This is a genomic window from Streptomyces sp. NPDC023541 (assembly GCF_055559995.1).
In genome coordinates this window covers 507,739-620,746 of sequence record NZ_JBVHJO010000004.1, presented here as the reverse complement: position 1 = coordinate 620,746, position 113,008 = coordinate 507,739, and the positions used below count along the sequence as shown (strand labels likewise).

Below are 113,008 nucleotides of genomic sequence, written 5' to 3'. Positions count from 1 at the left end.
TCGAGCTGACCATCGGCAAGCCGCAGGTGGTCACGCAGGAGATCGACGGCAAGGTGCACGAGCCGGTCGAGCGCATGACGATCGACGTCCCCGAGGAGCACATGGGCGCGGTCACGCAGCTCATGGGCGTCCGCAAGGGCCGCATGGACAACATGTCCAACCACGGCTCCGGCTGGGTCCGCATGGAGTTCGTCGTCCCGTCCCGCGGCCTCATCGGCTTCCGCACGGAGTTCCTGACGGGGACCCGCGGTACCGGTATCGCGCACTCCATCCACGAGGGCTACGAGCCGTGGTTCGGCCCGCTGGTGACCCGTAACAACGGTTCGCTGGTCGCGGACCGCGCGGGCTCGGTCACGCCGTTCGCGATGATCAACCTGCAGGAGCGCGGTGTCCTGTTCACCGACCCCGGCACCGAGGTGTACGAGGGCATGATCGTTGGCGAGAACTCGCGCTCCGACGACATGGACGTGAACATCACCAAGGAGAAGAAGCTCACGAACATGCGTGCGGCTTCGGCGGACAACACGGAGAACGTGATTCCGCCGCGCAAGCTCTCCCTGGAGCAGTCCCTGGAGTTCTGCCGCGACGACGAGTGCGTCGAGGTGACCCCGGAGGCGGTCCGCATCCGCAAGGTCGTCCTGGACCAGAAGGAGCGCTCGCGCACCGCGTCGCGCGCCAAGTCCGGCAAGTAACAGCCCCGTTCGGGCCGCCGGTCCCGGGTCCGCCCGGGCGGCGGCCGCGGCGGTCGTGGACGGCCGCACGAGCGTGGTAGAACAGCAGCCCCTTCCCTCACGGACTCCGTGCGGGAAGGGGCTGTTCGCTTTTGTCAAGCGGATTTTTGCGTTCAGGTGTCCGCATACCGACCGTGACACTCCGGATGATGAGCTAACCGTCCGTTTCGCACGTGTCTGTCTCCTATCCGTTTGTCCGGATTTCGGGTTTCTGCTGCGGATCGATGTTGTGAAAACGAGACCACTTAAGTGTGGTTTACGGCCTGGCAGTCCTTGAGGATGGCTCCATTGAGCTCGGGTCAATGGGTCACGCGATGTGGGGATCGCGCCGACTCACGAGCACACTATGGGCAGGAAACCATTCGCCGTCAGGGGTGTCGGCGAGGTTTTCATGCCCCTCAAGTCGATCAGTGGACTCATGAGGAGGAAACCCATGCGCGGTGCCAAGAGCGCCAAGTGGGTCGTGGGCGCGGTTCTCGTCGCCCTGACCGCTACCGCCTGTGGCGGCGGTGACGGTGACAGCAAGGACAAGGGCAACTCTGCCGGCGGCGGCACGTTCCGCCTGGGCAGCACGGAGCCGGACACCATCGACCCGGGGCGCGCCCACGAGTCCACGGGCATCCTGCTGTCGAACGCCCTGTTCACCGGCCTGTACTCGAACACGCCGGACGGCCTGGCCGAGCCCGCGCTGGCCGAGTCGGCCAGCTCGGACGAGGGTTGCACCTCCTGGACCTTCAAGGTCAAGGCGGACACCAAGTTCTCCAACGGCGAGGTCGTCGACGCCGAGGCGTTCGCCCGCGGTTGGGCGCGTTCCGCGCACAAGGCCGCCGCGTCCGACGTGGCGTACCACTTCGCCGGCATCAAGGGTTACGCGGAGCTGCAGGACGGCTCGGCCAAGACCTTCTCCGGTGTCACCACCCCGGACCCGCACACCATCAAGGTCGACCTGTCCAAGGCCGACTGCGAGTTCGTGCTGAAGACGGCGCACACCGCCTACAGCCCGGTCCCGAAGGTCGCCAAGGTCGGCGAAGAGGACAAGGCGTTCGGCGAGGCCCCCGTCGGCAACGGCCCGTTCAAGATGGACGGCAGCTGGGAGCACAACAAGGCCATCAACCTCGTCCGCAACGACGACTACGGCCTGACGAAGGCGAAGCTGGACAAGGTCCAGGTCACCCTCCTCAACGACAAGACCGCGCACCAGCTCGAGTACGACGGCTTCCAGGCCGGCACCTTCGACTACGCGCACATCCCGACGCCGATGCTGAAGACGGCCGAGGCGAAGTTCAAGCCGCAGAACAAGTGGTTCGCCAAGGACACCAACGGCATGAACTGGGTTCTGCCGATCGGTGACAACGGCCCGACCAACAACAAGGACGCCCGTCTGGCGATCTCCTACGCGATCGACCGCCAGGCCATCGCCAAGGGTGTCTTCCAGGGCTTCCAGACCCCGTCGACGACCATCGTGCCGCCGGCGTTCCCGAAGGCGTACCAGAAGGACCTGTGCACCTCCTGCGTCAAGCAGGACGTCGCCAAGGCCAAGGAGCACGCCGAGAAGGGCGGCCTGAAGCCGGGCACGGAGATCAAGTTCTCCTTCAACACCGGTGCGGGCCACGAAGAGTGGGTCCAGGCCGTCGCGCGTCAGCTCGAGGACGTCCTCGGCCTGAAGGTCAAGCTGGACGGCAAGGACTTCCCGGGTCTGCTCAAGGAGCAGCAGGGTACCCAGGCCACCGGCCTCTACCGCTTCGCGTGGGGTGCGGACTACCCGACCCCGGAGAACTTCCTGTTCCCGCTGCTGCACTCGGAGTCGATGAACAAGGACGCCGAGGGCAACGTGGTCGGTGACAACCGCGCCCGTTACAACAACCCCGAGTTCGACAAGCTGATCGACACGGCCCGCGCCACCAAGGACGAGGCCGCGCGTATCGCGATGTACAAGCAGGCCGAGAAGATGGCCATGGACGACATGGCCCTCATCCCGACCTTCAACCGTTCCCAGTTCCGCCTGATGGCGACCGACAAGTTCAACGGTCTGGACGACATCAACTTCAACGAGGACCCGATCCTCGAGAAGATCTCGCTCAAGAAGTAATCGGTTCGGACGGTATATCCGTCAGGAGCGAACGTGCCGCGGCCCCCGGGTGACCGGTGGGCCGCGGCCCCGCTCGGCAGGCCGTTTTTACTTCGGCACCCCTCACATCCGCGGGCAATCCCCGCAGGCCGAGAGCCGGCCCGTTCCTTGGGCCGGAGGCCGCTGCTCCCAGAAGCGGCCAGGTAGAGAGGCACAAACATGGGAAGGTACGTCGCCCGTCGCCTCGGGCAGATGGTCATAGTCCTCATCGGCGCGACCATGGTTCTGTTCGCTTGTCTGTTCGTTCTCCCCGGTGATCCCGTGGGTTCGATCGCGGGCAGCGACAAGGCTCGTGACCCAGCGGTGGTCGCGGAGCTCAAGGCGCGGTACGGGCTCGACAAGTCGCTGCCCGAGCAGTATGTGAACTACGTGTCGAAGGTCGCGACCGGAGACCTCGGCGAGGACTTCATCCAGCGCCGCGAGGTGTCCGAGATCCTCGGCCCCAAGCTGGCGAACACCGCGAAGCTGGCCCTGCTGGCCATCGCTCTCGTGACGGTGTTCGGTATGGGCGTCGGCATCATCGCCGCCCTGTACAGATACAGCATCTTGGACATGGCCACGACATTCTTTACGACCATGGCGGTGGGATTCCCAACGTTCGTGATCGGCATGCTGCTCATGAAGTGGTTCGCGGTCGAGCTCCAATGGTTCCCGCAGCTCGGCGGCGACAAGCTCGAAGGCATGGTCCTGCCCGCGATCACCCTCGCCATCACCGACATCGCGTTCGTCGCCCGCCTGACCCGCGGCACGATGCTCGAGGTGCTGCGCGCGGACTACGTGAAGACCGCCGTGGCCAAGGGACTTCCGCGCCGTCGCGTGCTGTTCAAGCACGTGCTCCGCAACTCGTCCATCCCGGTCGTCACCTACCTGGGCATCTCGTTCGGCGCACTTCTCGGTGGCGCGCTCATCACCGAGGCGATCTTCAACTGGGACGGTGTCGGTCTGGCACTGGTTCAGGCGATCCAGCAGCAGAACAACCCGATCGTGATCGGTGTGGTGACCTACAGCGTCGCCATCTTCGTCGTCCTCAGCCTCATCGTGGACCTGCTGTACGCGGCCCTCGACCCGCGTATCCGCCTCAGCTGACCGCCCCCCAAGGAGGATTTCCTCATGTCTGAGCTCGTCAAGAGCCCGGCGATCGGGGACGAGAGCCCCGTGCCGGCCACCCCGGCCGCCCCTGAAGCAACCCCCAAGCAGCTCACCCAGTGGGCCGAGATCCGCCACCGCTTCGTCCAGAACAAGCTGGCCGTCGTCGGTCTCGTGATCATCTGCCTGCTGTTCCTGACCGCGATCTTCGGCAACATGTTCGCGCCGTTCGACCCCGGCGCGCAGGACCTGGAGAACACCCTCGCGTCGCCCAACGCCACGCACTGGCTGGGCACCGACGCCCTGGGCCGCGACATGTTCTCGCGCCTCATAGCCGGTACCCGCGTGGCCATGTTCGTCGGCCTCGCCTCGATCTTCTTCGCCGTGCTGATCGGTGTCGCCCTCGGCGCCATCGCCGGTTACTTCGCCGGCTTCGCCGACACCCTCGTCATGCGCATCGCGGACGTCTTCCTCGCGTTCCCGCTGATGATCGGCGCCGTCGTCATCATCCTGGTCACCGGCCGCGGCATCACCCCGGTGATCATCTCGCTCGCGGTCTTCTCGTGGGCGACCGTTTCCCGACTGCTGCGCAGCTCGATCCTGTCGGTGCGCGAGATGGACTACGTCCACGCGGCCAAGGCGCTCGGCGCCAGCGGCGGCCGGATCGTCCGCAAGCACATCCTGCCCAACTCGCTGACCCCCGTTCTGGTCTACGCGACCTTCAACGTCGGCACCACGATCATCGGCGTCGCGGCCCTCTCCTTCCTCGGCGCCGGTGTCCCGGTCGACGTCCCGGAGTGGGGCAACATGCTGGCGGCCGGTCAGGCCTTCATCGGCGTCCACGACTACCTGTGGCTGTACCCCAGCCTCTTCGTCGTCGTCACCGTGCTCGGCTTCGCCTTCGTCGGCGACGGCCTGCGCGACGCGCTCGACCCGAAGCTGCGGTAGGGCCGCCCGATGCTCCGAGACAACATCAGCAAGCAGGACGAAGGTGGCGGCGTGACGACGTCGGAGATTCTCAGCGTTGCGGAGACGGGCGGCGGGTCCGCCGTGCCGCTGCTGGAGGTGGACAACCTCCAGGTCGAGTTCAAGACCCGTGACGGGGTCGCCAAGGCCGTCAACGGCGTGAGCTACAGCGTCAGCGCGGGCGAGACCCTCGCCGTGCTCGGCGAGTCCGGCTCCGGCAAGTCCGTCACCGCGCAGGCGATCATGGGCATCCTCGACAGCCCGCCCGGACGCGTCTCCGGCGGCGAGGTGCGCTTCCACGGCAAGGACATCCTGAAGATGTCCGACGAGGAGCGCCGCAAGCTCCGCGGCGACAAGATGGCGATGATCTTCCAGGACGCGCTGTCCTCCCTGAACCCGGTCTATTCGGTGGGCGACCAGCTCGGCGAGATGTTCCGGGTCCACCGCGGCATGTCCAAGAAGGACGCCAAGGTCAAGGCCATCGAGCTCATGGACCGCGTGAAGATCCCCGCCGCCAAGGCGCGCGTGGGGGACTACCCGCACCAGTTCTCCGGCGGCATGCGCCAGCGCATCATGATCGCCATGGCGCTGGCCCTGGAGCCGGACCTGATCATCGCCGACGAGCCCACCACGGCTCTCGACGTGACCGTCCAGGCCCAGGTCATGGACCTGCTCGCGGAGCTCCAGCGCGAGATGAACATGGGCCTGATCCTGATCACCCACGACCTCGGCGTGGTCGCCGACGTCGCGGACAAGATCGCGGTCATGTACGCGGGCCGGATCGTCGAGACCGCTCCGGTCCACGAGATCTACAAGCGCCCCTCGCACCCGTACACCCGGGGCCTGCTGGACTCGATCCCGCGCCTGGACCAGAAGGGCCAGGAGCTCTACGCGATCAAGGGCCTGCCGCCCAACCTGCTCCGCATCCCGGCGGGCTGTGCCTTCAGCCCCCGGTGCCCCATGGCGCAGGACATCTGCCGTACGGAGATCCCGGTCCTGCACCCGGTCACCGAGCAGGACGGCACCGAACTGCCCGGCCGCGGCAGCGCGTGCCACTTCTGGAAGGACCAGATCCATGGCTGAGCTCAGCAAGACGACCACCGAGCGCGAGCCGATCCTCCAGGTCCGCAACCTGGTCAAGCACTTCCCGCTGACCCAGGGCATCCTGTTCAAGAAGCAGGTCGGCGCCGTCAAGGCCGTCGACGGCGTGTCCTTCGACCTGTACCAGGGCGAGACCCTCGGCATCGTGGGCGAGTCCGGCTGTGGCAAGTCCACGGTCGCCAAGCTCCTGATGAACCTGGAGCGGGCCACCGCCGGCGAGGTCTTCTACAAGGGCCAGGACATCACCAAGCTGTCCGGCCGCGCGCTGAAGGCCGTGCGCCGCAACATCCAGATGGTGTTCCAGGACCCCTACACCTCGCTGAACCCGCGCATGACGGTCGGCGACATCATCGGGGAGACCTTCGAGATCCACCCCGAGGTGGCCCCGAAGGGCGACCGGCGCCGCAAGGTCCAGGAGCTCCTGGACGTCGTGGGTCTGAACCCGGAGTACATCAACCGCTACCCGCACCAGTTCTCCGGCGGCCAGCGCCAGCGCATCGGCATCGCCCGCGGCCTCGCGCTGAACCCGGAGATCATCATCTGCGACGAGCCGGTCTCCGCGCTCGACGTGTCGGTGCAGGCCCAGGTCATCAACCTGATGGAGAAGCTGCAGGACGAGTTCAACCTGTCCTACATCTTCATCGCGCACGACCTGTCGATCGTCCGGCACATCTCGGACCGCGTCGGCGTCATGTACCTCGGCAAGATGGCCGAGATCGGCAGCGACGCCGAGATCTACGAGCACCCGACCCACCCGTACACCCAGGCGCTGCTCTCGGCCGTCCCGGTCCCCGACCCGGCCGCCCGCGAGGGGCGCGAGCGCATCATCCTCACCGGAGACGTCCCGTCCCCGGCCAACCCGCCCTCGGGCTGCCGCTTCCGCACCCGCTGCTGGAAGGCCCAGGACAAGTGCTCCACCGAGGAGCCGCTGCTGGCGATCCCGGAGCGCTTCAAGGGCCAGGACACCCCGGCCGCGCACAACTCCGCGTGCCACTTCGCCGAGGAGAAGGCCATCCTGGCCGTCTGACGCACACGCTGGACCCCACGGCCGGCCCCCGGCGCCCCACGGCGCCGGGGGCCGGCCCCTTTTGCGGTCGGACACCGCGCAAATCGGTTGCGACCCAGGGATCCCGGGTCCGAGAGTGACGCAATGACCATCACCGTACGGCCCGCCGGTCCAGGGGACGCCACCGACATCTGCGCCCTACTCAACACCGTGGACGTGATCGAGATCGGCCGGCCCGAAACCGACCTCGGCACCGTGGAGTCCGACCTCAACGCTCCCGACGTGGACCTGGCCACCGATTCCTGGCTCGCCTTCGAGGGAGGCCGGCTCCTGGCCTACGCCATGGTCTGGGCGGACTCCGGACCCGGCCGCGTCGACGGTGACCACTACGTCCTGCCCGGCCACGACGAGGCCGCGACGCTGCTGCTGGAACGCATGGAGGCCCGGGCCCGCGAGATCACCGGCGGCACGGGCACCCTCAAGATCCAGCTCAACGTGGCACCCACCATCGACCTGGCCCTCCTGGCCGGGCGCGGCTACCGCACCGTCCGCCGCTACCAGGTCATGACGCGCTCCCTGTCCGCGGCCGCCGACCCCGCGCCCACCCCGCCCGCCGGACTCCTCCTGCGGGCGTGCGGCGACGACGAGGCCGACCGCCACCGGGTCCACGCCCTCGTCGAGGAGACCTTCGCCGCCCACTTCGGCCACGTGGACCGCCCGTACGAGACCTGGCTGGACCACGTCGAGGGCCGCGGGCTCGACTGGTCGCTGGTCTGGATCGCGAGCCTGCCCGGCGAGGGCGACGTGGCCGTACTGCTCACCCGGGACGACCGGACGAGCATGGCCTGGATCAGCCACATAGGCGTACGCAAGGACGTGCGCGGCCGGGGCGTCGGCGGCTTCCTGCTGCGCCACGGCTTCGCCGCCTACGCGGCGCGCGGCCGCGACACCATCGGCCTCGGCGTGGACACCCACAACGCCACGGGCGCACTCGCGCTCTACCAGGCGCACGGCATGGCCCTGCACTACGGCGTCGACGCATGGGAGCTGGCTTTGCACCCCCAGGGGTGACAGGGGCGTGACGCGAGGGTGCAATCGGTCCAACCATGCGCGTGGGGGACCGCACATAGGGTGACATTGGCCCCTAAGTGAGTCTTGGGAGCCATAGGAGGCACTCCATGCGCGGAGCCACCCACGCCAAGTGGGCCGCAGGTGCAGTGGCCGTCGCCCTCGTGGCGACGGCCTGCGGCGGCGGGAGCGACAGCGGCGGAGGTGGTGGCGAAGCAGGGATCGTCAGCTCGTCGTGGGGTGACCCGCAGAACCCGCTGGAGCCCGCCAACACCAACGAGGTGCAGGGCGGCAAGGTCCTCGACATGCTCTTCCGCGGCCTCAAGCGCTACGACCCCGTGACCGGCGAGGCCAAGAACATGCTCGCCGAGTCCATCCAGACGACGGACAGTCAGAACTTCACCGTCACACTGAAGGACGGCTGGAACTTCAGCAACGACGAGCCGGTCACCGCGCAGTCCTTCGTGGACGCCTGGAACTACGGCGCGGACGTGCGCAACAAGCAGAACAACGCGCCGTTCTTCTCCGACATCGTCGGCTACGACGACGTGCACCCGACGTCCGGCGAGCCCAAGGCCAAGACGATGTCCGGACTGGTGGTCAAGGACCCCAAGACCTTCACCGTCGCCCTCAAGAACAAGTTCTCCACCTGGCCCGAGACCCTCGGCTACCAGGCCTTCTCGCCGCTCCCCAAGGCCTTCTTCACCGACCACACCGCCTGGCTGGACAAGCCCGTCGGCAACGGCCCCTACCTGGTGGACTCGTACAGCAAGGGCACCGGGATGAAGCTGCGCAAGTGGGACGCTTACCCCGGTGAGGACAAGGCGCAGAACGGCGGCGTGGACCTGAAGGTCTACACCGACAACAACACCGCCTACACCGACCTGATCTCCGGCAACCTCGACCTCGTCGACGACGTCCCGGCCCAGCAGCTGAAGAACGTCAAGAACGACCTCGGCGACCGGTACATCAACCAGCCGGCCCTCATCATCCAGACCCTCACCTTCCCGCTGTACGACCCGCAGTGGAGCAAGCCCGGCATGGAGAAGGTCCGCCAGGGCATCTCGCGGGCCATCAACCGCGACGAGATCACCAAGCAGATCTTCCGGGAGACCAGGACCCCCGCCAAGGACTGGACCTCGCCGGCGCTCGGCGAGAAGGGCGGCTTCTCCGCCACCGCCTGCGGCGACGCCTGCGTCTACGACCCGGCCGAGGCCAAGAAGCTCATCCAGGAGGGCGGCGGGCTCCCCGGCGGCAAGGTCACGCTGACCTCCAACGTGGACACCGGCTCGCACCGCGACTGGATGGACGCCGTCTGCAACAGCGTGAACAACGCGCTGGGCGAGGGACCCGTCTGCACGGTCAACCCGGTCGGCACCTTCGCAGACTTCCGCAACCAGCAGAGCAGCTACAAGCTGACCGGCCCCTTCCGCTCCGGCTGGCAGGCCGACTACCCGCTGATCCAGAACTTCCTGCAGCCGCTCTACTACACCGGCGCCTCCTCCAACTACGGGAAGTTCAGCAACAAGGAGTTCGACGCCCTCATCGACCGGGCGAACCAGGAGAGCGACGCGGCCAAGGCGATCACCAGCTTCCAGGAGTCGGAGAAGATCCTCGCCGAGCAGATGCCGTCCGTCCCGCTCTGGTACCAGAACGGCAGCGCCGGCTACTCCGAGCGGCTGGAGGACGTGGCCCTCAACCAGTTCAGCGTCCCGGTCTACGACCAGATCAAGGTGATCTGACCCCCACCCGGATCCCGGCCCCCCGCACCGCGGGGGGCCCGCCGCGCCCGCCAACAGCATGGAGCACTCCATGGGACGTTATGTGATCCGGCGGCTGCTCCAGATGATCCCGGTGTTCATCGGCAGCACGTTCCTGATCTTCTTCATGGTGTACGCGCTCGGTGACCCGGTCGCTGCCCTCTTCGGCGACAAGGCCCCCGACCCGGCCACCGCCGCCCGCATCCGCAAGGACCTCTACCTCGACCAGCCCCTGTGGAAGCAGTACCTGCACTACATGGGGCAGATCTTCCGGGGCGACTTCGGCACCGCCTTCAACGGGCAGTCCGTCACCGAGCTGATGGCCAGCGCCTTCCCCGTCACCCTGCGTCTGACCCTCGTCGCGATCTTCTTCGAGGTCGTCATCGGCATCACCCTCGGCGTGGTCAGCGGCCTGCGCCGCGGCAGGACCGTCGACACCTCCGTGCTCGTGCTCACCCTCGTCGTCATCTCGGTGCCCACCTTCGTGACGGGCTACCTGCTCCAGTTCCTCTTCGGCGTCACATGGGGCTGGGTGCGGCCCACCGTCTCCCCGGACGCCCCCCTCAACGAGTTGATCCTGCCCGGCATCGTCCTCGCGCTGGTCTCCCTCGCCTACGTCACGCGCCTCTCGCGCACCTCCATCGCCGAGAACGTCAAGGCCGACTACGTCCGCACCGCCACCGCCAAGGGCCTGCCCCGCCGCCGGGTCGTCACCCGCCACCTGCTGCGCAACTCCCTGATCCCGGTGGTCACCTTCATCGGCACCGACATCGGCGCCCTGATGGGCGGCGCCATCGTCACCGAGCGGATCTTCAACATCCACGGCGTCGGCTACCAGCTCTACCAGGGCATCCTGCGCAACAACTCGCCCACCGTCGTCGGCTTCGTGACCATCCTCGTCATCGTCTTCCTGCTGGCGAACCTGCTCGTCGACCTGCTCTACGCGGTCCTGGACCCGAGGATCCGTTATGCCTGATCCCGAGCGCCCCGGACCCGCCGGCTACGACCCGGTCGGCCCCCGCCCCAAGGAAGCCGTCTCGCCCACGGGCCAGGGGGGACCCATGGATCTCGCGCTCGACGAGGCAGAGAGCGTCGAAGGCATCGAGAAGACCGCCGGACCGGGCGCGTCCGGCCCCAGGGAGCGGGCCCGCTCCCTGTGGTCCGACGCCTGGCACCAGCTGCGCCGCAACCCCGTCTTCATCGTCTCCTCGCTGCTGATCCTCTTCCTCGTCGTCATCGCGATCTGGCCGCAGCTCATCGCGAGCGGCGACCCCCTGCAGTGCGACCTCTCCAAGTCCCAGCAGGGCTCCGCCCCCGGCCATCCCTTCGGCTACGACACCCAGGGCTGCGACGTGTACACCCGCACCGTCTACGGAGCCCGCGCCTCCATCACCGTCGGCGTCTGCGCCACCCTCGGCGCCGCCCTGCTGGGCTCCGCCCTCGGCGGGCTCGCCGGCTTCTTCGGCGGCTGGGGCGACTCCCTGCTCTCCCGGGTCGCCGACATCTTCTTCGGCATCCCGGTCGTCCTCGGCGGCCTGGTCTTCCTGTCCGTCGTCACCGGCACCACCGTCTGGCCCGTGGTCGGCTTCATCGTGCTCCTGGGCTGGCCGCAGATCGCCCGCATCGCCCGCGGCTCGGTGATCACCGCCAAACAGAACGACTACGTCCAGGCCGCCCGCGCCCTGGGCGCCGGCAACGCCCGGATGCTGCTGCGGCACGTGGCGCCCAACGCCGTCGCCCCCGTCATCGTCGTCGCCACGATCGCGCTCGGTACGTACATCGCCCTGGAGGCGACCTTGTCCTTCCTCGGCGTCGGCCTGCGCCCGCCCACCGTCTCCTGGGGCATCGACATCTCCAACGCGGCCTCGCAGATCCGCAACGCCCCGCACATGCTGCTCTGGCCCGCCGGCGCGCTCAGCGTCACGGTGCTCGCCTTCATCATGCTCGGCGACGCGGTGCGCGACGCCCTCGACCCCAAGCTGCGCTGAGGAGCCCCGCACATGCTGCTCGAGGTCCGCGACCTGCACGTGGAATTCAAGACGCGCGACGGAGTCGCGAAGGCGGTCAACGGAGTCGACTACTCGGTGGACGAGGGCGAGACCCTCGCCGTGCTCGGCGAGTCCGGCTCCGGCAAGTCGGTGACGGCCCAGGCCGTGATGGGGATCCTGGACGTACCGCCCGGCCGGATCGCCGCCGGCGAGATCCTCTTCAAGGGCCGCGACCTGCTGAAGATGAAGGAGGACGAACGGCGCAGGATCCGCGGCGCCGAGATGGCGATGATCTTCCAGGACGCACTGTCCTCCCTCAACCCGGTGCTGACCGTCGGCGCCCAGCTCGGCGAGATGTACGAGGTCCACCGCGGCACCTCCCGCAAGGAAGCCCGGGCCAAGGCCGTCGAGCTGATGGACCGGGTGCGGATCCCCGCGGCGAAACAGCGGGTGGGGGACTACCCGCACCAGTTCTCCGGCGGCATGCGCCAGCGCATCATGATCGCCATGGCGCTGGCCCTGGAGCCCTCGCTGATCATCGCGGACGAGCCGACGACCGCCCTGGACGTCACCGTCCAGGCGCAGGTGATGGACCTGCTGGCAGAGCTGCAGCGAGAGCTCAACATGGGCCTCATCCTGATCACCCACGACCTCGGCGTCGTCGCGGACGTCGCCGACAAGATCGCGGTCATGTACGCGGGCCGGATCGTCGAGGCGGCCCCGGTCCACGAGATCTACAAGGCGCCCGCGCACCCGTACACGCGCGGCCTGCTGGACTCCATCCCCCGCCTGGACCAGAAGGGCCAGGAGCTGTACGCGATCAAGGGCCTGCCGCCCAACCTGCTCCGCATCCCGCCCGGCTGCGCCTTCAACCCGCGCTGCCCGATGGCGCAGGAGGTCTGCCGCAGCGACGTCCCGCCGCTGTACCCGGTGACGGAGTCGCCCGTGCCGAGGGCCAGCGCCTGCCACTTCTGGAAGGAGTGCCTCCGTGGCTGAGCCCCTCCTCGAGGTGAAAGACCTGGTCAAGCACTACCCACTCACCCGGGGCGTCCTCTTCAAGAAGCAGGTCGGCGCGGTCAAGGCCGTCGACGGGGTCTCCTTCGACCTGCGCGCCGGCGAGACGCTGGGCATCGTGGGCGAATCCGGCTGCGGCAAGTCCACCGTGGCCAAGATGCTGGTCAACCTCGAACGGCCGACCGCCGGTTCGATCGCCTACAAGGGCGAGGACATCAGCCGGCTGTCGGCGCGCGCCCTGAAGGCCGTGCGCCGCAACATCCAGATGGTGTTCCAGGACCCGTACACCTCGCTGAACCCGCGCATGACGGTCGGCGACATCATCGGGGAGCCGTACGAGATCCACCCCGAGGTGGCCCCCAAGGGCTCGCGCCGCGGGCGCGTCCAGGAGCTCCTGGACGTCGTCGGCCTCAACCCGGAGTACATCAACCGCTACCCGCACCAGTTCTCCGGCGGCCAGCGCCAGCGCATCGGCATCGCCCGCGGCCTGGCCCTCCAGCCCGAGATCATCGTCGCCGACGAGCCGGTCTCCGCCCTCGACGTCTCCGTCCAGGCGCAGGTCGTCAACCTGCTGGAGAAGCTCCAGGACGAGTTCGGCCTGTCCTACGTGTTCATCGCGCACGACCTCTCGATCGTCCGGCACATCTCCGACCGGGTCGGCGTCATGTACCTCGGCAGGATCGTCGAGATCGGCACCGACAGCCAGATCTACGAGCACCCGACCCACCCGTACACCCAGGCGCTGCTTTCGGCCGTGCCGGTCCCCGACCCGCAGGCCCGTGCCCACCGCGAGCGGATCATCCTCTCCGGAGACGTCCCGTCCCCGGCCAACCCGCCCTCGGGCTGCCGCTTCCGCACCCGCTGCTGGAAGGCACAGGACCGCTGCGCGACGGAGGTCCCGCTGCTCGCGGTCCCGGAGGTCTTCTCCTCCGGTCCGGCGGCGCATCCTTCGGCGTGTCACTTCGCGGCGGAGAAGCGGGTGGTCCCGCACGTACCGCCGGACGAGACCGACCGGCCCGGGGGACTGCACAAGGACTGAGACGCTCACCCCGGCGACCGATCATTTCCGGCCACCCGTCGCGTTCCGCTTGCGGGGGCGCGCGCGCTTCGTCAACTCGGTTTACGTGTCGGCAACTTGACCGTTTCTGCCCCGAGATCTGGGGCATGCAGGCTGGGTGCCGTGCGGCCGTGCGGGTGCCGACAGTCGGCCGGGGGGCGTAAACGCTCCCCGGCCGGCCTTTGTGTGACCCCGGCCGTGCGCGGCATGCGCCCCTTGTGCTGCCGGATTTCGATCGATGCGCTGGCACGGATAGTTATGATCCGTAGCGCACGGTGGGTATGACTCTCGCCGAGCACGAATACGCGTACCGATGTCCGCTCGACGTGGAGGTGAAACGCCGTGGCACTCTCGATCTCTGCCGTGGTGCTGCTGGCGATCATCGTCTTCCTGCTGGTCCGCCGCGCGGGCCTGAAGGCGGGACACGCGGTGGTCTGTGTGCTGCTCGGCTTCTACCTGGCGAGTTCCACCATCGCCCCGACCCTCAGCCAGCTCACCTCGAACGTGGCGAGCATGATCAGCGGCATCAAGTTCTGACGGGCGTCCCGGCGGCTGCCGTCGGGGCCCGCCGGGCGGGGCGGGCAGGCCTGTTCCGGCGCGGGGCACCCCCTACGCTAGGCCCATGAACGGTCTTCCCGCCCGTCGTCTGCTCTTCGTGCACGCGCACCCCGACGACGAGTCGATCAACAACGGCGTCACCATGGCCAAGTACGCGGCCCAGGGCGCCCACGTCGCGTTGGTGACCTGCACCCTGGGCGAGGAGGGCGAGGTCATCCCGCCCGGTCTGGCCCACCTGGCGGCCGACCGCGACGACACCCTCGGCGCCCACCGGATCGGCGAGCTCGCCGCGGCCATGGCCGAACTGGGCGTCCATGACCACCGGTTCCTCGGCGGCCCCGGCCGCTTCCGCGACTCCGGGATGATGGGCGCCCCGCAGAACCGCCGCCCGGAGGCCTTCTGGTCCGCCGACGTGGACGAGGCCGCCGCGTACCTCGTGGAGGTGATCCGGGAGCTGCGCCCGCAGGTGCTCGTCACCTACGACCCGGACGGCGGCTACGGGCACCCGGACCACATCCAGGCCCACCGGGTCGCCATGCGCGCCGCCGAACTGGCCGCGGAGAAGGCGTACCGGCGCGACCTCGGGGATCCCCACACGATCGGGAAGATCTACTGGAACCGCGTCCCGCTCTCGGTGGTCGAGGAGGGCTTCGCCCGGCTGAGCGCCGCCGGGGACGGGGTGTCCTTCCCGGGACTGGCCTCCCCCAAGGACGTGCCGGGGGTCGTCGACGACGAGCGGATCACCGCCGAGATCGACGCCGACGAGGCCCTCGTGGCGGCCAAGGCGGCCGCCATGCGGGCCCACGCCACCCAGATCGCCGTGGACGGGCCCTTCTTCGCCCTCTCCAACGACCTGGCGCAGCCGCTGTTCGCCCGTGAGTACTACGAACTGGTCGAGGGCAGACCGGGCGTCGCGGCGGGCGAGCGCGAACACGACCTCTTCGCGGGGGTGGACGCGTGACCGGCACCCTGACGGCGGGCCGGCTCGCCGGCTGCCTGGGCCTGCTGGTGCTGGGCGCGCTGACCGGCGCGGCCGGCTGGCTGGTCGTCGACCTGTGGTTCCCCGGCGGGCTGCTGCTCGCGCTGCTGGCCCTCTTCGGGCTGTTCCTCGGCGGCCGGCTCGCCCTCGGGACCGGCCTCGGGGTGGGCGGCGGCGCGGTCGGCTGGTTCCTCGCCTACGTGGTGCTCAGCCTCCCGCGCCCCGAGGGGGACTTCATCCTCAGTTCGTCCGGAATCGGCATGTACGCCTACCTTTTGGGCGGAACGGCGCTGGCTGTGATGTGCGCCACGATCACCCTTCCCGCCGATCGGCCGGTTTCGGCCTCCCGGCCCGTCAAGTGACGTGGTGTCGGACCTCGTAGGGCGCCCGGCGGACCGGTGGGGGCGGGGGCTCTCGTGGCGCTTCAGGGGGGTTTGACGGGCCCCAAAGGGAACCCCTGATTCCCGCCAGTCAGTTGCGCGCGGGCGGCGGCCAGTATGGTGGACGGGCCGCCGAGCTGCCCGCGCACGGTATGACGGGCGGCGGAGCCAACCGGGAGAACCTGCCTTGAGTCGTGAAACCGACAGTTCGTCCTCCGGGCCCAAGGGGCACGGGGGAGCCGCTTACCCCTCGGGTACGCCGCCGTACGGAACCGGCCAGTACCCGTCCACGACTGTGCCCGGGCCCGGCGCGGCGACCGCCCCGGAGGAGAACCCTGTGACCTCGAACCCGTCCACGCCCGAATCCGACGGGCCCAAGACCGAGACCACCCTGACGACCCGGATCCGGATCAACATCCCGGGCTCGCGGCCGATCCCCCCGGTGGTCGTGCGCAAGTCGATGGGCACCAACACCGGCACGTCCGGCGGGGCACCGACCCCGTCGGAGCCGGCGCCCGGACAGCAGGCCGAGCCCCCGCTCCCGCAGCGATCCGGTCCCCGCCCGACCCGTGTCGAGGCCGCGCCCGAGCCGGACCCGGCCCCGGCGAAGGCCGAAGAGGCCGCCAGCAACTGGTTCGCGCCCCGCAAGCCGCCCGCCCCCGCCCCCGCCCCCACGGCGCCCGCGGCCCCCGCCGCGGCGCAGATGCCGCCGGCCGCCCCGGCGCCGCCGCTCGCCAAGCGGGTGCCCGGTGCGACGCCGACCCCGCCGCCGCCCGCGCCCGGCGCCGGCTTCGAGCCCCCGCGGCACACCCAGGCGCCGCCGGCGCCGGACGCCGCGTACGCGCCGCCGCGCACCCCGCCGCCGCCCGTCGCCGACTACGGCACGGGCTACGCCCCGCAGCAGGCGCCCGCCCCGGCGGCCCCGGTGCCCGGCGGTCCCGGCGTCGGCACGACCCAGGGCTTCCCCGCGTACGGGACCGGCCACGGCGACGGCGGCCCGTCCACCGAGGCGTTCCCCGTCTACGACAGCCAGGCCGACGGCCCCGCCGGCCCCACCGGCGGCCCGGGCTTCGGCTCCCGTCCCGCCGGCGGCGGCCCGTCCGCCGCGGAGGCCGCGGGCTGGCCCGGTCCGGACCTGGACGGCCCGCTGCCGACCCCCGTACCGGCCCCCGCGCCGGCCGCACCCCGCTCCACGCAGCCCGCGGACAAGAAGACCGCCGCGAAGCCCGCCAAGAAGGGCCGCTCCAAGCTGGTCCTCATCGGCGGCGGCATCGTGGCGCTCGTCGGCGTCGCCTACGGCGCAGGGCTGCTCCTGAACCACTCCGACGTCCCCAAGGGCACCACCGTCCTCGGCGTCGACATCAGCGGCAGCCGCGACGAGGCCGTCTCCAAGCTCCAGACGGCCTTCGGCACCCGCGCCGCGGCACCGATCCAGCTGAGCGTCGGCGGCAAGCCGGTCGAGCTGAAGCCCGACAAGGCCGGTCTGACCCTGGACAGCCAGACCACCGTCCGCAACGCCGCCGGCAGCGACTACAACCCCGTCACGGTCATCGGCTCGCTCCTCGGCAACGAGCGGGTCGCCGACGCCGTGATGCCCGTCGACGAGGAGAAGCTCACGGTCGCGCTCCAGGAACTCGCCGGCACGGCGGGCTCCGTCACCGAGGGCACGATCACCTTCGACACCGGCAAGGCCGTCGCCGTCCCCGGCAAGGCGGGCACCACCCTGGACGTGGACGGCTCCGTCGACCTCGTCACCAAGGCCTTCCGCGACCAGGTCGGCACGGGCAAGGCCGCCGTCCTGCAGCTGCCGACCACGACCAGGGAACCGACGATCAACCAGGCCGAACTGGACCGTGCGATGAAGGAGTTCGCGGAGCCCGCGATGTCCGCCAACGCCACCGTCAAGGCCGGCCCCAAGTCGATCGCCTTCGGCAAGCTGTCGCTGCCCAAGATCCTCAGCATGCAGGCCGTGGACGGCCGCCTCACCGAGAAGTTCGACCTGGAGGCGCTCAAGGCGACCTACGGGAACACCTTCGACGGAGTCATGATCACCCGCGGCACCGGCGCCAAGACGGCGGTGACCCCGCAGGACGTCGTCGGCGCGCTCGCCAAGGCCCTGCGCGGCAAGACCCCGGCCGAGCGGACCGTGGTCATCGACACCAACCCCAGCTGAGACACGGCGTCGACGGTGCCCCCGCCCGGGATCCGGGCGGGGGCACCGTCATGTCCGCCGCATGGCATCCGCCACCTGGCGCGCACGACGCGGCGGCGATTCAAAACCTGGCGGCGCGCAACCGCGCCGGAGCGGTGCACGTGGCCCGCGAGAAGGGCTGTCCCTGACGGTCCGCGCCACCGCGGGGGCTCCGCCCCCGACCCCGGTCCTCAAACGCCGGACGCCGGACGCCTGGCGCCGCGAGGCGGGGGCCGGTTCCAACGGGCCGGGCGCACGCCGGGGCGTCTCCTCGGGCGCCGAATCGGTTCTCGGGGTCGGCAGGTACGGCGGCGGTGCGTTCGGCGCCTGCGGGGATCGCCCCGACGTACACCCGGCCCCGCCGGAACCGGGGGTGGCGGAACCTGCTGTGGCGGACGGCGCCCGGCGCCGGGCGGAACCCGCACCTGGCGGAGCCCGCGGGACCCCGCCGCTGCCGGAGCCCCCGGCCCCGGCGGAATCCCCGCGCACCCCGGCCGGGCGGCGCCGGGCGCGGGCGGGCTCGCGGTCAGTTCAGGAGGGCGCGGGCCGAGACGGCTTCGGCGCGGATGCGGGCCGCCGCGTCGTCGTCCACCGCCGCGACGACTTCGGCGTACGCGTCGAGTTCGGCCGCCCCTTCCCGGAAGGAGCCCCGCTCCACCAGCAGCCGCGCCCGCTCGTAGCGCAGCGACGCCGGATGCGACGGCAGCAGCAGCGACAGCTCCAGCGCCCACAGCGCCACCCCGGACTGCTCCGGGCGGGTGGAGGCCCACGCGCGGATGTTGGTCAGGATCCGCAGCACGATGTCCAGCGTCCTGGCCGGTGTGCGAGGCCCCGACGCCAGCTCCGCCGGCCCGGCGCCCAGGGAGGCGCCGCCCGCGAACGGGTCCACCACCACGCCCTCCTCCGGGTCGCCGAAGCCCACCACGAAGTGGCCCGGCAGCCCCAGCCCGTACACCGGCGCGCCCGCCCGCCGGGCGACCTCCAGCCACACCACCGACAGCAGGATCGGAAGACCGCGCCGGCGCCGCAGCACCTCGTGCAGCAGCGAGGACGACAGCCGCTCGTAGTCCGCCGGGGTGCCGTGGAAACCGAGGCGCCCGCCCAGCAGTTCCGTCACCGCCGAGGCCCACGCGCGCCCGTCCCGCAGACCGTACGGCAGCATCCCGGCCAGCCGGTCCAGCTCGATCTGCGCCCAGTCCATGGCACGTTCGTCCAGCTCCGGATCCGCCTCAGCCGCCAGCAGCAGGCACATCAGCGCCAGGTCGGGCCGCTCCGACCGGGCCTGCGCCGCGAACTGCTCCCGCCAGGCCGGCGTGCTCACCGGGCCGCCCGGAAGTGGTGGTAGACGTGGTGCGTCGAGAAGCCCAGCCCGTCGTACAGCGCCAGCGCCCCCGCGTTGTCCGTCTCGACCTGCAGCCACGCCGCCGACGCGCCCTCCTCCAGCGCACGCCGCGCCAGGGCGGCCATCACCGCCGTCGCGAGCCCCTCCCGCCGGTGGGCGGGATCGACCGTCACCGCCGCGAAGCCGGCCCACCGGCCGTCCACCACGCACCGTCCGATCGCCCGACCCCCGGGCAGCGAGGCGAACCACACCGACGGGCCCTGCACCAGGACCCGCCGGGCCACGTCCGGGTCGGAGACCCTCCCGTAGCGCCCGAGCCACTCCTCGTCCGGGACACGGGTCAAAGTCACGGACCCGCTCGCGGGCGCGTCCACGTCGCCCACCGGGGCGAGCGCCCCGATCCGTACCTCCGCCGACGCCTCGGACGCCCAGCCCCGGCGCTCCAGCTCCGCGCACAGCAGCTCCTGCGTGCCGGCGGCCCCCGTGGCGGCCTGCACATAGGCCGGAAGGTCTCGTTCCGCATACCAGGAGGTCACTCGCGCGAGTGCATCGTCGAGCGGTATGCCCGGGTCGCCCGCCGGCAGCACGGAGTTCGCCCGCCGGGTGAACCCGGCGGCAGCGCGCAGCGTCCACCCGCCCAGGGGCTCGCTCTCCAGCGGCTGCCAGGCCCGCGCCGAGACCCTCGTCAGCTCCTCGAAGGAGGCCGCCGGACCGCGCCGCCGGGCCGGCGCCGCGGGCACGACCTTGCCCGCCACCAGCGAGGATTGCGTGATGCGGACGGACTGTCCGTTCTTCTTTGTGATCAGCAGCACACCCTGGTCCCAGGATGTGAGAACACCGACCGTGTCCGTGAACTCGGGTGATCCGCCCAGTCCGGTCTCCACCCGTCGTACAGAGACACGTTTACCCACGTCAGCCGGGGTGATTCGGACCTCCAGCAGTCCTCCGGCAGTGATTTCCACAGCTCTGTCCGCCCCTCCTGTTCGGATCGTGCCCGGGAACGGAGATACTAGGGGCGGGCATCGACGACGCCGCGCTCCCGCGCGATATGGAAAGCCCTACCGAGGAGGAACGAGAGCGTGACCTACGTCATCGCGGAGCCTTGTGTCGACGTCAAGGACAAGGCATGCATCGAAGAGTGCCCCGTCGACTGCATCTACGAGGGCCAGCGGTCCCTGTACATCCACCCGGACGAGTGCGTCGACTGTGGTGCGTGTGAGCCGGTCTGCCCGGTCGAGGCCATCTTCTACGAGGACGACACTCCGGAAGAGTGGAAGGACTACTACAAGGCGAACGTCGAGTTCTTCGACGAGCTCGGTTCGCCCGGTGGTGCCTCCAAGCTGGGCCTGATCGAGCGCGACCACCCCTTCGTCGCGGGGCTGCCCGCCGGCATCAACGGCGAGCACTGACCTTTCACGGCAGAAGCGCCCCCCGGTCCCGTACGGCCTGCCCGCCGCACGGGACCGCGGTGTTTTCCGACCCGTCCCACCAGCACTCAGAGAGAGCAGAGACCACCGTGGCCGCAGTATCCGACCGTCTTCCCGCCTTCCCCTGGGACAAGCTGGAGCCGTACAAGAAGACGGCGGCGGGCCACCCGGACGGCATCGTCGACCTGTCCGTCGGCACGCCCGTGGACCCGGTCCCGGAGCTGATCCGGCGGGCCCTGATCGACGCCGCCGACTCCCCGGGGTACCCGACGGTGTGGGGCACGGCCGCCCTGCGCGACGCCATCACGGGCTGGCTGCGCGGCCGGCTCGGCGCGAGCGCCGCCGAGCACCGCAACGTCCTGCCGGTCGTCGGCTCGAAGGAGCTGGTGGCCTGGCTGCCGACCCAGCTGGGCCTGGGCGCCGGCGACCAGGTGGCCTACCCCCGGCTCGCCTACCCGACGTACGAGGTCGGGGCGCGGCTGTGCGGCGCGGAGCCGGTGGTCTACGACGACCCGACCACCGACCTCGACCCGGCCCGCGTGAAGCTGCTGTGGCTCAACTCCCCGTCCAACCCGACCGGCAAGGTCCTCGCCAAGGACGAGCTCGTCCGGATCGTGTCCTGGGCCCGGGAGCACGGCATCCTGCTCTTCAGCGACGAGTGCTACCTGGAGCTGGGCTGGGAGGCCGAGCCCGTCTCCGTCCTCCACGACGACGTGTGCGGCGGCTCGTACGAGGGGATCGTCGCGGTCCACTCCCTGTCCAAGCGCTCCAACCTGGCGGGGTACCGGGCGGCCTTCGTCGCCGGTGACGCGGACGTGCTCGGCGAGCTGCTGGAGATCCGCAAGCACGGGGGCATGATGACCCCCGCCCCGGTGCAGGCGGCCACGGTGGCGGCCCTCGGTGACGACCGGCACGTGGCGGAGCAGCGCGAGCGCTACGCGGCCCGCCGTGCGGCGCTCCGCGCGGCCCTGGAGGCGCACGGCTTCCGGGTCGAGCACAGCGAGGCGAGCCTCTACCTGTGGGTGACCCGGGACGAGCCCTGCTGGGACACCGTCGCCCACCTCGCGGACCTGGGCATCCTGGTCGCGCCCGGCGACTTCTACGGCGAGGCGGGCGCCCGCTTCGTGCGCGTCGCCTTCACCGCCACCGACGAGCGCGTCGAGGCAGCGGTCAAGCGCCTCGGCTGACCCGGCCCGTGACAGCCCGAGGGGGCCGGGAGTGTGCAACTCCCGGCCCCTCGGTGTTTCCCGGATGTCAGCCCTGCAGGCCGCCGCCGGGCAGTCCCGCCGGCAGGACACCGCCCACGGGCAGTGCGGAGACCGGCAGCTCCTGGGTCGTGGGCAGACCGCCGAGCAGGCCGCCGGCCTGGCCGGCCAGGTCGGAGGCGGGGGCCGGCAGGGTCTTGGCCGCGGCACCGGCGGTGCCGATGGCGTCGGTGGCCGTTCCCGTGGCCGTGTCGGCGGTCGCCGCGGGGGCGTCCGTGGCGGTGAGTGCGCCCAGCTGCGGCACGGACTCCAGACCGGCGGCGTTGGCCGCGCCGGCCGCACCGACCACGGGCGCTGCCCCGGCTGCGACGAGCAGCGCGGCACGGGCGATCCGACGGGTCAGGGGGAGGGACATGATGCTCCTAAGCGGTAGCGGCTGAGTACGCCTGACTAACCGCTCGCGGGGCGGGTGGAGTTGCGGCGTCACCGGGTAAAGGATCGGTAACGCATCGTTTAATCGGCTTCCGCGACAAGAGCATTGGATGCGCGCCGACCAGGGGTTCCGTCCCTCCGGGGCGTCCGTGCGGCGGGGTGCGGCGGGGTGGTGATCACCCCCGCAGGAGTGATCACTCGTACGCGCGGCCGGGTACCCGCGGCTGACCCGCGCCCGCTGCGCCGGGGCGCGGGCGATCAGCGGGCCATGAAGATCCGCACCTCGCCGGGAGCCGCTCCGTAGGGATCGCCGTCGCCGTTCTTCGCGCCCGCGTCCGCCTTGTCCTGCCACCGGCCCCGGTCCTTGCCCGCGACCCAGCCGCGCAGGTCGTAGGAGACCCGGGCGATCCCCATCCCGCGCGAATTGGCCACCGCCCAGTGGGCCATCGCCCGGCTGCGGCGCGTCGCGGCCTCACCCGCGTCCCGCTTCTCCACCATCGTGATCTCGGGCTCCTCGACGGCCCGGACGCCGCCGGCGCTGCGGCCGGCCTGACCGGCCTGGGCGCCCTGCGGGCCGAAGGTGTGCATCCCGTCCTTGCCGAAGATCCGTACCAGGCCCTCGCGCACCTTCTCCGGGTCGCCCGGCTGCGTGGGCGCCGGACCGCCGCAGTCGAGGCTGCCGCCGCCGGCGAAGGCCGCGGTCAGCACCGTCGCGTCGGGCTCGTGCTTGGCGTAGGCCTGCGGGTAACCGCTGCGCTGCACCTTCTGCGCCGCCACCGTCAGCGGCAGCCGCGAGTACCCCGGCACGTCGACGAGGTGGTCGTAGAAGATCCCGGCCGAGTAGACCGGGTCGGTGATCTGCTCGGGCGTGCCCCAGCCCATCGACGGGCGCTGCTGGAAGAGCCCCAGCGAGTCCCGGTCACCGTGGTCGAGGTTGCGCAGGGCGGACTCCTGCATGGCGGTCGCCAGGGCGATGGTGACGGCCCGGTCCGGCAGGCCCTTGGCGATGCCGACGGCGGCTATGGTCGCCGCGTTCGCCGCCTGCTCCGGGGACATCTCGTACTTTTCGGAGCCGCCGCCACGGCTCGACGCGTCCGCGCTCGCGACGCAGAAGGGGGCGCCCCCGCCGTTCGAGGCGCGCTGCACGGCGAAGTACCCGGCCACCGACAGGAGAACGAGCAGGCCGACGACCACACGGAGCAGCCTGCGGCGGCGAGGACGGGGATCACGGATCTCGGACACGCGGCCCACCGTACTTGAGGCATATGACGCGTCCACCGGCCGGACGAGGGACGCTTCGCCACACCCCGGGGCGTTAGGGTCAGTTCCATGTCCGAATCCGAGCTGGACCTCACCCTGGACGCCGCCGAGCTGACCGCCCGGCTCGTCGACATCCCTTCCGTGAGCGGCGACGAGAAGGTACTCGCCGACCTCGTGGAAGACGCGTTGCGCGGCCTGCCCCACCTCACCGTGGACCGCTTCGGCAACAACGTCGTCGCCCGCACGGACCTCGGCCGCGCCGAGCGCGTCGTACTCGCCGGCCACCTCGACACCGTGCCGATCGCCGACAACGTCCCGTCGCGCCTCGACGAGAACGACGTCCTGTGGGGCTGTGGCACCACCGACATGAAGTCCGGCGTCGCCGTGCAGCTGCGCATCGCCGCGACCGTGCCCGAGCCCAACCGGGACCTCACCTTCGTCTTCTACGACCAGGAGGAGGTCGCCGCCGACCTCAACGGCCTCGGCAAGGTCGCCGAAGCCCACCCCGACTGGCTCACGGGCGACTTCGCGGTCCTGCTGGAGCCCTCGAACGCCGAGGTCGAGGGCGGCTGCCAGGGCACCCTGCGCGTGCTGCTGCGCACCGCCGGGGAGCGCGCCCACTCCGCCCGCAGCTGGATGGGCTCCAACGCCATCCACGCGGCGAGCCCGATCCTGGCCCGGCTGGCGGCGTACGAGCCCCGCAAGCCGGTGATCGACGGCCTGGAGTACCACGAAGGCCTCAACGCCGTCCGCATCGAGGGCGGCGTCGCCAACAACGTCATCCCCGACGCGTGCACGGTGACGGTCAACTTCCGCTACGCCCCCGACCGCAGCGAGGCGGAGGCTGTCGCCCACGTCCGCGAGGTGTTCGCGGACTGCGACATCGCCGAGTTCGTCGTCGACGACTCCTCCGGCGGGGCCCTCCCGGGCCTCTCGCACCCCGCCGCGGCGGCCTTCATGGAGGCGGTGGGCGGCCGGGCCATGCCGAAGTTCGGCTGGACGGACGTCTCCCGCTTCAGTGCGCTGGGCGTCCCGGCGGTGAACTACGGGCCGGGCGACGCCCTGCTGGCCCACAAGGTCGACGAGCGCGTGGAGACGAAGGCCATCCTGCACTGTGAGGAACGACTCCGCGCCTGGCTGACCTCCTGAATTCCGCTTCCCGTCACCTTCCTGCGCCTACCCTGATCCAACGATCAGCAGGAGGGAGCACATCATGGGCAACCCCGGCACTTCCGACGGGTCCGCTCGTCGCCGGCCCGAGGAGCAGCAGCTCGGGCCGGTGCTGAGGCGGCGGAGCCAGGTGCAGGCGGGCAGTACGACGGACCAGCGGCTGCTGGACTCCGCCGGGCCCTCCGAGTGGGTGCACACCGATCCCTGGCGGGTCCTGCGCATCCAGTCGGAGTTCATCGAGGGCTTCGGCACGCTGGCCGAGCTGCCGCCCGCGATCAGCGTGTTCGGCTCGGCCCGCACCCCGGAGGGCTCGCCCGAGTACGAGGCGGGCGTGCGGATCGGCAGCGCGCTGGTGGACGCAGGGTTCGCGGTGATCACCGGTGGCGGTCCGGGAGCGATGGAGGCCGCCAACAAGGGCGCTCGCGAGGCGAACGGGATCTCCGTCGGCCTCGGCATCGAGCTCCCCTTCGAGCAGGGGCTCAACCAGCACGTCGATCTCGGCCTGAACTTCCGGTACTTCTTCGTCCGCAAGACGATGTTCGTGAAGTACAGCCAGGGCTTCGTCGTGCTGCCCGGCGGGCTGGGCACATTGGACGAGCTGTTCGAGGCGCTGACCCTGGTCCAGACCCAGAAGATCACCCGCTTCCCCATCGTGCTCTTCGGCACGGAGTACTGGAGCGGCCTGGTCGACTGGCTGCGGGGCACGGTGATCGCCCAGGGCAAGGCCTCGGAGAAGGACCTCTACCTCTTCCACGTCACCGACGACGTGGAAGAGGCGATCGCCCTGGTGACGAAGGAAGTCGGGAAGTAGGTCCGGTCCGCGGGCCGGCCCCGGCCGGCCCGCGGGGACGAGCGCCGGCCTCCGGCCGGCGGCGGCTCAGGCCAGGCCGCGGCGGGCGACCGCGGGCGGCCGGTGGCCCTGGATCGAGCGGACCATGTCCAGGATCTGGCGGGTCTCCGCGACCTCGTGGACGCGGTAGACCTGCGCGCCCAGCCAGGCCGAGACGGCCGTGGTGGCCAGCGTGCCCAGCAGCCGCTCCTTGACCGGCTTGTCGAGGGTCTCGCCGACGAAGTCCTTGTTGGACAGCGAGACCAGCACCGGCCAGCCCGTCGCCGTCATCTCCTCCAGCCGCCGGGTCGCCTCCAGCGAGTGGCGGGTGTTCTTCCCGAAGTCGTGACCCGGGTCGATCATGATCGCGTCCCGGCGGACGCCGAGGGCCGCGGCCCGTTCGGCGAGCCCGACCGTGACCCGCAGGATGTCCGCCATCACGTCCTCGTACGCGATCCGGTGCGGCCGGGTGCGCGGCTCGACCTCGCCGGCGTGCGTGCAGACCAGGCCGACGTCGTAGCGTGCCGCCACCTCGGCCAGCTTGTGGTCCACCCCGCCCCACGCGTCGTTCAGCAGGTCCGCCCCGGCCTCGCAGACGGCTTCGCCGACCTCGTGCCGCCAGGTGTCCACGCTGATCACCACGTCCGGGTGGCGGCGGCGGACCTCGGCGACGAAACCGACCGTGCGCCGCGCCTCCTCGACCGCGTCCACGTGTTCGCCCGGGCCCGCCTTGACCCCGCCGATGTCGATGATCGCGGCGCCCTCGGCGACGGCCCGCTCCACCCGGTCCAGCGCGGGCTCGTCGCGGAACGTCGCGCCCTGGTCGTAGAAGGAGTCCGGAGTCCGGTTCACGATGGCCATGATCACCGGCTCGTGGGTGTCGAACTCGCGCCTGCCCAGTCGCAGCATCCTGGTCTTTCCTCCTCCGGCGGCCCTCGCGCCTCGCCTGCGACCTTAACCTGGTGGCCGGAGTCTCTCAGGGGAGTTGATCGTGTTCTTCTTCTTGATGATCGCGCTGGTCGTGGTCGTGGCAGCGGTCACCCTCGCGGTGATCGGCGGCGGCTCGGAGGCCGTCCTGCCGGAAGCGGAGCCGGACCGGGTGGCGGACGGGCTGCCGGAGACCCGGCCCGTGGTGCGGGAGGACATCGCCGCGCTGCGTCTGCCGGTCGCGCCGCGCGGCTACCGGATGGCCGAGGTGGACGACGTACTGGAGCGGCTCGCGGCGGAGCTCGCCGAGCGGGACGCGAGGATCGCGCTGCTGACGGGAACGGCGTCGCCCGGGGCCGCGGCCCCGCGGGACGCCTCCGGCCCGGTCGACCTCAGCAAGGGCGGTGAGCGGTGACCGGAGCGGTGGCGGGCCCGGACGGCCTGCTGCGCTGCCCGTGGGGGCTGTCCACGCCCGACTACGTCGCCTACCACGACTCCGAATGGGGCCGTCCCGTCCACGGCGACGACGCCCTGTACGAGCGGCTGTGCCTGGAGGCCTTCCAGTCGGGGCTGTCCTGGCTGACGATCCTGCGCCGGCGCGAGGGCTTCCGTAAGGCCTTCTGCGACTTCTCCATCGCGGCGGTCGCCGAATTCGGCGACGCGGACGCGGAGCGGCTGCTGGCCGACGAGCGGATCATCCGCAACCGGGCCAAGATCGAGGCGACCCTGGCCAACGCGAAGGTCCTCGCCGGCTGGGAGTCCGGCGAGCTGGACACCCTGATCTGGTCCCACGCCCCCCAGGAGCCCGGCCCGGCCCCGCTCACCGTCACCGAGGTCCCGGCGGTCACCCCGGAGTCCACGGCCCTCGCCAAGGCCCTCAGGAAGGCCGGCATCCGCTTCGTCGGCCCGACGACCGCCTACGCCCTGATGCAGGCGTGCGGGCTGGTCAACGACCACCTGGCCGCCTGCGCCCTGCGCGACCCGGCGTAGGGGGTGTCTCGCCGGTCACGCCGGGCTCGCGGGGCATGGCACCCTGGTCCGGTCTGACGGACGAGACGCCCCCGGACCCCCGCGGGACGGCAGCGCGGCTCAGCGGCCGAGGTACTTCGGGGGCTGCTTCGCCAGGAACGCCTGGACGGCGATGGAGTGGTCCTCGGAGGCCCCCGCACGGGTCTGCAGGACGTCCTCGTGCACCAGGGACTCCGCGAGCGTGTGGGAGGCCCCGTACGCGAGGGACTCCTTCAGGGAGGCGTAGGCGACCGTCGGACCCGCGGCCAGGGCGCGGGCCACGGCCTCGGCCTCGGCGTGCAGGGAGTCCGAGGGCACCAGGCGGTTGACGATGCCGAGCTCGTACGCCTCCTGCGCCTTGATCGAACGCGGGAAGAGCAGCAGGTCCGAGGCGCGGGAGGCGCCGATCAGACGGGGCAGGGTCCACGAGACCCCGGAATCGGCGGTGAGCGCCACGCCGGCGAAGGAGGTGTTGAAGGAGGCGGTGTCCGCGACGACGCGGAAGTCGGCCGCCAGCGCGAAGCCGAAGCCGGCCCCGGCCGCGACGCCGTTGACGCCGGCCACCACGGGCTTCGGCATCTCGGTGAGCGCCCGCACGATCGGGTTGTAGTGCTCCTTGACCGTGTTCATGGTCAGCGAGGAGCCGGTCTCCCGGTCCGCGGCGAGGTTCCCGATGTGCTCCTTGAGGTCCTGGCCGACGCAGAAGGCCCGGTTCCCGGCGGCGGTCAGCAGGACCGCCCGGACCGCGGTGTCCTCGGCCGCCGCCAGTGCCGCGTCGCGCAGGGCGACCTTGGCCTCGGTGTTCATCGCGTTCATCGCGTCGGGACGGTTGATCGTGATGGTCGCGAGTCCGTCGGTCACTTCGTAGAGCACACTGTCGGCCATGGCAGGGGGTCCCCCTTCGTCGCGGGCTTGGCTACCGGCCGGTACCGGCCGGTGCAAGGGCCAGCATGGCGGACCGGACGCCGAGCGCACATGTGATGTGTGTCAAAGAAAGCCGGAGCCGTTCCCCAGGTGCGGCGGCGAAGTATCGCAGGCGGATCCCCGAAATGAGTGGTTTTGGCCGAGCGCGTTGCCCAAGCGTTCCCGGGTGATGTTGGTCATCGGGTCCTGACATGCGGGATAATGGCTGGGAAGCAATGTGTTCGATGCCGGGTACTAGGCGCCTGAATGGGGCCGTCGGCTGACGATGAGCTGGTTTCAGGAAGGGGAACGAGCATGGCGGCCATGAAGCCGCGGACGGGCGACGGCCCGCTCGAGGTCACCAAGGAGGGGCGGGGCATCGTCATGCGCGTACCGCTCGAGGGCGGCGGTCGGCTTGTCGTCGAGCTGACCCCCGATGAGGCGGACGCCCTGGGTGACGCCCTGAAGAAGGTCGTCGGCTGACCCGCTGACAGCACTTCCACCTTCTGTTTTTCGCATTCTCTGCGCTGCCCCGACCGCGATCTGCGGCCGGGGCAGCGTTGTGTCGTGTCCCAGGGGTGTCCCGTCGGTCGGGCAGGGCTCGCGGCGCATGATCGGCCAGGACACCCCTGGCACCTGGGCCCCGGCGGAGCCGCACGTGACCTTCTCCCCGCCCGCGCCGCCGGCCTCCGCCGACTGCACCCCCGCCAGAAGGCGGCCCGCGTCCTGTCCGACGTGCTGGCGCCGGCGAACCTGGTGGTCGTCCTGCTCCTGCTCGTCGGCGGGCACAGCACCGGTTCGCGGACGGGGCTCGGCCGGGGCCTGCCGGCCGCCCTGTTCTGCGGTGTCGTCCCGATCGGCATCATCGCCGCCGGGGTCCGGCGCGGGGCACTGACCGACCAGCACATCCGGGTTCAGCGCCGGCGGATCGCCCCGATGGCCCTGAGCCTGCTCTCCGTCCTCGCCGGGGTCGCCCTCCTGCACGTCCTCGGCGCCCCCGCGCAGGTCTTCGCGCTCGTCGTCGCGATGCTCGTCGGTCTGGTCTCGTCCCTGCTGGTGACAGTGGTCCGGCAGATATCCGTCCGCATGTCCGTGGCCGGCGGCACCGTGATGATCCTGCTGCTCGTCTTCGGCCCGCCGGTGCTCCCGGCGGCCCTGATCGCCACCGCCCTCGGCCGGTCCCGCCTTTGCTGCACACCCCGGCCAGCTGCTCGCCGGCACCGCTCTGGGCGGTACGGCGGCCCTCACCTACACGCTCCTGAGCTGACCGGCCCGGGCGCCGGGGTGCGGACGGGTCAGCGGCGCACGGCGCAGAGCAGTCCGTCGCCCACCGGGAGCAGCGCGGCCTCCAGTGCCGGGCTCTCCCGGACGCTGCGCAGCAGCTCGCGGACGCGGAGCACCTCCACCGGCTGGGCCGCGGAGTCGACCGTGCGGCCGTCGGAGAAGACCCCCTCGAAGCACACCAGCCCCCCGGGGCGCAGCAGGCGCAACGATTCGGCGAGGTAGTCGAGGGACTCGGTCGGGTCCCCGTCGCAGAAGACGAGGTCGTACCCGCCGTCGGCGAGCCGGGGAAGGACGTCGAGTGCGCGGCCGGGGATGAAGCGGGCGCGGTTGCCCGCGAAGCCGGCGGCGCGGAAGGCCTGGCGGGCGAAGGCCTGCCGGTCCGCCTCGGGATCGACCGTGGTCAGGACCCCGTCGGGGCGCATCCCGTGCAGGAGGTGGATGCCGGAGACGCCGGTTCCGGTGCCGATCTCGGCGACCGCCTTGGCGTCCGCGGTTGCGGCCAGCAGGCGCAGCGCGGCGCCGGTCCCGGGGGAGACGGAGCGCAGGCCCGCTTCCCTGGACCGGTCGCGGGCCCATCGCAGAGCGTCGTCCTCGGCGACAAACGCGTCGGCGAACGCCCAGCTCGTCTGCCGGTTGCCGGTAATGACCCTCTCCTGTCCCCATAGTTGGCGCAACGGTGACTGTATCCGTTGACGTCGGGAACCCGCAGATGGGACCGGGCGTTGTGAGGGGTGGAGGCGGGACGAGAAGGACGGCGCCGGGCAGATCGGCGGCGGGGACCGCCCCGGGGCCTAAGGCTTGCGTAAAGATACTGCAAAAACCCTTATCCGGAGCTGACAGAGGGGGTGGCTATGGTAGGGACTCCACTGGAGACCACCAGAGCCGACAGGGGAGGTGCGGCTGCGCCTGTGGATCGTGGGGGCGTGTTCAGACGCCTCTTCTGGTCGGCGGGTGAGCCGAAATCCGTGACCTACATTGCTGACCGCTTCCACACCGCAGACACCGCAACCACAGCGACCTTTGCCGCAGATGCGGGATCGCAGGCGTGGACCCCTCCCTCGTGGGAGGAGATCGTCAGCACGCACAGCGCGCGGGTCTACCGCCTTGCCTACCGCCTGACGGGCAACCAGCACGACGCCGAGGACCTGACCCAGGAGGTCTTCGTCCGCGTCTTCCGCTCGCTGTCCACGTACACGCCCGGCACGTTCGAGGGCTGGCTGCACCGCATCACCACGAACCTCTTCCTGGACATGGTGCGCCGCAAGCAGCGGATCCGCTTCGACGCGCTCGCCGACGACGCCGCCGAGCGGCTGCCGAGCCGTGAGCCGTCCCCCCAGCAGGTCCTCCACGACACGCACTTCGACGCGGACGTCCAGCAGGCGCTGGACACCCTCGCCCCCGAGTTCCGCGCGGCCGTGGTGCTGTGCGACATCGAGGGCCTGTCCTACGAGGAGATCGCCGCGACGCTCGGCGTGAAGCTCGGCACCGTGCGCAGCCGCATCCACCGCGGCCGCTCGCACCTGCGCAAGGCGCTCAAGCACCGGTCCCCCGCGGCCCGTGCCGAGCAGCGCGCGATGGCGGGTGTGGCGACGGGCGCGCCGGACGCAGGGAGAGAGGGCGGAGCCGAGTGACCGGAGCCAGTCCATCCCCTGCCGAACAGCATCTCGGTGACCGGCTCGCCGCCCTCGTGGACGGGGAGCTGAAGCACGACGCGCGCGAGCGGGTCCTGGCGCACCTGGCGACCTGCGCCAAGTGCAAGGCCGAGGCCGATGCCCAGCGGCGTCTGAAGACCATGTTCGTGGAGAGCGCGCCGCCGCCGGTGTCCGCGGGCCTGCTCGCGCGCCTCCAGCAGCTTCCGGGAGGCGGTCTCGACGGCCCGTCCGGCCCCGCGGGTCCACCGGGACCGGGCTCCGCCCAGCCCGACCCCTTCGAGGCCTTCGCGTACGGGCTGCCCGTCGCCGCCGTCCGCCCGCAGCAGGAGGGCTTCCGCATCCACGAGGTGGGCCGTCCGCGCCGCCGGTTCGCCTTCGTCGCCGCCGGAGCGGTGTCGCTGGCGGCACTCGCGCTGGGCGGCACCCTGCCGCTGGAGGGCACGGAGCCGAACGTCCGGGGTGATTCCCCTGCGCCCACCTCCAGGCCCGGCCCCGCGCTGCCCGTGAGCGACGCGGCGGTCCGTGACCGGCCGCCCACTCCTGCGGCCGTACCGACCCTCCTGACGGCCGTGGCGAGCCCGCCGGCGCCGCCCCAGCCCTCCCCGCCGGGCTCGGCCCGTCCGGTCTCCCTGCTGCGCTGACCCCGGACCTGGTTGAATCGGCCGGACATGCGCAAAGGTACGCGGGGAGCGCCCATGGCCGACAGGCAGCAGACCGAACCGGCTCCGCAGTGGTGGAGCCGGCCCGAGGGCACGGCCGACAGCCGTCGGGACGGGGTTCCGGCCCCGCGGCCCGGGACCGCCGGCGAAGCCGTCGACGGAGACGGAGAGGGTGACGGCGCCGACGACGGCGGGAACGGGGCCGCCGAGCGGGTGGCGGCCCCTGCCCAGGAGCCGCCGGCCCACCAGGGCCGGTACGACCCCTGGGGCGAGCAGCCCCTCCAGGTCGTGGACCGGGGCCGGGACCGCCCCGGGTTCCGGCTGTGGCAGGTGGCCTCCCTCGCCGCGGGAACGGCGCTGCTCGCGGGCGGGATCGGCGGTTACGTCGGCGTGCTCGCCGAGCGGCAGAGCAGCACCAGGCTGGAGCTGCCGCAGGCGGCCGTCGCCGACAACGGCCGGGCGCCCGACAGCGTGGCCGGGATCGCGGCCACCGCACTGCCCGGCGTGGTGACCCTGCACGTGCGGGGCGCGAAGAGCAGCGGCACGGGCACCGGCTTCGTGCTGGACCCCCAGGGGCACATCCTGACCAACAACCACGTGGTCGCCGACGCCAAGGAGATAGCGGTCACCTTCAGCACCGGCGAGAGCGTCACCGCCGAGCTGGTCGGCCGCGACTCCGGCTACGACCTGGCCGTGGTCAAGGTCAGCGGGGTGCGCGGGCTGCGGCCGCTCAGCCTGGGGAACTCCGAGAACGTGAAGGTCGGCGACCCGGTCGTGGCCATCGGCGCGCCCTTCGACCTCTCCAACACGGTCACCGCCGGCATCATCAGCGCCACCGGCAGGCCCGTCACCGCGGGCGGCGACAAGGGCGACGGCAGTGACATCAGCTACGTCGACGCCCTCCAGACCGACGCCCCCATCAACCCCGGGAACTCCGGCGGCCCCCTCCTCGACGCCCGGGCGCACGTCGTCGGCATCAACAGCGCGATCCGCGGCGCCGACAAGGACGACCCCGACCGGCAGGGCGGCTCCATCGGCCTGGGCTTCGCCATCCCCATCAACCAGGGCAAGCGCGTCGCCGAGGAGCTCATCGCCACGGGCCACGCCACGCACCCCGTCATCGGGGTCACCCTCGACATGGACTACACGGGTGACGGAGCCCGGGTGGGGGACAAGGGCGAGGACGGCAAGCCGTCCGTGACCGCCGGAGGACCGGGCGCGCGCGCCGGCATCAAGCCCGGTGACGTGATCACCAAGGTGGACGGGCAGCGGGTCCGCGGCGGCGACGAGCTGATCATCAAGATCCGGGCCCACCGCCCGGGCGATCGGCTCACCCTGACCGTGCTGCGCGACGGCCGGGAGCACACGCTGGGCGTGGTCCTCGGGTCGGCGAACGGCTCATGATCCCGGGATGACCGGGGGGTGAAACCCCCACGGGGCCGGGACGCGTGTATGGGCCCGCGGGCAAGGCCGGGTACCGTGTGTTCGGGCCCGAAGTGACAGAGAGCCGAGGAGCGGCAAGGTGTTCAACGACATAGGCGCACTCGAACTCGTCACGATCGTGATCCTGGCCATCCTCGTCTTCGGCCCGGACAAGCTGCCCAAGGTCATCCAGGACGTCACGGGCTTCATCCGGAAGGTCCGTGCCTTCTCCGACAGCGCCAAGCAGGACATCCGCTCCGAACTCGGCCCGGAGTTCAAGGACTTCGAATTCGAGGACCTCAATCCGAAGACCTTCATCCGCAAGCAGCTGACGGAGAACGAGGACCTCAAGGAGATCCGCACCAGCTTCGACCTCCGCAAGGAGCTGAACGACGTCACCGACGCCGTCAACAACCCGGAACCCCACCCTGCCCCGGCCTCCCCGTCCGGCGCGGCCGCCGCCGGTGCGGACCTGCTGAAGAAGCCCGCGGCCCCGGCCGCCGAGCAGCGCCTGCGCTTCGACGCCGACGCCACCTGACCCAGCCTGCCCGGTGATCCGGGGTCCGGTGGCTATCCTCCATCTGTCCGGATCGCGGGACGCCCGAGGGAGGGGGTCCCCCCAGCGCAGCGAGGGGGAGGGCCGTTCCGGACCCCACGGAACGAGAGGCCGCCCAGATGGAGACGACGAGCAGCAGCCTGGTAGGCGCGCAGACCGCCGAGGCACCCGCCGCCGCAGACCCCGCACAGGAACCGCATACCAGTCCGCATACGAGCCCCCATACGGGCGACCGTGCCGAGGGGCAGCAGCCGGAGGCCGCCGCCCCCGTGCCGGCGGCCCGCCGGACGGCCGACGGCTTCCTGGCCGCTGATTTCCCCTGGTACGGGCTGGACGAGGCCTTCACCGGTCGCCGCTGGCTCATGCAGGTCGGCACCGCCGCCGACGGAACGGTCGAGCACGGCTCCACCGGCCACGGTGACGAGCCGTCCGCCCGGGGCGAGATCGCCACCGGCGAGAAGGAACGCTTCGCCGTGGTCATCACCGTGGCGAGCAACCCGCTGCGCCGCAGCGGCGACGGCACCGGAGTCCTGGAGGCCACCTCCGTCTCCTCGGCGGCCTGGCTGGCCGGCTCCGGGCTGCTGGCCTACAGCTGGCCCGGACAGATGGACCACACCCTGCGCGACGACTGGCTCGACCAGCAGACCGAGGCCGCGTGGGAGCTGGCCGACGACCTCGCCGGCGAGGACTGGTCCACGCTGTCGCTGCCGGTGGACGGGGAGCCGACCACCTTCCACTACCGCGAGTCCGAGTTCGGCTGGGTGCTCGCGGGCTCCACCGGGAGCGGGGTGCACCTGGGCGCCTACGGGCGCGGGATGAGCGCCTACGGCCTCGGCTTCTCGGCGATCTCCGACCTCGGCACGTACGAGTAGCCGCACCGGCCGGGCAGGGGCACGGGTACGGGTACGGAAGAAGGGCACCGCCGGCCGGCGGTGCCCTTCCCTTCGCGACGGGGCCAGGCGGTGTCCTGTCGATCAGGCCGGACCAGGGAGCGGTGGATGCCGCCGAGGCGCGGCGTCATCCACCGCGCGCCCGGCATGCGAGACAGCTCCTAGAACTTGTTGCGCGGGGTGATGCCCAGGGACATGCCCGACAGGCCGCGCGCCCGGCCGCCCAGCTTGCCCGCGATCGCGCGCAGGGCCGCACCGGCCGGCGAGTCCGGGTCGGACAGGACGACGGGCTTGCCCTCGTCGCCGCCCTCGCGCAGCCGGACGTCGATCGGGATCTGGCCCAGCACCGGCACCGTCGCGCCGACCGTCCTGGTCAGCCCGTCGGCGACCTTCTGGCCACCGCCCGAGCCGAAGACGTCCACCATCTCGTCGCAGTGCGGGCACGGCAGGCCCGACATGTTCTCGACGACGCCGACGATCTTCTGGTGGGTCTGCACGGCGATCGAGCCGGCCCGCTCGGCCACCTCGGCGGCGGCCTGCTGCGGGGTGGTGACGACCAGGATCTCGGCGTTCGGCACGAGCTGGGCCACGGAGATCGCGATGTCACCCGTGCCCGGCGGAAGGTCCAGCAGCAGCACGTCCAGGTCGCCCCAGAAGACATCGGCCAGGAACTGCTGCAGGGCCCGGTGCAGCATCGGCCCGCGCCACACGACCGGGGCGTTGCCCGGGGTGAACATGCCGATGGAGATGACCTTCACGCCGTGCGCGGACGGCGGCATGATCATGTTCTCGACCTGGGTGGGACGGCCGTCCACGCCCAGCATGCGCGGCACGCTGTGGCCGTAGATGTCCGCGTCGACCACGCCGACCTTCAGGCCGTCCGCCGCCATCGCCGCGGCCAGGTTCACCGTGACGGACGACTTGCCGACACCGCCCTTGCCGGACGCGACCGCGTACACGCGGGTCAGCGAGCCCGGCTTGGCGAAGGGCACCTCGCGCTCGGCGGTGCCGCCGCGCAGCGTGGCGGCCAAGTCCTTGCGCTGCTCGTCGCTCATCACGTCGAGGGTCACGGCGACGGAGGTGACGCCGGCGACCTTCTCGACGGCCTCGGTGACGTTCTTGGTGATGGTCTCGCGCATGGGGCAGCCCGACACCGTGAGGTAGACCGTGACGGCGACCGCGCCGCCGTCACCGATCTCCACCGATTTGACCATGCCGAGGTCGGTGATCGGCCGGTGGATCTCGGGGTCGTTCACCGTCGCCAGAGCGTCCAGGATCGCGTCCTGCTCAGGCACGGCGGCGGAGCTTGTGTCGGTAGCCATGCCCCGATGGTACGGCTCGGTAGCACGGCTCAGGAAAGCCCGTCAGCGGTCGCCTTCATCACGTTCCGCCGGGAATAGACGGCGCTCGTCCATCTCCTTGATCAGGACCTGGAACTCCGACCTGATCCAGTCGCGCGTGGCGACCTCGCCCAGGCCCATCCGCAGCGCCGCGATCTCCCGCGTCAGGTACTCGGTGTCGGCGATGGAGCGCTCGTTCTGCTTGCGGTCCTGCTCGTGGGTGACCCGGTCGCGGTCGTCCTGCCGGTTCTGCGCGAGCAGGATCAGCGGTGCCGCGTAGGACGCCTGGAGCGACAGCATCAGCGTCAGGAAGATGAAGGGGTACTTGTCGAAGCGCAGGTCGTCCGGCGCGAAGACGTTCCACAGCACCCAGAGGATGATGACCAGCGTCATCCAGACGATGAACCGGCCCGTGCCCAGGAAGCGCGCCACCCGCTCCGACAGCCGCCCGAAGGCCTCCGGGTCGTATTCGGGCAGCAGGGACCGGCGCGGCGCCCTCGGGAGGTCCAGGCGCACGCGCGGGCGCGTCAGCGCGCTCGACCCGCTCGACGGCTTCGCCGCGCGCTCGGCGGAACGTTCCGCCGCCTCCGCCGCCAGCCCGTGCTCGCGCGCCTGCATCCGCGCCTGCTCGCGCCGCTCCCGGATCTGCTCCCGGCGCCGCTCGCGCGCCTGTTCGCCACGCCCCCGGTCGAAGCGTCCTCGCTCAGCGGCCACCGACGGCCTCCTCGGAATGGAATTCCGTCTCCCGCCAGTCGTCCGGCAGCAGGTGGTCCAGTACGTCGTCGACCGTCACCGCGCCCAGCAGCGAGCCGCCCTCGTCGACCACCGGCACCGCGACCATGTTGTAGGCGGCCAGGTGCGTGGTCACCGCGGGCAGCGAGGCGTTCGGCCGCAGCGGCGGCAGGTCCGTGTCCACGATGGAGCTGACCAGGGTGAACGGAGGATCGCGCAGCAGCCGCTGGAAGTGCACCGTGCCCAGGTATTTGCCCGTCGGCGTCTCGTCCGGCGGCCGGCACACGTACACCTGCGCCGCCAGCGCCGGCGACAGGTCCGCCTGCCGTACGCGGGCCAGCGCGTCCGCGACCGTCGCGTCCGGACGCAGCACGATCGGCTCGGTCGTCATCAGACCGCCGGCGGTGTTCTCCTCGTAGGACAGCAGGCGGCGCACGTCGGCCGCGTCATCGGGCTGCATCAGCGTCAGCAGCCGCTCCTTGTCGTCCTCCGGCAGCTCCGACAGCAGGTCGGCCGCGTCATCGGGGTCCATCGCCTCCAGGACGTCGGCGGCGCGCTCCTCCTTGAGCTTGCCGAGGATCTCCACCTGCTCGTCCTCGGGCAGCTCCTCCAGGACGTCCGCGAGCCGGTCGTCGTCGAGGGCGTTGGCCACCTCGGCGCGCCGCTTCGGAGTCAGGTGGTGCAGGACGTTCGCCACGTCGGCGGGGCGCATCTGCTCGAAGGTGGCGACCAGGTTCTCGGCGCCCTGCCCGTGCTCCTCCAGCGAGAAGCCCGTCACCGCCGACCACTCCACCGTCAGGGCCTCGCCGCGCCGGCGCAGCGCACCCGACTTGCCCTTCCGTACGAAGATCCGGTCGATCTCCCAGTCCCGGCGGGCCGGCAGTTGCTGGATGGCCACGTCCAGGACGGTGACCTCCTCGCCGCTGGCGACCAGGGTCACCCGCCGGTCCAGCAGTTCGCCCAGGACCAGCCGCTCGGTGGGGCGCTGCTCGAAGCGCCGCATGTTGATGACACCGGTGGTGATGACCTGACCGGACTCGACCCCCGTGACCCGGGTCATCGGCAGGAAGATCCGCCGCCGGCTGACCACCTCGACCACCAGGCCCAGCAGCCGCGGCGGACGGCCGCCGACCCGGAGCATGGCGACGAGGTCGCGGACCCGGCCCACCTGATCGCCGTTGGGATCGAAAACGGGCACACCCGACAGATGCGAGACGAAGATCCGCGGGGCGCCTGCAGCCATCCGAGCGCCTCCTAGAGCGTCTGTCGACAGTCGTGCCGCCCCTCAGGCTAGCCCGTGCCGCGGGAAGGCGTCCTGGTGGGGAGGTCCGCCCGGGGACCGCCGGACCGCGGGGGAGCGGTCGCGGGCCGCCGCACACGGACGGGTACGCTGCCTGCTGGCCGCAGACGAACGACGAGAGGCACCTGCCCGTGACCGCCTACTTCCCCGCCGCGCGGCTGCGCCGGGCCGCCTTCATCGGTGTGCTGTGCGCGGGTCTTGCCGTGACCGGGACGGGGTGCGGGGACGACCCGGACGAGGGCACGAACGGCGTCGGCAAGCTCTCCGCCGACAAGATCGAGGAGAAGGCGAAGGCGGCCGCGACCGGCGCCGACTCGGTGCACCTGTCCGGCACGCTGGTCAGTGGCGGCAAGTCCTTCACCGTCGACATGCGGCTGAAGGCGGACGGCGGCTCCGGCGAGGTGAAGTCGAAGGAGGACACCTTCCAGCTGCTGCGCGTGGGGGAGCAGCTCTACCTGAAGGCCAGCGCGGCGTTCTGGGGCCAGTCCGACTCGGCCGGCAAGCTCGGCGACAAGTACGTGAAGGTGCCCGAGGGCGACCCCTCCTACAAGCAGTTCCGCGGCTTCACCGACATGGACGTCCTGCTGGACGGACTGCTGGGCCTGGAGGGCAAGCTCGCCAAGGGCTCCTACACCAAGGTCGGGCACACGCGCGCGGTCCAGGTCACCGCGGACGAGGGCAAGGGCGGCAAGCTCTCGGTGTCCCTGGAGGGGACCCCCTACCCGCTGCTCATGGAGCGCGCCGGCGGCGCCGGCCGGGTGGAACTCGCGGAGTGGGGCAAGCCGTTCCAGCTGGACCCGCCCGCGCAGGACCAGACGGTCGACTACGGCAGCCAGCTGCCGACGACGAAGGACCAGGGCGGCGAGGCGGCCCCGGCCCCCTCCAAGGGCTCGGGCCAGGGCGCGAACCCCACCAAACCTTAGGGAGTGCGCCCGGTCAGCCCCGGGCGGCCTTCTTGCGCTTCAGCAGGAGCTTCGGCAGGGCCGCGGGGACCGGCCTGCGGGTCGTCGCCGGGGAGCCCAGCGGGGCCGCGGCCAGCGAGCCGTCCGGCAGTTCGGACCGCACCGATTCCGGCTCCAGCCGCAGCAGCCGGCACTCGCGCGCCCACCGCTCGGTCATGTCCTCCGAGTCGGGCGCGTTCAGCCGCTTGCCCTTGAGCTCGGCCACGGCCGCGTGCCACTCCTCGCTGCGGGGCGCGAGCTCCCGTACGGTCGCCGTCCAGGCCACCAGCCGGCCGCCCTTGTCCTTGCTCCGCACGGTCACCTCGGCGCCCGCGCCGTCCGCCAGCCCCGGGAACGGCTGCTCGCCGGGCCCGTCACCCAGGACGTGGGCCGCGCCGTTCACCCAGGCGTGCCACAGGGCGCGGTCGGCCCCGGCGCCGCGGACCCAGATCAGGCCGGACTTCTTGGTGGCCTCCTCGACGAGGGCCAGGTCGAGCGTGCTGAGAGTCATGCGGACAGGGTAGGGGGTCGCCGCGCGGGCCCTGGCGGGTGTCCTGCCGTCGGGCCGGGCGGCCGACGCCATGTTGCGGAACTCCCTAGAGCCAGCCGTGGCGGCGCAGCGCGCGGTGGATGGTGAAGCAGGCGCCGAAGATCGTCGCCATCACCATCGGGTAGCCGTACTCCCACCGGAGCTCGGGCATGTGGTCGAAGTTCATCCCGTACACCCCGCAGATCATCGTCGGCACGGCGATGATGGCCGCCCAGGAGGTGATCTTGCGCATGTCCTCGTTCTGGGCGACCGTCGCCTGCGCGAGGTTGGCCTGGAGGATCGAGTTCAGGAGCTCGTCGAAGCCCACCACCTGCTCGTGCACCCGCGCGAGGTGGTCGGCCACGTCCCGGAAGTACTTCTGGATGTCCGGGTCCACCAGCCGCATCGGCCGCTCGCTCAGCAGCTCCATCGGCCGCAGCAGCGGCGAGACCGCCCGCTTGAACTCCAGCACCTCGCGCTTGAGCTGATAGATCCGCCCCGCGTCGCCGCCGCGCGCGCTGCCCTTGGCGGGGGCCGCGAAGACATCGCTCTCCACCTCGTCGATGTCGTCCTGCATCGCCGCCGCGACCGCGATGTAGCCGTCGACGACGTGGTCGGCGATGGAGTGCAGGACGGACGAGGGCCCCTTGGACAGCAGCTCGGGGTCGTCCTGGAGGCGGTGGCGCAGCCCCTTGAGGGACCCCTGGCCGCCGTGCCGGACGGTGATGACGAAGTCCGGGCCGGTGAAACACATCACCTCGCCCGTCTCCACCACCTCGCTGGTGGCGGTCAGTTCGGCGTGCTCCACGTAGTGGATGGTCTTGAAGACGGTGAAGAGGGTGTCGTCGTAGCGCTCCAGCTTCGGCCGCTGGTGCGCGTGCACCGCGTCCTCCACGGCCAGCGGGTGCAGTCCGAAGGTGGCCGCGATCCCCGCGAACTCGGCCTCCGTCGGCTCGTGCAGGCCGATCCACGCGAAGCCGCCGTCCTCACGGACCCGGCGGATCGCCTCACGGGGCGTCAGACACGCCCGGCCCAGCACCCGGCGGCCGTCGCGGTACACGGCGCAGTCGACCACCGCGCTGCTCGCCGACGGGTCGCGGGTCGCGTCGTAGCCGGGCTGTGCGGGGTTGGGCTTGCGCAGGGACGGGCGTACGGCCGCACGCAGGTAGGGCAGCATCGACATGGCAGGCTCCTTCGCACGCACGGCTGTGGACCGTACGGGTGGGAGACCCTCCGACACGCGGGGCGGGCAGGCCCGGGCAAGCGGGAGGGAACAGGACGGGAGGACAACGTTCTGCCGTCGCTCTTCTACTGATCAGAAGATCACAGAGGGCGGGAAGCGCCCGCCGGAGAAGCGGAAGAGCGATTGGTACTGCACGATCGACTTCGATCCACCGCAGCCCCACCTCCTCCGGCCGGTCCCCCGTGGGGGACGTCCTGTCTCCGGGGCCTTGAAACAACGCTTCTGCGTGCGGCCCCGAACAGCTGTCAACACTATCAGCCGACGGATGGTCAAGACCCGCCCTTTACCCGGCTGATACGAGTTCTATGCTCGCTGCATGGCAGAAATTCTGGCCCTCGTCGAGGCCCGGCTGCGCACCGCGTTCGGTGAACCCGACGCCCGCGCCGCCGTCACCTTCCTGGGCACCGACCGCATCGAGGTACTCCGTTTCGCCGAGGGCGACCTCGTCCGGTACGCGACCCTCGGGATGTCCGCGAACCCGATGACCGATCCGACCGCCGTGGTCGCCGACCCCGTACGCGGCCCGCGCGCCGAACTGGTGCTGACCGTACGGGCGGGGCTGGCGGACACCGACAAACTGCTCAGGCCGCTCGCGGTGCTTGCCGCCTCCCCGCAGGTCGAGGGGCTGGTCGTGGCCCCGGGTGCCTCGCTCGATGTGGGCGAGCCGCTGTGGGAGGGGGCGCCGTTCAGCTCGGTCCTCGTGGCGGAACCGGGCGGTCTCGTCGAGGACCTGGAGCTCGACGAGCCCATGGAACCGGTGCGGTTCCTGCCGCTGCTGCCGATGACGGCGAACGAGGCGGCCTGGAAACGGGTTCACGGTGCGGCCGCCCTCCAGGAGCGCTGGCTCGCGCGCGGAACGGACCTGCGGGATCCTCTGCGTAGCGCTGTCGCACTGGACTGACAGCCCGGACGGGTGACCGTGCCTTGACTGGCGGCCGGGCGGGGAGGAGCGTGGCTACCTATGAGGGGTGAACCAAGTTGCCCGAAGTGCGGTGGCCGGGTCAGGGCGCCCGGACTCTTCTCCGACTCCTGGCAGTGCGCGGCGCACGGCGCCGTCCACCCCCTGCAACCCGTCATCCCGCCGAGCGTGGAGGGCCTGGGCGTGGTCGTGCACCGGGCGCGGGTTCCCGTGTGGATGCCGTGGCCGCTGCCGCTGGGGTGGCTCTTCACCGGCGTGGCGTCCGCCGGTGACGACCGCAGCGGGGGCCGGGCGACGGTGGTCGCCTGTTCGGGTCCCGGGCCGGTGGGGGGTATGGGGGAGCTGCTGCTGATCGCGGAGGAGCTGGGCGTAGGCCTGGGCGCGCGGTACGCGGGGATCGACGGTCCGGACCCCGGCCCGTCCATCAACATGGCCGGGCCGCCCCACACCAAGGTCGTCGCGGCGGGCCGTCCCACGCCGCTGTGGCACGTGGGCGGAGGCCCGGACGACCGGGCCGTCTTCGCCGGCGAGGCGCGCGGCCTGTGGCTGTGGGCGATCGTCTGGCCGCAGCAGTCGGGGCTCCTGCTGTACGACGAGCTGGTCCTGACCGACCTGCGCGAAGGGGGCGCCGAGGTCGAACTCCTCCCGTGCGGGGCGCTGAGCCCGCGCATCCTGGGTCCCGTCTAGGGCCGGGTGCCCCGGCGTAGATCCTTCCGGCGAAACCGGACCTTCCGCCCGGTTATCCTGGGGTGTCCCCCCGTCCGTACGACCCATGGAGCTCGGCTGTGCGCATCGACCTGCACGCGCACTCCACGGCGTCCGACGGTACGGACACCCCCGCCGAGCTCGTGCGCAACGCAGCCGCCGCCGGGCTGGACGTGGTCGCGCTGACCGACCACGACACCGTCGGCGGGTACGGCGAGGCCCTCGCCGCCCTTCCCGCCGGACTGACCCTGGTGACCGGCGCCGAACTGTCCTGCCGGCTCGACGGGATCGGCGTGCACATGCTCGCCTACCTCTTCGACCCCGAGGAGCCCGAGCTCGCCCGCGAGCGGGAACTCGTCCGGGACGACCGCGTCCCGCGGGCCCGGACCATGGTCCGCAAGCTCCAGGAACTCGGCGTGGCCGTCACCTGGGAGCAGGTGGCGCGGATCGCCGGTGACGGTTCGGTCGGCCGGCCGCACATCGCCACCGCCCTCGTCGAGCTGGGCGTCGTACCCACCGTCTCGGACGCCTTCACGCCCGACTGGCTCGCCGACGGCGGCCGCGCGTACGCCGAGAAGCACGAGCTCGACCCCTTCGACGCCGTACGCCTGGTCAAGGCCGCCGGCGGTGTCACCGTCTTCGCGCACCCCGCCGCCGTCAAGCGCGGCCGGTGCGTGCCGGAGTCCGCGATAGCCGCGCTGGCGGCCGCGGGCCTGGACGGCATCGAGGTGGACCACATGGACCACGACGCCGACACCCGCGCGCGGCTGCGCGGCCTGGCGGCGGACCTCGGGCTGCTGGCCACCGGTTCCAGCGACTACCACGGCAGCCGCAAGACCTGCCGCCTGGGCGAGTACACGACCGACCCCGAGATCTACGGCGAGATCACGCGCCGCGCGACCGGGGCCTTCCCCGTGCCGGGCGCCGGCGGACGCGGGCGCTGACCGGCCACTTCGCGGCCCGCTCGACCCGTCCCTGACTTCTTCTTCGCGACACCCCTCTCTCCTGCAAGGCATCACTGTGTTCGACTTCGCCGTCTTCGGATCCCTTTTTCTCACCCTTTTTGTGATTATGGACCCCCCGGGGATCACGCCGATCTTCCTGGCGCTGACCTCCGGCCGTCCCGTCAAGGTGCAGCGCCGCATGGCCTGGCAGGCCGTCTGCGTGGCCTTCGGCGTCATCGCGGTCTTCGGCCTCTGCGGTCAGCAGATCCTCGACTACCTGCACGTCTCCGTCCCGGCGCTGATGATCGCGGGCGGTCTGCTGCTCCTGCTCATCGCGCTCGACCTGCTCACCGGCAAGAACGACGAGCCCAAGCAGACCAAGGACGTGAACGTCGCCCTGGTCCCGCTGGGCATGCCGCTGCTGGCCGGGCCCGGTGCGATCGTCTCCGTCATCCTGGCCGTGCAGAAGGCGGACGGGGCGGCCGGCCAGGTCTCGGTCTGGGCCGCGATCATCGCCATGCACGTCGTGCTGTGGATCACCATGCGCTACTCGCTGGTGATCATCCGGGTCATCAAGGACGGCGGTGTCGTCCTCGTGACCCGGCTCGCCGGCATGATGCTGTCGGCGATCGCCGTCCAGCAGATCATCAACGGCGTGCTCCAGGTGGTCCAGGGATCCTGACCGCCCCCGCCCCGTCCCCCGCCGCGCGTACGCGAACGCCCCCGCACCGGTCCCGGTGCGGGGGCGTGGACGTTTCGCGCGGAGCGTCAGATGGACGCACTCTCGGCCGGTCGGATCAGGATGCGCTGGCCGACGTAAGCGGCCTGCTGCACGATCCGGTTGACGGAGGCCGCGTCCACGACGGTGCTGTCCACGGCGGTCCCGTCGACGTCGTCCAGGCGCAGAATCTCGAAGCGCACGGGGCTTCTCCCTTCGTCAGTGTTCTCCTTGCACTGGTTCAACGAAGTGTATGCCGCAATCATTCCCTACGCTAAGGAAATTTTTTGGCTGGCTAACTACATGGCGCTGGCGGCGTCCCAGAACGACGCCAACGCGGCAGCCGTCGTCGCCGGGTCCTCGGCGTTCGGGGAGTGCTCGGTCCCCGGCACGACCACCCGCCGCGCGCCCAGCCGCTCGGCCATCGCGTCCATCAGCGGGACCGGCCAGGCGTAGTCCACAGCCCCCGACAGCACCAGCTTCGCGAGCCGGACCCGGCTGAGTTCGTCCACCCGGTCGGGCTCGCAGATCAGGGCCCGGCCCGTGACGATCAGCTGCTCGGGGACGGTGGCCAGCCACCGCTCGCGCAGGAAGTGCGTCAGCTCGGGGGAGTCCTCGGCCGCGTCCTGCGGATCGTGGGCCCGCATCGCCGCCCAGATCCCCGGCATGTCGTCCCCCATCGCCTCCAGCGTCGCGACCAGCAGCTTCGTACGCGCCTGCTGCTCCTCGGCGATCGCCGCCGGCCCGCTGCTCAGCAGGGTGAGCGAGGCGAAGGGCGACGGGTCGCGCAGCACGGCGGCGCGTGAGATCAGCCCGCCGAGCGAGTGGCCGACCAGGTGCACGCGGCCCGCACCCAGGGCGCGGACCTGGGCGAGGAGGTCGCGCGCCAGCTCCTCCAGGCCGTACGCCGACTCATCGCGCGGGCCGGGCGTCTCGTACTGGCCGCGCCCGTCGACGGCGACCACCCGGTAGCCGGCGGCGGCCAGCGGCTCCAGCAGGGCGACGAAGTCCTCCTTGCTGCCCGTGAAGCCCGGGACCAGCAGGGCGGTACCGCGGACCGGCTCGCCGGCCTCGTGCACGGCGAAGCAACCGCGGTCGGTGGACAGGCGGTACGCACGGGCGGCGGACGGCAGCGTAAGGCGCGGGGGCTTGCTCATGGCCCGAGGTTACCGGCCCGTAGCCCATGGCACAGCCCGGGTACGCCGACGGCCCCGGCCCCCTCGGAAGGGGGCCGGGGCCGTCGGTCGGGTGCTGTGGTCCTACGCCTCCGGAGCGGCCTCCGCGACCTTGCGGGTCCGGGTGCGCTTCGGCTTGGCCGGGGCCTCCTCGGCCACCGCGACGGCCTCCGCGACCGGCGCGGCCGCGACCTTGCGGGTACGGGTCCGCTTCGGCTTGACGGGAACCTCCTCGGCCACCGCGGCGGTCTCGGCGGCAACCGGAGCGGCCTCCGCGACCTTGCGGGTACGGGTCCGCTTCGGCTTGACCGGAGCCTCCTCCGCCACCGCGGCGGTCTCGGCGGCCTCGGCGACCGGGGTCACCGGAGCGGCCGCCGCCTTGCGGGTGCGCCGCGCCCTGACGGGCTCGACGGGCGGAGCCATCTGGAAGTCCGGCTCGGGGGCCGTCTCCACGACCCGGCGCGGGCGTCGCGCCCGGACGGGAGCCGGCTCGACGGGCGGGGCCATCTGGAAGTCCGGCTCCGGGGCGCTCTCCACGGCCTTGCGGACGCGGGCACGCCGAGGCTTGACCGGGGCCTCCTCGGCGACCGGGGTCACCGCGGCCACTGCAGCCGCAGCCACGACGGCTTCGGCCACGGGAGCCTCGGCCACCGCCGGCGCGGACTGCACCGGCACCGCACCCACACGGGTCCGGCGGCGGCGCGGCCTGCGCGTCTCGTCGCCCACGGCCGGTGCCTGCGGGGCCTCGGCCACCGGGGACACGGCCGCCTGCTCGGCGCCGGCCTCGGACCCGCCCCGCGTACGGCGGCGCTGCCGCGGCGTACGGGTACGGGCCGGACCCTCCTCGGTCACCGCGGCGGCCTGCGCGGAGCGGCCGCCACGGCCACCGCGGCCGCCGGTCTCGCCCAGGTCCTCCAGGTCCTCGGCCTTCAGGCCGGCCCGCGTGCGCTCGGCGCGCGGCAGGATGCCCTTGGTGCCGGCCGGGATGTTCAGCTGCTCGAACAGGTGCGGCGACGTGGAGTACGTCTCGACCGGCTCGTGGAAGTCCAGCTCCAGCGCCTTGTTGATCAGCTGCCAGCGCGGGATGTCGTCCCAGTCGACCAGGGTGACGGCGATGCCCTTGTTGCCCGCGCGGCCGGTACGGCCCACACGGTGCAGGAAGGTCTTCTCGTCCTCGGGCGTCTGGTAGTTGATGACGTGGGTCACACCCTCGACGTCGATGCCGCGCGCGGCGACGTCGGTGCACACCAGCACGTCGACCTTGCCGTTGCGGAACGCGCGCAGGGCCTGCTCGCGCGCGCCCTGGCCCAGGTCGCCGTGGACGGCGCCGGACGCGAAGCCGCGGCGCTCCAGCTGCTCGGCGATGTCGGCCGCCGTGCGCTTGGTACGGCAGAAGATCATGGCCAGGCCGCGGCCCTCGGCCTGCAGGATGCGGGAGACCAGCTCCGGCTTGTCCATGTTGTGCGCACGGAAGACGTGCTGCGCGATGTTGGCGACGGTCGCGCCCTCGCCGTCCTCGGAGACGGCGCGGATGTGCGTCGGCTGGGTCATGTACCGGCGGGCCAGGCCGATGACCGCACCCGGCATGGTCGCGGAGAACAGCATCGTCTGACGCTTGGCGGGCAGGTAGCCCATGATCTTCTCGACGTCGGGCAGGAAGCCCAGGTCGAGCATCTCGTCGGCCTCGTCCAGGACGAGCGCGCGGACGTGCGACAGGTCGAGCTTGCGCTGTCCGGCCAGGTCGAGCAGGCGGCCGGGGGTGCCGACGATCACGTCGACGCCCTTGTTGAGGGCCTCGACCTGGGGCTCGTAGGCGCGGCCGCCGTATATGGCCAGGACGCGGACGTTGCGGACCTTGCCGGCGGTGAGCAGGTCATTGGTGACCTGGGTGCACAGCTCGCGGGTCGGAACCACCACGAGGGCCTGCGGGGCGTCGGTCAGCTTGTCGGGGGTGGCCCGGCCGGCCTCGACGTCCGCGGGGACGACGACCCGCTCCAGCAGGGGAAGGCCGAAGCCGAGCGTCTTGCCGGTGCCGGTCTTGGCCTGGCCGATGACGTCCGTGCCGGAAAGGGCGACGGGGAGGGTCATCTCCTGGATCGGGAAGGGGGACACAATGCCGACGGCCTCAAGGGCTTCGGCCGTCTCGGGAAGGATCCCGAGGTCTCGGAACGTAGTCAGGGTGCTGCCTCTTCTGTGAGACGCGGCGCGAGGCGGCGAGGGGGGTCCTACCGTGCTGTGCTTGCAGTACTGCCACGTACGAAGCTGCGCGGGACCACTAGCCTTCGCTCAAGCGCATCTGCCGCTGAGGGGGCCCCTCGTGGGAGGCGGTACGCATGGACGTACGCACCACACCGAGGGCGGTCGGTTGGAGCCGATCGGGCCACCGACCGGGCATCCTCATTCGGATGGCCCGCCGACTATTCGGCAGGCGCATTACCACTGTACCCCGGAATCGCGCAGGTGTGTCGGGTGAATTCACCGGGCAGGTGGGTTTAGGTGGACAGGCTACGAGCACGCGTGGTGACCTGAGGCGCCATTCGGCGGGCTATTGTGCGGAGCATGCCGACCGTAGAAAACGCCTCGCCCGCCGACGACAGCACCCCCGCCGAAGCCACGGGGATCGCCTCGCAGGACTGGGCGACCGCATCTGCCTCGCCGCAGTACCGGGCCGCCGTCGTGGACCTGCTCGGCGCGCTCGCGTACGGGGAGCTCGCGGCCTTCGAGCGCCTCGCGGAGGACGCGAAGCTCGCGCCCACCCTGGACGACAAGGCCGAACTCGCCGCGATGGCCTCCGCCGAATTCCACCACTTCGAGCAGCTCCGGGACCGCCTCGCGAAGATCGAGGTCGAGCCGACCGCCGCCATGCAGCCCTTCGCCCAGGGCGTCGACGACTTCCACCGCCAGACCGCTCCGTCGGACTGGCTGGAGGGCCTGGTCAAGGCGTACGTCGGCGACTCCATCGCCAGTGACTTCTACCGTGAGGTCGCCTCCCACCTGGACACCGACACCCGCGCCCTGGTGCTCGGCGTGCTCGACGACACCGGCCACGGCAACTTCGCCGTGGAGAAGGTGCGCGCCGCGATCGAGGCCGACCCGCGCTGCGGCGGCCGGCTCGCGCTGTGGGCCCGCCGCCTGATGGGCGAGGCCCTCTCGCAGGCCCAGCGCGTGGTCGCCGAGCGCGACGCGCTCTCGACCATGCTGGTCGGCGGTGTCGACGGGATGGCGGCGGGCTTCGACCTCGCGGCCGTCGGAGAGATGTTCACCCGCATCACCAAGGCCCACACCAAGCGGATGGCGGCCCTCGGCCTCGCAGCCTGATCTGACGGTCCCTTACGTCGTCGGCCCCGGCGCGCCGCGTGCGCGCCGGGGCCGACGTACGCGGTCCGGGGGACCGGGCCTCGGCGGCCCGGCCTCAGGAATCACCCCCGCGACGGGAGCGAAAACGGAGTCCTGTGGGGACGCCTGCGGGGCCCGTGGGCCGGACGGAGCAGCAGGGACAGCACCACGGCCGAGACCAGCACCGCGCCGACGAAGGTCGCCATCAGGGTGTTGTGCCCCGGGCCCAGCGCGAAGTGGGTGAGATAGGCGCCGAACAGCGCCCCGGCCACCCCGCTGACCAGCACCGTCCTTCGGGAAGGAAGTCGGGGCGCGAGCACTCGGACGGCCGCGGCGGACAGGGCGAGGCCCAACAGCGCGGAGCCGAGCACTTCCATCAGCACCATGAGGTCTCTCCCATACGTCAGGGCAAACCGGGTCACTGCGGTCCTACCCGAAGCCCAAGAAAGGGAAACGGCCCGGTGGAATCAACCACCGGGCCGTTTCGGACAGTTCCCAGAGCTTCTCAGAGCGCTCCGAAACCGACCTTGCGTGCGGTCGGCTCACCCAGGTCGACGTACGACAGGCGGTCGGACGGCACCAGGACCTTGCGGCCCTTGTTGTCGGTGAGGCTCAGCAGCGGCTCGTTGCCGGACAGCGCGGCGCTGACGATGCTCTCCAGCTCCTCGGCGCTCAGGTCGCTCTCCAGCACGATCTCCCGGGGTGCGTGCTGCACGCCGATCTTGACCTCCACGGCTTTGTCCCTCCGACGATCCGGTTCGCGCGATCAGCCGCGCCGTACGCGGTCCACATTAGCCCGGAGAGGGGATGCGGACCGCGCAGAGCGGACACGCTGGCAGCGAACACCGCGAGGACCGCGCGGCGACCGTCAGGATTCCGTGCCGTGCAGCGGGAAACCGGCGATGCCGCGCCAGGCGAGGGAGGTCAGCAGGCCGACCGCGGTGTCGCGGGCGACCGGGCTCTCGCTGGAGAGCCAGTAGCGGGCCACGACCTGGGAGACCCCGCCCAGGCCCACGGCCAGCAGCATCGACTCGTCCTTGGACAGGCCGGTGTCCTCGGCGATGACGTCGGAGATGGCCTCCGCGCACTGGAGGGAGACACGGTCGACGCGCTCGCGCACCGCGGGCTCGTTCGTCAGGTCGGACTCGAAGACCAGCCGGAAGGCGCCGCCCTCGTCCTCCACGTACGCGAAGTAGGCGTCCATCGTGGCGGCCACGCGAAGCTTGTTGTCCGTCGTCGACGCCAGCGCGGTGCGCACGGCCAGCAGCAGCGACTCGCAGTGCTGGTCCAGCAGGGCCAGGTACAGGTCGAGCTTGCCGGGGAAGTGCTGGTAGAGCACCGGCTTGCTCACTCCGGCGCGCTCGGCGATGTCGTCCATGGCGGCAGCGTGGTACCCCTGGGCGACGAAGACCTCCTGGGCCGCGCCCAGCAGCTGGTTGCGCCGGGCTCGGCGCGGCAGTCGCGTGCCCCGCGGACGCGCTGCCTCGGTCTGCTCGATGGCTGTCACGCCGCCTCCCACTTTCTCTCAGAACACAGGCGCTCTGCGCCGCGCCGCCATCGTACTTTTCGGTAACCGAATCTGGGGGGTCCGAGCCGAGTTTTCTCGCGGTACGGACGGCCCGGAGGCGCTGGTCAGCGGTCGCTCGACGGTCGGTCAGCGGTAGTCGTCCTCGTCCAGCCGCACCACCCGCGCTTGCTCGGCGGCGTCGCCGTCCGCGGCCTGTTCGGCCTGGCCGGCCTGCCGGCCGTTGTCGGGATCGTCGTCGTCAGGCCGGAGATCGGCCTGCTGTTCCGCCACATCCGCCTCGGGGGCCTCAGGATCGAGGGATTCCGCAAACCGCTCCCGGAAGGTGTCCGGCTCCGCAGGGTCGACAGTCATCGCCGCTCCCCTCGCTTCCTTGTGTCACTTACGAGCCTAGGAGGATCGCGGGGGCACCGCTATGCGGATACCAGGATCCGCGATGTGTCTGTGACCGCGAACACAACAAGTGGAGCGTGATCCTCTCGTAACATTGCCCGCATGTCTTCGACCGAGCTGCCGGGCGTGCGGTCCACCGCCGAACTGTCCTCCCCCCTGGGAGCGGTCCGGGTGGCCGACGGAGAGCAGCTGCGCACCGCCGCGCTGCCCGGACTGGATCTGGCCGTCCGGGTGCGCCCGCCGCGGCGCACCGACCTGCCGCCCGCCCTCTTCGTGCACGGGCTGGGCGGTTCCTCGCAGAACTGGTCGGCGCTCATGGAGCAGCTGGCGGACACCGTCGACGGCGAGGCCGTGGACCTGCCCGGCTTCGGCTGGTCCCCGCCACCCGCCGACCGCGACTACTCCGTCACCGCGTTCGCCCGGGCCGTGATCCGCCACCTGGACGCCGCCGGTCGCGGACCCGTCCACCTCTTCGGGAACTCCCTCGGCGGCGCCGTCTCCACCCGGGTCGCCGCCGTCCGCCCCGACCTTGTGCGCACCCTGACGCTCGTCTCGCCGGCCCTTCCCGAGCTGCGCGTGCAGCGGTCGGCCGTACCGACCGCGCTCCTGGCGCTGCCCGGGGTGGCCTCGCTCTTCAGCCGGATGACCCGGGGCCTCACCGCCGAACAGCGCACCCGGGGAGTGACGGACCTCTGTTACGGAGACCCCTCCCGGGTGACTCCCGAGGGGTTCCGCAACGCCGTGGAGGAGATGGAGCGCCGGATGGCCCTCCCGTACTTCTGGGACGCGATGACCCGCACGTCACGCGGCATCGTCGACGCCTACACCCTCGGCGGCCAGCACGGACTGTGGCGCCAGGCGCAGCGGGTGCTCGCCCCGTGCCTGCTGGTCTACGGTGGCCGGGACCAGCTGGTCTCGTACCGTATGGCGCACAAGGCCGCCGCTTCCTACCGGGGTTCACGGCTGCTGTGTCTGCCCGAGGCCGGGCACGTGGCGATGATGGAGTACCCCGAGGTGGTGGCCGCCGCCTTCACGGAGCTGCTGCGCGACACCCGCGCGGGGGCTGCGGACGGGGACACCGAAGACGGCAGGGGCTGAGGGGTCGTGGGACGACACAGTCGAAAATCCGGGGCGCCCGCTCCGGAGTCCGCTCCGGCGCAGGCGCCCGCCGCAGCGCGCCCGCAGGCGCACCCCGATCCCGCCGGGTACGGGGACCAGTACGCGAACGACGTCTTCGGCAACCAGGTCTTCGGGAGCGAAGCCTCGGCGAACGAGGCCTTGGGCAACGACGTCTTCGGCAACGACGACCCGTTCGCCGGGTGGCCCGAATCGACCGTCACCCACCAGGGGTACGTGCCGCAGGACCTGCCCGCCTCCGGCACGCGTGCCGGAGGCCACCCCCAGCAGTACGAACCCGGCGGCGCCTGGGGCGCCCGGCCCGACTCCGCCTCCGACTCCGGTTCTGTGTACGGGGACTGGCGCGGGGTGCCGCGCCCGCGCACCGAGTCCCCCGCGGCCGGGGTGGCGGCCCACGCCGCGCGCCTGGACTCCGGCACCCCGCCCTCCGGTACCCCGGCCTTCGGCACGCCCGCCGTGGGCTTCCCGCAGGTCATGCCCGAAGAGGCCGCGCCCGACCCCCGCACTTCCACCGGCTCGCACCGCCGGGTACCCGGCCCGCGGGTGCCGGCCGACCCCGTCGTGGAGCCGGCCGGGTCCGAGTCCGGCTCCGGTCGCAGCCGCAAGGCGCGTACCTACACCGGCATGGCCGCGGCCGCGGTCACCACCGTCCTCGCGGTGGTCGTCGCGGGCCAGGCGTACCTCGACGGCGACGCCGACGAGGCCAGGGCCGGCGCGCCCGCCGCCACCGGGAAGGACCGCAGCGACACCGCCGCCTCCCGCTCCGACGGCCGCCCCACCCCGAACGGCGGCGTGGCCGCGCCCGTGGCGCCCTCCGCCGCGGCGCCCGCGCCCGAGCTGACGTACGAGCAGCAGATGGCGGCGCAGCTGCCCCTCGACCCCAAGCTCACCGGGCCCGGGACCTTCGACACCGTGCCCGGCGTGGCCAAGGCCCCCGGCAAGGGCAAGACCGTGCGTTACAGGGTCGACGTCGAGCAGGGCCTGGGCCTGGACCCGCAGCTGTTCGCCGAGGCCGTCCACCGCACCCTCAACGACGACCGCAGCTGGGGCCACGGCGGTACGAAGACCTTCGAACGGGTACCCGGCGGCGAGGCCGACTTCGTGATCACGCTCGCCAGCCCCGGCACCACCGGCGTCTGGTGTGCCAAGTCCGGCCTCGACACCATCGTCGGCAACGTGTCCTGCGACTCGGCGAAGACCGAGCGGGTGATGATCAACGCCTTCCGGTGGGCCCAGGGCTCCGAGACCTACGGTCCGGACCAGATGCTCACCTACCGCCAGATGCTCATCAACCACGAGGTCGGCCACCGGCTCGGCCACGGCCACGTCAACTGCCGCACCCCCGGCGCGCTGGCCCCGGTCATGCAGCAGCAGACCAAGTCCCTCAACATCGACGGCATCCAGTGCAAGCCCAACCCCTGGGCATTTCCCGAGAGTTGACGCCGCGTCGGCGGAGCGCCGTGACGATCGCGTTGACAAGCCGTCCGATCATCGGTCATGGTTCTCCGCATGTCGCACCGCCACACCCTGACCGCGAGCGCCGCCATTGAGCTGGCGCTCCTCGGTGTGGCCGCGCACAGCGTGGCCGACATCTTCTGTCGCTGACGCCGGCCCGACCGCGCAGCGACCCTCTTCGTCCTTTTCGTGACGCCGCCGCGCCCGGGCACACCCATGCCCGCAGGCGCGGCTTCCTCCTGTTCGGTGCCGGTCCGGTACCGCCGCTGATCGCTGATCGCCGCCCCTCGCGTGGCCCTTCCGTTCTTCCTTCACGCCGAGAGGTCCTTCTCCGATGTTGCGTCAGTCCCACATATCGCGCCGCGTGGCCGCGGCCGCCGTCAGCCTCGTACTGGCCGGGGGTGCCGCCGCCTGCGGGCCCAAGGACGGCGCGGACGGGGCAGGCGCCGCCGGCGGCAAGCCCGGCGCCGCTGGTGCGCCGCAGAAGGGCGGCACGCTGACCGTCCTCAACTCCGAGCCGCAGAACGACTTCGACCCGGCCCGGCTCTACACCTCCGGCGGCGGAAACGTTCCCTCGCTGGTGTTCCGTACGCTGACCACCCGCAACCGCGAGGACGGCGCGGCCGGCACCAAGGTCGTGCCCGACCTGGCCACCGACACCGGAAGGCCCAACGCCGACGCCACCGAGTGGACCTACACCCTCAAGGACGGCCTCAAGTACGAGGACGGCTCCCCGATCACCACCGCCGACATCAAGTACGGCATCGAGCGCTCCTTCGCCGCCGAGCTGTCCGGCGGAGCCCCCTACCTGCGGGACTGGCTGGTCGGCGGCGAGTCCTACGAGGGCCCCTACAAGGACGGCGGCAAGGGGCTCGACTCGATCGCCGTGCCCGACGCGAAGACGATCGTCTTCAAACTGCGAAAGCCCGAGGGCGAGTTCCCCTTCGTCGCCACCCAGACGCAGTTCGCCCCCGTCCCCAAGGCCAAGGACACCGGCGCCACGTACGAGGCGCACCCGGTCTCCTCGGGCCCCTACAAGGTCGTCAGGAACGAGAACGACGGCGAGCACCTCACCCTGGAGCGCAACGAGCACTGGGACGAGAAGACCGACGAGGAGCGCAAGGCCTACCCGGACAAGATCGACGTCCGCTCCGGCCTCGACTCCGCCGTCATCAACCAGCGCCTGACCACCAGCGCCGGCCCCGACGCCGCCGCCATCACCACCGACACCAACCTCGGCCCGGCGGAGCTCGCGCAGATCGGCGACTCCGCCGACAGGAACGGGCTCGCCGGCCGCGTCGGCACCGGCCACTTCGGTTACACCAACTACATCGCCTTCAACCCGAAGGTCGCGCCCTTCGACAACCCGAAGGTGCGCCAGGCGATATCCCACGCGATCAACCGCACCAGCGTGGTCAACGCCGCCGGCGGCTCCGCGCTGGCCGAGCCCGCCACCACCTTCCTGCCCGAGCGCGAGGCCTTCGGCTTCACCCCGTACGACCACTTCCCGGCGGGCAGGACGGGAGATCCGGCCAAGGCGAAGGAGCTGCTGAAGGAGGCGGGCTTCCCCGACGGGCTCACCGTCACCCTGACCCACTCCACCGCGCAGAACCGCCAGACCAGCCCCGAGGTCGCCACCGCCGTCCAGCAGGCCCTCGCCGCCGCCGGCATCACCGTCAAGCTGGAGGGCCTGGAGAACAACGCCTTCAACGAGCGCCGTTGGGACGCCAAGAACACGCCCGGCTTCTTCCTCTCCCGCTGGGGCGCCGACTGGCCCTCCGGCGGCCCCTTCCTCGCCCCGATCTTCGACGGCCGCCAGATCGTGACCGGCGGCTCCAACTACAACCACGCGCAGCTCGACGACCCGGCCGTCAACGCCGAGATCGACGAGATCGCCAAGCTGACCGACCTCGCCGCGGCCGGCAAGCGCTGGGGCGCACTCGACAGGAAGATCGGCGAGCAGGCCCTCACCGTGCCGCTCTTCCACCCGGTCTACAAGCGGCTCGTCGGCAAGGACGTCAAGAACGTCGTCATCAGCGACTGGACCGGCGTCCTCGACATCTCGCAGGTCGCGGTCAAGTGAGCCTCGCCCTCGAACGGTCCGCACCGGCGCCCGGGGCCGTCCCCCCGGGCGCCGGCGCCGGACGCCGACTGTGGCGGCGGGTACGCCGACGGCCCTCCGCCGTCGCGGCCGCCGCCGTCCTGGCCCTGCTCGTCCTCCTCGCGCTCGCCGCCCCGCTGCTCGCGCACCTCACCGGACAGGACCCGGGCGCGTACCACGACGACCTCGTGGACTCCGCCCGCGGCGGCGTCCCCCTCGGCTCCTTCGGCGGGATCTCCGCCGACCACTGGCTCGGCGTCGAGCCGGGCACCGGCCGCGACCTGTTCACCCGGCTCCTCTACGGCGCACGGATCTCCCTGCTCGTCGCCCTCGGCGCGGTCGCCGTGCAGACGGCCGTCGGCGTGGGCGTCGGACTCGCCGCCGCACTCGGCGGCCGGGTCGCGGGCCGGCTCATCGGCCTGGCCACCGACGTGATGATCGCCCTGCCGATGCTGGTCATCGGCATCGCCCTCACCGCGGTCGTCCCGCCCGACTTCCCGCGCCCCCTGCTCCTCATCGTCCTGATCGGGCTCTTCGACTGGGGCGGCACCGCCCGCATGGTGCGCGCCCAGACCCTCGCCCTGCGCGGCCTCGACTTCGTGGACGCCGCCCGCCTCTCCGGCAGCGGCACCCTGCGGATCGCCCGCCGCGAACTGCTGCCCTCGCTGGCCGCCCCCGTCATCACCATCGCCGCCCTCAAGGTGCCGACCGCCATGGTGGCCGAGGCCTCCCTCTCTTTCCTGGGGGTCGGCGTCAAGCCGCCCACCCCCTCCTGGGGGCAGATGCTCTCCAGCGCCCAGACGTGGTTCCGGGCCGACCCGGCCTACGTCCTGCTGCCCGCCGGGCTGCTCTTCGTCACGGTGCTCGCCTTCACCGTCCTCGGCGACGCGGTCCGCACGGCCCTCGACCCGCGCGAAGGCTCCCGCCTGCGGGTCGGCACCGGAAAGGAGAGCAAGGCGTGAGGCGCTTCGTGCTCCAACGGATCGGCGGCGCACTGCTCGTGCTGCTCGCCCTGTCCGTCCTCATCCACGTCCTCTTCTACTTCGCCCCGGGCGACCCCGCCCGCCTCGCCTGCGGAGAACGCTGCAACCCGCAGCAGATCGCCCAGGTCCGCGAACAGCTCGGGCTGAACGAAACGGCCGTCGCCCAGTACCTGCACTTCCTCCAGGGGCTGGTGGCCGGCCGGGACTACTCCGCGGGCGCCGGGCAGGCCCTGCACTGCGACGCGCCCTGCCTGGGATTCTCGTACCAGACCGACCAGCAGGTCACCGGGCTGATCCTGACCAGACTGCCCGCCACCCTGTCGCTCGCGCTGGGCGCACTGGCGATCTGGCTGCTGGTCGGCGTCGGCACCGGGCTGCTGTCCGCGCTGCGCCGCGGCGGCATCACCGAACGCCTGCTGACCGTCCTCACCCTCGCCGGGACCGGTACGCCCGTCTTCATCCTGGGGCTGCTCCTGCTCATGGCCGTCTGTGCCCACCTCCAGTGGCTGCCGTTCCCGACGTACGTGCCGCTGACCGAGGACCCCGAACAGTGGGCCTGGAACCTGCTGCTGCCCTGGCTGACCCTCGGCCTCTTCGAAAGCGCCAAATACGCTCGTCTCAGCCGCAGTTCGACCCTGGAGACGCTCGCCGAGGACCACATCCGCACCTTCCGCGCCTACGGGGTGGGGGAGCGGGCCCTCGTCACCCGGCACGCGGTGCGCGGCGCCGTCGCCCCCGTGATCGCCCTCAGCGCCGTCGACTTCGGCACGATGATCGGCGGCGCGGTGCTGACGGAGTCGCTGTTCGGGATCCCCGGTCTCGGCAAGACCCTCATCGACGCGGTGCGGGTCGTGGACCTGCCCGTCGTGGTGGGCGTCGTCCTCGCGATCGGCGCGGCCGTCGTCCTCGCGGGTGCGATCGCCGACCTGCTCTACGCCGCCGCGGACCGAAGGGTGGCCCTCGCATGACACAGCCACTCGTCGAGGTCGCGGGCCTCGTCGTCGACTTCCCCGTCGGTGCGGCGGGCGACCAGGTACGGGCCGTGGACGGGGTCTCCTTCACCCTCCGGAAAGGCCGCGCCCTGGGCATCGTGGGCGAGTCCGGCAGCGGCAAGTCCACCGTGGCCGCGGCCCTGCTGGGCCTGCACCGCGGCACGGGCGCACGGCTGGCCGGCACCGTCCGGGTCGACGGCACCGACGTGGCCGCGGCCACGTCCGCCGAACTGCGCCGCCTGCGCGGCGGGACCGCCGCCATGGTCTTCCAGGACCCGCTGAGTTCCCTGGACCCCTACCTCGCCATCGGCGACCAGATCGCCGAGGTCCACAGGATCCACTCGGGCGCCTCCCGGCGCGCCGCCCGCGCCCGGGCCGTCGAGGTGCTCGACCGGGTGGGCATCGCGGACGCCGTACGCCGCTCCCGGGCGCGGCCGCACGAGTTCAGCGGCGGCATGCGGCAACGGGCCCTCATCGCCATGGCGCTGGCCTGCGACCCGCGGCTGCTGATCGCCGACGAGCCGACCACCGCGCTGGACGTGACGGTCCAGGCCCAGATCCTGGACCTGCTGCACGGCCTGCGCGAGGAGCGCGGACTCGGCCTGCTGCTGGTCACCCACGACGTGGGCGTGGCCGCGGAGAGCGTGGACGAACTGCTGGTCATGCGCGACGGCTCCGCCGTGGAGCGCGGGTCGGTGGCCTCCGTGCTGACCGCCCCCGCCGAGCCGTACACGCGGGAGCTGCTGGCTGCGGTGCCGAGGCTGGACGGGCCGCGCCGTTCCCGGGACCCCGCCCCGGACCCCGCGCCCCGAACGCCGACGGGGCCGCAGGTGCCCGTCGTCGAAGCCGTCGGACTGCGGCGCGAGTTCGGCAGGCGGGGGCGGCGGGTCGCCGCCGTCGCCGGAGTGTCCCTCACCGTGCGCGCCGGGGAGACCCTCGGCATTGTCGGCGAGAGCGGCTCCGGCAAGAGCACGCTCGGGCGGATGCTCGTCGGACTGCTGCAGCCTGACTCCGGGCAGATCCGCCGCGGGGGGCTCCCCGCCACCGGCGTCGCGGGGGGCGTGCAGATGGTTTTCCAGGACCCCGTCTCCTCCCTCAACCCGCGCCGGTCCGTCGGCGAGTCCATCGCCGACCCGCTGCGCGCGGCCGGGGAACGGGACACGGCGGCCCTGCGGACCCGCGTCGGGGAACTGCTGGAGCGCGTCGGACTGGAGGCCGGGCACTACGACCGCTACCCGCACGAGTTCAGCGGCGGCCAGCGCCAACGGGTCGGCATCGCGCGGGCGTTGGCGCCCCGGCCCCGGCTCATCGTCTGCGACGAGCCCGTCTCGGCCCTCGACGTGACCACGCAGGCACAGGTCACCGCCCTGCTGGCGGAACTCCAGCGGGAGTCCGGCATCGCCCTGGTCTTCATCGCGCACGACCTGGCAGTGGTCCGGCAGGTCAGCGACCGGGTCGCCGTCATGCGGGCCGGTGAGATCGTCGAGGAGGGCCCGGTGGACGAGGTCTACGACCGTCCGGCCCATCCCTACACCCGCCAACTGCTGGCCGCGGTACCGCAACCAGGGAGTGTCCGGCGGGTCGCGGTCGGATAGCGCGGACGCCCGGTGTCGCGCCAGGAGACTTGTGCTGCGGCCTAGTTGCGAGCCCAGGTCGGGCCTTGCGAGGCCGTACTTCTAGCGCGCTCGAACGCGAACCGTACGGGAAAGTTACGACTCTTCACCCCTTCCGGTGGCGCGACGGACAACCGTCCGTCGCGCCTTCGGCATATCCGCTTGAGTTCTCCCGCGGCGGGTCGCCGGACCGACGGCGACCGCCTGGACGGGAGATCGGGGGTGCCACTCGTGCGGATCGGACTGCTCACGGAAGGTGGTTATCCGTATGCGACGGGCGAGGCCAGGCTGTGGTGCGACCGGCTCGTGCGCGGACTCCCGCAGCACGAGTTCGAGCTCTACGCGCTGAGCCGCAGCGCCGAGCAGGAACGCGCCCGGGTCCCGCTGCCCGAGCACGTCACCCACGTCCGCACGGCCCCCCTGTGGGCCCCCGCCGACGACGGGCGGACCTACTCCCGGCGCGAGCGCCGACGGTTCGCGGACTGCTTCAAGGAGCTGGTCCACGGGATCTGCGCCGGCGCCCCCGACGCCTTCGCCGCCGGGCTGTACGGGCTCGCCGGCCTCTCCCGCGAACAGGGCGGGCTGTACGCGGCACTGCGCTCCGAATCCGCGGTGCGGGCCCTGGAGGCCGCCTGCCGGGCCCCCGGCGCGAGCCGCACCGTACAGGCGGCGCAGGTGACCGACCTGCTGGAGTTCGTCGACGAACTGGAGGGCATGCTCCGGCCGCTGTCCCTCGACTGGTACGAGGAGAACGCCCGCGGCGAGGGCCTCGGCGCGGTCGACGTCTGCCACGCGGCCGCCGGCGGGGTGGCGGCGCTCCCCGGCCTGCTGGCCAAACGCTTCTTCGGGGTCCCGCTGCTGGTCACCGAGTACGGGGTCCAGCTGCGCGCGCACTACCTGGCCCACCTCGGCGGCGCCGGCGAGGGCGAGGAGCCCCGCCCCGCCGTACGGGCCCTGCTCGCCGCCTTCCACCTGCGGCTGGCCACCGAGATCTACGCCCGGGCCGACTTCCTCACCCCCGGCAACGCCCACGCCCGGCGCTGGCAGGAGCGCTGCGGCGCCACCCGTAACCGGCTGCGGACGGTCTACCCGGGGATGGAGGCGGACCGATTCACCACCGTCGGGGACGCCGCCGACCGCGGGGACCCCGACACGCTGGTCTGGGTCGGCCGGGTGGAGCCCGCCAAGGACCTCATCGCCCTGCTGCACGCCTTCGCCGAGGTCCGCAGGGCCGAGCCGCGCACCCGGCTGCGGATCTTCGCCACGGCCGCGGACCCCGGCTACCTCGCCGACTGCCGCTCCCTCGCAGCGCAGCTGTTCCCCGACGAGGCCGCCGACTGCGTCAGCGTCGGGGAGAACCCGGTCGCCTTCGAGGAGATCGGCGGACCGGAAGTCCCCTCCGCTGCCGAGGCGTACGGAGCCGGGCGCGTCGTCGTGCTGTCCTCCGTGATCGAGGGCTTCCCCGTCACCCTGGCCGAGGCGATGCTCTGCGGGCGCGCCACCGTCTCCACCGACGTCGGCGCGGTCTGCGAGGTCATCGGAGGCACCGGCCTCGTCGTCCCGCCGCGCAACCCGCGGGCACTCGCCGAAGCCTGCCTGTCCCTGCTCGGGGACGCCGAGCGGGCGGAACGCCTCGGCGCCGCCGCACGGGCGCGGGCCCTGGAGCTGTTCACCGTCGAGCAGAACGTCGCCGCCTTCCAGGAGATCTACCTCCGGCTGCTGGCCAAGGGCTCCGAACGGCCCGACGGCGGCGTCCCCTTCGCCCGGCCCCCGGAGGCACGGGTGCCCGGCCACTGGACCAGCCCGACCTGGGCCAAGCCCGCACCGGACCCCACCTCGGAGGCCGCCGTATGACCACCGTCGACCCCGGCACCGCGGCCCTGCCGGGACGTGAGGCGCGGGAGTCCGGGGGCAGCGCCCCGGCCCCCGGCGCATCACCGGACCGCGCGCCGCAGGACGCGGTCGCGGCTGCGGCACCGTTGCCGGGGCGCAGCACCGGACCCCGCGGCTCGACCGCCGGCGAGGCCGGAACCGCCGGGGCCGCCGCCTTGCGCCCCGGCGGGGCCGAAGTCGTCCGGGGAGCGAAGCCGCAGGCGCGACCGCGGGCCGGCGGGGACCCCGTCAAAGCCCTGCTGCACCGGCACCGCGAGCTGTGCGAGCGGGCCGTGGACCCCCTGGAGATCGCCGCCGGACTGGAGGCCCACGGCATCACCGACCGCACCGCCGCCCGCTTCCGGCACCGGGACGTCTTCTCCCTCGCCGAGGAGCTGTACGCCCGCAGCCCACGCGGAGAGGTGCCCGCCGCCGCGCCGGCCCTGGTCCCGGCCGGGCCCTCCGCCTACCGCGCCCTCGGCTGTGCGCTGCTGCCCGGGGCCCTCGCCGCCGGCGCGGCCGCCGCGGGACAGGCGTGGGCCGGGCCCGCCGCCGTGGCCGCCACCGTCGCCGCCCTGGTGTGGCCGGGGCGGGCCGCCGGAAGCCGGTTCCCGTGGCTCGCCCACCTGCTCGCCGCGGCCGTGGCCGGCTGGGCCGCCCACCGGCACGGCAGCGCCCTCGCGGTCGGGCTCGCGCTGGCCGTCGCCCCCGGGCACCTGCTCGCCGCCGCCTTCGCCGCCGGTGCGCGGGCCCGGCTCGACGGGAGCCGCGCCCTGGAGGACTTCGCCGACCGGGCCCGCCCCCTGCTGTTCGCGTCCGTCGCCGTCTTCACGGCGGCCGCGGCCGCCGTCGCCGCCGTCGCCGGCACACCGCTGCCGGTGGCCGTGCCGCTCGCCCTGCTGCTCTTCCTGACCCGGCTCCTGCTGCGGCACGGAACCCGCCGCGGCCCCGTCGCCGCGGCACTCGCCCTCGCCCTGATCCCGGTCCCGGCGGCGGCCCCCGCCGCCGCGGCCGCACTCCTCGTCCACGCACTCCTCGCCCTGTCCCGCGCATCCGCGCACGCGAGGCCATGACGCCCCCCGGGACCACCACAGCCCTCAGGGGGTGTCATGTCGACCATGCCGGGCTCGCGGCGCCTTCCACCGCGCCTCGCCGCGCTGTCCTCACTCGACGACGCTCCGCCCGCCTCCCTCGTCCGCCTTGCGATTTCCCCTCGGCCCTGCGGGCCTGGGGAGGCCCCATGGCGTCATCCACTGCTCCCTGATCCGGCCTGATCGGCAAGACACCCCTGGGAGCCGACGCCGAGGCGCACTGCCCGTACCCCGCCCCGTCCATTCACCCGTCCGCAAGGAGAAACAGACATGACCGGCCAGCCAACCGACCAAGGGGTCTCGCGATGAGGGTGTTGCTGATCGGAGCCAACGGATACCTCGGCCGCTACGTCGCCGACCGGCTGCTCGCCGACCCCGCCGTCCAGCTCACCGCGCTCGGCCGCGGCGACGACGCCGACGTCCGCTTCGACCTCGCCACCGGCAGCCCCGGAGCGCTCACGCGCTTCCTCGACGCCGTCCACCCGGGCGTCGTCATCAACTGCGCCGGAGCCACCCGGGGCGGGGCCCGGGAACTCACCCGGCACAACACCGTCGCCGTCGCGACGATCTGCGAGTCGCTGCGCCGCAGCGGCTGCGGGGCCCGGCTCGTCCAGCTCGGCTGCGCCGCCGAGTACGGGCCCAGCCAGCCGGGATCCTCCACGGCCGAGGACGCCGTGCCCAGACCCGGCGGACCGTACGGCGTCAGCAAACTGGCCGCCACCGAACTGGTGCTGGGCTCCGGGCTGGACGCCGTCGTACTGCGGATCTTCTCGCCCGTCGGCCCGGGCACCCCCGCCGGGTCCCCGCTCGGCCGGCTCGCCGAGGCCATGCGCCGCGCGATGCAGTCCGGTGACGGCGAGCTCAAGCTCAGCGGGCTCGGCGTGCAGCGCGACTTCGTCGACGTACGGGACGTGGCACGGGCCGTGCACGCCGCATCCCTGTCCGCCGCCCAGGGCGTGGTGAACATCGGCACCGGCCGCGCCGTGCGGCTGCGTGACGCGGCCGCCGTCCTGGCCAGGGTCGCCGGGTACGGGGGCGCCCTGCACGAGCTCGACGTACCGCACGGCGGACCGCAGCAGGGGCACGGGCACCCCGGCCGCCCGCCGGCCGGGCTCACCTCCATCGGTTCCCCCCGCTCCGAGGTCACCGCCGAGCAGCTGGCCGCATCGGCCCCCCAGCCGTACCCCTACCCGGACGGCTGCGGGGCCTGGCAGCAGGCCGACGTGCGCACCGCCCGCGACCGGCTCGGCTGGCGGCCCCGGATCAACCTGGAGGAATCCCTCGCGGACATCTGGATGGAGGCGGCGTGCCGCATCTGACCACTCCGCCGGGTGCCCTGACGGCGGCCGCGACCGGGGCCGGCCGCCTCGGACTGGGCATCCCCGGCTACGCGCACCCGCTGCTCGCTCCCGTGGAATGGGCCGAGCTGACCCGCCCCGGCACCCCGCTGCACTGGGCCGTGCTGAACGTCGCCGACGGCCCGGGCGGGCGGCCCGATCCGCACTGCACCGAAGCGGCCGCGAAGCTGCACGCCGCGGGCGGCACGGTCCTCGGCCATCTCGCGATGCGGGACGGGTCGCGGTCCTTCGGGGAGCTGGTCTCCGACGCCCACCGCTTCCGGGACTGGTACGGGGTCGGCGGCTTCTACCTCGCCGGGGTCCCGGCGGACAAGGCGGAGCTGGCCCCGGTGCGCCGCGTCGTAGACTCCGTCCGCGGCCTGGGGGAGGACCTGCGGATCGTGCTCGGGCACGGCACGCACCCGTACGAGGGCTACGCGGACGCCGCCGACCAGCTGGTCACCTTCTCCGGCGCCTGGGCCGACTACCGCTGGTCGCAGGTGGCGGAGTGGACGGCGGACCACCCGCCGGAGCGGTTCTGCCACCTGGTCCACGGGGTGCCGCGCACGCACCTGGAGGAGGCGATGCGGATCGCGCGCTGGCAGGGCGCCGGCACCATCTGGTTCACCGACCGCCGCGCCGTCGGGGACCGCGACCCCTGGGCGTCCATGCCCGGGTACTGGGACGAAATCGTCTCACGCATCGGAACAGGTGTCTTGGAATGAAGACGGGCGTGGCAGTGTTACGGAGAGAACCACCGTTAAGTCGTCCCCATCTACGGAGTCCCCGTGTCGCTGCCACCCCTGGTCGAGCCGGCTGCTGAGCTCACCGTTGACGAGGTCCGTCGGTACTCCCGCCACCTGATCATCCCCGATGTCGGGATGGACGGCCAGAAGCGCCTGAAGAACGCGAAGGTGCTGGCCGTGGGCGCGGGCGGACTCGGCTCGCCCGCCCTCATGTACCTGGCCGCGGCCGGCGTCGGCACGCTGGGCATCGTGGAGTTCGACGAGGTCGACGAGTCCAACCTGCAGCGCCAGATCATCCACAGCCAGTCGGACATCGGCCGCTCCAAGGCCGAGTCCGCCCGCGACAGCGTGCTGGGCATCAACCCGTACGTGAACGTGGTCCTTCACGAAGAGCGGCTCGAGGCCGAGAACGTGATGGAGATCTTCAGCCAGTACGACCTCATCGTCGACGGCACGGACAACTTCGCCACGCGCTACCTGGTCAACGACGCCTGCGTGCTGCTGAACAAGCCGTACGTGTGGGGTTCGATCTACCGCTTCGACGGCCAGGCCTCGGTCTTCTGGTCCGAGCACGGCCCGTGCTACCGCTGCCTCTACCCGGAGCCGCCCCCGCCGGGCATGGTCCCGAGCTGCGCCGAGGGCGGCGTGCTGGGCGTGCTCTGCGCGTCCATCGGCTCCATCCAGGTCACCGAGGCCATCAAGGTGCTCACGGGCGTGGGCGAGCCGCTGGTCGGCCGCCTGATGATCTACGACGCCCTGGAGATGCAGTACCGCCAGGTCAAGGTCCGCAAGGACCCCGACTGCGCGGTCTGCGGTCCGAACGCGACCGTCAAGGAGCTCATCGACTACGAGGCCTTCTGCGGCGTCGTGTCGGAGGAGGCCCAGGAGGCGGCCGCCGGCTCCACGATCACTCCGAAGCAGCTCAAGGAGTGGATCGACACGGACGAGCCGATCGAGATCATCGACGTCCGCGAGGTCAACGAGTACGACATCGTCTCGATCCCGGGCGCGAAGCTGATCCCCAAGGGCGAGTTCCTGATGGGCACCGCCCTGCAGGATCTGCCGCAGGACAAGCGCATCGTCTTGCACTGCAAGACGGGTGTCCGCAGTGCGGAAGTCCTCGCGGTCCTGAAGTCCGCGGGCTTCGCGGACGCGGTGCACGTGGGCGGCGGCGTCATCGGCTGGGTCCACCAGATCGAGCCCGAGAAGCCGGTCTACTAAAGACAGTGGCGATCTGACGAAGGGGTGCTCCCTGCGGGGCACCCCTTCGTCATGTCCGTCATGAACTCTTCCCGCCACCGCTGTCGGTGCCCGTCCCTACCGGGACCCCGGGCGGGCCCGGGCCGCCCGGCTGTGCTCAGGCGCCGACGGGTTGCGCCGGGGCCGGGGCCGACGGCCGGGCGGGAGACTGGGAGGCGTCCGGGGCGGGGGTGCAGACGGTGTTCGCGGCGGGCACCTTCCCGTCCAGCAGGTAGGAGTTCACGGCTCCCTGCACGCACGGGTCGCCGCTGTTGTACGCCCCGTGCCCCTCGCCCTTGTACGTGAGTTCCACGCCCACGCCGGGCCCGAGTCGCTCCACCATCTTGCGGGCGCCCTCGTACGGGGTGGCCGGGTCGCCCGTGTTGCCGATCACCAGGATCGGGTCGGCTCCGGGGGCGGAGACGTCCGGGGTCTCCGCGGTGCCGGGGACCGGCCAGCCGGTGCAGCCCATCATGGCCCAGCCGAGGAAGTCCCCGAAGACCGGCGAGGCGGCACGGAAGGCGGGCAGCTTCGCCTTGGTCTGCTCCAGGGTGTAGCGGTCCTTGGAGTCGACGCAGTTGATGGCGGTGTTGGCGGCGCCGATGTTGCTGTAGTCGCCGTTCTGGGAACGGCCGTTGAGGGCGTCCGACAGGGCCATCAGCAGCTGGCCCTGGCCGCCCTCCGCCTCGTCCAGGCCCTGCTCCAGCAGCGGCCAGAGCTCCTGCGAGTAGAGGGACTGGGCGATGCCGTTGGTCGCCGAGGACTCCGTCAGCATCCGGTCGCCGATCCCCGGGATGGGCTTGGCGGCCAGCTGCTTCTGCAGCTTGATGATGTTGTCCTCGATCTCTTTGGCGGTACTGCCCTGGAGCCGGCACTCGTCGCCCCGGTCCACGCAGTCCTGCGCGAAGTTGCCGAGGGCCAGCTGGAAGCCCTTGGCCTGGCCGAGCGCTCCCTGCTCGGAGGTCGCGGTCGGGTCGACGACGGCGTCGAAGACGGTCCGGCCGACCTTCTCCGGGAAGAGGTGGGCGTAGACGCCGCCGAGCTCGGTGCCGTAGGAGATCCCGAAGTAGTTGAGCTTCTCGTCGCCGAGGGCCTGGCGGATCCGGTCGAGGTCGCGGGCGGCGTTCTCGGTGCCGACGTACGGGAGCACCTTCCCCGACTTCGCCTCGCATGCCCGCTGGTACTTGCGGGTGTTCTCCAGGTACGCCTTCTCCGCCTCCGGGGTGTCGGGGGAGGAGTCCGAGGCGTAGTACGCGTCGAGCTGCTTGTCGTCCAGGCACAGGACGGGGGCGCTGCGGCCCACCCCGCGCGGGTCGAAGCTCACGAGGTCGTAGCGCCGGCGCAGGGCCTCGTACTCCTTGGCGGCGCCGGGCAGCGTGGTGATCCCGGACCCGCCGGGTCCGCCGAAGTTGAACACGAGGGACCCCAGACGCTCGCTCTGATTCCTCGCCTTCGCCCGGATCAGGGCGAGAGGAATCGTTTCTCCTTCAGGGTCTGCGTAGTCGAGCGGCACGTGGAGCGTGGCGCACTGCCAGTCCTTGGGCGGAGCCTGCCCGCCCCCCTCGGCGGCCGTCGGGGCCTCGCAGTCCCCCCACTTCAGGGGCGGCGCCCCCTCCGTGCCGCCGGCCTTGGGCGTCTTCTCCTCCCCGCTGTCGGAACAGCCACTGGTACCGGCCGCCCCGGCCAGGAGAGCGACGGCGACGGCGACCCGCAGGAGGTATTTGGGCATGTCACCATCGTGCGCGCCCCCGTCGCCCCCCGCCCGCGCGCTGACCCGTTCGGGTCAGCCGGGAGCCGCTACGCCGTACGCCGGCACCGGACCGGGCGGCCGCGCCGCCGCGCGGCCCGTCGCCACGTACGCCGGTACCCCATGCCCTCGTAGGCGGCGCCGCACAGCGCGAGGCCGGGAGCTTGGTCCCAGCGGGTCACGCGCGCCGCGACCGGCTCGCCCAGCGGCCCCACCGCAGGGCGGAGCCCGGTGATCACCGTGGGGATCGGTGTCGGTCCGGGCGGCCACCTGCCCGCTGTGCGGGGCAACCAGGTACAGCCCTCGCGGTGCGGGACGGCAGCGGCCGAATCCAGCCCCGCCGGCGTTTTGAGGCGGTCCGCGCCGCGGAGCACCGTCGGGGGTGCAGCCAGGCCCGCCAGGCAGGGGCGAAAACCCAGGCTCGGGGCGCAGCACCAGCGCCCCCGCAGCCCGAGCCGGAGGCAAGAGGCGGACCCGCCCGGAGGCTAGATGGCCTCCTTGCGGGTCAGGAAGTTGAACGAGATCCACCCCGGCAGCACCGGCAGCCAGAACGTCATCAGGCGGAACAGCAGCACCGCCGAGATCGCGACCTCCTTCTCCAGCCCGGCCGCGACCAGGCCCAGCGTCAGGGTGGCCTCCACCGCGCCCATGCCGCCCGGTGTCGGCGCGGCCGAACCGAGTGCGTTGCCCGCCAGGAACACCACCGCGATGCTCGCGTAGCTGATGGCCTCGCCGCCCCCGAACGCCCGGATCGACGCGTCCAGGCACATCACGAAGCAGCCCGTCAGCAGCAGCATCCCGCCGATGCCGGTCACCAGCTTCTTCGGCCGCTGGAGCACGTCCAGCATGCGCGGCACCACGCCCGCGAACAGCGCCCGGACCCGGGTCACCACGAACTTCCGCATGAACGGCACCGCCGTCACCACCAGCACCAGGACCGCCACCGTCAGCAGACCCGCGATGACGGTCCGGGACGGGGTCATCTCCGGGGTCTTCTCGGTCCCGGTCAGATAGCCGAAGGAGAGCAGCAGCAGGATGTGGCTGGCCAGACCGAACAGCTGCGAGGCGCCGACGCTCGCCACCGCGAGCCCCGGCCGGATCCCCGCCCGCTGCAGGAAGCGCGTGTTCAGGGCGACACCGCCGACCGCCGCCGGCGCGACCAGCTTCACGAAGGACCCCGCCACCTGCGCGACCACGGTCCGCAGGAACGGCACCCGCTCGGGCACGAAGCCCAGCAGGCTCATGGCCGCCGCGACGTAGCTGAGCGCCGAGAAGGCCAGGGCCGCACCGACCCAGCCCCATTCCGCGTCCGCGACGGTCTCGGCGAGGGGGACGTGCGCGAGCTGCGTCAGCAGGAAGTACGCGCCGAAGGCGCCGGCGATGAACGAGACCAGCGTGCGCGGCCGGATCCGCTCCAGCCGGGCCGGCTCCACCGGCGCCTGCGGGCGGATCAGCAGCACCTGTTGGCGGATCTGGCTGAGCAGGTCCTCCTCGCGGGCCTCGTCCAGGGCGTCGTCGAGCGCCCTCTTCTCGGCCTTGCGGTCGGCCGCTGCCGAGGTCGGGGCAGCGGCGGCGGAGGCCGCGGCCTCCGCCTCGCGCGCGGCCTTCGCCGCCCGCGAGGACTCCAGTACGGCCTCCCGCTCCCGCTCGGCCCGCTCCCGGGCCAGCTTGCGCAGCGTCGCCCGGGTGGAACGGCTCAGCGCGATCGGCTGGAGCAGGGGCAGGCAGTCCGCCACCGTGTCCGGGCCGAGCACCGACACCGCCGAGGCCACCGCGCGCTCCGCGCCGACCCGCAGGCCGAGGGTGGCCAGCAGCTGCGCGACGTCCATCCGGAGCACCAGGTCGCCGGCGGCGATCTCGCCGCCGCGCAGGTCGGTGAGGATGACATTGCCGGAACGATCCACCACGAGCGCGTCCCCGGTGAGCCTGCGGTGGGCGATCCGCCGCGACTGCAGGGCGCGCACCTGCTCCCAGGCGTTGCGGCTCAGCTCGTCGGTGATCTCCTCGTCGGGCAGGGAGTCCAGGGTCCGGCCGCCCAGGTGCTCGTACACGAGCATCACCGCGTCCGGGCCCAGCTCGGAGGTGGCGATCAGCTTCTGCGCGTTCGCCCCGGCCGCGATGGCCGCGTACGCCAGGAGCGCCTCCTGCTCCAAGGCCTGGCGCAGCGACTGCAGGCTGCGGCGGGTGGTGATGCCGCGCAGGGTGAGCCGGCGCCAGACCCGGTAGAAGAAGCCCTGGGCCTGCTGTTCCCGGTCTACGACGGTCACGTCGAGCGCAGGACCGTCCTCCAGGGTGACGTGGTAGCGCCGGCCGCGGTCGCCGGTCTCGGACGCCTCGGGACCCTCGGGCGTCTCGGCGCGCATCGCGCTGACCGGCTGGAAGCCGACGCGGCGCAGCCCGGCGAGGAGGTGCTGCCCGGTGGGTCGCACGTTGGGGGAGCCGACGGCGTACAGGGTGCCGTAGGCCACGCTCCAGCCGATCAGCACGGTGAGGATGATCGAGAAGGGGGTGGTGTAGCCGTTGACCAGCATGGTGAGCGCGTTGAGCAGCAGGACGATCCACAGCGCGACGCGCCAGTGGGGCCTGCGGGTCATCCCCACCGCGGTCATGTACGCGATCACGGGCGCGAGGTAGCCGTGCACGGGATCGGTGAGGGCCCCGCCGCCCGCGGAACGGGTGAGGGCGTCCTGGATGGTGTCGGGGGCGGCCTGGGAGACCCACAGGTCGGTGGCCAGGGTGACGCCGTGCGCGAGGACGGCGGCGAGCACGCCGTCGGCGATCCGCAGCCCGTCGCGTTTGATCAGCCGCTCGATGGCGAAGGCGACGGGGAGCAGCAGCACCGCGATGCTGGAGACCAGCGCCGCGACCTTGATCAGGAGGTCCGGCGCCTGGCCGGTGCCCTTGCTGATGTCCTCCTCGAGGCCGACCGTGGTGCCGTGGGCGAAGGCGGCGATGCCGAACAGCACGGCGATGCCGAGCATGCCGACGAGGAGGCGTACCAGGTCGGACGGCCGGTGGACGCGGGCGGCGAGCAGCGGTTCGTCGACCTCGACCTGGTCGGCGGCGGTCGGGGCGTGGCCGTGCGGGGCCGCCGCGTCCTCGTCGCCGCCGCGGGCGCGCTCGGCCGCGGGGCCGTGCGCGCCGTGCGCGAGAGCTGGCGCCCGGTCCGGTGCCGGGTCCGGCGCCACGTCTCGCGTCAGATCCGGCGCGAGGTCCTGGGGGCGGTTCTGCGGGCGGGAGGCGGGGCCGTCGTCAGGGCGCGCGCCGTCGTCCCCCGCCGCGCCTTCCGGAGGGCTCACACCCTGCTCCTTCGTCGTCACATCCGTCTCTTCTTGATCACGTATCACCAGTCACCGCCCGGAAGATGGTGGCACGGACCGAGGGGCCGCCGGGGCATCAGGGTGCGCGCCGGTCCGGAACCACAACTTCCGCCGACGGGTGGCCGGGGTACTGCACCATGTGCTGAATGAGTGAGGAGCTGCCCGCGTACGCGGAGCGCGTACTGGAGGTCGTCGAGCGTATTCCGCCCGGCCGGGTGATGACATACGGGGACGTCGCCGAATGGCTCGGCGAAGGGGGACCGCGACAAGTCGGGCGTGTCATGGCCCTGTACGGGGGAGCCGTGCCCTGGTGGCGCGTGGTGCGGGCGGACGGCATGCCGCTGCCCGGCCACGAGGCGCGCGCCCTGGAGCACTACCGGACGGAGGCCACCCCGCTGCGCCTGACGGCCGGCGGCGAGCCGCGTCTGGACATGCGCCGGGCGCGCTGGGACGGGGACCCGGACCCCGGACGGGACCCCGGAAGGGACGGCGGGCGCGACGAGGCTCACACCTGACAGCTTCGGCCATGCGGCGCCGGGGCGGGCGATCGGGCGACGGTGCGAACGCCCGTCCGGGGTACCCGGGGGGACTGCGCGGCGTCGGCGGGTTGCCGTAGCGTTGCCTCTTCGGCTTCCGCCTCGGCTCCCGCGCGAGCCGTCACGGCAGCACCGCCACACCCCGCAGACCCACCAGGACCGGCACCCCACGTGATCACCTCTTCCTCCGACCGCACCGAACGGCGGCGTACGCGGACCCCCGACGCGTACCGCCTCGTGCGCACCGGGCCGGAACGGGTGGATCCCCCTGTGCTGGACGCAGCGCAGCGGGCGGTGGTTGACCACCCCGGCGGACCACTCCTGGTCCTGGCCGGACCGGGCACCGGAAAGACGACCACGCTGGTCGAGGCCGTCGCCGCCCGCGTGGAAGCGGGGACGGACCCCTCCCGGATCCTCATCCTCACCTTCAGCCGCAAGGCGGCGGTGGAACTGCGCGACCGGGCCGCCCTGAGGCTGGGCGGTGCCCGCGCCCCGCAGGCCACCACTTTCCACTCCTTCTGCTACGGCCTGGTCCGCGCCCACCAGGACACCGACCTCTTCGCCGACCCGCTGCGGCTGCTGTCCGGCCCCGAGCAGGACGTGATGGTCCGCACCCTCCTGGAGGGCCAGCGCCGGATCCGCTCGATCCGCTGGCCCGACGACCTGCGGGCCGCGCTGACCACGCGCGGGTTCGCCGACGAGGTCCGGGCGGTCCTCGCCCGCGCCCGCGAGCTGGGCCTCGGCCCGCAGGCCCTCGCCTCCTTCGCGGACCGCATCGGCCGCCCCGACTGGAAGGCGGCGGCCGCCTTCCTCTCCGAGTACCTGGACGTCCTCGACATGCAGGGCACGCTGGACTACGCCGAGCTCCTGCACCGCGCGGTGCTCCTCGCCGAGCGCACGCCGTCGCTGGCCTCCGCCTACGACGCGATCTTCGTGGACGAGTACCAGGACACGGACGCCTCGCAGCTGCGGCTGCTGCGGGCCCTGAACGGGCGCGGCGGGACGCTCGTCGCCTTCGGCGACCCGGACCAGTCGATCTACGCCTTCCGCGGCGCCGACATCAACAACGTGCTGGACTTCGAGTCCGCCTTCCCGGGCGCGCAGGTCAGGGCCCTGACGGTGGGCCGCCGCTCGGGCGCCGCCCTCCTGCAGGCGACCCGCCTCCTGACGACCCGCATGCCGCTGCCCCGCCTCCCCGCGGCAGCGGTCCGCGCACACCGTGACCTGCGGGCCACGCGGGAGGGCGGCCGGGTGGAGGTCTTCACGTACCCGACGGCCGGCGCCGAGCTGGACAACATCGCCGACATCCTGCGCCGGGCCCACCTGGAGGACGGGGTGCCCTGGCAGGACATGGCCGTCCTGGTCCGCGCCGGCGGCCGCACCCTCCCCCAGATGCGCCGAGCCCTGATCGCTGCGGGAGTCCCGGTCGAAACGGACGGTACGGACACCCCCCTCCGCCACGAACCAGCGGTCTCCCCCCTCCTGACCGCCCTCCGCCTCACGGCCACCTGGCCGCCCGCAGACGAGTCCGGCCCGACCCACGCCACCGACGCGGAGCCCGCATCCCTCCCCCCTGCCGCGGGCGGGCCCGGCGCGCAGGCCGACCGCGCCGAGCCGGCCCCGGGCACGGCTGGCGCCGCGGGCGAGTCCGGCGCGCAGGCCGACCGCGCGGACGCGGACCCGGCCGCGGGCCCCGTGCTGCCCGCCGCGGGTGGTGCGGCGGCCCCCGCCGGGGCCGGCCCGTCGGCCGCCCTCGGCGAGCCCGGAGCGCGGGAAGGCGCCTCGGTCGCGGCGCGGCCCGCCGCTGCCATCGAGCCCTCCGGCCCGGAGGCGGACCCCGCCACCGCCGCCCACCCGCAGGCCGCAGGCCTCGCCCGCGACGGTGTCCACACCGAAGGCGATGCGGGGGCAGGGCAGGGGGCGGGGGTGGGTTCCGGGGAGTCCGGCGGCCCGGCCGGAGGCGTCGAGGCTGCGCTCACCCTGCTCGCCTCCCCCCTCGGCGGCATGGACGCCGCCGACCTGCGGCGGCTCGGCCGCGCCCTGCGTGACGAGGAGCGCGCCGCCGGCGTCAAGGTGCCCGCGCCCTCCGACGTCCTGCTCGCCCGCGCCCTCGCCGAGCCCGAGCGCCTCACCGCGCACGACCCCGCCTACGCCCGCGGCGCGCAGCGCCTCGGGCTGCTCCTGCGCAAGGCCCGCGAGCTCCTCCAGGGCGGCGGCACCGCCGAAGAGGCCCTGTGGATCCTCTGGGAGGGCACCCCCTGGCCCGACCGGCTGGAACGCCAGGCCCGCCGCGGCGGTTCGGCCGGCCGCAACGCCGACCGCGACCTCGACGCCGTCTGCGCCCTCTTCGACACCGCCGCCCGCGCCGAGGAGCGCACCGGCGGCAGCGGCGCGCTCAACTTCCTCGAACAACTGGAGGCGGAGGACATCGCCGCCGACACGTTGACGGCCCGCACCACCCGCCCCGACGCCGTCCGACTGATGACCGCCCACCGCTCCAAGGGACTGGAGTGGTCCCTGGTCGTCGTCGCGGGCGTCCAGGAGGGCCTGTGGCCCGACCTGCGCCGCCGCGGCTCCCTCCTGGAGGCCGACCGCATCGGCCGCGACGGCCTCGCCGAGCCCCTCACTCCCGGCGCCCTCCTCGCCGAGGAGCGCCGCCTCTTCTACGTCGCCGCCACCCGCGCCCGCGACCGTCTCGTCGTCACCGCCGTCAAGGCCCCCGCCGAGGACGGCGACCAGCCCTCCCGCCTGCTCACCGAGCTCGGCGTCACCCCGAAGGACGTCACCGGCCGGCCCCGCCGCCCCCTCGCCGTCCCCGCTCTCGTCGCCGAGCTGCGCGCCACCACCGTCGACCCGGACGCCTCGCCCGCCCTGCGCGACGCGGCCGCCCGCCGCCTCGCCCGCCTCGCCGCGCTCACCGACGACGAGGACCGCCCCCTGGTCCCCGCCGCGCACCCGCAGCGCTGGTGGGGCCTGTACGAGCCCACCCGCAGCAGCGTCCCGCTCCGCGACCGGGACCGGCCCCTCGCCCTCTCCGGCAGTGCCCTGGACCAGCTCGCCAACACCTGCTCCCTCCAGTGGTTCCTCGGCCGCGAGGTCAAGGCCGACGCACCGTCCACCGCCGCCCAGGGCTTCGGCAACGTCGTCCACGTCCTCGCCGACGAGGTCGCCTCCGGCCGCACCCCCGCCGATCTGGCCGTCCTCATGGAACGCCTCGACTCGGTCTGGGACGCCCTCGCCTTCGACGCCCCCTGGAAGTCGGCCCAGGAGAAGGAGAACGCCCGCGCCGCCCTCGAACGGTTCCTGCGCTGGCACACCACCGACCGCGGGGGCCGGCAGGCCGTGGCCACGGAGCACGAGTTCGACGTCACGCTCGAAGCCGGCGACGTAGCCGTCCGCATCCGCGGCTCCATGGACCGGGTCGAGGCGGACCCGCAGGGCCGTGCGTACGTCGTCGATTTCAAGACCGGGAAGTCCGCGCCCACCAAGGACGAGGTCGCCCGCCACCCCCAGCTCGCCGTCTACCAGCTCGCCGTCCGCGAGGGCGCCGTCGACGAGGTCTTCGACGGACGGCGCCCCGAACCCGGCGGTGCAGAGCTCGTCCAGCTCCGCCAGGGCGCCGCGATCCGCGACGGCGGTGAAACGGTCCCCAAGGTCCAGGCCCAGGAGCCGCTCGACGGGGAGTGGGTCGGCGATCTGCTCGCGACCGCCGCCGGGCGGGTGCTGGACGAGCGGTTCGCGCCCGCCACCGGCCGCCACTGCGACCACTGCTCCTTCCGCAGCTCGTGCAGCGCCCGCCCGGAGGGCCGCCAGACCGTCGAGTGACCTCGGGGCGGGCGGGCGGTCTGCCGGCCTGCCGGTCTGCCGGTCTGCCGGTCGGGCGGTCGGGCGGTCGGGCGGTCGGGGTTGTCGGTGGGGGCGGCTAGCCTTTTTACGTGTCCGCGCGTGCGTCCGTCTTGACCGATCCCGAGCAGCTCAAAAAGCTCCTCGGGATCCCTTTCACGCCCGAACAGATGGCCTGCGTCACCGCTCCGCCCGCCCCGCAGGTGATCGTCGCCGGTGCCGGATCCGGCAAGACCACCGTCATGGCCGCCCGCGTGGTCTGGCTCGTCGGCACCGGCACGGTCGCACCCGAGCAGGTCCTCGGCCTCACCTTCACCAACAAGGCCGCCGGTGAGCTGTCCGAGCGCGTACGCACCGCCCTGGCGCGGGCCGGCATCACCGACCCCGACCCCTCCCCGGCCGACGCCGCCGCGGCCGGCGGGGAGCCGCGCATCTCCACGTACCACGCCTTCGCCGGCCAGCTCCTCAAGGACCACGGCCTGCGCATCGGCCTGGAGCCCAGCTCCCGGCTCCTCGCCGACGCCACCCGCTTCCAGCTCGCCGCGAAGGTGCTGCGCGACGCCCCCGGCCCGTACCCCTCGCTCACCAAGTCCGTCCCCGACCTCGTCGGCGACCTCCTCGCGCTCGACGCGGAACTCTCCGAGCACCTGGTCGACCCCCAGAGCCTGCGCCTCCACGACACCGCGCTGCTGGACGTGCTCGCCGGCACCCGCCTCACCAACGAGGACCTGCGCAAGGTCCCCGAGGCCGTGCGCGGCCGCCTCGAACTGCTGGAGCTCGTCGGCCGCTACCGCGCCGCCAAACGCTCCCGCGACCTCTTCGACTTCAGCGACCAGATAGCCCTCTCCGCGCAGCTCGCCACCACCCGGCCCGAGGTGGGCGCGCTGCTGCGCGAGGAGTTCCGGGTGGTCCTGCTCGACGAGTACCAGGACACCTCGGTCGCCCAGCGGCTGCTGCTGTCCGGCCTGTTCGGCGCGGGCACCGGCCACGCCGTCACCGCCGTCGGCGACCCCTGCCAGGCGATCTACGGCTGGCGCGGAGCCTCCGTGGCCAACCTCGACGACTTCCCCGAGCACTTCCCGCACGCCGACGGCACCCCCGCCACCCGGCTCTCCCTCAGCGAGAACCGACGCAGCGGCGGCCGCCTCCTGAACCTGGCCAACGACCTGGCCGCCCCGCTGCGCGCCATGCACGAGGGAGTGGAGGCGCTGCGTCCGGCGCCGGGCGCCGAGGGCGCCGGGCAGGTCCGCTGCGCCCTCCTGGAGACGCACGCCCAGGAGCTCGACTGGGTCGCCGACTCCGTCGCCCACCTGGTGCGCACGGGTACGGAGCCGCGCGAGATCGCCGTCCTGTGCCGGTCCGCCGGGGACTTCGCGCAGATCCAGGCCGTGCTGGTGGACCGGGACGTCCCGGTGGAGGTCGTCGGCCTGTCCGGGCTGCTGCACCTACCCGAGGTCGCGGACCTCGTCGCCGTCTGCGAGGTCCTCCAGGACCCGGGTGCCAACGCCTCCCTCGTCCGGCTCCTCATCGGCCCCCGCTGGCGGATCGGCGCGCGCGACCTGGCGCTGCTGGGCCGCCGGGCGCGGCTCCTGGTGGGCCGCACGCAGGCCGGGGCCGACCCCGACGAACGGCTCGCGGCGGCCGTGGAGGGCGTGGACCCGGCCGAGATCGTGTCCCTCGCCGACGCCCTGGAGACCTTCCTCGACGGCGCCGGCCAGACCCCGGACGACCTCCCGTTCTCCCCCGAGGCCCGGGTCCGCTTCGCGCACCTCGCGCAGGAGCTCCGCGACCTGCGCCGGTCGCTCGCCGACCCGCTGATGGACGTCCTGCACCGGGTGCTGTCCGCCACCGGCCTCGAAGTGGAACTGTCCGCGTCCCCGCACGCGCTTGCGGCCCGCCGGCGCGAGACCCTGTCGAACTTCATGGACGTCGCCGCCGGTTTCGCCGCGCTCGACGGGGAGGCCACGCTGCTGGCCTTCCTGGCGTTCCTGCGCACGGCCGCCCAGTACGAGAAGGGCCTCGACCACGCCCTGCCGGGCGGCGAGAACACGGTGAAGGTCCTCACCGCCCACAAGTCCAAGGGCCTGGAGTGGGACGTCGTGGTGGTCCCGGACCTGTGCGCGGGGTCCTTCCCGAAGGAGAAGGCACCGGAGGCCTGGACCTCGTACGCGAAGGTCCTCCCGTACGCGCTGCGCGGCGACGCCCCCACCCTGCCCGCGGACCCGGCCTGGACCTCCGCCGGCCTGAAGTCCTTCAAGGCCGCCCTCAAGCACCACAAGTCGGTGGAGGAGCTGCGCCTGGGCTACGTGACCTTCACCCGCCCGCGGTCCCTGCTGCTGGCCTCGGGCCACTGGTGGGGCCCGACCCAGAAGAGGCGCCGCGGCCCGTCGGAGTTCCTCACCGCCCTGTACGAGCACTGCGCGGCCGGTTTCGGTGAGATCGAGGCCTGGGCGGACGAGCCCGAACCGTCCGCCGAGAATCCGGCCCTCGCGGGGGAGTCCGCGGCCGACCACTCCTGGCCGCTGCCGCTCGACCCGCACTCCCTCGTCCTGCGCCGCGCGGCGGCCGCCCTGGTGGAGTCCTATCTGGCGGCCCCGCCCCCGCCGGACCAGGACGACGCCCACCTCTGGCCACCGGACTGCGAGGACCCCGCCTACGACGACGAGCCCTGGCCCGCCGACCCCGGCCCCGCCGAGGGCTGGGACCCCGACTCCCTCCGGGGCGACCCCGGACCGGCGGGCGGGGGCGACGACCCCTGGGACGACGCCGACCGGGCCGCGGGCCCGGGCCCCGGTGCCGTGCCCCGGCCCCGGGACTCGTGGGCCGACGAGGCCTGGGCCGCCGACCCCGCGGCGCAGCCGGGCGTGCCCGACGTGCCCGCGGCCGAGCAGTACTCCGTGCTGCGGCCCGGTGGCTCGCGGTCCGCCGCCCCGGCGGCGCAGCCCGGCGTGCCGGGCCCCGGCGGCGGGGGCGCCGTGGCCCCCGCCGGGGGCCAGGGCCTCTCGGGCGGCCCCGCCGGAGGCGTGCGGCTCACGCCCGAGGAGGCCCGGGCGATCGCCTCCTGGGACCGGGACCTCGACGCCCTGGAGGGCGAGCTCCGCCGTGCCCGGTCGGCCGTCCGCGACGTGGAGCTGCCCCCCGCCCTCTCCGCCAGCCAGCTGCTCCGGCTCGCCGCCGACGAGCAGGGCTTCGTACGCGACCTCGCCCGCCCCATGCCCAAGCCCCCGCAGCCCGCGGCCCGCCAGGGCACCCGCTTCCACGCCTGGGTCGAGTCCCGCTTCGACGAGCTCCCGCTGCCCTTCCTCGACGTCCTCGACCCCGTCGCCGACCTCCCCGGCGCCGCCGGATCCGGCTCCGGCCACGACATCGCCGACGAGGCCGACCTCGACGCCCTCAAGGCCGCCTTCGAACGCAGCCCGTACGCCGACCGCCCGCCCCACCGCATGGAGGCCCCGGTCCAGCTCACCCTCGCCGGCCGCGTCATCCGCGGCCGTATCGACGCCGTCTACAAGACCACCGACGGCAACGGCGACGACGCCTACGAGATCGTCGACTGGAAGACCGGCCGGACCACCGAGGCCGATCCGCTCCAGCTCGCCGTCTACCGCCTGGCCTGGGCCGAGGCCACGAACACCCCGCTCCACCGCGTCACCGCCGCCTTCCTGCACGTCCGCAGCGGCCGTGTGATCCGCCCCCGCAACCTCCCCGGCAGGGCCCGCCTTGAGCGGATCCTCCAAGGCGAATCGGGCCCCGACGGTGACCACCGGGCGGACGGCTAGGCTCGGGGCATGAGCGACACCCAGCCGGACAGCGTCGTCCGCACGTACATCGACACCCACCGCGCCGCGTTCCTCGACGACCTCGCCGAGTGGCTGCGCATCCCCTCCGTCTCGGCCCAGCCCGAGCACGCGGACGACGTACGCCGCAGCGCCGAATGGCTCGCGGCGAAGCTCAAGGAGACCGGGTTCCCGGTCGCCGAGGTCTGGGAGACCGACGGCGCTCCCGCCGTCTACGCGCACTGGCCGAGCGAGGACCCCGACGCCCCGACCGTCCTCGTGTACGGCCACCACGACGTGCAGCCCGCCGCCCTCGCCGACGGCTGGGACACCGACCCGTTCGAGCCGGTGGTCCGCGACGGCCGGATGTACGCGCGCGGCGCCGCCGACGACAAGGGCCAGGTGTTCTTCCACACGCTGGGCGTGCGGGCACACCTGGCGGCCACCGGAGCCGCTGCCCCCGCCGTGCACCTCAAGCTGATCGTCGAGGGCGAGGAGGAGTCCGGCTCCGCCCACTTCCGCGAGCTCGTCGAGAGCCGCGCCGGCGAACTCGCCGCCGACGTCGTGATCGTCTCCGACACCGGCATGTGGTCCGAGACCACCCCCACCGTCTGCACCGGCATGCGCGGCGTCGCCGACTGCGAGATCGACCTGCACGGCCCCGACCAGGACATCCATTCCGGCGCCTTCGGCGGAGCCGTGCCCAATCCGGCCACCGCCGCCGCCCGCCTGGTCGCCGCCCTGCACGACGACGACGGCCGCGTCACCGTCCCCGGCTTCTACGACGGCATCACCGAGCTCACCGACGCCGAGCGCGCGCTCATCGCCGAGCTGCCGTTCGACGAGTCCGAGTGGCTGCGCACGGCCAAGTCCCACGCGGCCGCCGGCGAGGCCGGGTACAGCACCCTGGAGCGCGTCTGGGCCCGACCGACGGCCGAGGTCAACGGCATCGGCGGCGGCTACCAGGGCCCCGGCGGGAAGACCATCGTGCCCTCCTCCGCCCACGTGAAGCTGTCGTTCCGCCTGGTCTCCGGACAGGACCCGTACGAGGTCGAGGCGGCCGTCAGGGAATGGGTCGCGGCCCGGATCCCGGACGGCATCCGCCACTGCACAACCTTCGGCGCACCGACCCGCCCGTGCCTGACCCCGCTGGACCACCCGGCCCTGCAGTCCGTCGTCCGGTCCATGGGCCGCGCCTTCGGCCAGAAGATCCGCTTCACCCGCGAGGGAGGATCCGGACCCGCCGCCGACCTCCAGGACGTCCTGGGTGCGCCCGTGCTGTTCCTCGGCATCTCGGTGCCGTCCGACGGCTGGCACGCACCGAACGAGAAGGTCGAGCTGGACCTGCTGCTCAAGGGCGTCGAGACGGCCGCCTACCTCTGGGGGGACCTGGCCGCCGGACTCCACGCCCACCGCACGCCCCGCACACCCGCCTGACCCGGCGCACACACCTGTCGTACCGAGCCTGCCTGTCCCACCACCGGGGGAGTTGGAAGTACCAGTGAGCACCCATACCGAGCGGCCTCTGTCGCTCACCGCGCCCAGCGGCATCGACCGTTCCGCGCACCACCGCCTCGACGAGGCATGGCTCGCCGCCGCCTGGAGCCACCCGACGACCCGCGTCTTCGTCGTCTCCGGCGGCCAGGTCCTGATCGACGACACCCCCGACGGCGGCACCGGCATCGTGATGACCCCGGCCTTCGAGGCCCCGGTCACCGAGACCCACCGCTACTTCCTGGGCACGGACGAGGACGGCGTACGGTACTTCGCGCTGCAGAAGGACGCCCTGCCCGGCCGCATGGACCAGTCGGCCCGCCCGGCCGGCCTGCGCGAGGCCGGACTGCTGCTGAACGACCGCGACGCCGGACTGATGGTCAACGCGGTGGCGCTGGAGAACTGGCAGCGGATGCACCGCTTCTGCTCCCGCTGCGGGGATCGCACGGTCGTCGCGGCGGCCGGGCACATCCGGCGCTGCCCGGGATGCGGCGCCGAGCACTACCCCCGCACCGACCCGGCCGTGATCATGCTGGTCACCGACGAGTACGACCGCGCGCTGCTGGGCCGCCAGGTGCACTGGCCGGAGGGCCGCTTCTCGACGCTCGCCGGGTTCGTCGAGCCGGGGGAGTCGATCGAGCAGTCCGTCGTCCGCGAGGTGTGGGAGGAGGCGGGCGTCAGGGTCGGACAGGTCGAGTACGTGGCCAGCCAGCCGTGGCCCTTCCCCTACAGCCTGATGCTGGGCTTCAACGCCCGCGCCACCAGCTCCGAGATCACCGTGGACGGCGAGGAGATCCAGGAGGCCCGCTGGTTCTCCCGGGACGAGCTGCGCGCGGCGTTCGAGTCGGGCGAGGTGCTGCCCCCGTCGGGCATCTCCATCGCCGCGCGGCTGGTCGAGCTCTGGTACGGCGAGCCGCTGCCGAAGGCCGCGGCGTAACGTTCGTCACTCCGTGACCGCGGAAGGCCCCCGCCCGGGAGGGCGGGGGCCTTCCGCGGACGCGGGAGCCGCTCAGACGGCGAGGGCCTGCTTGACCTGGGCGAGGCTCGGGTTGGTCATGACGGACTCGTTGCCGGCGGCGGACGTCACGAGCACGGTGGGCACGGTCTGGTTCCCGCCGTTGGCCTTCTCGACGAACGCCGCGGACTCCGGGTCGAGCTCGATGTTGATCTCGTTGTACGCGATGCCTTCCCGGTCCAGCTGGGTCTTCAGCCGACGGCAGTAGCCGCACCAGGTCGTGCTGTACATCGTGACGGTGCCCGTCTCCTGCATGCTGCGCTCTCCTTCGTGAAGGCTCGGTGGTCCGAGTACTCGAACGTACGCGATCCCGCGGCCATTCCCGTGCGTGCACGTCCACACCGCCGGTGTGACTGATATGACGTATCTGTGATGCCTGTGGACAGATTTCCCGCCCGGCTCACGAGACCTGGCAGCATGGCGGAGTGACAGCAGCAACGCACTCCTCATCCTTCACCGCCGCAGCGGACTCGGCCGACGCGGTGCTCCAGGGCCTCGACCCGGAGCAGCGCGAGGTCGCGACGAGCCTGCGCGGACCGGTGTGCGTGCTGGCCGGAGCCGGTACGGGCAAGACCCGTGCGATCACCCACCGGATCGCCTACGGGGTCCGGTCGGGCCAGCTCATGCCGGCCAGCGTGCTCGCCGTCACCTTCACGAACCGGGCCGCCGGCGAGATGCGCGGCCGGCTGCGCGCGCTCGGCGCGGGCGGCGTCCAGGCCCGGACCTTCCACTCCGCCGCCCTGCGCCAGCTCCAGTACTTCTGGCCCAAGGCCGTCGGCGGGGACGTGCCCCGGCTGCTCGAACGCAAGGTCCAGTTCGTCGCCGAGGCCGGCGCCCGCTGCCGCATCCGGCTCGACCGCGGCGAGCTGCGCGACGTCACCGGCGAGATCGAGTGGGCCAAGGTCACCCAGACGGTGCCCGCCGACTATCCGGCGGCCGCCCTCAAGGCGGGCCGCGAGGCGCCCCGGGACATGGCCGAGATCGCCCAGATCTACGGGACGTACGAACAGCTCAAGCGCGACCGCGGAATGATCGACTTCGAGGACGTGCTGCTCCTGACGGTCGGCATCCTCCAGGACCGCCACGACATCGCCGAGCAGATCCGCACCCAGTACCAGCACTTCGTCGTCGACGAGTACCAGGACGTCAGCCCGCTCCAGCAGCGGCTGCTCGACCTGTGGCTCGGCGAGCGCGACAGCCTCTGCGTCGTCGGCGACGCCAGCCAGACCATCTACTCCTTCACCGGCGCCACCCCCGACCACCTGCTGAACTTCCGCACGCGCTACCCGCAGGCCACCGTGGTCAAGCTGGTCCGCGACTACCGCTCCACCCCCCAGGTGGTGCACCTCGCCAACGGCCTCCTGAACCAGGCCAAGGGGCGGGCCGCCGAGCACCGCCTGGAGCTGGTCTCCCAGCGCGAGTCCGGCCCCGACCCGGTGTACGCGGAGTACACCGACGAGCCCGCCGAGGCCGAGGGCGTGGCCCGCCGCATCCGTGACCTGATCGCCGCGGGAGTCCCGGCGGGCGAGATCGCCGTGCTCTTCCGCATCAACGCCCAGTCCGAGGTCTACGAGCAGGCCCTCGCCGACGCCGGGGTTCCGTATCAGCTGCGCGGCGCCGAGCGCTTCTTCGAGCGGCAGGAGGTCCAGAAGGCCATCCTCGCCCTGCGCGGAGCGGCCCGTTCCGGCGGGAACGACCCGCTGCTGGAGGACATCGTCGACCTGGGCTCCCAGGTCCGGGCGGTGCTCAGCTCCACCGGCTGGACCACCGAGCCGCCCGCCGGCTCCGGCGCCGTGCGCGACCAGTGGGAGTCGGTGGCCGCGCTGCTCCGGCTCGCCGAGGACTTCGCCCGCACCCGGCCCGGGGCGACCCTGGCGGACCTCACGGTCGAGCTGGACGAGCGCAGGGCCGCCCAGCACGCCCCGACCGTCCAGGGCGTCACCCTGGCCTCGCTGCACGCGGCGAAGGGCCTGGAGTGGGACGCGGTGTTCCTCGTCGGTCTCACCGACGGCATGCTGCCGATCACCTACGCCAAGACCGACGACCAGGTCGAGGAGGAGCGCCGGCTGCTCTACGTCGGCGTCACCCGGGCCCGGCTGCACCTGACCCTCTCCTGGGCGCTCTCGCGCGCCCCCGGGGGAAGGGCCTCCCGACGCCCCAGCCGCTTCCTGAACGGCCTGCGGCCGGGCTCCGCGGCCCCGGGGAACCGGGCGGGCTCCGCGGGCGAGCGGCCGCCGCGGCCGCGCGGCCGCCGCGGCCCGGTGCTCTGCCGGGTCTGCGGCAGGACGCTGACCGAGGCCGGCGAGCTCAAGCTGATGCGCTGCGAGGACTGTCCGTCCGACATGGACGAGGGTCTCTACGAGCGGCTGCGGGACTGGCGAGCCGCCCAGTCGAAGGAGCAGGGCCTGCCCGCCTACTGCGTCTTCACGGACAAGACGCTGATGGCGATCGCGGAGGCCGCGCCCTCCGAGGCGGGGGAGCTCGCGATGATCTCCGGAGTGGGTGCTCGTAAGCTTGACCGGTACGGAGCCGATGTCCTGGCCATCTGTGCAGGTCAGGACCCTGAGGGTGAGGATTCTGACGACGCGTAGAAACTCGTCGGAAAAATAGTTTGCACATGCCCAGCGAAGACCCATAGGTTCTTAGCAACGGAAACGGTGGCTTCTCCGAAGCCCTGGATCCGTGCTGTACTTATCCGAATACGTATGGGACAGGCCCTCGGGCCGGGTCCCCGAGACGCCGAGAGGAGGCGAGACCAGTGACCAGCTTCATGACCTTCACCAAGATGACCGATCGCTCGGTCGATGCCTCCTGCCTGCTCGGTTCCGTCTCTGCTCTGGGTGCCGGTGCGTCCGCGATTTCCGCCGACCGCCCCGCCCTGCTCGCGACCCTTGCGGTCAGCGAGCGCAATGAGCGACCGACCCAGGCACCGGTGGCAGTACTGGCAGCAGAAGCGCAGGCGCATGGCGCCTATGGATTCGCCGCCGCGGCCGGTGCCGGATCCCTGAAGAAGCAGACGAAGCAGCAGCACCACCTGATGTGGGCCTTCCGTGGGCTCGAACCCTGGAGTGATCCAGCCTGATCGCATGATCAGGCCGGCGCCTTCAGGGCCGCGGAACCCCACCCGGGATCCGCGGCCCTTCTGTTTGTCCCCGACCGGGGGCTACGACAGAGAAGGGGCCTCGGGACTGGCAGAACCAGGTACCAGCCGAACCCGGCCGACCGGCCGGAACGACTAGCCGAACAAGACGAGGAAGAAAACACCGTGCAACTCGAAGCGCACGCCCCGTCCGTACCTCAGACCCAGACGATCTCCCCGCCCGCAGTTCCGGAGGACCACACCTTGACCCCGCTCACCGCGCTGACCGCGCTCGACGACGCCATCGAGAACCTGGGCGTCCCGGTTCCCTGCCGTACCTTCGACCCCGAGGTCTTCTTCGCCGAGTCCCCGGCCGACGTCGAGTACGCCAAGTCCCTCTGCCGCACCTGCCCGCTGGTCGAGGCCTGCCTCGCCGGAGCGGTCGAGCGCCGCGAGCCCTGGGGTGTCTGGGGTGGCGAGCTCTTCGTCCAGGGTGTCGTCGTAGCCCGGAAGCGTCCCCGTGGCCGTCCGCGCAAGAACCCGGTTGTCTCGGCATGACCGCCATCGGAACCATCGACCGCCCCCTGACGCACGACCCCCTGAAGCAGGCCCTCATGACCGCCCACACCACGAGCGAGCAGCCCCACGGCGCCGCCCACGCAGACTTCATCACCACCGGCGCGATCACCTCGCGTCAGAACAGGACCCGCGAAATGCAACTCATCCCAGAAGCCCTGGCTCGTGCCCATATGGACGAGCTCATGCGTGAGGTGGACGCCGAGCGTCACGCCGTGCGCCTGGTCGCCGCCCGCCGCATGCAGCGGCGAGCCGAGCGCGTCTCGATGCGCGCCCGGCGTGCGCTGGCCATGGCCGTCATGCACTAAGAGCTGAAAGCAGCATTCCGGGGGGACCGGTCCGAACGGACCGGTCCCCCCGGTGCGTTGCGCAGGGCCGTGCACTCCTGCCGGAGGTATCGTCGGCAGGTGGACCAGCCGACTCCCCAGCCCGACCCGTCGGGATCCGAGGCCCAGCCCGTCGTCGTCTGCGCGCGCTGCGGCACACAGTCCCCCGGCGGAGTCCCGCCCACCTGGACCTGTTCGGTGGAGAACGGGACCAGAGAGTACTTCTGCGTCGAATGCGCCCGCGCCAACCTCCGGGCGATCGAAGGCAGGCTCGACTCCTCCTGGTGGTGATCTCGGGGGGGCGGGGCACCCCCTGGGACGTCACTCGGCGGAGGTGAACCCGGGCAGCCAGGTGTCCAGTTCCTCGCGCAGCCGCACCGTCGCCCCCAGCTGGCACAGCACCCCGATGGTGCTCAGCGTCACCCGGTGGATCAGCAGGTACGAAGGCGGCAGGTTGATCTGCCGGCCCAACTGGTGCGCGGGGGAGCGGGGATCGGCGATCCGCGCCGCCTGACCGCGCAGCCACGGCCGGCTGAAGGTGAACTCCTCCGCCTCCGCGGGCTCGATGATCGGCTTCAGGTAGTCCAGCACGGCGTCCGGGTCCAGCTCGACGGATTCCTTCACGAACCCCTCGGCGCACAGGTGGCCGTAGACCCCCTCGGCATCGCCGTCCAGCGTCATCCGCAAGGACCTGCCGATGGGCTTGGGCCAGCCGCCGGGAAGCCGGTCGACCGTGCCGAAGTCCAGCACGCCCAGCCGCATCCGGCCGTCCGCACCCGGTATCAGCCGGAAGTTGCCCGGGTGAGGGTCGGCGTGCAACAGCCCGGTGCGGGCGGGGCCGGAGAAGAGGAACCGGGCCAGCAGCTGCCCGGCGCGGTCGCGCTCCTCCTCGGTGCCGTCGGCGATCACCTCCGACAGCGGGGTCCCGTCCAGCCACTCGGTCACGAGCACCTGGTCGCCCTGGTGCACCACATCCGGGACTATCACATCGGGGTCGTCCACGAAGGCGTCCGCATGCGTCCGCTGGGCCTCGGCCTCCAGCTCGTAGTCGAGCTCCTCCGACACCCGGTCGCGCAACTCCTTGATCAGCGGCTTGATGTCCATGCCGGGGACCAGCGGACCCAGCAGCCCCGCGAACCGGCCCAGCTGCTTCAGGTCCGACAGCAGAGCCTCCCCGGCCCCCGGGTACTGGACCTTGACCGCCACCTGCCGGCCGTCGTGCCACACCGCCCGGTGCACCTGTCCGATCGAGGCGGCCGCGGCCGGCTTGTCCTCGAACTCCTCGAACAGCTCCCGCCAGTCCGCACCGAGACGGTCCGCCAGCACCTGATGCACCGTCGACGTCGGCAGCGGCGGAGCCGCCTCCTGGAGCTTGGTCAGCGCCGCCCGGTAGGGCCCCGCGACCTCCTCGGGCAGCGCCGACTCGAAGACCGACAGGGCCTGCCCGAACTTCATCGCACCGCCCTTCAGTTCACCCAGGGTCCGGAACAACTGCTCGGCGGTGCGCTGCTGGAGCTCGCGCGCCACGATCTCCGCCGACTTGCCCCCGATCCGCTTGCCCAGCCCCCATGTGACCCGACCCGCGATGCCGAGTGGCAGCGCGGCCAGCTTGACGGTACGGGTGACCGCCTTCCGGGGAAGATCAGACATGCGCCCCTCCAAATCCCAGACAGCTGCGCCGCAAGCGGCGGTTCGGCAGAACTCTCGATCCCGAAGCATCCTGTCACGGCCCTCCCGGCGGGCTCGCTCCCGATCCTCTCAGGGGGGCCTGACCCGCCGGCCGGAGCCGCTCCATGGACTGCGAGGCCGCCCCGCAGGGGCAGTCGGGGTGCGGGCGGACCGGAGCGGACTCCCAGTGGAGGGTGGGCAGGGCCGCCTCCCAGCGGGATCCCGTGGAGGCCGGCAGCTGGCCGTCGAGGAAGGCGAGCGCGTGGGCGGCGGCCAGCCCGGCCACCGCCGTGGACAGGCCCAGGTCGCAGGATGCGCTCCCGCGGCGGCGGTGGGACGAGCGCCACTGCACGAGCATCCTCGGCCAGGCCGCGTCCCCGTCCACGCGGTCGCGCTCCATGCACCCCGCGCACGCCGTCGTGCCCGGCAGCACCAGCGGCCCCACCAGACCCGTGCCCTCCAGCACCCCCGCGTACAGGTGCGGAATGCCCGAGGCGACCCAGTCGGCCGCGGTGTCCGGATCTGGGGCCCACGCGTGCAGCCCGTCCCGGGGCGCGACCACCACCAGGGCCAGCCCCGGCTCCGGACCCTCCTCCTCTCCGGCCCGCGGGCCGGGACCCGGGGCCGCGGAGCGGACCGTGGCCGCCGCGGCCTCGGCCCGCATCCGGCCCACGCTCGCGGTCCCCAGGCCGCCCGGCGCCACATCCGCCGGCTCCACCCGGCCCCCGTCGAGCACCTCGACGCGCCCCACGCCCGCTCCCGCCAGGACTGCCGCGATCACGGCGCCCACCCGGCCGCTCCCGCGCACCCGGACCCGTATCGCCCGGCGCGCGGCGATCCCCCGCAGGTCCCCGCCGGGCTCCCGGTGGACCAGCGAGAGCGAACCCAGGTCCGGGCCCAGCCGCTCCAGGGTCTCCGGATGCCTGCGCACGGCCTGCGCCCGCGGGCCGCCCGCCGAGGAGTCGTCGAGCAGGCCGGCCCCGGCCAGCCGTCTGACCAGGGCGTCGGCCAGGCCGTCCGGCAACCCCATCCGCGCGGCCTCGGACCGCAGCAAATCCATCCCCCGCGTCCCGTCGATCCGGTCGATGAGCGCGCCCGTCGCCGTGTCCACGGGCCCCAGCACCACCGCATGCGCCGGCGTCACCCCGAACTGCACCGTCTGCAGATCCCGCCAGGCCCGCGCCAGCGCCGGCTTCACCCTCGGAAACATGTCCGACCCCCTCCCTGTCCGTGCGGACTCGCACCGCCGTATTTCCCGCTCCCCGGCAACAGTGCCCCTCCGCCGGAATCCGTGCAGTAATTTGTCCACAGGCAGGAGGTATTCGGCATATGAGATGAAGAGCATTGCTGCGTCGGAAACCGGCGCCGAACCGCCCGTGTTCGAACCCCGGACGAGCGGGACTTCCGCCACCGGCACCGGGTAACGTCGTGGCGTGTCCGCCGACCCCCCGCAGCGCGCCGTCGAAGTCCGCCGGAGCGCGCGCCGCCGCAGGACCGTATCCGCCTATCGCGAGGGTGACCGTACGGTCGTCCTCATCCCTGCCCGGATGTCCGAGGCCGAGGAGCAGCGCTGGGTGGGCGTCATGCTCGAGAAATTGGCCGCGCAGGAGAGCAAACGCACCCTCGGGGACGCGGAACTCACCGAACGCGCCGAGCGTTTGTCGGAGCAGTACTTCGACGGCCGCGCCCGCCCCCGCTCGGTCCGCTGGGTCACCAACCAGAACACCCGCTGGGGCTCCTGCACCCCGGCCGAGGGCAGCATCCGGCTCTCGCACCGCCTCCAGGGCATGCCGGAGTACGTGGTCGACTACGTACTCCTGCACGAACTGGCCCACCTCCTCGTGCCCGGCCACGGGCCCCGCTTCTGGGAACTGCTGGAGGCGTACCCGCGCACCGAGCGGGCCCGCGGCTACCTGGAGGGCGTGGTGGCGGCCGAGCGCCTGCCGAAGGTGCCCACCGCCCGCGAGGAATGACTCCGCCGACCGGAGCGGCCGGGCCAGCCGGCGCCCGGACCACCACCCCGTCATGTCACACAGTGTGATGTGTACCGGCTTGGTACCGGCTTGGCCGGATGTCGGCAGATGCCGTTAGCCTGAGCGGCACGAAAAGCTCAGTCGGGATGGGGGACGTCGTTACGTATGGCAAGGGAATTCCAACGCGGCCACAAGGCCAAGGTCAGTGATCTCACGGCGGGCACCGATCTGTACGTAGGCGTCCAGATCGCCGGCCCCGGGCTCACCTTCGACATCAGCTGTTTCGGCCTCGACGCCAATGAACAGCTTTCGGACGACCGCTACTTCGTCTTCTTCAACCAGCCGAAGTCGCCGGAAGAGTCCATTCAGCTGCTCGGTGCGCAGGCCGGTGACACGGAATCCTTCCGGGTGACCCTGGACCGCGTTCCGGCGTCCATCCACAAGCTGTCCTTCACCGCCACCATCGACGGTGCCGGACAGATGTCGCAGATCGGGCCGGGCCACATCCGGATCGTGGCCGGCGGCGAAGAGGTCGTCCGGTACGCCTTCACCGGCGCGGAGTTCAGCACCGAACGGGCCGTCATGCTCGGCGACTTCTACCTGAAGGACGTGTGGCGCTTCGCCGCCGTCGGCCAGGGCTTCGACGGCGGACTCGACGCCCTCCTGAAGAACTTCGGCGGCGAGGTCGCCGAGGAGGAGCAGCCGCAGCAGCAGGCCCCGGCGGCCGGCGCCCCCGGCTTCGCCCCGCCCCCGCAGGCGGCCGCCCCGGCTCCGGCCCCGTCCTTCGGGGCCCCCGCTCCGGCCCCGCAGGCCCCGGCTCCTGCCCCGTCCTTCGGCGCGCCCGCCCCGGCGGCCCCCGCCCCGTCCTTCGGCGCGCCCGCCCCGGCCCCCGCGCCCGCGGCTCACCAGCCGCCGCAGTACCAGCAGCCCGCGGCCCCGGCCCCGGTGCACGCCGCGCCGACGATGGCCGCGCCCCTCGCCCCGCAGGCGCCCGCGCCCTACGGCCAGCCGCCGCAGCAGCCCTCCTACGGCCAGGTCCCCGGGCAGTACCCGGGCCAGGTGCCGCCGCCCGCCCCGGCCCCCGGCGGCCAAGGGCAGCAGCCCTCCTACGGCCAGGTCCCGGGCCAGATGCCGGGCCAGATGCCCGGCCAGCAGCCGGGCTACGCCCCGCAGGCCGCCGCCCCCGCGGCCGGCCTCGCCGCGGCCCTCCAGCCGTACAAGGAGGCCCCGACCGGCTCCCGCTGGACCCCGCAGAACCAGCAGCTCATGCGCGTCGACCTGTCGATGGGCGGCCAGGCCGTCCTCGCCCGCCAGGGCAGCATGGTCCTGTACCAGGGCAAGGTCGACTTCAGCTACAAGGGCGCCGGCTTCGCCGGCCGCATCGTCGGCAACGCCACCGGCCAGGAAATGCAGCTCATGCGCTGCACCGGCCGCGGCCAGGTCTTCCTCGCGGAGAACGGCGCGCACCTGCACGCCATCGAGCTCCAGGGCGACGCCATCTGCGTCTCCGCGGAGAACGTCCTCGCCTTCGACGAGTCCCTCCAGCACGAGGTCCGCCGGATCGAGGGCCACGGCATCCCCGGTGGCGCCCTGTTCACCATGCAGTTCCAGGGCACCGGCATGGTGATCGTCAAGACCCACGGCGTCCCGGTGGTGCTGCCCGTCACCCCGACCACCTTCGCGGACAGCAACGCCATCGTGGCGTGGTCGGCCGCTTCCCAGGTGATCCTCTCCAGCCAGGTCCGGCTGCGGCGCAACGCCTACCCCGGCCACAGCGGGGAGACCGTGAACCTCCAGTTCCGCGGCGCCCCCGGCAACTTCATCGTCGTCCAGCCGTACGAGGTCTGAGGGAGCCCGACATGAACGCAATGAACCAGCAGCTCGCGGGCTTCGCCCCGACCCCCGTCACGGCCCGCATGGAGAACCACGGGCGGTCCATGCTCAAGGTCGCCATGCAGAGCGGCCAGGACCTCTTCGCCCGCACCGGCTCGATGGTCGCCTACGAGGGCTTCGTGCAGTACGAGCCCAACCCGCCGGCCGTCCGCCAGATGGCCTCGCAGTGGGTCACGGGCGAGGGCGCACCCCTGATGAAGTGCACCGGTGACGGCCTCCTGTACCTCGCCGACTACGGCGCCGACGTCGTCGTCATCAACCTCAACAACGACTCGCTGTCGGTCAACGGCACCAACCTGCTCGCCTTCGACGCGCACCTCCAGTGGGGCGTCGAGCGGGTCAAGGGCCTGGCGAAGTTCGCCGGCCAGGGCCTGTTCAACGTCGAGGTCGCGGGCACCGGCTGGGTCGCCCTGACCTCGCGCGGCACCCCGATCGTGGTCGACTGCGGCCGCGGCGAGGACGAGACGTACGTCGACCCCGACGCGCTCGTCGCCTGGTCGCCGAACCTGAAGGTCAAGGGCAAGCGCAGCTTCAAGGCCTCGTCGATGCTCGGCCGGGGCAGCGGAGAGGCCTACCAGATGGCCTTCTCAGGCCAGGGCATCGTCGTCGTACAGCCCAGCGAGGACAGCACCGACCGGCTCCGGGCCCGGGGCTGAGGGGGAGCGGACACATCATGCAGAGCGCACTTTTCGCACACGCCGAGGCGCAGTCCCAGGACCGGTACACCGTCCAGAACCCGCAGCTGCTGCGGGTCTCGCTGACCGGCTCCGACGACGTACTCGCCCGCAAGGGCGCGATGGTCGCCTACCAGGGGCTCATCGACTTCGACGGCGAGTACCAGAGCAGCAGCCAGCGGGGCGCCCGCCGCCGTACCGGCGAGGGCCTGGACCTCATGCGCTGCTCCGGGCAGGGCACGGTCTACCTCGCCAACCTGGCCCAGTACGTCCACGTCGTGGACGTGGAGCAGGAGGGCCTCACGGTCGACAGCAGCTACGTCCTGGCCCTGGACTCCACCCTGCACACCGAGGTCATCGCGGTGGACAGCCAGTACGGAATCTCCGGGTCCGGCAAGTACCAGCTCAACATCTCCGGCCGCGGCAAGGTCGCCCTGATGACCTCCGGGCAGCCGCTGATGATGCACGTCACGCCCGACAAGTACGTCAACGTCGATGCGGACGCCATCGTCGCCTGGTCCACCTCGCTGCGGGTGCAGATGCAGGCCCAGACGCACTCCAGCGGCGTCTGGCGGCGCCGCGGCAACACCGGCGAGGGCTGGGAGCTGAGCTTCCTCGGCACCGGCATCGCGCTGGTACAGCCCAGTGAGGCGCTGCCGCCGCAGAACGCCCAGATCGGACAGGGCGTCGCCGCGCAGTTCGGCGTGGGCCAGCACGGTGCCCACGCCCAGAACCAGAACAACGCCTGGAACTGATCCGGGACGGCGGAAGGGGCGGCCCGCGAGGGACCGCCCCTTCGTTGTGCTCCGGGGCAGCCCGCACGCTCCGGGCAGCCCTTGAATCAGCCCGCTGGCTCAGCCCTCGGCGGCGAGGCGCGCCAGGGTCGCCTCCAGCAGCAGGACGACCGAGGTGTCGGCCACCGAGGCCACCTCCTGGTACGGGAACCAGCGCAGGTCGAGGGACTCGTCGCTGATCTCCGCCACGGCCCCGGCCGGGGCCAGCGCCGCGTACTGCACGTCCAGGTGCCAGTTGCAGGGCGCCGGGATCGGATGCCGGTCCAGGCGCACCGGGCCGCCGGGCACCAGGGCCAGGCCCCGCTCGATGCCCGACTCCTCGCGGCCCTCGCGCAGCGCCACCTCCGCCAGCGTCGCGTCACCGTCCTCGCAGTGCCCGCCCATCTGCAGCCACATGCCCAGCTTCTTGTGCAGGGTCAGCAGTACGCGCTCGCGCACCGGGTCGATCACGAGCGCGCTGGCCGTGAGGTGGCCCGCCCCGCAGGGCTTGTAGACCCCGTCGGGGTGGGCGTTCAGGTGCTCCAGGTACAGATCGCGCAGCTCGGTCTGGTCCTCGTAGCCCTTCAGGACCAGGACCGCGTCTTCGTGCAGGCTCACTTCGTCTCTTCGCCTTCGTCGTCGCCCTGCTGCCCACGCTTTTCGGCGGCCTCGCCGAGCATCTTGTCGATCTCGGAGAAGTCCAGCTGCTCGCGGTGCACGAAGCCGTCCGGGTCGTCCAGGTCGGTGGCCGTCGGCAGCATGTCCGGGTGCTCCCACAGCCCGTCGCGCCCGTCCACACCGCGCGCGTCGGTGAGCGAGGCCCACAGGCGGGAGGCGTCCCGCAGCCTGCGCGGGCGCAGCTCCAGGCCGATCAGCGTCGCGAAGGTCTGCTCCGCCGGGCCGCCCGAGGCGCGCCGCCGGCGCATGGTCTCCCGCATGGCGTCCGCCGAGGTCAGCCGCGGCTTGGCGGCCTCGTGCACCACCGCGTCGACCCAGCCCTCGACCAGCGCGAGCGCCGTCTCCAGACGGGCCAGGGCCGCCTTCTGCTCGGGGGTGTCCTCCGGCTGGAACATGCCGCCCTGGAGTGCCTCCTGGAGCTGCTCCGGGTTGGACGGGTCGAGCTGCCCGACCACGTCCTCCAGCTTGGAGGTGTCGACCTTGATGCCGCGGGCGTAGCCCTCGACGGCTCCGAACAGGTGCGAGCGCAGCCAGGGGACGTGCGCGAACAGCCGGGCGTGCGCCGCCTCGCGCAGCGCCAGGTACAGCCGCACCTCGTCCGAGGGCACGCCCAGGTCCTTGCCGAAGCCCGCGATGTTCAGCGGGAGCAGCGCGGCCTTGCCCGCCGGGCCCAGGGGCAGCCCGATGTCGGTCGAGCCGACGACCTCGCCCGCGAGCGTGCCCACGGCCTGGCCGATCTGCTGGCCGAACATCGCCCCGCCCATGGAGCGCATCATGCCCAGCAGCGGGCCCGCCATGGCCTGCATCTCCTCGGGCAGCACGCCGCCCATGGCCGCGCCGACGCGCTCGGCGACCGGGTCCACGAGCTCCTTCCACACCGGAAGGGTGGCCTCCACCCACTCGGCGCGGCTCCACGCCACGGCCGTGGTGGCACCCGAGGGCAGCGAGGTCACGCCGTCCAGCCAGTGGTCGGCCAGGCGCACGGCCTCCTCGACGGCCGACTTCTCGGCGATGCCGACACTCGTGTCCTTCACGCCGTCCGCCGTGCCCTGAGCGACGGTCTGGCGGGCGATGTTCTTGGCCATGTCCCAGTTCACGGGACCGCCCTCGTAGCTGAGCATCTGGCCGAGCTGCTGGAAGGCCGCACCGAGGTCGTTCGGGTTCATCGAACCGAACATCGCGGCGAACGGATTGTCCGCGCCGCCGGGGCCACCGGCGCCCGGCAGCCCCATGCCGGGGAACCCGAAGGGATTCGCGGGGCCGCCCTGACCGCCCTGGTCGCCCTTCTTCTTGCCTTCGTCGCCGTTGTCCGGCTCCTCCGGCGGAAGGCCGAATCCGAATGGGGTGTCGCTCACGGGTTTCCTCGGCTCGTAGGGCCGCCGGCGGGGGCCGGCGGGCAACGGTCAGACAACACCACCCAGCGTAGACACCGCGGCCCGCATCCGGGCTCGGTGCTCCGCCGGCTCCTGGGCTGCGGCAGGATGGACATCACCTGGTCGGTACGCGTCACGGCGCGTCCCTACTGAAGACAACCGCTGGAGACGCCCGGTGAGTTCCCCAGATCCGCACGTTTCGGATAAGCGCAGCCGCGCGACGCAGGACGAAGACCGCCCCGAGCACGGTGACGGCGCCCCCGGCGTTCGCCAGCCGCGAAACCCCGAAGGCCCCCGTCGGCACAGCCCGGTGATCGCCGTGACCGGCGCCGCCACGGGCGTCGGCGCGGCCCTCGTGAGCCGCCTGGCCGCCTCCGACGAGGTCAAGCAGGTCGTCGCCATCGACGAGCGGCGCGGGGACTGCGCGGCCGCGCAGTGGCACGTCCTCGACGTACGGGACCCCGCGATCGCCGAGAAGCTGCGCGGGGCGGACGTCGTGGTCCACCTCGCCCTCGACCTCGACCTGGAGACGGACCCCGCCGCCCGTACGGCGTACAACGTGCGCGGGACCCAGACCGTCCTCACGGCGGCCGCCGCGGCCGGTGTGCACCGGGTCGTACTCTGCACCTCCGCGATGGTCTACGGGGCCCTGCCCGACAACGACATCCCGCTCTCGGAGGACTCCGAGCTGCGGGCCACCGCCGAGGCGACCGGCGTCGGCGACCTGCTGGAGATCGAGCGGCTCGGCCGCCGGGCCCCCCGCGCACACCCCGGCCTCAACGTCACCGTGGTCCGCCCCGCGGTCCTGGTCGGCGGCACCGACACCGCCCTGACCCGGTACTTCGAGTCCCCGCGCCTGCTCGTGGTCGCGGGCTCCCGCCCCACCTGGCAGTTCTGCCACGTGGAAGACCTGGTCAGCGCCCTGGAGTACGCGGCCCTGGAGAAGGTCGAGGGCGAGCTGGCCGTGGGCTGCGAGGGATGGCTGGAACAGGAGGAGGTCGAGGAGCTGAGCGGCATCCGCCGCATGGAGCTGCCCTCGGCGGTGGCGCTGGGCGCCGCGGCCCGCCTGCACCGCATCGGGCTGACCCCGTCCCCGGCCGGAGACCTCGCGTACACGATGCACCCCTGGGTGGTGAGCGTCAGCGGGCTGCACGCGGCGGGCTGGCGTCCGCGCTGGACCAACGAGGAGGTCCTCGCCGAGCTCCTCCAGGAGGTCGCGGGCCGCCACACGGTCGCCGGACGCCGGCTCGGCCGCAGGGACGCCGCCACGGCCGCCGGTGCGGCGGGCGCGACGGTCGCCCTGCTGGGCGCCGCCGCGGCGGTCCGCCTGGCCCGCAAGCGGCGCGGGATCTGATCCCGGGCCGCCGGGCCCTGTAGGAGGCTCCCAAAGCGGGGACCGCGGGCCGGGCGAATCAGCTATTTCGCCCTGTCAGCGGCTAGGGCACGATGGACGGTATGGCACCGCACTTCGACCACCCCGGCGAGCAGGCCGCCCAGGACCCCGTCCGGCTGCTCGAGATCCGTGACACCCCGCTCTCGATCGACGAGGTCTTCCGGGCCGTCGGCGACGACGCCACGGGCGGCACGACGCTGTTCGTCGGCACGGTGCGCAACCACGACGGCGGGGCGGACGTCGACTCGCTCGGCTACTCCTGCCACCCGACGGCCGAGGCCGAGATGCGCCGGATCGCCGAGCGCGTCGTGGCCAAGTACCCGGTCCGCGCCCTGGCCGCCGTGCACCGCGTGGGCGACCTCGCCGTCGGTGACCTGGCCGTGGTCGTGGCCGTCTCCTGCCCCCACCGCGGGGAGGCCTTCGAGGCCTGCCGGATGCTGATCGACGACCTCAAGCACGAGGTGCCGATCTGGAAGCACCAGACCTTCTCGGACGGCTCGGAGGAGTGGGTCGGGGCCTGCTGACCCCGGCCGCGCAGCGGCGGTGGCCGACGGGTAGCCTCACACCCGTTCGGCCGCGCAACACGCCCTCGATTTGCGTAACCCCCGCACGGGCACGAGCGTTGAAGCCACCAACGAAACGCACTTCGGGGTAGGGAGACACGCCCATGGCATCTCTGGCGTGGTTGCTGATTCCGCTGTTCGCCGCGATCGGTGCGGCGATATGGGGCAGCTGGGCGGCGCGTGACCGCACGCAGGGCGACATATCCGAGCTCGCGGGCTACGCACGGTTCCGTGAAGCCATGGGCAACGGCCAGGGTCACGGCAATGCCGATCGGACGAGGGCCAAGGCCGAGGCGGCCTCCGCCTCCGACGCCGTCTGAGATTCCGCTGAGAGTTTCGCGCACGAAGACCCTACGGACCGGCCCCGAGGGCCGCTCGCCAGTGCCGTCCCGTACTGTCGGATCCATGCCACGCCGCAGCGCGACGATGCTCGCCTCCACCCTGGTGCTGTTCGCGCTGCTCTGCGCAGGAGTGTTCATCAAGGTCCCGTACTCCGAGATGAGCCCGGGCCCGACCGTGAACACGCTCGGGGACTCGCACGGCGAGCCCGTTCTCAACATCTCGGGACGCAAGACGTACCCGACCAGCGGCCACCTCAACATGACGACGGTCCGCGTCACGGGCGCCGACTACGAGATGAACCTGGTGGAGGCCGTCTACGGATGGCTGGCCGGCGACAACATCGTCGTCCCGCACGAGAACCTCTACCCGAACGGCAAGACCGACGCGGAGTCCACCCAGGAGAACGCCGAGGAGTTCAGCCAGTCGCAGCAGAGCGCCAAGGTCGCGGCCCTCAAGCAGGTCGGCATCCCGGTCACCGCCCGCGTGATCGTCGCCACGGTCGTCAAGGACAGCCCCTCCGAGGGCAAGCTGCACGCCGGTGACGTGGTCAAGGCCGTGGACGGCGCTCCGGTCACCGCCCCCGAGGACGTGGCCAAGCTCGTCACCAGGCACAAGCCCGGCGAACCGGTCGAGTTCACCATCGTGCCCGCGGCCGATGCCGCCGCTGCCGCGAAGGCCGGCCGCGAGCCGGCCGGCACCTCCAAGGTCACGATCACCGCGGGCAAGGCGGAGGGCGACGGCCGTGCCATCGTCGGCATCCGGGCCGGCAGCGACCACACCTTCCCGTTCACGATCGACATCAAGCTCGCCGACGTCGGCGGCCCGAGCGCCGGGCTGATGTTCGCCCTCGGCATCGTCGACAAGCTCACCCCGAAGGACCTGACCGGCGGGAAGTTCGTCGCGGGCACCGGCACCATCGACGACGCCGGCAAGGTCGGTCCGATCGGCGGCATCCAGATGAAGACCATCGGCGCCCGCAAGGCCGGCGCCGAGTACTTCCTGACGCCCGCCGACAACTGCGCCTCCGCCGCCTCCAACGTGCCCGACGGGCTGACGCTGGTGAAGGTCTCCACCATCGACGACGCCACGAAGTCGCTGGAGAAGATCAGCAAGGGGGACACGGCCGGGCTGCCGCAGTGCAGCGCCAAGCCCTGACCGGTCCGCCCGCCCCGACCGCCTAGGCGAAGGTCGCCGCCAGTGCCTCGGCCAGGCCGGGCACCAGGCCCCCGCCGGTGAGCACCTCCGTCGAGGAGTCCTTCTCGCGCAGCCGTACGGCGGACTCGCGCGAGCCGTCGCGCAGCACGGCCACCGTGAGGCGGACCTCCTGCCGCTCCGGGTGTCCGGCGACCCACTTCGCCAGCTGCTTGTCGTTCAGGCCCTCGGGTACGGAGGCCTCCGCGGACGGCGGCAGCATCAGGCGCTCGACGGTCAGCGCACAGCCGACGACGGCGTCGGGCCAGGCGATGGTGCCGAGGAACTTGTCGAGCGGGGTCCCGGACGGGACGGTGTCCTGCTCGATCGGGGTGAGGGAGCTCTTGCCGGCGTCGTCCTTGTCGAGGCCGAGCTGCGAAGCCAGGCGCGGCTCCTGCTTCTTGAGCCGGGCGGTGTCGACCAGCGCGAACAGCCGCGCGGGCTTGTCCCAGCCGAGGCCTGCCGCGTACTCGTCGATCTCGAGGCAGGCGCGGGTCAGCGGGCTGGCCGCCATGGGGGTGCCGGGGGAAGGCGAAACGTTGGACATGGACAACATCCTGCCTCCTTTCCGCCGTATACCGGGAACTGACCGGAGCCTCAGTAAGTTGCATGAATGGGCTCTACGATCGGGGGTCCGTTCAATACCAGTACTCAGCGACTTTCGAGGTGCGCACCTTGGCTTTCCAGATGCCGGACCGCGGCGGAGGCCCTTCCGGGCCACGGATGAGAGTCGGCCGCCCCTCCCGGCGAGCACGCACTCTCCTCATGACTTTGGGCGTGCTGGCCGTCCTGGCCATGCTCTTCATCATGTTCGCCGGCTTCTGGACGGACTGGCTCTGGTTCCGCTCCGTGAAGTACTCCACCGTCTTCACCACCACGCTGTGGACCAAGATCGGCCTCTTCGCCGTCTTCGGCCTGCTGATGACGGGTGCGGTCGGGCTGAACATCTGGCTGGCGCACCGGCTGCGGCCGCCACTCAGCGCGATGTCGATGGAGCAGCAGAGCCTCGACCGCTACCGGATGAGCATCGCCCCGTACAAGAAGTGGCTGCTGCTGGGCATCTCGGTGCTCGTCGGCCTGATCGCCGGAGCGTCGGCGGCGGGTCAGTGGAAGACCTGGCTCATGTACGTGAACGGGGTGCCCTTCGGCACGAAGGACCCCCAGTTCCACATGGACGTGTCCTTCTACACCTTCGACCTGCCCTGGTACCGCTTCCTGCTCGGCTTCGGCTTCGCCGCCGTCGTCCTGTCGGTGATCGCCGCGACCGTCGTGCACTACCTCTACGGCGGACTGCGCGTGACCAGCCCGGGCGCCCGGGCCACCGCGGCCGCGACCGGGCACCTCTCGGTGCTGCTGGGCCTCTTCGTGACGCTCAAGGCGGTCGCGTACTGGCTCGACCGGTACGGGCTGGCCGTGAAGTCCAGCGACTTCAAGGCCGCCGACAACTGGACGGGCCTGCGGTACGTCGACGCCAACGCGTACCTGCCGGCGAAGACGATCCTCGTGGCCATCGCCGCGATCTGCGCCGTGCTGTTCTTCGCGACGCTGTGGCGCCGCACCTGGCAGCTGCCGGTGATCGGCTTCGGCCTGATGGTGCTCTCCGCGATCCTGATCGGCGGGCTCTACCCGGCGATCGTGCAGAAGTTCCAGGTCCAGCCGAACGAGCAGGCCAAGGAATCGCCGTACGTCCAGAAGAACATCAAGGCCACGCGCGACGCCTACGGGATCGCCGGCTCCGAGGTCACGGACTACCCGGGGGCCCCGCAGACGGAGGACCGGGGCAAGCTGCGGCCGCAGGCCGACACCACGGCCAGCATCCGCATCCTCGACCCGAACATCGTCTCGCCGGCCTTCCAGCAGCTCCAGCAGGTCAAGGGCTACTACGCCTTCCCCTCCACGCTCGCCGTGGACCGGTACAGCGGCCAGGACACCGTGATCGGGCTGCGCGAGCTGAACATCGGCGGCATCCCGAAGAACAACTGGATCAACGACCACTTCAAGTACACGCACGGCTACGGCGTGGTCGCGGCCAAGGGCACCTCGGTCAAGGACGGCGCCCCCGACTTCACCCAGTCCGACCTCCCGTCCAAGGGGATGTTCGGCACGGACTTCGAGCAGCGCATCTACTACGGCGAGCAGACGAAGCAGTACTCGATCGTCGGCGGTCCGCAGAAGGAGCTCGACTACTCCGACGACAAGGGTGAGAAGGAGACCAGCTACCAGGGCGACTCCGGTGTCAACCTGGGCAACCCGGTCAACCGGGCCGCCTACGCGCTGACCTTCAGCGAGCCGCAGATCCTGTACTCGGGTGCCATCGGCGACGGTTCCCGCATCCTCTACAACCGCACGCCCAAGCAGCGCGTCGAAGCCGTCGCGCCGTGGCTGACGATCGACGGGGCTCCGTACCCGGCCGTGATCGACGGCCGGATCAAGTGGATCGTCGACGCGTACACGACGACCAACGGCTACCCGTACGCCTCGCGCACCACGCTGGGCCAGAGCACCGCGGACTCGCTGACCAACAGCCAGCGCGCGGTGGTCGCCCAGGAGAACCAGGTCAACTACATCCGCAACTCGGTGAAGGCCACCGTCGACGCGTACGACGGCTCGGTCGACCTGTACCAGTGGGACACCGAGGACCCGGTCCTGAAGACCTGGATGAAGGCGTTCCCGGGCACGGTGAAGCCCAAGAGCGCGATCGACAAGCCGCTCATGGACCACCTCCGTTACCCGCAGGACCTCTTCAAGGTCCAGCGCGAGCTGCTGACCCGGTACCACGTCACCGACCCGCAGACCTTCCTCAGCGGCAGTGAGGCCTGGGCCGTCCCGGACGACCCGACGACCAAGGCCGGTACGGCGGTTCCGCCGTACTACCTGTCGATGAAGATGCCGGGCCAGAAGGAGAAGGACCAGGTCTTCTCCCTCACCACGACGTTCACGCCGAACGAGCGGCCGAACCTGAGCGCCTTCATGGCGGTCAACGCCGATCCGGGCACCCCGGACTACGGCAAGATCAGAATCCTGAAGATGCCGACCAGCAAGCCGCCGGACGGCCCCGGCCAGGTGCAGAGCAAGTTCCAGTCCGAACCGAAGATCGCCGAGTCCATCCGCCTGCTGCGCGGTGGTGACTCGGAGATCGAGTACGGCAACCTGCTCGCGGTGCCGCTCGACGGCGGGATGCTCTACGTCGAGCCGGTGTACGTCCGCAGCTCCGGCCTGAAGTACCCGCTGCTGCGCAAGGTGCTGGTGACCTACGGAAACCAGACCGCCTTCGAGGACACCCTGGAGAAGGCGCTGAACGTGGTCTTCGGGGCCGAGGCCCCGACCACGCCGGTGCCGCCGGCCCAGCCGCCGGGCGAGGGCACCGTCACGCCCCCGACCAACCAGGACCCGACGGTCAAGGCGGCCCTCGCCGACGCGCAGCGGGCCGTCGAGGACGCCGAGAAGGCCAGGCAGTCCGGTGACTGGGCGGCCTACGGCAAGGCCCAGGACGAGATCAAGGCCGCGCTGAAGCGGGCGATCGAAGCCGAGGCGAAGGCCACGCCCCCTCCGTCGGGCGGCTGATGATCAATGGTGAAGGCTCCGTCCCGCGTCGTGATACTGTGGTTTCACCGACGCGGGGTGGAGCAGCTCGGTAGCTCGCTGGGCTCATAACCCAGAGGTCGCAGGTTCAAATCCTGTCCCCGCTACTGAAAACGAAGGCCCGGATCCATGGGATCCGGGCCTTCGTCATGTCCGGAGAGGACACGCGGTAGCTGGGGCGGGTGAGTTGGGGTAGGAGCGTGTTTGACTTACCTCACTGTGGGCATGTCGACAAAACGCTGTAGTGACCTCACTGACTGCGACATACCAGGTGTACGCGGGTAGCAGGTGATGCGACGATGGGATTTATGGGGGACAGGTCAACTCTGCTGGAGACAGGGCGGTTTGTGAGGGCGCAGGCCGAAGCGGGCACAGGAGCCAACGAGTCGGCACCCGTTGCCGACACGCAGACCGCACTGACCGATGCGGATTTCGCGCAGGAGATGTTCGCCGAGACCGACGCGGCGAGCGACGCCGAGCTGGAGGCCCGGTACCGGGTGGCCGCCGACAAGGGCGACCCCGGTGCCATGAGCGTGCTCGGCGCGCTGCTGCTGCGCCGCGGAGACCTGGACGGTGCCGAGCCGTACCTGCGCGGGGCCACCGGCGAGGGGGACCGCGCCGCCGCCAACAACCTGGGCGTCCTGCTGCTCCAGCGGGGCTACCCCGAAGAGGCCGCGGGCTGGTGGCGGGTCGCCGCCGTGGCCGGTTCCGCACCCGCCGCGCATGCCCTGGGCCGTCATTTCCGCGAGCGAGGGGACGAGCCGGCCGCCGAGTACTGGCTGCGCCAGGCGGCGGAATCCGGCCATGCGCTGGGCGCGTACGGGCTGGCCGACCTGCTGGAACACCGCGGGGACAAGGGCGTGGAGCGGTGGTTCCGCGCCGCTGCCGAACAGGGCCACCGTGAGGCCGCGTACCGGCTGGCGCGGCACCTGCGCAAGGGCGACCCGGCCGAGGCCGAGCAGTGGTACCGGCAGGCCGCCGCCCGGGGACACCGGCGCGCCGCCCTGCACCTGGGCGCGCTGCTGGAGGCGCGCGGGGAGCTGAAGGAGGCGGGGCGCTGGTACCTGACCTCCGCCAAGCAGGGCGAGGCACGGGCCGCGTGCGCGCTCGGCTTCCTGCTGCGCGACGCCGGGGACGAGGACAGCGCGGCCGCCTGGTGGCACCGGGCCGCGCAGGACGGCGACGGCAACGCCGCGAACGCCCTGGGTGCGCTGCACGCCGCGCGGGGCGAGACCCAGACCGCCGAGCGCTGGTATCGGACCGCCATGGACGCGGGCGATCAAAACGGGGCGTACAACCTTGCTCTGCTGTGCGCCGCACAGGACCGGACCGCCCAGGCCGAGCAGTGGTACCGGCGCGCCGCCTACGCCGGACACCGTGAGGCGGCCAACGCGCTGGCCATCATGCTGCTCCAGGTCGGCGACGCGGCAGGGGCCGAGCCGTGGTTCTCCAAGGCCGCCGAGGCGGGCAGCGTGGACGCCGCGTTCAACCTCGGGATCCTGTTCGCCAGCCGCGACGAGGACCGTACGGCGCTGAAGTGGTACGAGCGGGCCGCCTCGGCCGGGCACACCGACGCGGCGCTCCAGGTCGGCATCGCCCTGGTGCGGGACGGGGAGGAGCGGGCCGCCGAGCGGCACCTGCGGTGTGCGGCGGGCGGCGGCAGCGCTGAGGCGGCGTTCCGCCTGGCCGCGCTGCTGGAGTCGCTGGCTCCGCCGCCGGAGCCGCCGGCGTTGGGCGAGCCGGTGGGCGGCGCCCCGCGCACCGAGAGCGAGGAGTGGTACGAGCGGGCCGCCGAGCTGGGGCACCGCCGGGCCCAGGTGCGCGTCGGCATGCTGGCTGCCGCCCGCGGTGACATGGAGGCGGCCGCCCGCTGGTACCGGGAGGCGGCCGAGGCCGGGTCCCGCAACGGCGCGTTCAACCTGGGGCTGCTGCTGGCCCGCGAGGGGAGCGAGCCGGAGGCCGCTCTGTGGTGGACCCGCGCCGCGGTGGCGGGCCACGGCAGGGCCGCCCTGCGGCTGGGCCTGCTGGCGGCCCGCCACGGGGACCTCGCGGAGGGCCAGAAGTGGTGCGCCCGCGCCATGGAACTGGGCCCGGCGGAGGTCTCGGAGCGTGCGGCCCGGCTGCGCGAGGCGCTGGCGGAGGAACTCTCGGCGTGACCCCGGCCCCGGTCCGGACCGGGGCCCGGACCGGGGCCAGGGCCAGCCCGGTCGGCCTCCGTTAACCGATTTGCATCTGCCGGGGGCGTTCACGTAACGTTGGGTTTACCGACGCGGGGTGGAGCAGCTCGGTAGCTCGCTGGGCTCATAACCCAGAGGTCGCAGGTTCAAATCCTGTCCCCGCTACTGAAGACTCAGGGCCCGGATCCAATGGATCCGGGCCCTGAGTCGTTTCCGCGGGCGAAGCGCCCTGGGAAACGGGTAAGGCCCGGACCCCACAGGGTCCGGGCCTCACCCGTCGTCCGGGCTCAGGCGCCCGAGCAGTTCGGGCACACTCCGCGGTACGTGACCTCGACCGCCGACACGACGAAGCCGAAGCGCTCCGAATCCGGCAGGTCGGCCAGCGGGTTCCCCGCCGGGTGGACGTCCCGGATGGCGCCGCACTGTGCGCAGACCAGGTGCTGGTGGGGCCGGTGGGCGTTCGGGTCGTACCGCTTGGCGCGCCGGTCCGTGGCGACTTCCAGGACCTCGCCGAGGGAGACGAGCTCGCCCAACGTGTTGTAGACGGTCGCGCGCGAGATCTCGGGCAGCTTGGCCACGGCGCGCGCGTGCACCTCGTCGGCCGTCAGGTGCACGTGGTCGCCGTCGAGCACCTCGGCCACGACGCGCCGCTGTGCCGTCATGCGAAAGCCGCGTCCGCGAAGTCGTTCCAGCAGGTCACTCATAGACACCAGCCTAACAGTGAGGGGGATTCGGTGTAACTCCCGAACCGGTGCGGAATTGGATGCTTGCTTGACTTGGACAATGTCCATTGTAGGATCGAGTACGGCAGACACCGAGGACAGGACCGCAGTGATGACGCAGGAGGCGCACGTGACGCAGGGACCGCTCACCACGGAGGCCGGGGCGCCGGTGGCCGACAACCAGAACAGCGAGACGGCCGGCATCGGCGGCCCCGTTCTGGTCCAGGACCAGCTCCTGCTGGAGAAGCTCGCGCACTTCAACCGCGAGCGCATCCCGGAGCGCGTGGTGCACGCCCGCGGCGCCGGCGCGTACGGCACCTTCACGCTGACCCGTGACGTCTCGCAGTGGACGCGCGCCGCGTTCCTGTCCGAGGTCGGCAAGCAGACCGAGACCTTCCTGCGCTTCTCCACCGTCGCGGGCAACCTCGGCAGCGCCGACGCGGTGCGCGACCCCCGCGGCTGGGCGCTGAAGTTCTACACCGAAGAGGGCAACTACGACCTCGTCGGCAACAACACCCCGGTGTTCTTCATCAGGGACGCCATCAAATTCCCCGACTTCATCCACACCCAGAAGCGCGACCCGTACACCGGTTCGCAGGAGGCGGACAACGTCTGGGACTTCTGGGGTCTGTCGCCCGAGTCCACCCACCAGGTGACCTGGCTGTTCGGTGACCGCGGCATCCCGGCGTCCTACCGCCACATGAACGGCTACGGCTCGCACACGTTCCAGTGGAACAACGAGGCCGGCGAGGTCTTCTGGGTCAAGTACCACTTCAAGACCGACCAGGGCATCAAGAACCTGACCCAGGCCGAGGCCAACCGGCTCGCCGGCGAGGACCCCGACAGCCACCAGCGCGACCTGCGCGAGGCCATCGAGCGCGGCGACTTCCCGACCTGGACCGTGCAGGTCCAGATCATGCCGGCGGCCGAGGCGGCGACGTACCGCTTCAACCCGTTCGACCTCACCAAGGTGTGGCCGCACGCGGACTACCCGCCGATCGAGATCGGCAAGCTGGAGCTCAACCGCAACCCGGAGAACGTCTTCGCCGAGGTCGAGCAGAGCATCTTCTCCCCGGCGCACTTCGTCCCCGGCATCGGTCCCTCCCCGGACAAGATGCTCCAGGGGCGTCTCTTCGGCTACGGCGACGCCCACCGCTACCGCGTCGGCATCAACGCCGACCACCTGCCGGTGAACCGTCCGCACGCCACCGAGGCGCGCACCAACTCCCGTGACGGCCACCTGTACGACGGCCGCCACAAGGGCGCGAAGAACTACGAGCCCAACAGCTTCGGCGGCCCGCACGAGACCGGCCGTCCGCTGTGGCAGCCGGTCCCGGTCACCGGTGGCACGGGCAACCACGCCGCCGCCGTGCACAGGGAGGACAACGACTTCGTCCAGGCCGGCAACCTCTACCGCCTCTACTCCGAGGACGAGAAGGCCCGTCTGATCGATAACCTCTCCGGCTTCATCGCCAAGGTCTCCCGCGACGACATCGTCGAGCGCGCCATCGACAACTTCCGCCAGGCGGACGGCGACTTCGGCAAGCGGCTCGACGCCGCGGTCCAGGCCCTTCGCGGCTGACGTGCACCGCTCGCCGTAGCAGGACGCCGGGCCGCAGCCCTCCCCGGAGGGCTGCGGCCCGGCGTCGTCTCACGCCGGCACGGTGCGCCGCGCCGGGGCCCAGCAGCGGATGACGTCGCGCACGGACACGATGCCCACCGGTCCCCCGTGCTCCAAGACGATCAGATGCCGGAAACCGCCGTGCGCCATCGCCTCGGCGGCTTCCTGCACTGTGGCGTCGGGGGTGCAGAAGACGACGTTGTTGGTGGTGTGCGCGCCCACCGACTCCCGGTCGGGATCGTGGCCGGCGCCGATCGAGTTGAGGATGTCGCGCTCGGTCAGGATGCCGATTCCGCTGTTGTCGGGGTCGAGGACGACGGCCGCGCCGACGCGCCGGCCGGACATCAGGCAGGCCGCCTGTCGGAGGGTGTGTGCGGGGCCGAGGGTGAGGATCACGGTGCTCATTGCGTCACGGACGAGCATGAAGAGAGCCACCTCCTGGGGTGAGTCCCCCCGCTTGGGTGAGTGCGCAGCGCGAAGACGTCTCCAGTGAAACGCTTCACAAGGGCACAAGCGGGGGGATCCTCAGATTCCCACGGACCGGAGGGGCCAGCAAGGAGGCGTGCGAAAGGAGCACGCCCGGCGCGCACGCGCGTCAGGCGCGGGGGCGGAGCAGACCCAGCATCTCCTCATGGAGCAGGCCGTTGGACGCCGCCGCGTTCCCGCCGTGCACGCCGTCGACCCCGTCCAGGCTGGTGAAGCGGCCGCCCGCCTCCTGCACCACCACCGCGATGGCCGCCATGTCCCACAGGTTCAGCTCCGGCTCGGCACACAGGTCCAAGGAGCCCTCCGCGACCATCATGTACGGCCAGAAGTCGCCGTAGCCGCGGGTGCGCCAGCACGCCCGCGTCAGGTCCAGGAAGCCGGGCAGCCGGCCCTGCTCCTCCCAGCCGCTCAGCGAGGAGTACGCGAACGAGGCGTCGCCCAGCCCGGCCACCCGCGACACACCGATCGGGGCGGTCTCGCCGAGGGCGCCGCCCGAGTAGGCGCCACCGCCCTGCGATGCCCACCAACGGCGGCCCAGCGCCGGCGCGGACACCACGCCGACCACGGGGCGGAACACGCCGTCCTCGCCCTGCGCCATCAGCGAGATCAGGGTCGCCCAGACGGGGACCCCGCGCACGTAGTTCTTCGTACCGTCGATCGGGTCCACGACCCAGCGGCGGGGGCCGCTGCCCTTGAGCCCGTACTCCTCGCCCAGGATGGCGTCGTCGGGCCGGGCCGCCGTGATGCCGGCCCGGACGACCTCCTCCGCGGCCTTGTCCGCCTCGCTCACCGGGGTCATGTCCGGCTTCGTCTCGACCTTCAGGTCGAGGGCGCGGAACCGCTCCATCGTGGCGACGTCCGCCGCGTCGGCGAGTTCGAGGGCAAGGCGCAGGTCATCGTCATACTCGGGCATGCCCGAACAGTATCGGGGCTCGCGGACCCCGGCCAGCGAGGTCCACAGTGCGGCCGGACGGGCCCCTTGACGGCGCAGGCGCCCTTGACAGGGCCTGGCGCCCCGTCAACTCTGGCCGGAGAGCCGAGCGGGGAGGCGCGGATGCCGGCAGCCCGGGATTCCTTGCTGGACGCGGCGGCAGCGGCGCTCTCGGCGCGCCCCTGGCCCGACGTCCGGATGGTCGACGTGGCCGCCGCGGCCGGGGTGTCGCGGCAGACCCTCTACAACGAGTTCGGCGGCAAGGCGGGCCTGGGCCGCGCCCTGGTGCGGCGCGCGGCCGACCGGTACCTGGAAGGGGTGGACCGGGCCCTGTCCACCCCGGCCCGGGCCCCGGAGCGGCTCGCCGCGGTCGCGGAGTGGACCGTGGGGGCGGCCCGCGCGCACCCCCTCGTACGGGCCCTGCTGACCGGCAGCTGGGGGCCGGGCCTGCCCGCGGCGGGCCGGCGCGAACCGGGGCCCGGCGAGCTCGCCCGTGCCGTGCGCGACCGGGCGGCCGCCGCGCTCACGCCGGGGGAGGGCCCGCAGCGGTGCGAGCTGGCGGTACGGCTCGCCCTCTCCTACGTCATCGCCCCGGGGGAGGAACCGGGACCGGGGGAGCTGATCGGGCTGCTCAGTGCGCCGATCCCGACAGCTGGAGCCCGATGACCCCGAGGATGACCAGCGTGATCGAGACGAGTTTGAGCGTGGAGACCAGGTCGCCGAGGAAGACCATGCCGTAGATCGCCGTACCGGCCGCGCCGATGCCCGTCCAGACCGCGTACGCGGGACCCACGTCCAGCTTCTTCAGGGCCAGGGTCAGCAGGCCGAAGCTGCCGAGCGCGAAGCACGCGAAGGCGACGGTCGGCCACAGCCGGGTGAATCCGTGGGAGAGCTTGAGGCAGACCGCGAAACCCGTCTCCAGGAATCCCGCGACCACGACCAGCAGCCACGCCATGGCGAATGCCTCCCCGCGTCATGCGACATCACGTCACTTGGTGCGATTATGCACTTGTCCAGACGGGTACTCCGACAAACACGGCATACCCGCCGGGTCGGTCAGTCGCCCTCGCGGCGCTCCCGCGTCTGCAGCAGCCGCCGCAGCGAATACAGCCGCGCCGGATCCGCGTGGCCGTCCTCCACCCACTTGTCGAGCGCGCAGTCCTGCTCGTCGTGGCTGCACGCCCGCGGGCAGCCCTCCGTACCCGGCACCAGCTCGGGGAAGGCCAGGATCACCCGGGAGGGGTCCACGTGGTGCAGGCCGAAGGAGCGCACGCCCGGGGTGTCGATGACCCAGCCGTTGCCCGAGGGCAGCGGCAGCGCCAGCGCGGAGGTGGTCGTGTGCCGGCCGCGGCCCGTGACCGCGTTCACGTGCCCGGTGGCGCGCTGGCGGCCCTCGGCGACCAGCGAGTTCACCAGGGTGGTCTTGCCGACGCCGGAGTGGCCGACGAAGGCGGTGATCCGGCCGTTCAGACGTTCGCGGACCCGCTCGGCAGCGTCGCCGGCGGCCAGCTCCTCGCGGTTGGTGACCACGTAGTTCAGACCGAAGGTCGAGTAGATCTCCAGGATCTTGTCCGCGGAGGTCAGGTCGGACTTGGTGAGCACCAGGAGCGGCTCCAGGCCGGCGTCGTACGCCGCCACCAGGCAGCGGTCGATCATTCGGGGCCGCGGCTCCGGATCGGCCAGGGCCGTGACGATCGCCAGCTGGTCGGCGTTGGCGACGACCACCCGTTCGTACGGGTCGTCGTCGTCCGCGGTGCGCCGCAGGACGGACTTGCGCTCCTCGATCCGCACGATCCGGGCCAGGGTGTCCTTCTTGCCGGACAGGTCACCGACGATCCAGACCCGGTCGCCCACGACCGCGGCCTTGCGGCCCAGCTCCCGGGACTTCATCGCGGTGATCGTGCGGCCGTCGACCAGGCAGGTCAGCCGGCCGCGGTCGACGGTCAGGACGAAGCCCTCGGAGGCGTCCTCGTGTTTGGGCCGGATGTTCGTACGCGGCCGGTTGCCCTTGGGGTTGGGGCGCTGGCGGATGTCGTCCTCGTCGGTGTGCTTGCCGTACCTGCGCATGACGGGCCCTACGCTCCCGCACCCGCTCCGGGGCCCGCGTCCCCGGCCAGCATGTCCGTCCACATCTTCGGGAAGTCCGGCAGGGTCTTCGCGGTCGTGGCCACGTTCTCGATCTGCACGCCCTCCACCGCCAGGCCGATCACCGCGCCGGCGGTGGCCATCCGGTGGTCCTCGTACGTGTGGAACACCCCCCCGTGCATCCGGCGCGGCCGGATGCGCAGGCCGTCCTCGGTCTCGGTGACGTCGCCGCCGAGCGCGTTGATCTCCTTGGTCAGCGCGGCCAGCCGGTCCGTCTCGTGCAGCCGCAGGTGGGCGACTCCGCGCAGCACCGACTCGGAGTCGGCCAGGGCGGCCACCGCCGCGATGCCCGGGGTGAGCTCGCCGACCTCGCTCAGGTCCACGTCGATGCCGTGGATCTTGCCGGTGCCGGTGAAGACCAGGCCCGCGTCCGTGAGTTCGCAGGACCCGCCCATCTCCGTGAAGATCCGGCGCAGCGCGTCACCGGGCTGCGTGGTGCGGCGCGGCCAGTCCGGGACGGTGACCGTGCCGCCGGTGATCAGGGCCGCGGCCAGGAACGGCTGGGCGTTGGACAGGTCCGGCTCCACGACCATGTCGCGGCCCAGCAGGGCGCCCGGGGAGACCCGCCACACGTCCTTCTCGCCGCCGGCCTCGGGGGTGTCCACCTGGGCGCCCGCCGCGCGCAGCATCTCCACCGTCATCCGGATGTGGGGCATCGACGGCAGTTTTCCGCCGACGTGCCGTACCTCGACGCCCTGGTTGAAGCGGGGGGCGGAGAGCAGCAGGGCGGAGACGAACTGCGAGGAGTTGCTGGCGTCGATCTCGACCGTGCCGCCCTCCAGCGCCCCGCCGCCCTGGACGGTCATGGGCAGCGCGCCGCGGCCGTCGTCGTCGATGCGGGCGCCGAGCGTGCGCAGAGCGGTGATGACCTGGCCGAGCGGGCGCTCGTAGGAGCGCGGGTCGCCGTCGAAGCGGATGTCTCCGTCGGCGAGGGTGGCGACGGGCGGCAGGAAGCGCATGACCGTGCCGGCGTTGCCGACGTCGACCGTGGTCGGGCCGTGCAGGGCCGCCGGGATGACCCGCCAGGCCTCGCCGCTCGCGGCGGCGCCGGCGGAGCTGGAGGAGACGGTCTCCTCGATGCCCACGCCCATCGCGCGCAGCGCGTCCGACATCAGCTGGGAGTCGCGCGAGCGCAGCGGGCGGCGCACCCAGCCCGGCTCGGAGGCGAGGGCGGCGAGGACGAGGGCGCGGTTGGTGACCGATTTGGACCCCGGCACCGTGACGGTGGCGTGGACGGTCCCATCGGCGAGCGGAGCGGGCCAGAGGGCAGGGGCGGGGGTCTCGGTCATGGCCCCCACTTTAGTGGCTCCGTCCGGGCCCGGATCTTGATCGCCGTCCGGTCTCAGAGGGTGGTCACAGGCCGAGCAGCCAGCGGCCGCCGCCGATCAGCGAGCAGAGCGCGACCACGTGGAAGAAGAGCAGCCACACCACCGGGTGCAAGTGGGTGAGGCGCCCCAGCTGGTCGGCGTCGGAATCGGGCGCCCCGCCGTTCCTGCGCTTGGCACCCAGCTCGAAGACCGGCCGGACCCCGCCGAGCAGCAGGAACCACACGACGAGGTAGGCGAAGCCGGCCTGCACCTCGGCCGGGGTCAGCCACGACACCAGCAGGAAGGTTCCGCCGGTCAGGATCACCGTCAGCGCCCCGTACGCGTTCCGGATCATCACGAGCATGACCACCAGCAGGGCCGTCGCCGCCCACAGGAGCAGCGTGATCCGGTGCGCCGACAGCAGGGCCGCACCGCCGAGCCCGAGCAGCGAGGGCGCGGTGTACCCGCCGGCCGCGGTCAGGATCATCCCCAGGCCCGTCGGCTTGCCCCGGCTGACGGTGACCCCGCTGGTGTCGGAGTGCAGCCGTATCCCGCTCAGCCGCCGCCCGGTGAGCAGCGCCAGCAGGCCGTGCCCGCCCTCGTGCGCGATGGTGATGGCGTTGCGCGACAGCCGCCAGAGCGGGCGGGGCCCCACGGCGGCCAGCGCGACCAGGCCGGTCGCGATCACGAGCCACTGGTCCGGCGAGGTCTGTATGCCCGTGAGCCGGTCCCACAGGCCGGCCGTCGTGCTGCTGTCCATGAGGTGGCGGACTCCTTGCGGTGGTGTGTGGTGGACATGGCAGTGTGACAGCCATGTGCGGACGGTATGCAGCGAGTCGTGGACCGCAGGACCTCGTGGAGGCCTTCGGCATCGAGAAGTGGGAGCCGGAGGAGGCCCTGGCCCCCGACTTCAACGTGGCGCCGACGAAGGAGGTCCACGTCGTCCTCGACCGCCCCCTGAAGGACGCTCCGGATCCGCGTCCGGTTCGCCAGCTGCGCGTCCTGAAATGGGGCCTGGTGCCTTCCTGGTCCAAGACCCCCGACGGCGCCGCGCGGATGATCAACGCCCGGTCGGAGACCCTGCACGAGAAGCCGTCCTTCCGCCGGGCGTTCGCGCAGCGCCGCTGCATCATCCCCGCCGACGGGTACTACGAGTGGGTCACCGCCCACGACGAGCGGCAGCTGGAGGTGGAGGGGAAGAAGAAGCGGGCCCGCAAGCAGCCCTACTTCGTGCTCCCCTCCGACGGCTCCCTCTTCGCCATGGCCGGCGTATACGAGTTCTGGCGCGACCGGACCCTGCCCGACGAGCACCCCCTCGCCTGGTGGGTGACCTGCTCGGTGATCACCACCGAGGCCGAGACCGGGCCGCTGGGGGTCGCCCCCGACGAAGGGCCGCGCTCACTGTCCGAGATCCACCCGCGGATGCCGCTGATGCTCACCCCCGACCGCTGGGACGCCTGGCTGGACCCCGCGAACACCGATACGGAGGGCACCCTCCGGGAACTGCTCGCACCCCCGCCGGCCGGCCTGATGCGGGCCTACCCGGTGTCCACCGCCGTGAGCAACGTACGCAACAACGGGCCCGAGCTGCTGACGGAACTGGCCGCGCCGGAGGAGGGCACACTCTTCTGACCGGCCGGGGCGGCACGATGGGCGCATGACCACGCGTACCGAGAGTGTAGGAACCCCGGCGGGCGAGGCCCGCGTCACCTGGCACACCGCTCCCCGGGCCCGGCTCGTCCTCGCCGTGAGCCACGGCGCCGGCGGCGGCATCGAGGCCCGGGACCTCCAGGCGCTGGCCGCCGCGCTGCCCGCCCGCAGGATCACGGTGGCGCTCGTCGAACAGCCCTGGCGGGTCGCCGGGAAAAAGGTCGCCGCCGCCCCCAAGGTGCTGGACGAGGGCTGGCGCGGGCTGTGGCCGGCTCTCGCCGAGCCCGGATTGCCGGTGGTCGCGGGCGGGCGCAGCGCCGGCGCCCGCGTGGCCTGCCGCACCGCCGCGGAACTGGGCGCCGCCGGCGTGCTCGCCCTCGCCTTCCCGCTGCACCCGCCGGGCCGGCCCGAGAAGTCCCGCGCCGAGGAGCTCACCGGGGCCGGCCGGCCCACCCTCGTGGTCCAGGGCGGCCGCGACCCCTTCGGCCGCCCCGACGAGTTCCCGGCGCCGACCGGGCGGCACCCGTACGAGCTCGTCGAGGTCGCCCACGGCGATCACGGCTTCGCGGTGCCGAAGAAGGCCGGTACCACCCAGGAGGACGCACTGCTGACGATCACCGAGGCGGTCGGGGACTGGCTCGCGCGGCTCCCCGCGTGACACCGGCCACACCCTCCCGGCGCCGGCCCGGCGAAGGCCGAAAACCCGTGGCGCGCCGGGGAATGCGCCGCCCCGCCCCTGGTGTTGTCCCGGATGTCGGTACACACGGAACGTCGGAGGAGAGGGAGCGAATGACCCAGGTCATCAGCCA

General features: G+C 72.2%; 104 protein-coding genes and 2 tRNA genes (1 of these 106 cut by a window edge). 72 read left to right on the top strand and 34 right to left on the bottom strand.

Going from position 1 to position 113,008, the window contains the following annotated elements:
* The 16 genes from typA to ACZ3X1_RS13275 form a co-directional block, all read left to right on the top strand.
* On the top strand, positions 1-692 hold the end of the coding sequence (gene typA, locus ACZ3X1_RS13350; RefSeq protein ID WP_356815319.1) for a translational GTPase TypA. It extends 1,213 nt beyond the left edge of the window; only the last 692 of its 1,905 coding nucleotides appear in the window; its start codon lies off the left edge, out of view; it ends in the stop codon at positions 690-692.
* A 472-nt stretch (positions 693-1,164) separates the two neighbouring features.
* On the top strand, positions 1,165-2,820 hold the full coding sequence (locus tag ACZ3X1_RS13345) for a peptide ABC transporter substrate-binding protein (RefSeq protein ID WP_467279430.1): 1,656 nt from the start codon (positions 1,165-1,167) through the stop codon (positions 2,818-2,820).
* A 231-nt stretch (positions 2,821-3,051) separates the two neighbouring features.
* Complete coding sequence (locus tag ACZ3X1_RS13340; protein WP_467279428.1) at positions 3,052-3,945, top strand: ABC transporter permease; 894 nt, start codon at positions 3,052-3,054, stop codon at positions 3,943-3,945.
* Positions 3,946-3,969: 24 nt separating this feature from the next.
* Positions 3,970-4,893, top strand: a complete 924-nt coding sequence (locus ACZ3X1_RS13335; RefSeq protein ID WP_356815322.1) for an ABC transporter permease — start codon at positions 3,970-3,972, stop codon at positions 4,891-4,893.
* A 9-nt stretch (positions 4,894-4,902) separates the two neighbouring features.
* Positions 4,903-5,994: an ABC transporter ATP-binding protein gene (locus ACZ3X1_RS13330; protein WP_356815323.1), complete on the top strand. Its 1,092-nt coding sequence runs from the start codon at positions 4,903-4,905 to the stop codon at positions 5,992-5,994.
* Positions 5,987-7,039 (top strand): ABC transporter ATP-binding protein, encoded by a 1,053-nt coding sequence (locus tag ACZ3X1_RS13325; RefSeq protein WP_356815324.1) that lies wholly within the window; start codon positions 5,987-5,989, stop codon positions 7,037-7,039. Before ACZ3X1_RS13330 ends, ACZ3X1_RS13325 begins: the two co-directional genes overlap by 8 nt.
* Before the next feature lie 123 nt (positions 7,040-7,162).
* On the top strand, positions 7,163-8,089 hold the full coding sequence (locus tag ACZ3X1_RS13320) for a GNAT family N-acetyltransferase (RefSeq protein ID WP_467279422.1): 927 nt from the start codon (positions 7,163-7,165) through the stop codon (positions 8,087-8,089).
* Positions 8,090-8,196: 107 nt separating this feature from the next.
* Positions 8,197-9,828 (top strand): peptide ABC transporter substrate-binding protein, encoded by a 1,632-nt coding sequence (locus tag ACZ3X1_RS13315; protein WP_467279418.1) that lies wholly within the window; start codon positions 8,197-8,199, stop codon positions 9,826-9,828.
* 70 nt (positions 9,829-9,898) lie between these two features.
* Positions 9,899-10,822 (top strand): ABC transporter permease, encoded by a 924-nt coding sequence (locus ACZ3X1_RS13310; RefSeq protein WP_390077814.1) that lies wholly within the window; start codon positions 9,899-9,901, stop codon positions 10,820-10,822.
* The gene (locus ACZ3X1_RS13305; RefSeq protein ID WP_356815328.1) at positions 10,815-11,834 is read left to right on the top strand and encodes an ABC transporter permease; all 1,020 of its coding nucleotides are present in this window, start codon (positions 10,815-10,817) and stop codon (positions 11,832-11,834) included. The genes ACZ3X1_RS13310 and ACZ3X1_RS13305 overlap by 8 nt, the downstream gene beginning before the upstream one ends.
* 12 nt (positions 11,835-11,846) lie before the next feature.
* Entirely contained in the window at positions 11,847-12,830 is a 984-nt protein-coding gene (locus ACZ3X1_RS13300; RefSeq protein WP_362626373.1) for an ABC transporter ATP-binding protein, read from the top strand.
* Entirely contained in the window at positions 12,823-13,887 is a 1,065-nt protein-coding gene (locus tag ACZ3X1_RS13295; RefSeq protein WP_467279411.1) for an ABC transporter ATP-binding protein, read from the top strand. The genes ACZ3X1_RS13300 and ACZ3X1_RS13295 overlap by 8 nt, the downstream gene beginning before the upstream one ends.
* A 360-nt stretch (positions 13,888-14,247) precedes the next feature.
* Positions 14,248-14,442 carry a hypothetical protein gene (locus tag ACZ3X1_RS13290; RefSeq protein WP_030036986.1) on the top strand — a complete coding sequence of 65 codons (195 nt, stop codon included), beginning with the start codon at positions 14,248-14,250 and terminating at the stop codon, positions 14,440-14,442.
* A gap of 85 nt (positions 14,443-14,527) precedes the next feature.
* Positions 14,528-15,424, top strand: a complete 897-nt coding sequence (mshB, locus tag ACZ3X1_RS13285; RefSeq protein WP_362626369.1) for an N-acetyl-1-D-myo-inositol-2-amino-2-deoxy-alpha-D-glucopyranoside deacetylase — start codon at positions 14,528-14,530, stop codon at positions 15,422-15,424.
* Positions 15,421-15,804 carry a DUF6113 family protein gene (locus tag ACZ3X1_RS13280; RefSeq protein ID WP_356815332.1) on the top strand — a complete coding sequence of 128 codons (384 nt, stop codon included), beginning with the start codon at positions 15,421-15,423 and terminating at the stop codon, positions 15,802-15,804. Before mshB ends, ACZ3X1_RS13280 begins: the two co-directional genes overlap by 4 nt.
* Positions 15,805-16,009: 205 nt before the next feature.
* Positions 16,010-17,995 carry a hypothetical protein gene (locus tag ACZ3X1_RS13275; RefSeq protein ID WP_467279403.1) on the top strand — a complete coding sequence of 662 codons (1,986 nt, stop codon included), beginning with the start codon at positions 16,010-16,012 and terminating at the stop codon, positions 17,993-17,995.
* A 544-nt stretch (positions 17,996-18,539) separates the two neighbouring features.
* Here the strand turns inward: ACZ3X1_RS13275 and ACZ3X1_RS13270 are convergent.
* Both ACZ3X1_RS13270 and ACZ3X1_RS13265 read right to left on the bottom strand, forming a co-directional pair.
* A complete protein-coding gene (locus ACZ3X1_RS13270; RefSeq protein ID WP_391695371.1) occupies positions 18,540-19,265 on the bottom strand; it encodes a transglutaminase family protein in 726 nt (241 codons plus the stop codon).
* A 65-nt stretch (positions 19,266-19,330) separates the two neighbouring features.
* Entirely contained in the window at positions 19,331-20,317 is a 987-nt protein-coding gene (locus tag ACZ3X1_RS13265; RefSeq protein WP_467279401.1) for a GNAT family N-acetyltransferase, read from the bottom strand.
* A 117-nt stretch (positions 20,318-20,434) separates the two neighbouring features.
* Between ACZ3X1_RS13265 and fdxA the strand changes: the two genes are divergently transcribed.
* Both fdxA and dapC read left to right on the top strand, forming a co-directional pair.
* Positions 20,435-20,764 (top strand): ferredoxin, encoded by a 330-nt coding sequence (fdxA, locus tag ACZ3X1_RS13260; RefSeq protein WP_030027294.1) that lies wholly within the window; start codon positions 20,435-20,437, stop codon positions 20,762-20,764.
* A gap of 107 nt (positions 20,765-20,871) precedes the next feature.
* Entirely contained in the window at positions 20,872-21,969 is a 1,098-nt protein-coding gene (dapC, locus tag ACZ3X1_RS13255) for a succinyldiaminopimelate transaminase (RefSeq protein WP_356814769.1), read from the top strand.
* A gap of 67 nt (positions 21,970-22,036) precedes the next feature.
* On the opposite strand, the gene ACZ3X1_RS13250 is transcribed toward dapC, so the two are convergent.
* Positions 22,037-22,402, bottom strand: coding sequence for an ATP-binding protein (locus ACZ3X1_RS13250; protein WP_356814770.1), 366 nt, complete (start codon positions 22,400-22,402; stop codon positions 22,037-22,039).
* A 275-nt stretch (positions 22,403-22,677) separates the two neighbouring features.
* Complete coding sequence (locus tag ACZ3X1_RS13245) at positions 22,678-23,661, bottom strand: hypothetical protein (RefSeq protein ID WP_390077805.1); 984 nt, start codon at positions 23,659-23,661, stop codon at positions 22,678-22,680.
* Between the two features lie 87 nt (positions 23,662-23,748).
* Between ACZ3X1_RS13245 and dapE the strand changes: the two genes are divergently transcribed.
* Positions 23,749-24,828 carry a succinyl-diaminopimelate desuccinylase gene (dapE, locus tag ACZ3X1_RS13240; RefSeq protein WP_356814771.1) on the top strand — a complete coding sequence of 360 codons (1,080 nt, stop codon included), beginning with the start codon at positions 23,749-23,751 and terminating at the stop codon, positions 24,826-24,828.
* Between the two features lie 64 nt (positions 24,829-24,892).
* Positions 24,893-25,660, top strand: coding sequence for an LOG family protein (locus tag ACZ3X1_RS13235; RefSeq protein ID WP_356814772.1), 768 nt, complete (start codon positions 24,893-24,895; stop codon positions 25,658-25,660).
* 66 nt (positions 25,661-25,726) lie between these two features.
* Here ACZ3X1_RS13235 and folP read toward each other — a convergent pair whose 3' ends face one another.
* Positions 25,727-26,587, bottom strand: coding sequence for a dihydropteroate synthase (folP, locus tag ACZ3X1_RS13230; protein ID WP_356814773.1), 861 nt, complete (start codon positions 26,585-26,587; stop codon positions 25,727-25,729).
* Positions 26,588-26,663: 76 nt separating this feature from the next.
* Between folP and ACZ3X1_RS13225 the strand changes: the two genes are divergently transcribed.
* On the top strand, positions 26,664-27,020 hold the full coding sequence (locus tag ACZ3X1_RS13225) for a DivIVA domain-containing protein (protein WP_356814774.1): 357 nt from the start codon (positions 26,664-26,666) through the stop codon (positions 27,018-27,020).
* Entirely contained in the window at positions 27,017-27,595 is a 579-nt protein-coding gene (locus ACZ3X1_RS13220) for a DNA-3-methyladenine glycosylase I (RefSeq protein WP_467279384.1), read from the top strand. Before ACZ3X1_RS13225 ends, ACZ3X1_RS13220 begins: the two co-directional genes overlap by 4 nt.
* Before the next feature lie 99 nt (positions 27,596-27,694).
* Here the strand turns inward: ACZ3X1_RS13220 and chcB are convergent, their stop codons facing one another.
* Entirely contained in the window at positions 27,695-28,498 is an 804-nt protein-coding gene (gene chcB, locus ACZ3X1_RS13215) for a 2-cyclohexenylcarbonyl CoA isomerase (RefSeq protein WP_356814776.1), read from the bottom strand.
* 333 nt (positions 28,499-28,831) lie between these two features.
* On the opposite strand from chcB, the gene ACZ3X1_RS13210 reads away from it, so the two are divergent.
* Positions 28,832-28,999, top strand: coding sequence for a DUF3117 domain-containing protein (locus tag ACZ3X1_RS13210; RefSeq protein ID WP_003966491.1), 168 nt, complete (start codon positions 28,832-28,834; stop codon positions 28,997-28,999).
* Positions 29,000-29,811: 812 nt separating this feature from the next.
* On the opposite strand, the gene ACZ3X1_RS13205 is transcribed toward ACZ3X1_RS13210, so the two are convergent.
* Positions 29,812-30,474 carry an O-methyltransferase gene (locus ACZ3X1_RS13205; RefSeq protein WP_030032218.1) on the bottom strand — a complete coding sequence of 221 codons (663 nt, stop codon included), beginning with the start codon at positions 30,472-30,474 and terminating at the stop codon, positions 29,812-29,814.
* Positions 30,475-30,651: 177 nt separating this feature from the next.
* Between ACZ3X1_RS13205 and sigE the strand changes: the two genes are divergently transcribed.
* From sigE to ACZ3X1_RS13180, 5 genes are all read left to right on the top strand, one after another.
* Positions 30,652-31,431, top strand: coding sequence for an RNA polymerase sigma factor SigE (sigE, locus tag ACZ3X1_RS13200; RefSeq protein WP_356814778.1), 780 nt, complete (start codon positions 30,652-30,654; stop codon positions 31,429-31,431).
* On the top strand, positions 31,428-32,093 hold the full coding sequence (locus ACZ3X1_RS13195) for an anti-sigma factor family protein (RefSeq protein ID WP_356814779.1): 666 nt from the start codon (positions 31,428-31,430) through the stop codon (positions 32,091-32,093). The genes sigE and ACZ3X1_RS13195 overlap by 4 nt, the downstream gene beginning before the upstream one ends.
* Positions 32,094-32,147: 54 nt before the next feature.
* Positions 32,148-33,515, top strand: a complete 1,368-nt coding sequence (locus tag ACZ3X1_RS13190) for a S1C family serine protease (RefSeq protein ID WP_362626334.1) — start codon at positions 32,148-32,150, stop codon at positions 33,513-33,515.
* Between the two features lie 118 nt (positions 33,516-33,633).
* On the top strand, positions 33,634-34,071 hold the full coding sequence (locus tag ACZ3X1_RS13185; RefSeq protein ID WP_356814781.1) for a sec-independent translocase: 438 nt from the start codon (positions 33,634-33,636) through the stop codon (positions 34,069-34,071).
* Positions 34,072-34,208: 137 nt separating this feature from the next.
* Complete coding sequence (locus tag ACZ3X1_RS13180) at positions 34,209-34,961, top strand: hypothetical protein (RefSeq protein ID WP_356814782.1); 753 nt, start codon at positions 34,209-34,211, stop codon at positions 34,959-34,961.
* Between the two features lie 179 nt (positions 34,962-35,140).
* Here the strand turns inward: ACZ3X1_RS13180 and ACZ3X1_RS13175 are convergent, their stop codons facing one another.
* The 3 genes from ACZ3X1_RS13175 to ACZ3X1_RS13165 all read right to left on the bottom strand — a co-directional run bounded on the left by ACZ3X1_RS13175 (position 35,141) and on the right by ACZ3X1_RS13165 (position 38,294).
* Entirely contained in the window at positions 35,141-36,301 is a 1,161-nt protein-coding gene (locus tag ACZ3X1_RS13175; protein WP_390077797.1) for an Mrp/NBP35 family ATP-binding protein, read from the bottom strand.
* Positions 36,302-36,343: 42 nt separating this feature from the next.
* Positions 36,344-36,937 (bottom strand): DUF1003 domain-containing protein, encoded by a 594-nt coding sequence (locus tag ACZ3X1_RS13170; protein ID WP_356814795.1) that lies wholly within the window; start codon positions 36,935-36,937, stop codon positions 36,344-36,346.
* A gap of 85 nt (positions 36,938-37,022) precedes the next feature.
* A complete protein-coding gene (locus ACZ3X1_RS13165) occupies positions 37,023-38,294 on the bottom strand; it encodes a magnesium transporter MgtE N-terminal domain-containing protein (RefSeq protein WP_031151459.1) in 1,272 nt (423 codons plus the stop codon).
* A gap of 188 nt (positions 38,295-38,482) precedes the next feature.
* Here ACZ3X1_RS13165 and ACZ3X1_RS13160 point away from each other — a divergent pair, with 188 nt between their 5' ends.
* Positions 38,483-39,274, top strand: a complete 792-nt coding sequence (locus ACZ3X1_RS13160) for a hypothetical protein (protein ID WP_356814783.1) — start codon at positions 38,483-38,485, stop codon at positions 39,272-39,274.
* A 13-nt stretch (positions 39,275-39,287) separates the two neighbouring features.
* On the opposite strand, the gene ACZ3X1_RS13155 is transcribed toward ACZ3X1_RS13160, so the two are convergent.
* Together ACZ3X1_RS13155 and ACZ3X1_RS13150 are read right to left on the bottom strand one after the other, a co-directional pair.
* Positions 39,288-39,803 (bottom strand): hypothetical protein, encoded by a 516-nt coding sequence (locus ACZ3X1_RS13155; protein ID WP_356814784.1) that lies wholly within the window; start codon positions 39,801-39,803, stop codon positions 39,288-39,290.
* Positions 39,804-39,888: 85 nt separating this feature from the next.
* Positions 39,889-41,004 carry a magnesium and cobalt transport protein CorA gene (locus ACZ3X1_RS13150; protein WP_356814785.1) on the bottom strand — a complete coding sequence of 372 codons (1,116 nt, stop codon included), beginning with the start codon at positions 41,002-41,004 and terminating at the stop codon, positions 39,889-39,891.
* A 376-nt stretch (positions 41,005-41,380) separates the two neighbouring features.
* Between ACZ3X1_RS13150 and ACZ3X1_RS13145 the strand changes: the two genes are divergently transcribed.
* The 4 genes from ACZ3X1_RS13145 (at position 41,381) to ACZ3X1_RS13130 (ending at position 44,314) form a co-directional block, all read left to right on the top strand.
* Positions 41,381-41,965 (top strand): suppressor of fused domain protein, encoded by a 585-nt coding sequence (locus ACZ3X1_RS13145; RefSeq protein ID WP_356814786.1) that lies wholly within the window; start codon positions 41,381-41,383, stop codon positions 41,963-41,965.
* A gap of 60 nt (positions 41,966-42,025) precedes the next feature.
* The gene (locus ACZ3X1_RS13140) at positions 42,026-42,670 is read left to right on the top strand and encodes a DUF6758 family protein (protein WP_356814787.1); all 645 of its coding nucleotides are present in this window, start codon (positions 42,026-42,028) and stop codon (positions 42,668-42,670) included.
* A 98-nt stretch (positions 42,671-42,768) separates the two neighbouring features.
* The gene (locus tag ACZ3X1_RS13135) at positions 42,769-43,632 is read left to right on the top strand and encodes a PHP domain-containing protein (RefSeq protein ID WP_356814788.1); all 864 of its coding nucleotides are present in this window, start codon (positions 42,769-42,771) and stop codon (positions 43,630-43,632) included.
* Between the two features lie 76 nt (positions 43,633-43,708).
* Positions 43,709-44,314: a MarC family protein gene (locus ACZ3X1_RS13130; protein ID WP_356814789.1), complete on the top strand. Its 606-nt coding sequence runs from the start codon at positions 43,709-43,711 to the stop codon at positions 44,312-44,314.
* 86 nt (positions 44,315-44,400) lie between these two features.
* On the opposite strand, the gene ACZ3X1_RS13125 is transcribed toward ACZ3X1_RS13130, so the two are convergent.
* From ACZ3X1_RS13125 to ACZ3X1_RS13115, 3 genes are all read right to left on the bottom strand, one after another.
* Entirely contained in the window at positions 44,401-44,553 is a 153-nt protein-coding gene (locus ACZ3X1_RS13125) for a hypothetical protein (RefSeq protein ID WP_167344722.1), read from the bottom strand.
* A 96-nt stretch (positions 44,554-44,649) separates the two neighbouring features.
* Positions 44,650-45,507, bottom strand: a complete 858-nt coding sequence (locus tag ACZ3X1_RS13120) for an alpha/beta fold hydrolase (protein WP_467279364.1) — start codon at positions 45,505-45,507, stop codon at positions 44,650-44,652.
* 102 nt (positions 45,508-45,609) lie between these two features.
* Positions 45,610-47,613 carry a DEAD/DEAH box helicase gene (locus tag ACZ3X1_RS13115; RefSeq protein ID WP_467279361.1) on the bottom strand — a complete coding sequence of 668 codons (2,004 nt, stop codon included), beginning with the start codon at positions 47,611-47,613 and terminating at the stop codon, positions 45,610-45,612.
* Between the two features lie 471 nt (positions 47,614-48,084).
* Between ACZ3X1_RS13115 and ACZ3X1_RS13110 the strand changes: the two genes are divergently transcribed.
* Positions 48,085-48,843 (top strand): ferritin-like fold-containing protein, encoded by a 759-nt coding sequence (locus ACZ3X1_RS13110; RefSeq protein WP_030029457.1) that lies wholly within the window; start codon positions 48,085-48,087, stop codon positions 48,841-48,843.
* Positions 48,844-48,944: 101 nt separating this feature from the next.
* On the opposite strand, the gene ACZ3X1_RS13105 is transcribed toward ACZ3X1_RS13110, so the two are convergent.
* The 4 genes from ACZ3X1_RS13105 to ACZ3X1_RS13090 form a co-directional block, all read right to left on the bottom strand.
* Positions 48,945-49,247: a hypothetical protein gene (locus tag ACZ3X1_RS13105; RefSeq protein ID WP_391694307.1), complete on the bottom strand. Its 303-nt coding sequence runs from the start codon at positions 49,245-49,247 to the stop codon at positions 48,945-48,947.
* A 119-nt stretch (positions 49,248-49,366) separates the two neighbouring features.
* The gene (locus tag ACZ3X1_RS13100) at positions 49,367-49,594 is read right to left on the bottom strand and encodes a DUF3107 domain-containing protein (protein WP_030831015.1); all 228 of its coding nucleotides are present in this window, start codon (positions 49,592-49,594) and stop codon (positions 49,367-49,369) included.
* A 135-nt stretch (positions 49,595-49,729) separates the two neighbouring features.
* Complete coding sequence (locus tag ACZ3X1_RS13095; RefSeq protein WP_356815673.1) at positions 49,730-50,368, bottom strand: TetR/AcrR family transcriptional regulator; 639 nt, start codon at positions 50,366-50,368, stop codon at positions 49,730-49,732.
* Between the two features lie 147 nt (positions 50,369-50,515).
* Positions 50,516-50,740, bottom strand: coding sequence for a hypothetical protein (locus ACZ3X1_RS13090; protein ID WP_362626316.1), 225 nt, complete (start codon positions 50,738-50,740; stop codon positions 50,516-50,518).
* Between the two features lie 141 nt (positions 50,741-50,881).
* Between ACZ3X1_RS13090 and ACZ3X1_RS13085 the strand changes: the two genes are divergently transcribed.
* From ACZ3X1_RS13085 to moeZ, 12 genes are all read left to right on the top strand, one after another.
* Positions 50,882-51,877, top strand: coding sequence for an alpha/beta fold hydrolase (locus ACZ3X1_RS13085; RefSeq protein ID WP_362626313.1), 996 nt, complete (start codon positions 50,882-50,884; stop codon positions 51,875-51,877).
* 6 nt (positions 51,878-51,883) lie between these two features.
* On the top strand, positions 51,884-53,356 hold the full coding sequence (locus ACZ3X1_RS13080) for a DUF3152 domain-containing protein (RefSeq protein ID WP_467279350.1): 1,473 nt from the start codon (positions 51,884-51,886) through the stop codon (positions 53,354-53,356).
* 69 nt (positions 53,357-53,425) lie between these two features.
* A complete protein-coding gene (locus tag ACZ3X1_RS13075; protein WP_312847296.1) occupies positions 53,426-53,521 on the top strand; it encodes an Ms4533A family Cys-rich leader peptide in 96 nt (31 codons plus the stop codon).
* Between the two features lie 184 nt (positions 53,522-53,705).
* Positions 53,706-55,454, top strand: a complete 1,749-nt coding sequence (locus ACZ3X1_RS13070; protein ID WP_467279344.1) for an ABC transporter substrate-binding protein — start codon at positions 53,706-53,708, stop codon at positions 55,452-55,454.
* A complete protein-coding gene (locus ACZ3X1_RS13065; protein ID WP_362626304.1) occupies positions 55,451-56,434 on the top strand; it encodes an ABC transporter permease in 984 nt (327 codons plus the stop codon). The genes ACZ3X1_RS13070 and ACZ3X1_RS13065 overlap by 4 nt, the downstream gene beginning before the upstream one ends.
* The gene (locus tag ACZ3X1_RS13060) at positions 56,431-57,423 is read left to right on the top strand and encodes an ABC transporter permease (RefSeq protein WP_467279337.1); all 993 of its coding nucleotides are present in this window, start codon (positions 56,431-56,433) and stop codon (positions 57,421-57,423) included. The genes ACZ3X1_RS13065 and ACZ3X1_RS13060 overlap by 4 nt, the downstream gene beginning before the upstream one ends.
* A complete protein-coding gene (locus ACZ3X1_RS13055; RefSeq protein WP_467279333.1) occupies positions 57,420-59,042 on the top strand; it encodes a dipeptide ABC transporter ATP-binding protein in 1,623 nt (540 codons plus the stop codon). The genes ACZ3X1_RS13060 and ACZ3X1_RS13055 overlap by 4 nt, the downstream gene beginning before the upstream one ends.
* Before the next feature lie 249 nt (positions 59,043-59,291).
* On the top strand, positions 59,292-60,914 hold the full coding sequence (gene pelF / locus ACZ3X1_RS13050) for a GT4 family glycosyltransferase PelF (protein ID WP_467279554.1): 1,623 nt from the start codon (positions 59,292-59,294) through the stop codon (positions 60,912-60,914).
* Positions 60,911-62,005 (top strand): hypothetical protein, encoded by a 1,095-nt coding sequence (locus ACZ3X1_RS13045; RefSeq protein WP_390077777.1) that lies wholly within the window; start codon positions 60,911-60,913, stop codon positions 62,003-62,005. Before pelF ends, ACZ3X1_RS13045 begins: the two co-directional genes overlap by 4 nt.
* A gap of 323 nt (positions 62,006-62,328) precedes the next feature.
* Positions 62,329-63,342, top strand: a complete 1,014-nt coding sequence (locus tag ACZ3X1_RS13040) for an NAD-dependent epimerase/dehydratase (protein ID WP_356813652.1) — start codon at positions 62,329-62,331, stop codon at positions 63,340-63,342.
* On the top strand, positions 63,330-64,085 hold the full coding sequence (locus tag ACZ3X1_RS13035; RefSeq protein ID WP_356813651.1) for a spherulation-specific family 4 protein: 756 nt from the start codon (positions 63,330-63,332) through the stop codon (positions 64,083-64,085). Before ACZ3X1_RS13040 ends, ACZ3X1_RS13035 begins: the two co-directional genes overlap by 13 nt.
* A gap of 63 nt (positions 64,086-64,148) precedes the next feature.
* Positions 64,149-65,327 carry an adenylyltransferase/sulfurtransferase MoeZ gene (gene moeZ / locus ACZ3X1_RS13030; protein WP_467279324.1) on the top strand — a complete coding sequence of 393 codons (1,179 nt, stop codon included), beginning with the start codon at positions 64,149-64,151 and terminating at the stop codon, positions 65,325-65,327.
* Between the two features lie 136 nt (positions 65,328-65,463).
* Here the strand turns inward: moeZ and ACZ3X1_RS13025 are convergent, their stop codons facing one another.
* Entirely contained in the window at positions 65,464-67,074 is a 1,611-nt protein-coding gene (locus tag ACZ3X1_RS13025) for an alpha/beta hydrolase (protein WP_467279321.1), read from the bottom strand.
* A gap of 503 nt (positions 67,075-67,577) precedes the next feature.
* Entirely contained in the window at positions 67,578-70,391 is a 2,814-nt protein-coding gene (locus ACZ3X1_RS13020; protein ID WP_467279318.1) for a lysylphosphatidylglycerol synthase transmembrane domain-containing protein, read from the bottom strand.
* 167 nt (positions 70,392-70,558) lie between these two features.
* Between ACZ3X1_RS13020 and ACZ3X1_RS13015 the strand changes: the two genes are divergently transcribed.
* The 5 genes from ACZ3X1_RS13015 (at position 70,559) to nudC (ending at position 80,998) form a co-directional block, all read left to right on the top strand.
* Positions 70,559-70,927, top strand: coding sequence for an MGMT family protein (locus tag ACZ3X1_RS13015; protein ID WP_356813647.1), 369 nt, complete (start codon positions 70,559-70,561; stop codon positions 70,925-70,927).
* Positions 70,928-71,185: 258 nt separating this feature from the next.
* Positions 71,186-74,773 carry an ATP-dependent helicase gene (locus ACZ3X1_RS13010; RefSeq protein ID WP_467279552.1) on the top strand — a complete coding sequence of 1,196 codons (3,588 nt, stop codon included), beginning with the start codon at positions 71,186-71,188 and terminating at the stop codon, positions 74,771-74,773.
* A gap of 110 nt (positions 74,774-74,883) precedes the next feature.
* Positions 74,884-78,570: an ATP-dependent DNA helicase gene (locus ACZ3X1_RS13005; protein ID WP_467279312.1), complete on the top strand. Its 3,687-nt coding sequence runs from the start codon at positions 74,884-74,886 to the stop codon at positions 78,568-78,570.
* Between the two features lie 9 nt (positions 78,571-78,579).
* Positions 78,580-80,004 (top strand): dipeptidase, encoded by a 1,425-nt coding sequence (locus tag ACZ3X1_RS13000; RefSeq protein WP_467279310.1) that lies wholly within the window; start codon positions 78,580-78,582, stop codon positions 80,002-80,004.
* 52 nt (positions 80,005-80,056) lie between these two features.
* Positions 80,057-80,998, top strand: coding sequence for an NAD(+) diphosphatase (nudC, locus tag ACZ3X1_RS12995; RefSeq protein WP_356813643.1), 942 nt, complete (start codon positions 80,057-80,059; stop codon positions 80,996-80,998).
* A 72-nt stretch (positions 80,999-81,070) separates the two neighbouring features.
* Here the strand turns inward: nudC and ACZ3X1_RS12990 are convergent, their stop codons facing one another.
* The gene (locus tag ACZ3X1_RS12990) at positions 81,071-81,331 is read right to left on the bottom strand and encodes a mycoredoxin (protein WP_356813642.1); all 261 of its coding nucleotides are present in this window, start codon (positions 81,329-81,331) and stop codon (positions 81,071-81,073) included.
* 170 nt (positions 81,332-81,501) lie between these two features.
* Here ACZ3X1_RS12990 and ACZ3X1_RS12985 point away from each other — a divergent pair, with 170 nt between their 5' ends.
* The 5 genes from ACZ3X1_RS12985 (at position 81,502) to ACZ3X1_RS12965 (ending at position 85,348) form a co-directional block, all read left to right on the top strand.
* The gene (locus ACZ3X1_RS12985; RefSeq protein WP_467279307.1) at positions 81,502-83,667 is read left to right on the top strand and encodes an ATP-dependent DNA helicase UvrD2; all 2,166 of its coding nucleotides are present in this window, start codon (positions 81,502-81,504) and stop codon (positions 83,665-83,667) included.
* 167 nt (positions 83,668-83,834) lie between these two features.
* Complete coding sequence (locus tag ACZ3X1_RS12980) at positions 83,835-84,158, top strand: hypothetical protein (protein WP_390077765.1); 324 nt, start codon at positions 83,835-83,837, stop codon at positions 84,156-84,158.
* Between the two features lie 183 nt (positions 84,159-84,341).
* Complete coding sequence (locus tag ACZ3X1_RS12975) at positions 84,342-84,713, top strand: WhiB family transcriptional regulator (protein ID WP_030029453.1); 372 nt, start codon at positions 84,342-84,344, stop codon at positions 84,711-84,713.
* Positions 84,710-85,039: a hypothetical protein gene (locus ACZ3X1_RS12970; protein WP_356813639.1), complete on the top strand. Its 330-nt coding sequence runs from the start codon at positions 84,710-84,712 to the stop codon at positions 85,037-85,039. The genes ACZ3X1_RS12975 and ACZ3X1_RS12970 overlap by 4 nt, the downstream gene beginning before the upstream one ends.
* A 99-nt stretch (positions 85,040-85,138) precedes the next feature.
* Positions 85,139-85,348, top strand: coding sequence for an ADP-ribosylation factor GTPase-activating family protein (locus tag ACZ3X1_RS12965; protein ID WP_356813638.1), 210 nt, complete (start codon positions 85,139-85,141; stop codon positions 85,346-85,348).
* A gap of 30 nt (positions 85,349-85,378) precedes the next feature.
* Here the strand turns inward: ACZ3X1_RS12965 and ACZ3X1_RS12960 are convergent, their stop codons facing one another.
* Both ACZ3X1_RS12960 and ACZ3X1_RS12955 read right to left on the bottom strand, forming a co-directional pair.
* Positions 85,379-86,707, bottom strand: a complete 1,329-nt coding sequence (locus tag ACZ3X1_RS12960) for an ABC1 kinase family protein (RefSeq protein ID WP_467279302.1) — start codon at positions 86,705-86,707, stop codon at positions 85,379-85,381.
* Between the two features lie 73 nt (positions 86,708-86,780).
* Positions 86,781-87,935: a TOMM precursor leader peptide-binding protein gene (locus ACZ3X1_RS12955; RefSeq protein ID WP_467279300.1), complete on the bottom strand. Its 1,155-nt coding sequence runs from the start codon at positions 87,933-87,935 to the stop codon at positions 86,781-86,783.
* A gap of 223 nt (positions 87,936-88,158) precedes the next feature.
* Between ACZ3X1_RS12955 and ACZ3X1_RS12950 the strand changes: the two genes are divergently transcribed.
* From ACZ3X1_RS12950 to ACZ3X1_RS12935, 4 genes are all read left to right on the top strand, one after another.
* Positions 88,159-88,698, top strand: coding sequence for a M48 metallopeptidase family protein (locus ACZ3X1_RS12950; RefSeq protein ID WP_356813635.1), 540 nt, complete (start codon positions 88,159-88,161; stop codon positions 88,696-88,698).
* A 165-nt stretch (positions 88,699-88,863) separates the two neighbouring features.
* Positions 88,864-90,546, top strand: a complete 1,683-nt coding sequence (locus tag ACZ3X1_RS12945) for a TerD family protein (protein WP_467279297.1) — start codon at positions 88,864-88,866, stop codon at positions 90,544-90,546.
* 20 nt (positions 90,547-90,566) lie between these two features.
* Positions 90,567-91,247, top strand: coding sequence for an AIM24 family protein (locus ACZ3X1_RS12940; protein ID WP_030829249.1), 681 nt, complete (start codon positions 90,567-90,569; stop codon positions 91,245-91,247).
* A 17-nt stretch (positions 91,248-91,264) separates the two neighbouring features.
* Positions 91,265-92,020, top strand: a complete 756-nt coding sequence (locus ACZ3X1_RS12935; RefSeq protein WP_356813633.1) for an AIM24 family protein — start codon at positions 91,265-91,267, stop codon at positions 92,018-92,020.
* Positions 92,021-92,119: 99 nt separating this feature from the next.
* Here the strand turns inward: ACZ3X1_RS12935 and ACZ3X1_RS12930 are convergent, their stop codons facing one another.
* Entirely contained in the window at positions 92,120-92,656 is a 537-nt protein-coding gene (locus ACZ3X1_RS12930) for an NUDIX hydrolase (RefSeq protein WP_467279294.1), read from the bottom strand.
* Positions 92,653-94,071: a zinc-dependent metalloprotease gene (locus ACZ3X1_RS12925; protein ID WP_356813631.1), complete on the bottom strand. Its 1,419-nt coding sequence runs from the start codon at positions 94,069-94,071 to the stop codon at positions 92,653-92,655. The genes ACZ3X1_RS12930 and ACZ3X1_RS12925 overlap by 4 nt, the downstream gene beginning before the upstream one ends.
* Positions 94,072-94,264: 193 nt before the next feature.
* On the opposite strand from ACZ3X1_RS12925, the gene ACZ3X1_RS12920 reads away from it, so the two are divergent.
* The 4 genes from ACZ3X1_RS12920 to ACZ3X1_RS12905 all read left to right on the top strand — a co-directional run bounded on the left by ACZ3X1_RS12920 (position 94,265) and on the right by ACZ3X1_RS12905 (position 97,542).
* Complete coding sequence (locus ACZ3X1_RS12920; RefSeq protein WP_362626258.1) at positions 94,265-95,443, top strand: SDR family oxidoreductase; 1,179 nt, start codon at positions 94,265-94,267, stop codon at positions 95,441-95,443.
* 101 nt (positions 95,444-95,544) lie between these two features.
* Positions 95,545-96,006 carry a molybdenum cofactor biosynthesis protein MoaE gene (locus tag ACZ3X1_RS12915; protein WP_030829262.1) on the top strand — a complete coding sequence of 154 codons (462 nt, stop codon included), beginning with the start codon at positions 95,545-95,547 and terminating at the stop codon, positions 96,004-96,006.
* Between the two features lie 143 nt (positions 96,007-96,149).
* On the top strand, positions 96,150-96,365 hold the full coding sequence (locus ACZ3X1_RS12910) for a hypothetical protein (RefSeq protein ID WP_356813629.1): 216 nt from the start codon (positions 96,150-96,152) through the stop codon (positions 96,363-96,365).
* 85 nt (positions 96,366-96,450) lie between these two features.
* A complete protein-coding gene (locus tag ACZ3X1_RS12905) occupies positions 96,451-97,542 on the top strand; it encodes a YlbL family protein (protein WP_467279281.1) in 1,092 nt (363 codons plus the stop codon).
* A gap of 22 nt (positions 97,543-97,564) precedes the next feature.
* Here the strand turns inward: ACZ3X1_RS12905 and ACZ3X1_RS12900 are convergent, their stop codons facing one another.
* Entirely contained in the window at positions 97,565-98,134 is a 570-nt protein-coding gene (locus ACZ3X1_RS12900) for a PPA1309 family protein (RefSeq protein WP_356813627.1), read from the bottom strand.
* 131 nt (positions 98,135-98,265) lie between these two features.
* On the opposite strand from ACZ3X1_RS12900, the gene ACZ3X1_RS12895 reads away from it, so the two are divergent.
* The 4 genes from ACZ3X1_RS12895 to ACZ3X1_RS12880 all read left to right on the top strand — a co-directional run bounded on the left by ACZ3X1_RS12895 (position 98,266) and on the right by ACZ3X1_RS12880 (position 103,502).
* Positions 98,266-101,142, top strand: a complete 2,877-nt coding sequence (locus tag ACZ3X1_RS12895) for a UPF0182 family membrane protein (RefSeq protein ID WP_356813655.1) — start codon at positions 98,266-98,268, stop codon at positions 101,140-101,142.
* A gap of 51 nt (positions 101,143-101,193) precedes the next feature.
* Positions 101,194-101,267 (top strand) — tRNA-Met (locus ACZ3X1_RS12890).
* A gap of 192 nt (positions 101,268-101,459) precedes the next feature.
* A complete protein-coding gene (locus tag ACZ3X1_RS12885) occupies positions 101,460-103,316 on the top strand; it encodes a tetratricopeptide repeat protein (protein ID WP_362626251.1) in 1,857 nt (618 codons plus the stop codon).
* Between the two features lie 112 nt (positions 103,317-103,428).
* A tRNA-Met gene (locus ACZ3X1_RS12880) sits at positions 103,429-103,502 on the top strand.
* Positions 103,503-103,624: 122 nt separating this feature from the next.
* Here the strand turns inward: ACZ3X1_RS12880 and ACZ3X1_RS12875 are convergent.
* Positions 103,625-104,041, bottom strand: a complete 417-nt coding sequence (locus tag ACZ3X1_RS12875) for a Fur family transcriptional regulator (RefSeq protein ID WP_356813625.1) — start codon at positions 104,039-104,041, stop codon at positions 103,625-103,627.
* A 130-nt stretch (positions 104,042-104,171) separates the two neighbouring features.
* Between ACZ3X1_RS12875 and ACZ3X1_RS12870 the strand changes: the two genes are divergently transcribed.
* Entirely contained in the window at positions 104,172-105,641 is a 1,470-nt protein-coding gene (locus ACZ3X1_RS12870) for a catalase (protein WP_467279272.1), read from the top strand.
* 69 nt (positions 105,642-105,710) lie between these two features.
* On the opposite strand, the gene ACZ3X1_RS12865 is transcribed toward ACZ3X1_RS12870, so the two are convergent.
* Together ACZ3X1_RS12865 and hisN are read right to left on the bottom strand one after the other, a co-directional pair.
* Positions 105,711-106,103 carry a CBS domain-containing protein gene (locus ACZ3X1_RS12865; RefSeq protein ID WP_356813653.1) on the bottom strand — a complete coding sequence of 131 codons (393 nt, stop codon included), beginning with the start codon at positions 106,101-106,103 and terminating at the stop codon, positions 105,711-105,713.
* 172 nt (positions 106,104-106,275) lie between these two features.
* Positions 106,276-107,079, bottom strand: a complete 804-nt coding sequence (gene hisN / locus ACZ3X1_RS12860) for a histidinol-phosphatase (protein WP_356813623.1) — start codon at positions 107,077-107,079, stop codon at positions 106,276-106,278.
* Positions 107,080-107,220: 141 nt separating this feature from the next.
* On the opposite strand from hisN, the gene ACZ3X1_RS12855 reads away from it, so the two are divergent.
* Positions 107,221-107,763 carry a TetR/AcrR family transcriptional regulator gene (locus ACZ3X1_RS12855; protein WP_362626239.1) on the top strand — a complete coding sequence of 181 codons (543 nt, stop codon included), beginning with the start codon at positions 107,221-107,223 and terminating at the stop codon, positions 107,761-107,763.
* On the opposite strand, the gene ACZ3X1_RS12850 is transcribed toward ACZ3X1_RS12855, so the two are convergent.
* The 4 genes from ACZ3X1_RS12850 to ACZ3X1_RS12835 form a co-directional block, all read right to left on the bottom strand.
* Complete coding sequence (locus ACZ3X1_RS12850) at positions 107,729-108,052, bottom strand: DMT family transporter (protein ID WP_356815873.1); 324 nt, start codon at positions 108,050-108,052, stop codon at positions 107,729-107,731. The two genes, ACZ3X1_RS12855 and ACZ3X1_RS12850, sit on opposite strands and share 35 nt — an antisense overlap.
* A gap of 101 nt (positions 108,053-108,153) precedes the next feature.
* Positions 108,154-109,164: a ribosome small subunit-dependent GTPase A gene (rsgA, locus tag ACZ3X1_RS12845; RefSeq protein WP_356815874.1), complete on the bottom strand. Its 1,011-nt coding sequence runs from the start codon at positions 109,162-109,164 to the stop codon at positions 108,154-108,156.
* Positions 109,165-109,172: 8 nt separating this feature from the next.
* Positions 109,173-110,531, bottom strand: a complete 1,359-nt coding sequence (gene aroA, locus ACZ3X1_RS12840) for a 3-phosphoshikimate 1-carboxyvinyltransferase (protein ID WP_356815876.1) — start codon at positions 110,529-110,531, stop codon at positions 109,173-109,175.
* A 64-nt stretch (positions 110,532-110,595) separates the two neighbouring features.
* A complete protein-coding gene (locus tag ACZ3X1_RS12835; protein WP_356815877.1) occupies positions 110,596-111,309 on the bottom strand; it encodes a M50 family metallopeptidase in 714 nt (237 codons plus the stop codon).
* 53 nt (positions 111,310-111,362) lie between these two features.
* Here ACZ3X1_RS12835 and ACZ3X1_RS12830 point away from each other — a divergent pair, with 53 nt between their 5' ends.
* Complete coding sequence (locus ACZ3X1_RS12830) at positions 111,363-112,181, top strand: SOS response-associated peptidase (RefSeq protein ID WP_356815878.1); 819 nt, start codon at positions 111,363-111,365, stop codon at positions 112,179-112,181.
* Positions 112,182-112,206: 25 nt separating this feature from the next.
* Positions 112,207-112,857, top strand: a complete 651-nt coding sequence (locus ACZ3X1_RS12825; RefSeq protein WP_356815879.1) for an alpha/beta hydrolase family protein — start codon at positions 112,207-112,209, stop codon at positions 112,855-112,857.
* Positions 112,858-113,008 lie beyond the last annotated feature (151 nt).

What these genes read in the sequence shown, in the direction of transcription:
- ACZ3X1_RS13120 (WP_467279364.1), bottom strand. Translation starts at nt 45,507, where the DNA reads ATGAGCAAGCCCCCGCGCCTTACGCTGCCGTCCGCCGCCCGTGCGTAC.
- ACZ3X1_RS13305 (WP_356815328.1), top strand. Translation starts at nt 10,815, where the DNA reads ATGCCTGATCCCGAGCGCCCCGGACCCGCCGGCTACGACCCGGTCGGC.
- ACZ3X1_RS13165 (WP_031151459.1), bottom strand. Translation starts at nt 38,294, where the DNA reads ATGGCTGCAGGCGCCCCGCGGATCTTCGTCTCGCATCTGTCGGGTGTG.
- ACZ3X1_RS12865 (WP_356813653.1), bottom strand. Translation starts at nt 106,103, where the DNA reads ATGCTCGTCCGTGACGCAATGAGCACCGTGATCCTCACCCTCGGCCCC.
- dapE (WP_356814771.1), top strand. Translation starts at nt 23,749, where the DNA reads ATGTCCGAATCCGAGCTGGACCTCACCCTGGACGCCGCCGAGCTGACC.
- ACZ3X1_RS13115 (WP_467279361.1), bottom strand. Translation starts at nt 47,613, where the DNA reads ATGACCCTCCCCGTCGCCCTTTCCGGCACGGACGTCATCGGCCAGGCC.
- rsgA (WP_356815874.1), bottom strand. Translation starts at nt 109,164, where the DNA reads ATGCGCAGGTACGGCAAGCACACCGACGAGGACGACATCCGCCAGCGC.
- ACZ3X1_RS12990 (WP_356813642.1), bottom strand. Translation starts at nt 81,331, where the DNA reads ATGCAGGAGACGGGCACCGTCACGATGTACAGCACGACCTGGTGCGGC.
- ACZ3X1_RS13250 (WP_356814770.1), bottom strand. Translation starts at nt 22,402, where the DNA reads ATGTCCCTCCCCCTGACCCGTCGGATCGCCCGTGCCGCGCTGCTCGTC.
- ACZ3X1_RS12905 (WP_467279281.1), top strand. Translation starts at nt 96,451, where the DNA reads ATGCCACGCCGCAGCGCGACGATGCTCGCCTCCACCCTGGTGCTGTTC.
- ACZ3X1_RS13070 (WP_467279344.1), top strand. Translation starts at nt 53,706, where the DNA reads ATGTTGCGTCAGTCCCACATATCGCGCCGCGTGGCCGCGGCCGCCGTC.
- ACZ3X1_RS13190 (WP_362626334.1), top strand. Translation starts at nt 32,148, where the DNA reads ATGGCCGACAGGCAGCAGACCGAACCGGCTCCGCAGTGGTGGAGCCGG.
- ACZ3X1_RS13155 (WP_356814784.1), bottom strand. Translation starts at nt 39,803, where the DNA reads ATGACTCTCAGCACGCTCGACCTGGCCCTCGTCGAGGAGGCCACCAAG.
- ACZ3X1_RS13000 (WP_467279310.1), top strand. Translation starts at nt 78,580, where the DNA reads ATGAGCGACACCCAGCCGGACAGCGTCGTCCGCACGTACATCGACACC.
- ACZ3X1_RS13330 (WP_356815323.1), top strand. Translation starts at nt 4,903, where the DNA reads ATGCTCCGAGACAACATCAGCAAGCAGGACGAAGGTGGCGGCGTGACG.
- mshB (WP_362626369.1), top strand. Translation starts at nt 14,528, where the DNA reads ATGAACGGTCTTCCCGCCCGTCGTCTGCTCTTCGTGCACGCGCACCCC.
- ACZ3X1_RS12870 (WP_467279272.1), top strand. Translation starts at nt 104,172, where the DNA reads ATGACGCAGGAGGCGCACGTGACGCAGGGACCGCTCACCACGGAGGCC.
- ACZ3X1_RS13040 (WP_356813652.1), top strand. Translation starts at nt 62,329, where the DNA reads ATGAGGGTGTTGCTGATCGGAGCCAACGGATACCTCGGCCGCTACGTC.
- aroA (WP_356815876.1), bottom strand. Translation starts at nt 110,531, where the DNA reads ATGACCGAGACCCCCGCCCCTGCCCTCTGGCCCGCTCCGCTCGCCGAT.
- ACZ3X1_RS12835 (WP_356815877.1), bottom strand. Translation starts at nt 111,309, where the DNA reads ATGGACAGCAGCACGACGGCCGGCCTGTGGGACCGGCTCACGGGCATA.
- ACZ3X1_RS13210 (WP_003966491.1), top strand. Translation starts at nt 28,832, where the DNA reads ATGGCGGCCATGAAGCCGCGGACGGGCGACGGCCCGCTCGAGGTCACC.
- ACZ3X1_RS13235 (WP_356814772.1), top strand. Translation starts at nt 24,893, where the DNA reads ATGGGCAACCCCGGCACTTCCGACGGGTCCGCTCGTCGCCGGCCCGAG.
- ACZ3X1_RS13055 (WP_467279333.1), top strand. Translation starts at nt 57,420, where the DNA reads ATGACACAGCCACTCGTCGAGGTCGCGGGCCTCGTCGTCGACTTCCCC.
- ACZ3X1_RS12895 (WP_356813655.1), top strand. Translation starts at nt 98,266, where the DNA reads ATGCCGGACCGCGGCGGAGGCCCTTCCGGGCCACGGATGAGAGTCGGC.
- ACZ3X1_RS13325 (WP_356815324.1), top strand. Translation starts at nt 5,987, where the DNA reads ATGGCTGAGCTCAGCAAGACGACCACCGAGCGCGAGCCGATCCTCCAG.
- ACZ3X1_RS12945 (WP_467279297.1), top strand. Translation starts at nt 88,864, where the DNA reads ATGGCAAGGGAATTCCAACGCGGCCACAAGGCCAAGGTCAGTGATCTC.
- ACZ3X1_RS12875 (WP_356813625.1), bottom strand. Translation starts at nt 104,041, where the DNA reads ATGAGTGACCTGCTGGAACGACTTCGCGGACGCGGCTTTCGCATGACG.
- ACZ3X1_RS13140 (WP_356814787.1), top strand. Translation starts at nt 42,026, where the DNA reads ATGAGGGGTGAACCAAGTTGCCCGAAGTGCGGTGGCCGGGTCAGGGCG.
- ACZ3X1_RS13170 (WP_356814795.1), bottom strand. Translation starts at nt 36,937, where the DNA reads ATGCAGGCGCGCGAGCACGGGCTGGCGGCGGAGGCGGCGGAACGTTCC.
- ACZ3X1_RS12825 (WP_356815879.1), top strand. Translation starts at nt 112,207, where the DNA reads ATGACCACGCGTACCGAGAGTGTAGGAACCCCGGCGGGCGAGGCCCGC.
- ACZ3X1_RS12970 (WP_356813639.1), top strand. Translation starts at nt 84,710, where the DNA reads ATGACCGCCATCGGAACCATCGACCGCCCCCTGACGCACGACCCCCTG.
- ACZ3X1_RS13145 (WP_356814786.1), top strand. Translation starts at nt 41,381, where the DNA reads ATGGCAGAAATTCTGGCCCTCGTCGAGGCCCGGCTGCGCACCGCGTTC.
- ACZ3X1_RS13045 (WP_390077777.1), top strand. Translation starts at nt 60,911, where the DNA reads ATGACCACCGTCGACCCCGGCACCGCGGCCCTGCCGGGACGTGAGGCG.
- sigE (WP_356814778.1), top strand. Translation starts at nt 30,652, where the DNA reads ATGGTAGGGACTCCACTGGAGACCACCAGAGCCGACAGGGGAGGTGCG.
- ACZ3X1_RS13090 (WP_362626316.1), bottom strand. Translation starts at nt 50,740, where the DNA reads ATGACTGTCGACCCTGCGGAGCCGGACACCTTCCGGGAGCGGTTTGCG.
- ACZ3X1_RS13075 (WP_312847296.1), top strand. Translation starts at nt 53,426, where the DNA reads ATGTCGCACCGCCACACCCTGACCGCGAGCGCCGCCATTGAGCTGGCG.
- ACZ3X1_RS13340 (WP_467279428.1), top strand. Translation starts at nt 3,052, where the DNA reads ATGGTCATAGTCCTCATCGGCGCGACCATGGTTCTGTTCGCTTGTCTG.
- ACZ3X1_RS12955 (WP_467279300.1), bottom strand. Translation starts at nt 87,935, where the DNA reads ATGTTTCCGAGGGTGAAGCCGGCGCTGGCGCGGGCCTGGCGGGATCTG.
- ACZ3X1_RS13150 (WP_356814785.1), bottom strand. Translation starts at nt 41,004, where the DNA reads ATGTCGATGCTGCCCTACCTGCGTGCGGCCGTACGCCCGTCCCTGCGC.
- ACZ3X1_RS12935 (WP_356813633.1), top strand. Translation starts at nt 91,265, where the DNA reads ATGCAGAGCGCACTTTTCGCACACGCCGAGGCGCAGTCCCAGGACCGG.
- folP (WP_356814773.1), bottom strand. Translation starts at nt 26,587, where the DNA reads ATGCTGCGACTGGGCAGGCGCGAGTTCGACACCCACGAGCCGGTGATC.
- ACZ3X1_RS13180 (WP_356814782.1), top strand. Translation starts at nt 34,209, where the DNA reads ATGGAGACGACGAGCAGCAGCCTGGTAGGCGCGCAGACCGCCGAGGCA.
- ACZ3X1_RS13345 (WP_467279430.1), top strand. Translation starts at nt 1,165, where the DNA reads ATGCGCGGTGCCAAGAGCGCCAAGTGGGTCGTGGGCGCGGTTCTCGTC.
- ACZ3X1_RS12885 (WP_362626251.1), top strand. Translation starts at nt 101,460, where the DNA reads ATGGGATTTATGGGGGACAGGTCAACTCTGCTGGAGACAGGGCGGTTT.
- ACZ3X1_RS12830 (WP_356815878.1), top strand. Translation starts at nt 111,363, where the DNA reads ATGTGCGGACGGTATGCAGCGAGTCGTGGACCGCAGGACCTCGTGGAG.
- chcB (WP_356814776.1), bottom strand. Translation starts at nt 28,498, where the DNA reads ATGGCCGACAGTGTGCTCTACGAAGTGACCGACGGACTCGCGACCATC.
- ACZ3X1_RS12850 (WP_356815873.1), bottom strand. Translation starts at nt 108,052, where the DNA reads ATGGCGTGGCTGCTGGTCGTGGTCGCGGGATTCCTGGAGACGGGTTTC.
- ACZ3X1_RS13105 (WP_391694307.1), bottom strand. Translation starts at nt 49,247, where the DNA reads ATGGTGCTGATGGAAGTGCTCGGCTCCGCGCTGTTGGGCCTCGCCCTG.
- ACZ3X1_RS13085 (WP_362626313.1), top strand. Translation starts at nt 50,882, where the DNA reads ATGTCTTCGACCGAGCTGCCGGGCGTGCGGTCCACCGCCGAACTGTCC.
- ACZ3X1_RS13110 (WP_030029457.1), top strand. Translation starts at nt 48,085, where the DNA reads ATGCCGACCGTAGAAAACGCCTCGCCCGCCGACGACAGCACCCCCGCC.
- ACZ3X1_RS13175 (WP_390077797.1), bottom strand. Translation starts at nt 36,301, where the DNA reads ATGGCTACCGACACAAGCTCCGCCGCCGTGCCTGAGCAGGACGCGATC.
- ACZ3X1_RS12960 (WP_467279302.1), bottom strand. Translation starts at nt 86,707, where the DNA reads ATGTCTGATCTTCCCCGGAAGGCGGTCACCCGTACCGTCAAGCTGGCC.
- hisN (WP_356813623.1), bottom strand. Translation starts at nt 107,079, where the DNA reads ATGCCCGAGTATGACGATGACCTGCGCCTTGCCCTCGAACTCGCCGAC.
- ACZ3X1_RS13015 (WP_356813647.1), top strand. Translation starts at nt 70,559, where the DNA reads ATGAGTGAGGAGCTGCCCGCGTACGCGGAGCGCGTACTGGAGGTCGTC.
- ACZ3X1_RS13335 (WP_356815322.1), top strand. Translation starts at nt 3,970, where the DNA reads ATGTCTGAGCTCGTCAAGAGCCCGGCGATCGGGGACGAGAGCCCCGTG.
- ACZ3X1_RS13270 (WP_391695371.1), bottom strand. Translation starts at nt 19,265, where the DNA reads ATGTGCCTGCTGCTGGCGGCTGAGGCGGATCCGGAGCTGGACGAACGT.
- ACZ3X1_RS12910 (WP_356813629.1), top strand. Translation starts at nt 96,150, where the DNA reads ATGGCATCTCTGGCGTGGTTGCTGATTCCGCTGTTCGCCGCGATCGGT.
- ACZ3X1_RS13320 (WP_467279422.1), top strand. Translation starts at nt 7,163, where the DNA reads ATGACCATCACCGTACGGCCCGCCGGTCCAGGGGACGCCACCGACATC.
- ACZ3X1_RS13025 (WP_467279321.1), bottom strand. Translation starts at nt 67,074, where the DNA reads ATGCCCAAATACCTCCTGCGGGTCGCCGTCGCCGTCGCTCTCCTGGCC.
- ACZ3X1_RS12940 (WP_030829249.1), top strand. Translation starts at nt 90,567, where the DNA reads ATGAACCAGCAGCTCGCGGGCTTCGCCCCGACCCCCGTCACGGCCCGC.
- ACZ3X1_RS12855 (WP_362626239.1), top strand. Translation starts at nt 107,221, where the DNA reads ATGCCGGCAGCCCGGGATTCCTTGCTGGACGCGGCGGCAGCGGCGCTC.
- ACZ3X1_RS13310 (WP_390077814.1), top strand. Translation starts at nt 9,899, where the DNA reads ATGGGACGTTATGTGATCCGGCGGCTGCTCCAGATGATCCCGGTGTTC.
- ACZ3X1_RS12915 (WP_030829262.1), top strand. Translation starts at nt 95,545, where the DNA reads ATGGCACCGCACTTCGACCACCCCGGCGAGCAGGCCGCCCAGGACCCC.
- ACZ3X1_RS13300 (WP_362626373.1), top strand. Translation starts at nt 11,847, where the DNA reads ATGCTGCTCGAGGTCCGCGACCTGCACGTGGAATTCAAGACGCGCGAC.
- ACZ3X1_RS12900 (WP_356813627.1), bottom strand. Translation starts at nt 98,134, where the DNA reads ATGTTGTCCATGTCCAACGTTTCGCCTTCCCCCGGCACCCCCATGGCG.
- ACZ3X1_RS13315 (WP_467279418.1), top strand. Translation starts at nt 8,197, where the DNA reads ATGCGCGGAGCCACCCACGCCAAGTGGGCCGCAGGTGCAGTGGCCGTC.